Origin of the sequence: Pseudomonas sp. JL3 (genome assembly GCF_031570575.1) — a bacterium.
Taxonomy (GTDB): domain Bacteria; phylum Pseudomonadota; class Gammaproteobacteria; order Pseudomonadales; family Pseudomonadaceae; genus Aquipseudomonas; species Aquipseudomonas cucumis.
This window is the reverse complement of sequence record NZ_JAKWJK010000012.1, coordinates 3748-119090: the sequence shown is the minus strand read 5'-3', so window position 1 is coordinate 119090 and position 115343 is coordinate 3748. Positions and strand designations below refer to the sequence as shown.

Annotated in this window: 102 protein-coding genes, 1 tRNA gene, 1 rRNA gene and 3 pseudogenes (1 of these 107 running past the window's edge); 51 read left to right on the top strand and 56 right to left on the bottom strand. The window is 58.4% G+C overall.

Annotated elements, in window-relative coordinates; genetic code table 11:
- Together cysD and cysN are read left to right on the top strand one after the other, a co-directional pair.
- Positions 1-633, top strand: partial view of a sulfate adenylyltransferase subunit CysD gene (gene cysD / locus MMG91_RS19980; protein ID WP_305504569.1) — the 3' portion only. It extends 285 nt beyond the left edge of the window; 633 of the gene's 918 nt are visible here — the last part of the coding sequence; the start codon falls outside the window, past its left edge; it ends in the stop codon at positions 631-633.
- A gap of 9 nt (positions 634-642) precedes the next feature.
- Entirely contained in the window at positions 643-2541 is a 1899-nt protein-coding gene (gene cysN / locus MMG91_RS19975; protein ID WP_305504571.1) for a sulfate adenylyltransferase subunit CysN, read from the top strand.
- A 172-nt stretch (positions 2542-2713) separates the two neighbouring features.
- On the opposite strand, the gene MMG91_RS19970 is transcribed toward cysN, so the two are convergent.
- From MMG91_RS19970 to MMG91_RS19960, 3 genes are read right to left on the bottom strand one after another with little or no spacing between them, the layout of a single operon-like run.
- The gene (locus tag MMG91_RS19970) at positions 2714-3619 is read right to left on the bottom strand and encodes an acyltransferase (protein WP_305448230.1); all 906 of its coding nucleotides are present in this window, start codon (positions 3617-3619) and stop codon (positions 2714-2716) included.
- Positions 3620-5719, bottom strand: a complete 2100-nt coding sequence (gene pta / locus MMG91_RS19965; protein ID WP_310660480.1) for a phosphate acetyltransferase — start codon at positions 5717-5719, stop codon at positions 3620-3622. It lies immediately after the preceding gene.
- 59 nt (positions 5720-5778) lie between these two features.
- Entirely contained in the window at positions 5779-6117 is a 339-nt protein-coding gene (locus MMG91_RS19960) for a DUF3565 domain-containing protein (RefSeq protein ID WP_305448232.1), read from the bottom strand.
- On the opposite strand from MMG91_RS19960, the gene MMG91_RS19955 reads away from it, so the two are divergent.
- The 3 genes from MMG91_RS19955 (at position 6086) to MMG91_RS19945 (ending at position 8487) form a co-directional block, all read left to right on the top strand.
- Complete coding sequence (locus MMG91_RS19955) at positions 6086-6571, top strand: peptidylprolyl isomerase (protein WP_007901600.1); 486 nt, start codon at positions 6086-6088, stop codon at positions 6569-6571. The two genes, MMG91_RS19960 and MMG91_RS19955, sit on opposite strands and share 32 nt — an antisense overlap.
- Before the next feature lie 122 nt (positions 6572-6693).
- Entirely contained in the window at positions 6694-7176 is a 483-nt protein-coding gene (locus MMG91_RS19950) for a glutathione peroxidase (RefSeq protein WP_305504573.1), read from the top strand.
- Between the two features lie 207 nt (positions 7177-7383).
- Complete coding sequence (locus MMG91_RS19945; RefSeq protein ID WP_305448235.1) at positions 7384-8487, top strand: NADH:flavin oxidoreductase; 1104 nt, start codon at positions 7384-7386, stop codon at positions 8485-8487.
- Between the two features lie 112 nt (positions 8488-8599).
- Here MMG91_RS19945 and MMG91_RS19940 read toward each other — a convergent pair whose 3' ends face one another.
- Together MMG91_RS19940 and cysZ are read right to left on the bottom strand one after the other, a co-directional pair.
- Positions 8600-9799 carry a glycosyltransferase family 1 protein gene (locus MMG91_RS19940; protein ID WP_305448236.1) on the bottom strand — a complete coding sequence of 400 codons (1200 nt, stop codon included), beginning with the start codon at positions 9797-9799 and terminating at the stop codon, positions 8600-8602.
- 40 nt (positions 9800-9839) lie between these two features.
- Positions 9840-10595 (bottom strand): sulfate transporter CysZ, encoded by a 756-nt coding sequence (gene cysZ / locus MMG91_RS19935; RefSeq protein WP_305423481.1) that lies wholly within the window; start codon positions 10593-10595, stop codon positions 9840-9842.
- 315 nt (positions 10596-10910) lie between these two features.
- Between cysZ and trxB the strand changes: the two genes are divergently transcribed.
- A complete protein-coding gene (gene trxB, locus MMG91_RS19930; protein WP_008070552.1) occupies positions 10911-11867 on the top strand; it encodes a thioredoxin-disulfide reductase in 957 nt (318 codons plus the stop codon).
- 184 nt (positions 11868-12051) lie between these two features.
- Here trxB and MMG91_RS19925 read toward each other — a convergent pair whose 3' ends face one another.
- The 7 genes from MMG91_RS19925 to MMG91_RS19895 form a co-directional block, all read right to left on the bottom strand.
- On the bottom strand, positions 12052-13302 hold the full coding sequence (locus MMG91_RS19925; RefSeq protein WP_310660479.1) for an aspartate aminotransferase family protein: 1251 nt from the start codon (positions 13300-13302) through the stop codon (positions 12052-12054).
- Positions 13303-13428: 126 nt separating this feature from the next.
- Positions 13429-13767, bottom strand: a complete 339-nt coding sequence (locus tag MMG91_RS19920) for a HopJ type III effector protein (protein WP_027924562.1) — start codon at positions 13765-13767, stop codon at positions 13429-13431.
- On the bottom strand, positions 13760-14056 hold the full coding sequence (locus MMG91_RS19915) for a DUF1244 domain-containing protein (protein WP_018927179.1): 297 nt from the start codon (positions 14054-14056) through the stop codon (positions 13760-13762). The genes MMG91_RS19920 and MMG91_RS19915 overlap by 8 nt, the downstream gene beginning before the upstream one ends.
- Positions 14057-14124: 68 nt before the next feature.
- The gene (folX, locus tag MMG91_RS19910; protein ID WP_007942179.1) at positions 14125-14496 is read right to left on the bottom strand and encodes a dihydroneopterin triphosphate 2'-epimerase; all 372 of its coding nucleotides are present in this window, start codon (positions 14494-14496) and stop codon (positions 14125-14127) included.
- Positions 14497-14498: 2 nt separating this feature from the next.
- Positions 14499-15074, bottom strand: coding sequence for a GTP cyclohydrolase I FolE (gene folE, locus MMG91_RS19905; protein ID WP_305504577.1), 576 nt, complete (start codon positions 15072-15074; stop codon positions 14499-14501).
- Between the two features lie 22 nt (positions 15075-15096).
- Positions 15097-15807, bottom strand: coding sequence for a dihydromonapterin reductase (gene folM / locus MMG91_RS19900; RefSeq protein WP_310660478.1), 711 nt, complete (start codon positions 15805-15807; stop codon positions 15097-15099).
- 82 nt (positions 15808-15889) lie between these two features.
- Positions 15890-16459 (bottom strand): antibiotic biosynthesis monooxygenase, encoded by a 570-nt coding sequence (locus tag MMG91_RS19895; RefSeq protein WP_310660477.1) that lies wholly within the window; start codon positions 16457-16459, stop codon positions 15890-15892.
- Positions 16460-16658: 199 nt separating this feature from the next.
- Between MMG91_RS19895 and MMG91_RS19890 the strand changes: the two genes are divergently transcribed.
- Positions 16659-17618, top strand: a complete 960-nt coding sequence (locus MMG91_RS19890) for a MerR family transcriptional regulator (RefSeq protein ID WP_310660476.1) — start codon at positions 16659-16661, stop codon at positions 17616-17618.
- A gap of 3 nt (positions 17619-17621) precedes the next feature.
- Here MMG91_RS19890 and MMG91_RS19885 read toward each other — a convergent pair whose 3' ends face one another.
- Both MMG91_RS19885 and MMG91_RS19880 read right to left on the bottom strand, forming a co-directional pair.
- Positions 17622-18227, bottom strand: a complete 606-nt coding sequence (locus MMG91_RS19885; protein WP_305448242.1) for a hypothetical protein — start codon at positions 18225-18227, stop codon at positions 17622-17624.
- 54 nt (positions 18228-18281) lie between these two features.
- Complete coding sequence (locus MMG91_RS19880) at positions 18282-18758, bottom strand: PAS domain-containing protein (protein WP_310660475.1); 477 nt, start codon at positions 18756-18758, stop codon at positions 18282-18284.
- 103 nt (positions 18759-18861) lie between these two features.
- On the opposite strand from MMG91_RS19880, the gene MMG91_RS19875 reads away from it, so the two are divergent.
- From MMG91_RS19875 to MMG91_RS19860, 4 genes are all read left to right on the top strand, one after another.
- Complete coding sequence (locus tag MMG91_RS19875; protein ID WP_305448244.1) at positions 18862-19317, top strand: flavodoxin; 456 nt, start codon at positions 18862-18864, stop codon at positions 19315-19317.
- 174 nt (positions 19318-19491) lie between these two features.
- Positions 19492-20274 (top strand): class II aldolase/adducin family protein, encoded by a 783-nt coding sequence (locus tag MMG91_RS19870; RefSeq protein WP_310660474.1) that lies wholly within the window; start codon positions 19492-19494, stop codon positions 20272-20274.
- Positions 20275-21177: an alpha/beta hydrolase gene (locus MMG91_RS19865; RefSeq protein WP_310660473.1), complete on the top strand. Its 903-nt coding sequence runs from the start codon at positions 20275-20277 to the stop codon at positions 21175-21177.
- 111 nt (positions 21178-21288) lie between these two features.
- Positions 21289-22197 carry an SDR family oxidoreductase gene (locus MMG91_RS19860; protein ID WP_310660472.1) on the top strand — a complete coding sequence of 303 codons (909 nt, stop codon included), beginning with the start codon at positions 21289-21291 and terminating at the stop codon, positions 22195-22197.
- 51 nt (positions 22198-22248) lie between these two features.
- On the opposite strand, the gene MMG91_RS19855 is transcribed toward MMG91_RS19860, so the two are convergent.
- From MMG91_RS19855 to MMG91_RS19845, 4 genes and pseudogenes are all read right to left on the bottom strand, one after another.
- Entirely contained in the window at positions 22249-22875 is a 627-nt protein-coding gene (locus tag MMG91_RS19855; RefSeq protein ID WP_310660471.1) for a hypothetical protein, read from the bottom strand.
- A 257-nt stretch (positions 22876-23132) separates the two neighbouring features.
- Positions 23133-23399, bottom strand: coding sequence for a bacteriocin immunity protein (locus MMG91_RS19850; protein ID WP_310660470.1), 267 nt, complete (start codon positions 23397-23399; stop codon positions 23133-23135).
- Positions 23392-23598: pseudogene (locus MMG91_RS28995) on the bottom strand (HNH endonuclease signature motif containing protein); the annotation flags it as partial. The gene MMG91_RS19850 and the pseudogene MMG91_RS28995, both read right to left, overlap by 8 nt.
- Positions 23588-24199, bottom strand: a complete 612-nt coding sequence (locus MMG91_RS19845; protein WP_310660469.1) for a hypothetical protein — start codon at positions 24197-24199, stop codon at positions 23588-23590. The gene MMG91_RS19845 and the pseudogene MMG91_RS28995, both read right to left, overlap by 11 nt.
- An 883-nt stretch (positions 24200-25082) precedes the next feature.
- On the opposite strand from MMG91_RS19845, the gene MMG91_RS19840 reads away from it, so the two are divergent.
- From MMG91_RS19840 to MMG91_RS19825, 4 genes are all read left to right on the top strand, one after another.
- Positions 25083-26876, top strand: a complete 1794-nt coding sequence (locus MMG91_RS19840; RefSeq protein WP_310660468.1) for a DUF1302 domain-containing protein — start codon at positions 25083-25085, stop codon at positions 26874-26876.
- A 23-nt stretch (positions 26877-26899) separates the two neighbouring features.
- Complete coding sequence (locus MMG91_RS19835) at positions 26900-28267, top strand: DUF1329 domain-containing protein (protein ID WP_305448251.1); 1368 nt, start codon at positions 26900-26902, stop codon at positions 28265-28267.
- Between the two features lie 140 nt (positions 28268-28407).
- Positions 28408-30963, top strand: coding sequence for a LuxR C-terminal-related transcriptional regulator (locus tag MMG91_RS19830; protein WP_310660467.1), 2556 nt, complete (start codon positions 28408-28410; stop codon positions 30961-30963).
- A gap of 185 nt (positions 30964-31148) precedes the next feature.
- The gene (locus MMG91_RS19825; protein ID WP_310660466.1) at positions 31149-33545 is read left to right on the top strand and encodes a hypothetical protein; all 2397 of its coding nucleotides are present in this window, start codon (positions 31149-31151) and stop codon (positions 33543-33545) included.
- Positions 33546-33577: 32 nt separating this feature from the next.
- Here the strand turns inward: MMG91_RS19825 and MMG91_RS19820 are convergent, their stop codons facing one another.
- Positions 33578-34369, bottom strand: coding sequence for an IclR family transcriptional regulator (locus MMG91_RS19820; protein WP_305448254.1), 792 nt, complete (start codon positions 34367-34369; stop codon positions 33578-33580).
- Between the two features lie 164 nt (positions 34370-34533).
- Here MMG91_RS19820 and hmgA point away from each other — a divergent pair, with 164 nt between their 5' ends.
- Genes hmgA through maiA form a run of 3 tightly spaced genes read left to right on the top strand, consistent with a single transcriptional unit; the run spans position 34534 to position 37794 of the window.
- A complete protein-coding gene (gene hmgA / locus MMG91_RS19815; RefSeq protein WP_310660465.1) occupies positions 34534-35838 on the top strand; it encodes a homogentisate 1,2-dioxygenase in 1305 nt (434 codons plus the stop codon).
- 3 nt (positions 35839-35841) lie between these two features.
- Positions 35842-37146, top strand: coding sequence for a fumarylacetoacetase (fahA, locus tag MMG91_RS19810; RefSeq protein WP_305448256.1), 1305 nt, complete (start codon positions 35842-35844; stop codon positions 37144-37146).
- Positions 37147-37158: 12 nt separating this feature from the next.
- A complete protein-coding gene (gene maiA, locus MMG91_RS19805) occupies positions 37159-37794 on the top strand; it encodes a maleylacetoacetate isomerase (protein ID WP_310660464.1) in 636 nt (211 codons plus the stop codon).
- Positions 37795-37911: 117 nt separating this feature from the next.
- Here maiA and MMG91_RS19800 read toward each other — a convergent pair whose 3' ends face one another.
- The gene (locus MMG91_RS19800; RefSeq protein ID WP_305448257.1) at positions 37912-38715 is read right to left on the bottom strand and encodes a SirB1 family protein; all 804 of its coding nucleotides are present in this window, start codon (positions 38713-38715) and stop codon (positions 37912-37914) included.
- 183 nt (positions 38716-38898) lie between these two features.
- On the opposite strand from MMG91_RS19800, the gene MMG91_RS19795 reads away from it, so the two are divergent.
- From MMG91_RS19795 to MMG91_RS19780, 4 genes are all read left to right on the top strand, one after another.
- Entirely contained in the window at positions 38899-39918 is a 1020-nt protein-coding gene (locus MMG91_RS19795) for a Glu/Leu/Phe/Val dehydrogenase dimerization domain-containing protein (protein ID WP_305448258.1), read from the top strand.
- A gap of 131 nt (positions 39919-40049) precedes the next feature.
- Positions 40050-41144, top strand: coding sequence for a pyruvate dehydrogenase (acetyl-transferring) E1 component subunit alpha (pdhA, locus tag MMG91_RS19790; RefSeq protein WP_405046552.1), 1095 nt, complete (start codon positions 40050-40052; stop codon positions 41142-41144).
- Positions 41137-42126 (top strand): alpha-ketoacid dehydrogenase subunit beta, encoded by a 990-nt coding sequence (locus tag MMG91_RS19785; protein WP_310660462.1) that lies wholly within the window; start codon positions 41137-41139, stop codon positions 42124-42126. Before pdhA ends, MMG91_RS19785 begins: the two co-directional genes overlap by 8 nt.
- A gap of 28 nt (positions 42127-42154) precedes the next feature.
- Entirely contained in the window at positions 42155-43264 is a 1110-nt protein-coding gene (locus MMG91_RS19780; RefSeq protein ID WP_310660461.1) for a dihydrolipoamide acetyltransferase family protein, read from the top strand.
- 172 nt (positions 43265-43436) lie between these two features.
- Here MMG91_RS19780 and MMG91_RS19775 read toward each other — a convergent pair.
- Positions 43437-43691, bottom strand: a pseudogene (locus tag MMG91_RS19775) (YebG family protein); the annotation flags it as partial.
- 339 nt (positions 43692-44030) lie between these two features.
- Here MMG91_RS19775 and MMG91_RS19770 point away from each other — a divergent pair.
- Positions 44031-44531 (top strand): phosphate-starvation-inducible protein PsiE, encoded by a 501-nt coding sequence (locus MMG91_RS19770; protein WP_305423430.1) that lies wholly within the window; start codon positions 44031-44033, stop codon positions 44529-44531.
- Here the strand turns inward: MMG91_RS19770 and MMG91_RS19765 are convergent.
- The 3 genes from MMG91_RS19765 to MMG91_RS19755 all read right to left on the bottom strand — a co-directional run bounded on the left by MMG91_RS19765 (position 44528) and on the right by MMG91_RS19755 (position 47794).
- Complete coding sequence (locus MMG91_RS19765; RefSeq protein ID WP_310660460.1) at positions 44528-44845, bottom strand: DUF3509 domain-containing protein; 318 nt, start codon at positions 44843-44845, stop codon at positions 44528-44530. The two genes, MMG91_RS19770 and MMG91_RS19765, sit on opposite strands and share 4 nt — an antisense overlap.
- A 209-nt stretch (positions 44846-45054) precedes the next feature.
- Entirely contained in the window at positions 45055-46356 is a 1302-nt protein-coding gene (locus MMG91_RS19760; RefSeq protein ID WP_310660459.1) for a serine/threonine transporter, read from the bottom strand.
- A 61-nt stretch (positions 46357-46417) separates the two neighbouring features.
- Positions 46418-47794, bottom strand: a complete 1377-nt coding sequence (locus MMG91_RS19755; RefSeq protein ID WP_310660458.1) for an L-serine ammonia-lyase — start codon at positions 47792-47794, stop codon at positions 46418-46420.
- Positions 47795-47929: 135 nt separating this feature from the next.
- On the opposite strand from MMG91_RS19755, the gene MMG91_RS19750 reads away from it, so the two are divergent.
- Positions 47930-48877, top strand: coding sequence for a LysR substrate-binding domain-containing protein (locus tag MMG91_RS19750; RefSeq protein ID WP_305423424.1), 948 nt, complete (start codon positions 47930-47932; stop codon positions 48875-48877).
- Between the two features lie 213 nt (positions 48878-49090).
- A complete protein-coding gene (locus MMG91_RS19745) occupies positions 49091-49498 on the top strand; it encodes an HPF/RaiA family ribosome-associated protein (RefSeq protein ID WP_310660457.1) in 408 nt (135 codons plus the stop codon).
- 197 nt (positions 49499-49695) lie between these two features.
- Here MMG91_RS19745 and MMG91_RS19740 read toward each other — a convergent pair whose 3' ends face one another.
- The gene (locus MMG91_RS19740) at positions 49696-50580 is read right to left on the bottom strand and encodes an AraC family transcriptional regulator (RefSeq protein WP_310660456.1); all 885 of its coding nucleotides are present in this window, start codon (positions 50578-50580) and stop codon (positions 49696-49698) included.
- A 146-nt stretch (positions 50581-50726) separates the two neighbouring features.
- Here MMG91_RS19740 and MMG91_RS19735 point away from each other — a divergent pair, with 146 nt between their 5' ends.
- Positions 50727-51629: a DMT family transporter gene (locus MMG91_RS19735; protein WP_310660455.1), complete on the top strand. Its 903-nt coding sequence runs from the start codon at positions 50727-50729 to the stop codon at positions 51627-51629.
- 27 nt (positions 51630-51656) lie between these two features.
- Here MMG91_RS19735 and MMG91_RS19730 read toward each other — a convergent pair whose 3' ends face one another.
- The 4 genes from MMG91_RS19730 to MMG91_RS19715 all read right to left on the bottom strand — a co-directional run bounded on the left by MMG91_RS19730 (position 51657) and on the right by MMG91_RS19715 (position 55041).
- Positions 51657-52166: a DUF2165 family protein gene (locus MMG91_RS19730; RefSeq protein ID WP_310660454.1), complete on the bottom strand. Its 510-nt coding sequence runs from the start codon at positions 52164-52166 to the stop codon at positions 51657-51659.
- Between the two features lie 200 nt (positions 52167-52366).
- A complete protein-coding gene (locus tag MMG91_RS19725) occupies positions 52367-53341 on the bottom strand; it encodes a D-glycerate dehydrogenase (RefSeq protein WP_310660453.1) in 975 nt (324 codons plus the stop codon).
- Between the two features lie 149 nt (positions 53342-53490).
- The gene (locus MMG91_RS19720; RefSeq protein WP_310660452.1) at positions 53491-53739 is read right to left on the bottom strand and encodes a DUF6124 family protein; all 249 of its coding nucleotides are present in this window, start codon (positions 53737-53739) and stop codon (positions 53491-53493) included.
- Between the two features lie 333 nt (positions 53740-54072).
- Positions 54073-55041, bottom strand: a complete 969-nt coding sequence (locus MMG91_RS19715) for a LysR family transcriptional regulator (RefSeq protein ID WP_052966666.1) — start codon at positions 55039-55041, stop codon at positions 54073-54075.
- 268 nt (positions 55042-55309) lie between these two features.
- On the opposite strand from MMG91_RS19715, the gene MMG91_RS19710 reads away from it, so the two are divergent.
- The 4 genes from MMG91_RS19710 to MMG91_RS19695 all read left to right on the top strand — a co-directional run bounded on the left by MMG91_RS19710 (position 55310) and on the right by MMG91_RS19695 (position 60159).
- Positions 55310-56809 carry an efflux transporter outer membrane subunit gene (locus tag MMG91_RS19710; RefSeq protein ID WP_310660451.1) on the top strand — a complete coding sequence of 500 codons (1500 nt, stop codon included), beginning with the start codon at positions 55310-55312 and terminating at the stop codon, positions 56807-56809.
- A 77-nt stretch (positions 56810-56886) separates the two neighbouring features.
- Positions 56887-59091 (top strand): FUSC family protein, encoded by a 2205-nt coding sequence (locus tag MMG91_RS19705; RefSeq protein ID WP_310660450.1) that lies wholly within the window; start codon positions 56887-56889, stop codon positions 59089-59091.
- Entirely contained in the window at positions 59081-59281 is a 201-nt protein-coding gene (locus MMG91_RS19700; RefSeq protein WP_007896379.1) for a DUF1656 domain-containing protein, read from the top strand. Before MMG91_RS19705 ends, MMG91_RS19700 begins: the two co-directional genes overlap by 11 nt.
- 11 nt (positions 59282-59292) lie before the next feature.
- On the top strand, positions 59293-60159 hold the full coding sequence (locus MMG91_RS19695) for an HlyD family secretion protein (protein ID WP_310660449.1): 867 nt from the start codon (positions 59293-59295) through the stop codon (positions 60157-60159).
- A 105-nt stretch (positions 60160-60264) separates the two neighbouring features.
- Here the strand turns inward: MMG91_RS19695 and MMG91_RS19690 are convergent, their stop codons facing one another.
- From MMG91_RS19690 to MMG91_RS19680, 3 genes are all read right to left on the bottom strand, one after another.
- Entirely contained in the window at positions 60265-61263 is a 999-nt protein-coding gene (locus tag MMG91_RS19690) for a hypothetical protein (RefSeq protein ID WP_310660448.1), read from the bottom strand.
- A 28-nt stretch (positions 61264-61291) separates the two neighbouring features.
- On the bottom strand, positions 61292-62314 hold the full coding sequence (locus tag MMG91_RS19685) for a sel1 repeat family protein (RefSeq protein WP_310660447.1): 1023 nt from the start codon (positions 62312-62314) through the stop codon (positions 61292-61294).
- Between the two features lie 78 nt (positions 62315-62392).
- Complete coding sequence (locus MMG91_RS19680) at positions 62393-63415, bottom strand: sel1 repeat family protein (protein WP_310660446.1); 1023 nt, start codon at positions 63413-63415, stop codon at positions 62393-62395.
- Between the two features lie 148 nt (positions 63416-63563).
- On the opposite strand from MMG91_RS19680, the gene MMG91_RS19675 reads away from it, so the two are divergent.
- Positions 63564-64148, top strand: coding sequence for a DUF3592 domain-containing protein (locus MMG91_RS19675; RefSeq protein WP_310660445.1), 585 nt, complete (start codon positions 63564-63566; stop codon positions 64146-64148).
- An 80-nt stretch (positions 64149-64228) separates the two neighbouring features.
- On the opposite strand, the gene MMG91_RS19670 is transcribed toward MMG91_RS19675, so the two are convergent.
- Positions 64229-65053 (bottom strand): SDR family oxidoreductase, encoded by an 825-nt coding sequence (locus tag MMG91_RS19670; protein WP_310660444.1) that lies wholly within the window; start codon positions 65051-65053, stop codon positions 64229-64231.
- 31 nt (positions 65054-65084) lie between these two features.
- Positions 65085-65549, bottom strand: coding sequence for a multidrug transporter (locus MMG91_RS19665; RefSeq protein ID WP_310660443.1), 465 nt, complete (start codon positions 65547-65549; stop codon positions 65085-65087).
- Positions 65550-65756: 207 nt separating this feature from the next.
- Between MMG91_RS19665 and MMG91_RS19660 the strand changes: the two genes are divergently transcribed.
- Positions 65757-67283: a hypothetical protein gene (locus tag MMG91_RS19660; RefSeq protein ID WP_310660442.1), complete on the top strand. Its 1527-nt coding sequence runs from the start codon at positions 65757-65759 to the stop codon at positions 67281-67283.
- Positions 67284-67348: 65 nt separating this feature from the next.
- Positions 67349-70210: an RHS repeat-associated core domain-containing protein gene (locus MMG91_RS19655; protein WP_310660508.1), complete on the top strand. Its 2862-nt coding sequence runs from the start codon at positions 67349-67351 to the stop codon at positions 70208-70210.
- Between the two features lie 84 nt (positions 70211-70294).
- Here the strand turns inward: MMG91_RS19655 and MMG91_RS19650 are convergent, their stop codons facing one another.
- The 13 genes from MMG91_RS19650 to yaaA form a co-directional block, all read right to left on the bottom strand.
- Positions 70295-71746: a mannose-1-phosphate guanylyltransferase/mannose-6-phosphate isomerase gene (locus tag MMG91_RS19650; protein ID WP_310660441.1), complete on the bottom strand. Its 1452-nt coding sequence runs from the start codon at positions 71744-71746 to the stop codon at positions 70295-70297.
- Between the two features lie 209 nt (positions 71747-71955).
- Positions 71956-72609 carry an alginate O-acetyltransferase AlgF gene (locus tag MMG91_RS19645; RefSeq protein ID WP_305448277.1) on the bottom strand — a complete coding sequence of 218 codons (654 nt, stop codon included), beginning with the start codon at positions 72607-72609 and terminating at the stop codon, positions 71956-71958.
- A 17-nt stretch (positions 72610-72626) separates the two neighbouring features.
- The gene (locus tag MMG91_RS19640; RefSeq protein ID WP_305448278.1) at positions 72627-73802 is read right to left on the bottom strand and encodes an alginate O-acetyltransferase; all 1176 of its coding nucleotides are present in this window, start codon (positions 73800-73802) and stop codon (positions 72627-72629) included.
- An 11-nt stretch (positions 73803-73813) separates the two neighbouring features.
- Entirely contained in the window at positions 73814-75379 is a 1566-nt protein-coding gene (locus MMG91_RS19635; protein WP_310660440.1) for an MBOAT family protein, read from the bottom strand.
- A gap of 204 nt (positions 75380-75583) precedes the next feature.
- A complete protein-coding gene (locus MMG91_RS19630; protein WP_310660439.1) occupies positions 75584-76717 on the bottom strand; it encodes a mannuronate-specific alginate lyase in 1134 nt (377 codons plus the stop codon).
- An 11-nt stretch (positions 76718-76728) separates the two neighbouring features.
- Positions 76729-78189 (bottom strand): alginate O-acetyltransferase, encoded by a 1461-nt coding sequence (locus tag MMG91_RS19625; protein WP_310660438.1) that lies wholly within the window; start codon positions 78187-78189, stop codon positions 76729-76731.
- A 10-nt stretch (positions 78190-78199) separates the two neighbouring features.
- Complete coding sequence (gene algG / locus MMG91_RS19620; RefSeq protein ID WP_310660437.1) at positions 78200-79789, bottom strand: mannuronan 5-epimerase AlgG; 1590 nt, start codon at positions 79787-79789, stop codon at positions 78200-78202.
- Between the two features lie 26 nt (positions 79790-79815).
- Complete coding sequence (locus tag MMG91_RS19615) at positions 79816-81303, bottom strand: alginate export family protein (RefSeq protein ID WP_305448283.1); 1488 nt, start codon at positions 81301-81303, stop codon at positions 79816-79818.
- Positions 81300-82826 (bottom strand): alginate biosynthesis TPR repeat lipoprotein AlgK, encoded by a 1527-nt coding sequence (algK, locus tag MMG91_RS19610; RefSeq protein ID WP_310660436.1) that lies wholly within the window; start codon positions 82824-82826, stop codon positions 81300-81302. The genes MMG91_RS19615 and algK overlap by 4 nt, the downstream gene beginning before the upstream one ends.
- 9 nt (positions 82827-82835) lie before the next feature.
- Positions 82836-84005 carry an alginate biosynthesis protein Alg44 gene (locus MMG91_RS19605; protein WP_305448285.1) on the bottom strand — a complete coding sequence of 390 codons (1170 nt, stop codon included), beginning with the start codon at positions 84003-84005 and terminating at the stop codon, positions 82836-82838.
- A 35-nt stretch (positions 84006-84040) separates the two neighbouring features.
- The gene (gene alg8, locus MMG91_RS19600; protein WP_405046551.1) at positions 84041-85522 is read right to left on the bottom strand and encodes a mannuronan synthase; all 1482 of its coding nucleotides are present in this window, start codon (positions 85520-85522) and stop codon (positions 84041-84043) included.
- 210 nt (positions 85523-85732) lie between these two features.
- Positions 85733-87049, bottom strand: a complete 1317-nt coding sequence (locus tag MMG91_RS19595; RefSeq protein ID WP_310660435.1) for a nucleotide sugar dehydrogenase — start codon at positions 87047-87049, stop codon at positions 85733-85735.
- 820 nt (positions 87050-87869) lie between these two features.
- A complete protein-coding gene (yaaA, locus tag MMG91_RS19590; RefSeq protein WP_310660434.1) occupies positions 87870-88649 on the bottom strand; it encodes a peroxide stress protein YaaA in 780 nt (259 codons plus the stop codon).
- Positions 88650-88910: 261 nt separating this feature from the next.
- On the opposite strand from yaaA, the gene MMG91_RS19585 reads away from it, so the two are divergent.
- The 12 genes and pseudogenes from MMG91_RS19585 to cyoE all read left to right on the top strand — a co-directional run bounded on the left by MMG91_RS19585 (position 88911) and on the right by cyoE (position 99733).
- Positions 88911-90035 carry a polysaccharide deacetylase family protein gene (locus MMG91_RS19585; protein ID WP_310660433.1) on the top strand — a complete coding sequence of 375 codons (1125 nt, stop codon included), beginning with the start codon at positions 88911-88913 and terminating at the stop codon, positions 90033-90035.
- Positions 90036-90371: 336 nt separating this feature from the next.
- The gene (locus MMG91_RS19580) at positions 90372-91766 is read left to right on the top strand and encodes a PhoH family protein (protein WP_310660432.1); all 1395 of its coding nucleotides are present in this window, start codon (positions 90372-90374) and stop codon (positions 91764-91766) included.
- Between the two features lie 231 nt (positions 91767-91997).
- Positions 91998-92471, top strand: a complete 474-nt coding sequence (gene moaC / locus MMG91_RS19575) for a cyclic pyranopterin monophosphate synthase MoaC (RefSeq protein WP_305448290.1) — start codon at positions 91998-92000, stop codon at positions 92469-92471.
- The gene (locus MMG91_RS19570; RefSeq protein ID WP_310660431.1) at positions 92468-92710 is read left to right on the top strand and encodes a MoaD/ThiS family protein; all 243 of its coding nucleotides are present in this window, start codon (positions 92468-92470) and stop codon (positions 92708-92710) included. The genes moaC and MMG91_RS19570 overlap by 4 nt, the downstream gene beginning before the upstream one ends.
- Before the next feature lie 3 nt (positions 92711-92713).
- Entirely contained in the window at positions 92714-93166 is a 453-nt protein-coding gene (gene moaE, locus MMG91_RS19565; protein WP_305448292.1) for a molybdopterin synthase catalytic subunit MoaE, read from the top strand.
- Between the two features lie 197 nt (positions 93167-93363).
- Positions 93364-93525 (top strand): annotated as a pseudogene (locus tag MMG91_RS19560) (ester cyclase); the annotation flags it as partial.
- A gap of 25 nt (positions 93526-93550) precedes the next feature.
- Positions 93551-94060 carry a disulfide bond formation protein B gene (locus MMG91_RS19555; protein WP_310660430.1) on the top strand — a complete coding sequence of 170 codons (510 nt, stop codon included), beginning with the start codon at positions 93551-93553 and terminating at the stop codon, positions 94058-94060.
- An 829-nt stretch (positions 94061-94889) separates the two neighbouring features.
- A complete protein-coding gene (gene cyoA, locus MMG91_RS19550) occupies positions 94890-95834 on the top strand; it encodes a ubiquinol oxidase subunit II (RefSeq protein ID WP_305448294.1) in 945 nt (314 codons plus the stop codon).
- A 3-nt stretch (positions 95835-95837) separates the two neighbouring features.
- On the top strand, positions 95838-97868 hold the full coding sequence (gene cyoB / locus MMG91_RS19545) for a cytochrome o ubiquinol oxidase subunit I (RefSeq protein ID WP_305448295.1): 2031 nt from the start codon (positions 95838-95840) through the stop codon (positions 97866-97868).
- 3 nt (positions 97869-97871) lie between these two features.
- Positions 97872-98498: a cytochrome o ubiquinol oxidase subunit III gene (locus MMG91_RS19540; protein ID WP_305448296.1), complete on the top strand. Its 627-nt coding sequence runs from the start codon at positions 97872-97874 to the stop codon at positions 98496-98498.
- Positions 98499-98834: a cytochrome o ubiquinol oxidase subunit IV gene (cyoD, locus tag MMG91_RS19535; protein ID WP_052966641.1), complete on the top strand. Its 336-nt coding sequence runs from the start codon at positions 98499-98501 to the stop codon at positions 98832-98834.
- Between the two features lie 11 nt (positions 98835-98845).
- Entirely contained in the window at positions 98846-99733 is an 888-nt protein-coding gene (gene cyoE / locus MMG91_RS19530; RefSeq protein WP_310660429.1) for a heme o synthase, read from the top strand.
- 204 nt (positions 99734-99937) lie between these two features.
- Here the strand turns inward: cyoE and MMG91_RS19525 are convergent, their stop codons facing one another.
- The 4 genes from MMG91_RS19525 to MMG91_RS19510 form a co-directional block, all read right to left on the bottom strand.
- Positions 99938-100642: a hypothetical protein gene (locus tag MMG91_RS19525; RefSeq protein WP_305423357.1), complete on the bottom strand. Its 705-nt coding sequence runs from the start codon at positions 100640-100642 to the stop codon at positions 99938-99940.
- A gap of 136 nt (positions 100643-100778) precedes the next feature.
- Positions 100779-101294, bottom strand: coding sequence for a hypothetical protein (locus tag MMG91_RS19520; RefSeq protein ID WP_310660428.1), 516 nt, complete (start codon positions 101292-101294; stop codon positions 100779-100781).
- A 66-nt stretch (positions 101295-101360) separates the two neighbouring features.
- Positions 101361-102887 carry a HAMP domain-containing sensor histidine kinase gene (locus MMG91_RS19515; RefSeq protein ID WP_310660427.1) on the bottom strand — a complete coding sequence of 509 codons (1527 nt, stop codon included), beginning with the start codon at positions 102885-102887 and terminating at the stop codon, positions 101361-101363.
- Positions 102884-103600 (bottom strand): response regulator transcription factor, encoded by a 717-nt coding sequence (locus MMG91_RS19510; RefSeq protein ID WP_052966637.1) that lies wholly within the window; start codon positions 103598-103600, stop codon positions 102884-102886. The genes MMG91_RS19515 and MMG91_RS19510 overlap by 4 nt, the downstream gene beginning before the upstream one ends.
- A gap of 153 nt (positions 103601-103753) precedes the next feature.
- On the opposite strand from MMG91_RS19510, the gene msrB reads away from it, so the two are divergent.
- From msrB to msrA, 3 genes are read left to right on the top strand one after another with little or no spacing between them, the layout of a single operon-like run.
- Positions 103754-104269: a peptide-methionine (R)-S-oxide reductase MsrB gene (gene msrB, locus MMG91_RS19505; RefSeq protein ID WP_305448300.1), complete on the top strand. Its 516-nt coding sequence runs from the start codon at positions 103754-103756 to the stop codon at positions 104267-104269.
- A 43-nt stretch (positions 104270-104312) separates the two neighbouring features.
- Entirely contained in the window at positions 104313-106100 is a 1788-nt protein-coding gene (locus MMG91_RS19500; protein WP_310660426.1) for a cytochrome c biogenesis protein DipZ, read from the top strand.
- A 27-nt stretch (positions 106101-106127) separates the two neighbouring features.
- Complete coding sequence (gene msrA / locus MMG91_RS19495) at positions 106128-106835, top strand: peptide-methionine (S)-S-oxide reductase MsrA (RefSeq protein ID WP_310660425.1); 708 nt, start codon at positions 106128-106130, stop codon at positions 106833-106835.
- A gap of 8 nt (positions 106836-106843) precedes the next feature.
- Here the strand turns inward: msrA and MMG91_RS19490 are convergent, their stop codons facing one another.
- The 3 genes from MMG91_RS19490 to MMG91_RS19480 all read right to left on the bottom strand — a co-directional run bounded on the left by MMG91_RS19490 (position 106844) and on the right by MMG91_RS19480 (position 109240).
- Positions 106844-107248, bottom strand: coding sequence for a GNAT family N-acetyltransferase (locus MMG91_RS19490; protein ID WP_310660424.1), 405 nt, complete (start codon positions 107246-107248; stop codon positions 106844-106846).
- A complete protein-coding gene (locus MMG91_RS19485) occupies positions 107245-108258 on the bottom strand; it encodes a diguanylate cyclase domain-containing protein (protein WP_310660423.1) in 1014 nt (337 codons plus the stop codon). Before MMG91_RS19485 ends, MMG91_RS19490 begins: the two co-directional genes overlap by 4 nt.
- A gap of 76 nt (positions 108259-108334) precedes the next feature.
- Positions 108335-109240, bottom strand: a complete 906-nt coding sequence (locus MMG91_RS19480; RefSeq protein WP_310660422.1) for a LysR family transcriptional regulator — start codon at positions 109238-109240, stop codon at positions 108335-108337.
- A gap of 102 nt (positions 109241-109342) precedes the next feature.
- Between MMG91_RS19480 and MMG91_RS19475 the strand changes: the two genes are divergently transcribed.
- Positions 109343-110518 carry an aspartate aminotransferase family protein gene (locus MMG91_RS19475; RefSeq protein WP_310660421.1) on the top strand — a complete coding sequence of 392 codons (1176 nt, stop codon included), beginning with the start codon at positions 109343-109345 and terminating at the stop codon, positions 110516-110518.
- 64 nt (positions 110519-110582) lie between these two features.
- On the opposite strand, the gene MMG91_RS19470 is transcribed toward MMG91_RS19475, so the two are convergent.
- The gene (locus MMG91_RS19470; RefSeq protein ID WP_310660420.1) at positions 110583-111110 is read right to left on the bottom strand and encodes an adenylate kinase; all 528 of its coding nucleotides are present in this window, start codon (positions 111108-111110) and stop codon (positions 110583-110585) included.
- Positions 111111-111126: 16 nt separating this feature from the next.
- The gene (locus MMG91_RS19465; protein WP_310660419.1) at positions 111127-113064 is read right to left on the bottom strand and encodes an alkaline phosphatase D family protein; all 1938 of its coding nucleotides are present in this window, start codon (positions 113062-113064) and stop codon (positions 111127-111129) included.
- A gap of 532 nt (positions 113065-113596) precedes the next feature.
- Here MMG91_RS19465 and MMG91_RS19460 point away from each other — a divergent pair.
- Positions 113597-115135 (top strand): 16S ribosomal RNA (locus tag MMG91_RS19460).
- A 124-nt stretch (positions 115136-115259) separates the two neighbouring features.
- Positions 115260-115336 (top strand) — tRNA-Ile (locus tag MMG91_RS19455).
- Positions 115337-115343: the final 7 nt, after the last annotated feature.

The window sequence follows — 115343 nt, the reverse complement described above, 5'->3', positions numbered from 1 at the left end:
GCGCAGGGCATCAACCCGCTGACCCACGGCAGCGCCAAGCACACCGACATCATGAAGACCGAAGGCCTTAAACAAGCTCTCGACAAGTACGGTTTCGACGCCGCTTTCGGTGGCGCTCGCCGCGACGAAGAGAAGTCCCGTGCCAAAGAGCGCGTGTATTCCTTCCGCGACACCAAGCACCGCTGGGACCCGAAAAACCAGCGTCCTGAGCTGTGGAACGTCTACAACGGCAAGGTCAACAAGGGCGAGTCGATCCGCGTATTCCCGTTGTCGAACTGGACCGAGCTGGACATCTGGCAGTACATCTACCTCGAAGGCATCCCGATCGTGCCGCTGTATTTCGCCGCTGAGCGCGACGTTATCGAGATGAATGGCACCTGGATCATGATCGACGACGAGCGCCTGCTCAATCACCTGAGCGACGAAGACAAGGCGCGCATCGTCAAGAAGAAGGTCCGTTTCCGTACGCTGGGCGACTACCCGTTGACCGGTGCGGTCGAGTCCGAGGCTACCAGCCTGACCGACATCATTCAGGAAATGCTCCTGACGCGAACTTCCGAACGCCAGGGCCGAGTCATCGATCACGATGGCGCCGGCTCGATGGAAGAAAAGAAACGTCAGGGTTATTTCTAAGGGGTTGTCATGTCGCACGCATCTGATTTGATCAGCGAGGACATCCTCGCCTACCTGGGCCAGCACGAACGCAAGGAAATGCTGCGCTTTCTGACCTGTGGCAACGTCGACGACGGCAAGAGCACCCTGATTGGGCGCCTGCTGCACGACTCCAAAATGATCTACGAAGATCATTTGGAAGCCATTACCCGCGACTCGAAAAAAGTCGGCACCACCGGTGAAGACATCGACCTGGCATTGCTGGTTGACGGTTTGCAGGCCGAGCGTGAGCAGGGCATCACTATTGATGTCGCCTACCGCTATTTCTCTACCGCCAAGCGCAAGTTCATCATCGCCGATACCCCTGGCCATGAGCAGTACACCCGCAACATGGCCACCGGTGCATCCACCTGTGACCTGGCGATCATCTTGGTGGACGCCCGTTACGGCGTGCAGACCCAGACCCGTCGCCACAGCTTTATCGCTTCGTTGCTGGGCATCAAGCACATCGTTGTCGCCATCAACAAGATGGACCTCAACGGCTTCGACGAAAGCGTGTTCGAGTCGATCAAGGCCGATTACCTGAAGTTCGCCGAAGGCATCGCGTTCAAGCCGACCACCATGGCATTCGTGCCGATGTCCGCGCTCAAGGGCGACAACGTGGTGAACAAGTCGGAGCGCTCGCCGTGGTACACCGGCCAGTCGCTGATGGAAATCCTCGAAACCGTCGAAATCGCCAGCGACCGCAACTACACCGACCTGCGTTTCCCGGTGCAGTACGTCAACCGTCCGAACCTGAACTTCCGTGGTTTCGCCGGCACCCTGGCCAGCGGCATCGTGCACAAGGGCGACGAAGTCGTTGTGTTGCCGTCGGGCAAGAGCAGCCGCGTGAAATCCATTGTCACCTTCGAAGGTGAGCTGGAGCATGCAGGTCCCGGTCAAGCCGTGACGCTGACCATGGAAGACGAAATCGACATCTCCCGCGGTGACTTGCTGGTACATGCCGACAACCAGCCGCAAGTGACTGACGCCTTCGACGCCATGCTGGTGTGGATGGCCGAAGAGCCGATGCTGCCGGGCAAGAAATACGACATCAAGCGCGCCACGACTTACGTGCCGGGTTCGATCACCAGCATCGTCAATCGCGTGGACGTGAACACCTTGGCCGAAGGTCCCGCCAGCTCGCTGCAGCTGAACGAGATCGGTCGGGTCAAGATCAGCCTCGACGCGGCCATTGCACTGGACGGTTACGACAGCAACCGCACCACCGGTTCGTTCATCGTCATCGATCGACTGACCAACGGTACGGTCGCGGCCGGCATGATCATCGCCCAGCCGTTGAGCCATGGCACCAGCACCCACCACGGCAAACTGGCTCACGTGGCTACCGAAGAACGTGCCCAGCGCTTTGGTCAGCAGCCGGCCACCGTGTTGTTCAGCGGCTTGTCGGGCGCTGGCAAAAGCACCCTGGCCTACGCCGTTGAACGCAAGCTGTTTGACTTGGGTCGTGCGGTGTTTGTACTCGATGGCCAGAATCTGCGTCACGACCTGAACAAAGGTCTGCCACAGGATCGCGCCGGTCGTACCGAGAACTGGCGTCGTGCGGCGCACGTAGCGCGTCAGTTCAACGAAGCCGGCCTGCTGACACTGGCGGCGTTTGTTGCCCCGAGTGCCGAAGGTCGTGAGCAGGCCAAAGAGCTGATCGGCAAGGAGCGTCTGCTGACGGTCTATGTCCAGGCCTCGCCGACGGTCTGCGCCGAGCGTGATCCGCAAGGTCTGTATGCGGCGGGTGGCGACAACATCCCGGGCGAATCTTTCCCGTACGACGTGCCGCTGAATGCCGATCTGGTGATCGACACCCAGTCGCTGTCGCTGGAAGAAAGCGTCAAGCAAGTGCTGGATCTGCTGCGTAAACGTGGCGCGATCTAAGCGTTAGCTGAAAATAAAAAACCCGCAGATGAGTGATCGTCTGCGGGTTTTTTTGTGCTCTGTGATCGTTCCCACGCTCTGCGTGGGAATGCCGCCCGAGACGCTCCGCGTCCCTTCGCTGGCGTGACGCAGAGCGTCACTGGATGCATTCCCACGCGGAGCGTGGGAATGATCAGTTAGACGGGTATTCGCGGTGCATCTGCCCCAGCAGCGCATCCTTGTCATTCCACAGCTGATTGATCCAGCCCTGAAACTCCAGGCGATACACCCCATCCTGGTCGTAGTTCTTGCCAACGAACTGCGGCGGAATCTTCAACTCCTGAAAGTGCACCACCACGTCCTTCACGTTCCCACAGAGCAAATCCCAATAACCCGGACGCCCGGCCGGATAGTGGATGGTCACGTTGACGATGGCTTCCAGCTGGTCGCCCATGGCATCCAGCACGAAGGCAATGCCACCCGCTTTCGGCTTGAGCAGGTAGCGGAACGGTGAGCTCTGCTGTATGTGCTTGCCTTCGGTGAAGCGCGTGCCTTCGACGAAGTTGAAAATTCCCACCGGGTTATTGCGGAACTTGTCACAGGTCTTGCGGGTGGTTTCCAGGTCTTTGCCTTTCTTCTCTGGATGCTTCTCCAGATAGGCTTTGGAGTAACGTTTCATGAAAGGAAAACCGAGTGCCCACCACGCCAGACCAATTACCGGCACCCAGATCAGTTGCTGTTTGAGGAAGAACTTCAGCGGGCGGATGCGACGATTGAGCACGTATTGCAACACCATGATGTCGACCCAGCTCTGGTGGTTGCTGGTGATCAGGTACGAGTGCTGATAGTCCAGGCCTTCCAGCCCGCTGAGCTGCCAGCGTGTGTGCCCGAGCAGGTCCATCCAGGCCTTGTTGTTGCTGATCCAGGTTTCGTGGATATGGCCCATCAGCCAGTCGGTGAAACGCTGGGCGGCGGGGAAGGGCAGCAGCAGTTTGAAGATCGCCACCACGAACAACGGCGTGCAGCAGGCAATCGTGTTCAGTGCCAACAACAGCGAAGCAATCACGCCGCGCAGGGGTGCAGGTAGAAAATCCAGCATTTAAAGATCCATAGGTCGGTTGGCAGCCTGGATCGCGGTCAACGCGATGGTGTAGACAATGTCGTCGACCTGCGCGCCGCGCGGCAGGTCGTTCACCGGTTTGCGCAAGCCTTGCAGCATCGGCCCGAGGCTGACGCAGTCGGCGCTGCGCTGCACGGCTTTGTGGGTGGTGTTGCCGGTGTTCAGGTCGGGGAACACGAACACCGTGGCACGACCGGCCACCTGACTGTTCGGCGCCAGTTGTCGGGCCACGGTTTCGTTGGCGGCGGCGTCGTACTGTAATGGGCCGTCGATCAACAGCGAGTGTTGCTGTTCGTGGGCAAGCAATGTCGCCTCGCGAACCTTCTCGACTTCTTCACCACTGGCCGACTCGCCACTGGAGTAGCTGATCATCGCCACGCGCGGAATGATGCCGAACGCCGCTGCCGAGTCGGCGCTTTGCAAGGCGATCTCGGCCAGTTCGCTGGCGCTCGGGTGCGGGTTCATCACGCAATCGCCGTAAACCAGCACTTCTTCCGGAAACAGCATGAAGAACACCGAGGACACCAGGGTGCAGCCCGGAGCCGTTTTAATAAGCTGCAGGGCCGGGCGGATGGTGTTGGCGGTGGAGTGAATGACCCCGGACACCAGCCCGTCGACTTCATCCAGCGCCAGCATCATGGTGCCGATCACCACGGGGTCTTCCAGTTGCTGCTCGGCCATCGGCGCGTTGAGGCTTTTAGTCTTGCGCAGCGCAACCATAGGCTCGACGTAACGCTCACGGATCAGGTCCGGGTCGAGGATTTCCAGGCCTGGTGGCAACTCGATGCCTTGGGCGCGGGCGACCGCTTCGACGTCCGCCGGTTTGGCCAGCAACACGCAGCGGGCAATGCCGCGCGCCTGACAGATCGCCGCGGCTTGCACGGTTAACGGTTCGCTGCCTTCGGGCAACACGATGCGCTTGTTGGCGGCTTGGGCGCGCTGGATCAGTTGATAGCGGAACACTGCTGGCGACAGACGCATTTCCCGTGGCGTACCGCAGCGCTGGTGCAGCCAGTTGGCGTCGAGATGGCTGGCGACAAAATCGGTGATGATCTCCGCACGTTCGCGGTCGTCGATCGGGATTTCCTTGTTCAAACCGTTCAACTGGTTGGCGGTGTCGTAAGAACCCGTGCTGACCGACAACACCGGCAAGCCGGCCTGCAAGGCGCCACGGCACAAATCCATGATGCGCGGGTCGGGCAGGGTGTCGCTGGTCAGCAACAGGCCGGCCAGGGGCACGCCGTTCATCGCCGCGAGGCTGACGGCGAGGATGATGTCGTCACGATCGCCGGGGGTTACCACCAGTACGCCGGGCTTGAGCAGCTCCACAGTGTTGCGCACGGTGCGGGCGCAAATGATGATGTTGGTCATGCGCCGGGTTTCGTAGTCGCCGGCGTTGAGCACCTGAGCCCCCATCAGGTCGGCCACGTCGCGGGTGCGCGGTGCGTTCAGTTCCGGTTGAAACGGGATGCAACCGAGCAGACGGAAATCGCCGCTGCGCAGCAACGGTGAGTGTTCCTTCAGGCGCGAGGCGAAGGCGTCCATGCTTTCGTCGGTCTTGACCTTGTTGAGGATCACGCCCAGCACTTTCGGGTCTTTCGGCCCGCCGAACAATTGCGCCTGCAACTCCACCCGGCCCGACAATTCGGTCAGTACTTCGTTTTCCGGTGCCGAGACCAGAATCACCTCGGCGTCGAGGCTCTTGGCCAAATGCAGGTTGACCCGCGCCGCGTAACTGGCGCTGCGGGTCGGGACCATGCCTTCGACGATCAGCACATCCTTGCCGACAGCGGCTTGCTGATAAAGGGTGATGATTTCTTCGAGCAGTTCGTCCAGCTGGCCGTCGCCGAGCATCCGCTCAACGTGGGCCAGGCCCAACGGCTGAGGCGGTTTCAAGCCGTGGGTGCGGGCCACCAGTTCGGTAGAGCGTTCAGGGCCCGTGTCGCCCGGGTGCGGCTGGGCAATCGGTTTGAAAAAGCCGACTTTGAGACCGGCCCGCTCAAGCGTACGCACCAGCCCGAGGCTGATGGAGGTCAGACCCACACCAAAATCGGTGGGCGCGATAAAAAAAGTTTGCATGCGGATTCTCTGGAGGTGCATGGCAGTGGCGATCATCTATATCTGACGATCTGCCTAAATCAGTCGTCAAGGTTATCGCTAACCGAGCCTTGTGCGCACCATCCGCAATCAAAGGACTGGCCTATTTTTTCATTACGCAGCAAAGGGTCCAGCACCCAGGCCCGGGATTGCCACGGGGGCTGATGCCGCAGGTGTTGGGTATGGCCGCAGGAAAGCTCGGCCACCCAGTGGCCATCCTCGTCCTGATGAAAGCCTGTGACGGTCGAGGCTTTCGTCGCGCCCCGTCTGTCCGGGTTGTGTTCGCTTTCGGGCGATTGCTTCGCTAAACTTGGACATTCATCTTTCTTATGCAAAAGGTCTCGCCCCATGCTGATCGCCGCCAATAAGGCTGTCTCCATCGACTATACCCTGACCAACGACGCTGGTGAGGTCATCGACAGCTCCGCCGGCGGCGCGCCGCTGGTCTACCTGCAAGGCGCAGGTAATATCATCCCGGGCCTGGAAAAGGCACTGGAAGGCAAAGCAGTCGGTGACGAACTGACTGTCGCCGTAGAACCTGAAGATGCCTACGGCGAATACGCTGCCGAACTGGTCAGCACTCTGAGCCGCAGCATGTTCGAAGGCGTAGACGAGCTGGAAGTGGGCATGCAGTTCCACGCTTCCGCGCCGGACGGCCAGATGCAGATCGTCACCATTCGCGATCTGGACGGCGACGATGTCACCGTTGATGGCAACCACCCGTTGGCCGGTCAGCGCTTGAATTTCCAGGTCAAGATCATCGACATCCGTGACGCCAGCCAGGAAGAAATCGCTCATGGTCACGTCCATGGCGAAGGTGGCCATCACCACTGATTTTCTGCGCTAAGCTCAGAGAGCTAGAGAGGCGCCCGAGGGCGCCTTTTTAGTCCGCGGCGGTCTTCGATGGCGCCGCCAAGTAGCTGTTTTGAGAAGAACACTGGAATTTGGAGTTCGTCATGAGTGCTTTTCACGACCTTAAACTGACAGCCCTGGATGGTCAGGAGCTACCTCTGGCGCCCTTCAAGGGGCGTGTCGTGCTGGTGGTCAACGTCGCCTCCAAATGTGGTTTGACCCCACAGTACGCGGCGCTGGAAAAACTCTATCAGCAATACAAGGACAAGGGGTTCAGTGTGCTGGGCTTGCCGTGCAACCAGTTTGCCGGGCAGGAACCGGGCACCGAGCAGGAGATCCAGGCATTCTGCAGCCTCAACTATGGCGTGACCTTTCCGTTGTCCAGCAAGCTGGAAGTCAACGGTCACGAGCGTCATCAGTTGTATCGCCTGCTGGCGGGCGAGGGCGCGGAGTTCCCGGGCGACATCACCTGGAACTTCGAGAAATTCCTGTTAGGCAAGGACGGTCGCGTGCTGGCGCGTTTCTCGCCTCGTACGGCGCCGGATGATTCTTCTGTCATCCAGGCGATCGAAAAAGCGCTGAGCTGAGTTCCCCTCTGTAGGAACGAGGCTGCCCGCGAAAGCGGTCGGTCAGTCGACATCTTCGCTGACTGGCCTGACGCCTTCGCGAGCAAGCCTCGCGCCTACAATACTTCCTGTTTTTTTATCTTAATCACTGCAATCAATAGTGCTGTTCATTACGCTGCGTGCTCCATATTATCGCCGTCATAAAGTCGATATCCCGTGGAGCGTCCCATGCCTGTCAAAGCCCTGTTCAAGCCTTTTCACCTAGGCGCTCTCGAGTTGCCGACCCGCGTCGTCATGGCGCCGATGACCCGCTCGTTTTCGCCGGGCGGCGTGCCCAATTCCAAAGTGATCGAGTACTACCGTCGTCGCGCCGCCGCCGGGGTTGGGCTGATCATCACCGAAGGCACCACTGTCGGTCACAAGGCCTCCAACGGCTACCCGAACGTGCCGCACTTCTATGGTGAAGCGGCGTTGGGCGGCTGGAAAAAAGTCGTCGATGCGGTGCATGCCGAAGGCGGCAAGATCGTTCCGCAACTGTGGCATGTGGGTAGCGTGCGCCGCATCGGCACCGAGCCGGACGCCAGCGTGCCGGGTTACGGCCCGTCGGAAAAGCTGAAGGACGGTCAGGTCGTGGTTCACGGCATGACCAAGGAAGATATTCAGGAGGTGATTGCCGCGTTCGCCCAAGCTGCCAAAGACGCTCAGAGCATCGGCATGGACGGCGTGGAAATCCACGGTGCCCACGGTTATCTGGTGGACCAGTTTTTCTGGGAAGGCAGCAACCAGCGTACCGATGAATACGGTGGCAGCCTGGCAAACCGTTCGCGCTTCGCCATCGAACTGATTCAGGCGGTACGTGCAGCAGTCGGTGAGGATTTCCCTATCATCTTCCGTTTCTCCCAGTGGAAGCAGCAGGACTACACCGCGCGTTTGGTGCAAACCCCGGAAGCCTTGGGTGAGTTCCTCAAGCCATTGTCCGATGCCGGCGTGGACATTTTCCACTGCTCGACGCGGCGTTTCTGGGAGCCGGAGTTCGACGGCTCCGAGCTGAACCTGGCCGGCTGGACCCGCAAGCTCACCGGCAAGCCGACTATCACCGTCGGTAGCGTTGGCCTGGACGGCGAGTTCCTGCAATTCATGGTCAACACCGACAAGATCGCCCAACCGGCCAGCCTGGAAAAACTGCTGGAGCGTTTGAACAACGACGAGTTCGATCTGGTGGCAGTGGGGCGTGCATTGCTGGTGGACCCGGACTGGGCGCAGAAAGTGCGGGACGGTCGTGAGCAGGACATTCTGCCGTTCAGCCGTGAGGCGTTGATGACGCTGGTTTAAGCGGCATCCGGGCGGGCCTCTTCGCGGGCAAGCCTCGCTCCAGGTTAGTGTCGGTCACACTCTTTTGACCCGATACAAACCCTGTAGGCGCGAGGCTTGCCCGCGAAGCTTTTCAGGGTAATGTCTGTGCATCAGGAACCACCAACTCCCCAACACAAGCCCCGCGCAACTGCCCCTCGAACTGCTCGATAATCGCCGCCCACCCCTGACGGCTCGCATGCTGGCGCGCATTAAGGCGCACGCAGCGCAAGGTTTCGCGCTCCTCCAGCAGCCAACGTGCCGCATCGCAGAACGCTTGTTCATCCCCGGGCATTGCCAGTACGCCGTTGTAGCCATGGCGAATATGCTGAGCCGCCGCGGCCTGATCGTACGCCACCACCCCCAAGCCTGAGGCCAATGCTTCAAGCACCACATTGCCGAAGGTTTCGGTCAGGCTTGGAAACAGAAACACATCCCCCGACGCATAGTGACTGGCCAAGGCTTCGCCGCGTTGTGAGCCGCAGAAAATCGCTTCGGGCAATTCCTTTTCCAGCATCGATCGTTGCGGACCGTCACCGACCACAATCAATTTCATGTTTCGCTGTGGATAAGTCAGTTTCAGCGTGTCGAAACACCACTTGAGCAAGCCAAGATTCTTCTCCGGGGCCAAGCGTCCTACGTGGATGAAGGCAATATCATCCTGGGCCAGTCCCCATTGCTCGCGCAGTGATTTCAGTCGTCTGGCTGGATGAAACAACTGGCTGTCGACGCCTCGAGAGAGCAACGCCAGGCGCTCGAAGCTGCGGCGTTCCAGTTCCAGTCGCTGGCTGGCGCTGGGCACCAGGGTCAGGGTCGAGCGATTGTGAAACCAGCGCAGGTAGTGAGTCAGCAACCGCGTCAGCAGCCCGAGGCCGTACTGGCTGGAGTACTGCTGGAAATTGGTATGAAAGCCGCTGACCACGGAAATCCCCAAGCGCCGTGCCGCGCGCAATGCCGACAACCCCAGCGGTCCTTCGGTGGCGATGTACAACACGTCCGGGCGATGCCGTTTCCAGCGCCGCAGCAGCTTGTGCATCGACGACTGACCCCATTGCAGGCCGGGGTAACCTGGCAGCGGCCAGCCTCGACACAACAGCAACTCATCGTTGCTACCCATGAGCGGGTCGCCACCCTGACGTGGTCGCACCAACTCGACCTGATGCCCACGCGCGCGCAAACCGTCGAACAAGCGGCCAAGGGTATTGGCCACGCCGTTGATTTCCGGAGGGAAGGTTTCGGTGATCAGGGTGATATGCAGAGTTGTCGTCATGACCTCAGTGTCGGCTGAGGCCATGTCGTCATTGTGACGGTGGGATGATGGATTTGTGACGCGATTAACGGCGCTCTGCCACCAGATTTTCCGCGCCACGCTCACGCACCCAGAACAGCGTTGCCCCAGCCACGGCCGCCGGCATCATCAGAATGTTGACCACCGGAATCAGCAACACCAGATACACGCTCCCGCCGAAGCCGAGGCTCTGCCAGCGCTTCTGCCGCAGCCAGGCGAGCATTTCGTTCCAGCCGAGTTTGTGGTTATCCGCCGGGTAGTCGATGTACTGGATCGCCATCATCCACACCCCGAACAACAGCCACAGCGGCGCGGCGATGATGTTGACCACCGGGATGAACGACAGGATGAACAGCCCGATGGCCCTGGGCAGGAAGTAGCCGAGTTTGCGCATTTCCCGGGACAGGGTGCGCGGGATCATGGCGATCAGTTCGCCCCAGCTGAAGGCCGGGAAGTCGTCGGTGCCTCGCACTACTACTTCGACTTTTTCCGCCAGGAAGCCATTGAATGGCGCGGCGATGACGTTGGCCAGCATGGTGAAGGTGAAAAACACCATCAACACCACCAACACGACGAATATCGGCCAGAGGATGTAGCTGAGGAAGTTCAGCCAATCGGGCAGGGACGGCATCAGCGTATCGACCCACATACTGAATTGATGGCCAGCCAGATAGATCAATCCGACGAACAGCACCAGGTTGATCGCCAGCGGCAATAACACGAACAAGCGCAGGCTTGGGCTCAGGACCAGCTTGAGGCCCTCGCGCAGGTATTGCGGGCCAGACAGAACGGGGGCGGGCATAACGTGCTCCGAGCAAAGGGTAAACGCGCCGACCTTACCGGCTTTGCCTGACAGGCGAAAGCGCGGTAGCAGCATCGACATTCACTGTAACAAAGGCGTCTATAAATTCGCGACAACGACATAGAGACCGCCTATGAGCTGGATTGTTAAACCGTATTTCCTTAATCTTCGCCCCCTCGATACGCTGCACCCATTCTTTTACAGGACTGTCGAGCCCAAGCCTTCCCCAAGTGCTTTCAACGGTCCTTTTTTATTCCCGCCGGCAATCCGGCGTTCCGCGCCCAGTGTTTCGGGCCCGGTCAACAGGAGCAGGTCATGTCTGAAGTTCGTCATTCGCGAGTGATTATTCTCGGTTCCGGCCCTGCCGGTTACAGCGCCGCGGTTTATGCTGCCCGTGCCAACCTCAAGCCACTGCTGATCACTGGCATGCAGGCTGGCGGTCAACTGACCACCACCACCGAAGTCGACAACTGGCCGGGCGACGTCCATGGCCTGACCGGCCCGGCGCTGATGGAGCGGATGAAAGAGCACGCCGAGCGCTTTGAAACCGAGATCGTGTTCGATCACATCAATGCCGTGGACTTCGCCGCCAAGCCGTACACCCTGATTGGCGACAGCGCGACTTACACCTGCGACGCCCTGATCATCGCCACCGGCGCCAGCGCCCGTTACCTGGGCCTGCCGTCGGAAGAAACATTCATGGGCAAAGGCGTTTCGGCCTGCGCGACCTGCGACGGTTTCTTCTATCGCAACAAGCCAGTGGCTGTGGTGGGTGGCGGTAATACGGCTGTGGAAGAAGCCCTGTACCTGGCCAACATCGCCAGCACCGTCACCTTGATCCACCGTCGCGAAACGTTCCGCGCCGAGAAGATCCTGATCGACAAGCTGAATGCCCGGGTTGCCGAAGGCAAGATCGTCCTGAAGCTGAACTCGACCCTGGACGAAGTGTTGGGCGACAACATGGGCGTGACCGGTGCTCGCCTGAAGAACAACGACGGCAGCTTCGACGAGCTGAAAGTCGACGGCGTGTTCATCGCGATCGGCCACACCCCGAACACTTCGTTGTTCGAAGGCCAGCTGACGTTGAAAGACGGCTACCTGGTTGTGCAGGGCGGCCGTGACGGCAACGCCACTGCGACCAACCTCGAAGGTATCTTCGCCGCCGGTGACGTGGCTGACCACGTTTACCGTCAAGCCATCACCTCGGCCGGCGCCGGCTGCATGGCGGCACTGGATGCCGAGCGCTACTTGGACGATCTGCAGAACGCTTGATTCTGATTCTGTAGAAAGTAAAAAACCGGCTTCGGCCGGTTTTTTTGTGCCTTCAGATAAATGCAGTAAGCCTGTGGGAGCGGGCTTGCCCGCGATAGCAATTTATCAGTCAACATTAGTGTCGCCTGACCCACCGCTATCGCGGGCAAGCCCGCTCCCACAGGATGTCCGTCGACTTTTATGCTCAAGCCAATTTCTTCAGGCACGCCTCAAGGATATCCAGCCCTTCCTCCAGCACCGCGTCCTCAGTGGTCAACGGCGCCAGCAGCCGAATGATGTGTCGCGACTTGCCGCTGGGCATCAGCAGCAAGCCCGAATCGCGCGCGAGAGCCAGTAGCTGTGTCAGTTGCGCCGAGGCCGGTGTGCCGTCGGCATTGATCAGCTCGATGCCGCGCATGGCACCGACGCCGGTCAAGCGGCCCAGATACGGTGACAGTTCGCGGGCTCGCCAGGATTCGTAGCGGCTGACAATCGCTTCTTCCTGTTGCGCGCCCCAGGCGTGCAGGTGCGCGTCAGTCATTTCGTCCAGGGTCGCCAACGCGGCGGCGCAGGCGATGGGGTTGCCCGAATAGGTGCCGCCCAATCCGCCCTTGGGCAAGTTATCGAGTAGCGACTTGCGCCCGACAACCGCACCCAGCGGCACGCCGCCGGCAATGCTTTTGCCGAGCAGGATCAGGTCCGGCTCAATGCCCAGTCGCGAGAACGCAAACCGCTGGCCGGTGCGGCCGAAGCCGGACTGGATTTCATCGGCGATCAGCAGGATGCCTTTGTCATCACAGAAACGCTTTAGCACTTGGGCGAACTCCACATCCATCGCCAGGAAACCCGCTTCGCCCTGCACCGGTTCGACGATAAAACAGGCCACGTCATCAACATCGATCTCGACGCTGAACAGCCGCTCCATGGCTTTCAGGGCCTCGGCACAGGTCACATCATTGTCTTTGCTGGGGAAGGGCAGGTGAAACACCGGCCCCGGTAGCACACCGACTTTCTGTTTGTAGGGCGCGACTTTGCCGTTGAGGTTGAGGGTGGCGAGCGTGCGACCGTGAAAGGCGCCGTCGAAGGCGATGACTGTCGTGCGACCGGTGGCGCCACGGACGATCTTCAGGGCGTTTTCCGCCGCTTCCGCACCGCTGTTGGTGAGCATGCCGCTGACCGGGTAATCCACCGGAATAAACGCCGTCAGGCGATCCATGAGTTCGAGGTAAGGCGCATGGGGAGCGGCGTTGAACGCGTAGTGGGTCAGCCGGGTGGCCTGTTCGCAAATGGCCTCGACGATGCGCGGATGGCAATGGCCGAGGTTCAGCACACCGATACCACCGACAAAATCGATGTAGCGTTTGCCATCGGTGTCCCAGACTTCGGCGTTTTTGCCATGGCTGAGCGTGACGGGATGAACGATGTTGATTGACCGACTGATGTTTTCGCTGCTCATGGATACCGGACTCAGAAGAAGGGTTTCTTCTTTTTATCTAAGCCGCGAGCAGCGGTGCCCGGCAAACGAAATAAAGTTGCCGGGTCAATATTAAAAGTCGGGATGTGGTGCTCCTACAAAAAGCTTTTAGCGGCGAGTCAGCGGCTGCTGAGTGAACTTCACACCGGCCAAACCATGGGCGATCAGCGCGCGGATATTGCCATGGTCACTGCCTTCCGGCGTGGCCACCACCGAGCGGTAATGCTCGCCAAATGCCAATAGCGCTTCTTCATCGCTCAGACCTTCCAGCAATGCCAGACCCAGGGTCTTGCACGAACCTTCGTTCTGCCCGGCGGCATTTTCGACGCCGCCGTTATTGAACGCCTGGGGTTGATAGTCGTAACCGGCGGCAATGAATGCCAGGGTATCGGCGAAAGCGTGTTCGCCGCTCTTGAGGCTGGCGCGCAGGGTGTTCAAATCACTCATTGGGTTTTCCTTTGGCGAACGCCGCTTGCTGGTCGGCGCTGGCTTCTTTCTGGTATTGGGCTTTCCACTCGGCGTACGGCATGCCGTAAACCACTTCGCGGGCTTCATCGAGACTGACGTCGATCTGGCGTTCATCGGCGGCGGCCTTGTACCACTTGGACAGGCAGTTGCGGCAGAAACCCGAGAGGTTCATCAGGTCGATGTTCTGCACGTCCTTGCGGCTGTCCAGGTGGGCAACCAGCCGGCGAAAGGCGGCGGCTTCAAGTTCCAGGCGTTGTTGATCGTTCATGATGGGCTCTGTGCAATCAAATCGTGGCGCGGATGATAAAAGCCTGGCGACCGATGCGCCAGACGCGGTCAGCGGCTCGCGGCCAGGGTAATCGATACCGACTCGGCGAAGCGCAAGGCATGGGGTTTGTCGACTTCGACTTCGGCGTACAACACCGACTCGTTGGCCATGATCAGGTCCAGCAATTCCTGAGTCAGGCGCTCGAGCAGGGCAAAGCGATTGCCCTCCACGTGGGCGATGATCGCCTTGGTGATGGTGCGGTAGTTCAACGCGTGATCGATATCGTTGTCACGCACTGCATCCTGGGCGGCGTACAGGATGGTCAGGTTGATCAGCACATCCTGCTTGTTGAGGATTTCGTCCTCGTTGATCCCGATGAAAGTTCGCAAACACAGGTCCTTGACCCGGATGCGTGCCATTCCTGGTTGAAGTTGTGGCATTGCTACTTGCTCCGTCCAATCAATTGCAGGAACTCCTGGCGGGTGTTACTCGACTCGCGGAAGGCGCCGAGCATCACCGAGGTGTTCATGGTCGAATTCTGTTTTTCGACGCCGCGCATCATCATGCACATGTGCTGGGCTTCGATGACCACCGCGACACCGGCGGCGTCGGTCACTTGCTGCACGGCATCGGCGATTTGCCGGGTGAGGTTTTCCTGGATTTGCAGTCGGCGGGCGAACATATCCACAAGCCGCGCAATCTTCGACAGCCCCAGCACCTTGCCCGTTGGAATATAAGCCACATGAGCCTTGCCGATGAAGGGCAGCATGTGATGTTCACAGAGCGAGTACAGCTCGATGTTGTCGACGATGATCATTTCATCGTTGTCTGAGGCAAACAGCGCGCCGTTGACGATTTCTTCGACACTTTGTTCGTAACCATGACACAGGTATTGCATCGCCTTGGCGGCGCGAACCGGAGTGTCTTGGAGTCCTTCGCGGTCGGGGTTTTCACCGAGGCCGATCAGGATCTCGCGATAGTTCTGGGACAGGGTGTTCTGGGGCAGGAATAACGTCATGGGACATCCTCGCGGGAGCGGCTTATTTGACGTGCCGTCCGCCGTTGACGGTCAGGGTCGTGCCGGTGACATAAGGGTTGTCTAGCAAATAGCGCAGGCTCTGGTAGATCACTTCGCTGCCGGGCTCGATGCCCAGTGCCGATTTGGCCAGAACCCTGGCGCGGTACGCCGCGTCGTCGTCGGGATTGAACAGTAGCAGGGCTGGGGCGATACCGTTGACCTTGATGTCGGGCGCGTATTTCGCGGCAAAGGACAGCGTCAGGCTGTCGAGCCCGGCTTTGCTGGCGCAGTAGCCGATGTGCTTGCTGCTGCCCCGGCGAGTCACGTCATCGCTGATGTGCACGATGTCGGCGGGGCTCGAGCGTTTGAGCAAGTCGGCACAGTGCAGGTTGATCAGGTAAGGCGCCAGCATGTGCACGCTGAACATGCGGGTGAAGGCTGCGGCTTCGGTGCCCGGGGTTTCGGCCAGCCATTCGGAGGCGTTATGGATAATCGCCCGCAAACTGTCGGTGTGGTTTTTCAGTTCGCCGATGAACGCGAGGATTCCGGCCTCGCTGGAAAAATCCGCAAACACCGCGCTCGCCCCCAGATCGCGCAGGGCTTGCACACCAGGCCGTTCGCTGCGGTAGCTGAAAATGACCGAATGGCCGTCTTCGAGCAAACGCTGCGCACAGTGCAGGCCGACACGCTGGCCGGCACCGGTGATGAGGATTGGGGCTGCGGAAGAGGTCATGAACGGCTCGCGTCGCGGTAAGAGCAAAACTATACCAGCGACGGGAGTTGTTCACCTACGTCCTGCGATGGCGTCAAAGCGGTTATTGATTTTGGGTGGTGGATGCTGCGGGCATCGGACGCGCCGATGGGGTGTGCAGCCACCCGGCCAGCAGGCGCGTCGACAGCGGAATGAAGAAATACACCATCAATGGCGTCAGGCACAGGGTGCTGACAAACACGCGGGTCAGCAAACCAGTCTCAGCCAGTAGAGGCCCCAATACAAAGTTGAACAACAGGGACACCGGAAAGAACGCCAGCCAGATCGCCACGGCCTGTTTCCAGCGTGGGGGGCGTTGGCCGACCGCGCCGAACCAGCCATCGATGCCACTGACCCGATGTTCCGAAGGGTTGGCAAACAGATCACCGCCACGTCCCAGCCAGGCAGTGCGTGATGCGGAATGCTCCCAGGCGTGCATGGTCTGCTCGTCGGCGAAGCGAAAGATAATCTGGAATTCGTCATCGTCGGGCGGCGGAGCGAGCACGCCAGAGCCGAGGTAACCGGGGAAGTCGGTGGCCAGTTGTTCGCCTTCGCGCAACCAGGCCATGAGGTCCTGATAACGCCCATTGGCGACGCGGCGCGCAACCATCAGCGTGACGGGTGAGGTAGACATTTTGTATCTCCGTATTACAAATGCGTCGCTCCGGGTAGGAGCTTTCGCTGGACACAACGCCGGGATAGGTGGGCTGCGTCTGGGAACAAGCAAGGATTATACCTTGGACTTAAGTACCAAAATCTTCAACGACGCGTTGAATGCTGCTGGTGCAATAGCGTTAGAATGGATCCAAATTTATACATGGACGTAATTCTTAATGCCTGTGGTGACCGACCTTGCACCTGGCTTGCCTTCCATCACCCCCCTGATTCGAGAAGAACTGTTTCCGATTCGTGAGGTATCGCGCCTGACAGGGGTCACCCCGGTCACGCTACGCGCATGGGAGCGGCGTTATGGTTTGATACAACCCACCCGCACCGAAAGTGGGCACCGTTTGTATTCAATGACTGATATCGAACGTGTTCGCAGCATCGTCGGCTGGATCGAACGCGGTGTCGCGGTCAGCAAAGTCGGCAAAATATTGGCCAAGACTGAACCGCTCAAAGTATTGGCACAGATCATCCCCAATGAACTCGTTCAGACCGATTACGACCGATGGCAGCAGCAGGTCCAGACCGCGGTGAGTGCTTTTGACGAAGTTCAACTGGAGCTCGTCTACGGTCAGATTTTTTCCAGTTACCCGCTGACCGTGGTGTTTCAGGACATTCTGATTCCGATCTGGAAGTTATTGCTACAACGCCATGAAGCATTCGGTCAGACGAGCGAGTGGCTTTTTCTGGATGGTTTTCTACGTGCTCGAGTGTTGCAACGCTTGCTGCTGGTGCGAGTCATGCAACCGCGACGAGTGATTGTCTGCGCCTTGGCCGACCAATGTCGTGAACTCGAAGTGCTGCTCACGGCGCTGTATCTGAGCAGTGTCGATTCGGCTATTCAGTTGTTGGCGATTGGTCAGCCTTTCGACGAGTTGATTCTGATCTGTGAGAAGATCAAACCCAAGGCATTGGTGCTGGTTTCTAGTCACGCACCGGCCAGCGAACTGCCTCGACGTTTAAATCGTCTGGCCATGAGTGTGGATTGTCAGGTGTTATTGGCAGGAGACGCGTCGGATCTGGCGCAGGAGAGCCTGGGTGGATCGTCGGTTGGTTGCCTGGGAAACGAGGGGTTATTGATGCGCCAGCGTCTGAAACAATTCCTGGCAGGAAACCTGGATACCTGAGATTCAGATATGCAGTGAAGGATGAGTCAGACGATGCTGCTGAAGGATGTACTGACGCAGACGTTCGGTTTCGTCCTTGTCGCTCTGGCTCAACTCATAAGCGTAGAAACCCTGCTCGGTTTCACGCTCGAAGGTGCCGCGCAACGCAATCCGCTCATAACCTGACGGGCTGAACCACAACGCGAAATGCTTTGGCGCCTTGGTTTTGTTGCGAACTTCCAACAATACCCCTTTGAACGATATTTCGTGCACCCACATCGTGCCGGGTTGCCCCTTGGCATTTTCCAGCGCCACGGGTTCTTCGAGCGCCAGGCGCCATGGCCGGATCATCGGCCCGTCTTCATAAATGCTGGGGACGCCGAGGCGTAGATGCATGGCGTGAAATTCATCTTCCACCAGGTGCAGCGGGAAGGTCATTTGCTGATTTTCGAAAGTGGCCTGGATGGTGACTTGCTCATGAGCGGCCAGGCGTGTGAGCAAATCACGAATCTGCGAACCACCGTTGACGAGCAGGCTCGACGTCGCATCCCGCACATTGAGTTGCGGGTTGTGTTGCATGTTCTGGATAAAATCCAGCTCATCCTGCGTCAGGAGTGCGTCGCGCTGCATGATTTGCTCGAAAGGAATAATTACAAAGTCATCGGTGATTGTAGTAAATGACCATTAATTCGCTGTTTGGTTTGAGCCGTTCGTCGTTTTGAGTGCGACTATTTCTGCCTGTGCCTCGGCCAATTGCGCTTCCAGCTGCGCGACTCGCTGCTGCGCCTTGACCTGAACCGTGACGTCTTTCTGCACCCCGACGAAATAGGTCTGCCCGTCGTGCGGGTTTTTTACCGTGGAAAGCGACAGTTCGTTCCAGAACGGGGTGCCGTCCTTGCGGTAATTCCTGAGGATTTCCCGGCAGGAGCCACCACTGTCCAACGCCTGCCGAATCAAGGTGAGGGATGCCTGATCCCGGTCTCCTGCCTGCAAAAAACGGCAATCCTGGTAAAGGATTTCTTCGCTGCTATAACCGGTCAGGCGTTCGAATGCCGGGTTAACGTAAATCAGGATGTTGTCTTGCTCGCCTTCCTTTTCGGCAATCACGATGCCGTCGTTGGAAGCGTCGATCACCATTTGCAGTAGAGAGGCATTGATCATCGCAGAGTCCTTTGCGTATGGATTGATACACTGCATTCTAAAAGATCAATGAGGGCGGTGCTGTTAATATCTCGTACTTTTATTTAGATTCAGGATCAGATTGATGAAAGTCGCCATCCTTTCCGGCTCGGTGTACGGCACGGCTGAAGAAGTCGCCCGCCACGCTGCAAGCATTTTGAACGCCGCCGGTTTTGAAACCTGGCACAACCCCCGCGCGACACTCGCCGATGTTCAGGCGTTTGGCCCCGAAGCATTTCTGGCGGTGACCTCGACCACCGGCATGGGCGAGTTGCCGGACAATCTGCAGCCGTTGTATTTCGCCATCCGCGATCAATTGCCCGCCGCCTGGCGTGGCTTGCCGGGCGCGGTGATCGGTTTGGGCGACTCCAGTTATGGCGATACGTTCTGCGGCGGCGGTGAGCAAATGCGTGAATTGTTTGGCGAACTGGGCGTGCGCGAAGTCCTGCCGATGCTGCGACTGGACGCCAGCGAAACCGTGACGCCGGAAACCGACGCCGAGCCTTGGCTGGCAGACTTGGTCAGCGTTCTGCGGGACTGACTGGCCTTTATTGGCGGCAGTGCTCTGAGATGGATCCAGACTCACCCGCGCACTGACTCGCTCGGCCATCAAGCTGGCTGCCAATGCAACTACACGAAGTCCGGGGGCTGACTAGACTGCTGTAACGCAGCAAAAACAATAAAAAGCAGAAAAATAAAAAAGGGAATTCATGCCGTGAGCGTAGCCCCCGTCCAATCGCCACACAGTATCAAAGACCAGGTCAGTGCCGCCGAATGGCAGACCCGCCTCGATCTGGCTGCCTGTTATCGTCTGGTCGCCCTGCATGGCTGGGATGATCTGATTTTCACGCATATTTCCGCCAAGGTGCCGGGCACTGAAGACTTCCTGATCAACCCCTTCGGGCTGATGTTCCATGAAATGACTGCGTCGAGCCTGGTCAAGGTCGATCAGGCCGGCAACAAGTTGATGGACAGTCCTTACGAGATCAACCCGGCGGGTTACACCATCCACAGCGCCGTGCATGAAGTCCGTCATGACGTCGCATGTGTGCTGCACACCCATACGGCAGCAGGGGTGGCGGTCTCGGCGCAGAAGCAGGGCATCTTGCCGATCAGCCAGCAGTCCTTGTTTGTTCTGTCCAGCCTGGCCTATCACGCCTACGAAGGCGTTGCGCTGAACCATGAAGAGAAGGCGCGGCTGCAAGCCGACCTTGGGGAAAACAATTTCCTGATGCTGCACAACCACGGTCTGCTGACCTGTGGCGGCACCATCGCCGACACGTTCCTGATGATGTTTACCTTCCAGCGCGCCTGCGAGATTCAGGTGCTGGCGCAGAACGGTGGTGCGGAGCTGATCGCCATCGAACCGCAGATTCTGGCGGGCGCCAAGGCGATGATCGCCGGTGTCACCAAAAGTGCTCAAGGGATGGGCGGCGCGCTGGCCTGGCCGGCGCTGCTGCGCAAACTCGATAAACAAGACCCGGGTTATAAACTCTAAATGGCCCTCGCCGAGATTCCCCTGTGTGTCTGGCGCAAATGCGGCCAGACGTTCGTATTTCGCGGTGAGACTATCCGCTATTGGGCCGCGGGGCAGGGCGAGCCGCTGTTGCTGATCCATGGCTTCCCGACCGCCAGTTGGGACTGGCATTACCTGTGGCAACCGCTGGCGCAGCGCTATCGGGTGATTGCCTGCGACATGCTCGGCTTCGGCGATTCGGCCAAACCGGTGAGTCACGACTACAGCCTGCTGGAACAGGCCGATCTGCAACAGGCCTTGCTGGCGCATCTGAACGTTGAGCAACCCGTTCACGTGTTGGCACATGATTATGGCGACAGCGTGGCCCAGGAACTGCTGGCCCGGCACTATGAAACGCGCGCTGATATCGCCAGTTGCGTGTTTCTCAATGGCGGGCTGTTTCCCGAAACCCATCGCCCGGTGTTGATGCAAAAACTCCTGCTCAGCCCCTTGGGCTGGATGATCGGGCGAGCCTTTACCCGTGACGCGCTGGTGAAGAGTTTTCAGCAGGTGTTCGGTCCGAAGACCCGGCCCACGGAAAGTGAACTGGATGATTTCTGGAGCCTGGTCGACAGCAATCGCGGGCAACGGATCATGCACAAATTGATCGGCTATATCCCGCAGCGCCGTGTCCAGCGTGAACGTTGGGTCAGCGCCATGCAGCGCGGCGAGGTGCCGCTACGGGTCATTGATGGCGAGGTCGATCCGGTGTCCGGCGCGCACATGGTGGCACGCTATCGGCAACTGATTCCCGACCCGGACACCGTGCTGCTGCCTGAGATCGGCCATTACCCGCAGATCGAAGCGCCGGCGCAGGTGCTCGAGCACTATCTGGAGTTTCGCGACCGGCTGGTTTCACCGCCGCTCAAAGTGGCGTGTTCCTGATTATCCCGCTGCCTTATCGTGCACCATTCAGCCGCCCCCGTGTTTATTGTGACCGGCAGCCCCGTGCCTGACACTCGCACTCATTGTCCCCTTGGCCTGCTGGAGTTTCCCATGAATGAGTCTGTGCGCTTCGAAGATAAAGTGGTGATTGTCACCGGTGCGGGCGGCGGCTTGGGGCGGGCGCATGCGTTGCTGTTCGCCAGACAGGGCGCCAAAGTGCTGGTCAATGATCTCGGCGGTTCGGCTCAAGGTGAAGGCGCCAATGCTTCGGCGGCCGATCGTGTGGTAACGGAGATTCGTGAAGCGGGCGGTACCGCCGAGGCGAACCATGACTCCGTCACCGACGGTGACAAAATCGTCCAGAATGCCCTCGACACATTCGGCCGTGTCGATGTTGTGGTGAACAACGCCGGCATCCTGCGGGACAAGACCTTTCACAAAATGGACGACAGCGACTGGGACCTGGTTTACCGCGTCCACGTCGAAGGCGCCTACAAGGTCACCCGCGCCGCCTGGCCACACCTGCGCGAGCAAAACTATGGACGCGTGATTTTCACCGCGTCGACTTCGGGCATCTACGGCAACTTCGGCCAGTCCAACTACGGCATGGCCAAACTCGGTCTCTATGGCCTGACCCGAACACTGGCCATCGAAGGCCGCAAGAACAACATTCTGGTCAACGCCATCGCCCCGACCGGCGGCACCCGCATGACCGAAGGCCTGATCCCGCCGCAAGTGTTCGAACAACTCAAACCGGAACTGGTCAGCCCGCTGGTGGTGTACCTGGCCAGCGAGCAGTGCCAGGAAACGTCCGGGCTGTTCGAAGTGGGTGGCGGCTGGATGGGCAAGGTGCGCTGGGAGCGTAGCCTGGGCGCAGGGTTTGATCCGCGGGTGGGTTTTTCACCGGAAGATGTGGCGGCGCATTGGGAGCAGATCTGTGATTTCGAAGGCGCGGCGCATCCGAAGGACAATATTGAGGCGTTGAAGGAAATGATGGAGAACTTGCAGAGGTATTCGTAATGAGGTTTGAGGTCACCCAGTCGACGGCAGGTGATTGGGTGGCCTATTTGGCTATCGCTCGTATTTTTTTTCAGTCACGAATTTTGGCGCTTTCCAGTGTGGGCCTTTGATAGCAATAGCCAAATCGCCCTCAGCCAATATGCCCTCCTCGAATAGCTCCTCGTAAGTCTTGCACAGCTCACCACGGGCGATCACTTCGAAGCGATAACGCCCAAACAGCATGTCAATCGAGGGGAATGCCAAGCCGATAGCCAACACTGATAGCAGATCTCTTACAGATTCGTTTCGGACAGCTTGTTCGAGTTTCGCTAATGATGTTTTCGATCCACAACCTCCTTCGAAAGCCAGAATTTCCTGCCGTTTGGCGGCCTCAATGGCTTCGTCCGTATAACGAAGTCTTTCGTCGTTGCCGAGTTTGAAATCCTCAAGCGCTGCAGTATGAACATCGTTCCAGAGGGAAGCATTTTTCTTCGGTATGAAATCATCAGGAATGCCCATGGCTCTAAGTCTTACCATCACACGAAGAGTATGTGCATAGAAGCGCCGGTCGGTATCGGTCATCTCAAATTTGCCCTCCAGAGTGTCCTTCAGGCGCTGAACCATGATGCTGTCAGCACCCGAGCCACTTCTTGCAATGGCATACATTTCTTCCGATTCAGCTTTGTCTCTATCCGTCATACGTTGCGCTCGCTGCAAAGAGTTTTTAGTTTTTGCCGAGTAATTAACGTACACCAGCTTGCGAAGAGACGTGTCTGGTAGGTGAGTAAGCGTATGCCTGCATTATTGTGTGAATAATTGCAGGAGTAGATGTCAGTCAGAACATTGCTGGCCAAATAAAGGATGTTTCGTACAGAACGGTGGGATGTAGCTTTCACGACTTTTGTCGACTAAGCGGTATGAGGGAGCAAGCACCTATAGCCTGCTCCCATTAATTTTTATTGCTCAGGTTTGAATCCTGGCTTTCCGTTTGCCGCTCGCCATTGTTTTATGGCATTTAGTGCTCCGGCAGCACTGTCTTCGACGCCATCTTCCGGATAATACAAAATATCAGATCCGTTCGGGTGTTCCGAAGTGTCTACTATGTTGTCAACGATTGCGTCGTGTTCTTTTTCTGATGAGTAATCGCCTTCAAATAATCTGTTGATAAGGCTGGCGTACTCTAGTTCTGTGTAATCTTCGAATTTTTTCTTAAGTTTAATCATGACGCTTCTCCTTTTTGGAGTGGGTGTCGATGTGTTGCTTTGGTGTTAATAGTGTCAGGTTGGTCATGTCGTAAACTGAACCGCCCTCATTGATCGGCTTTATATGGTGGATTTCAATTTTCTTTCTTCCGCCAACTTGTTCTGAAAAACGCGTGCTAGGTGAAAGACCTCTTCTAATATCAGCCCTGTTAATTGTAGTGAATTGAGCAACTAATGACTGTTCTTTTGCTACAGCCTTCCAGAATACCCGGCGAAATGCTGTTTTGTGTGGTTAAGCGGGCGTCCAATAGCTTTATCTGCTCGGCCAGGAACTTCGCCTCGTAAGCTGCGGCGTAAGAGATATTCCATTTTTCTACTGCTCTGTAATAACCCATTTGCCCTGAGCGACGACCCGCGGGGGCCTCGAAACCCTTGGTCAGTGGGTCATGGCCATAATAAAGATTGGCTATTCTTATCTGTTCTTGATGATCTGTCCTTGCTTTGAAAAGTTGCAGCTTAAGCGTCCGTAACTCAATCTCAAGAGCATCGGTTCCAGGGGGGATCACAGTAGCAACAGCCGCTCTTGTCTTTGCGAGTTCGGCATCGGTTATATGAAAGATGTTCTTGATGTTTTCGTTGAAGAGTTCCTCGGTATAAGCATTGTTGTCATTCAGCCAATCAGTGGCGGAATCCATTAAGTCATATCCACGATCGGAGTGGTCGGGCCCTGATGCGCCCCCGGCGCCAAATCCGAAACCAAAAGGCGATGAAGGCTTGCGAGGTATACCTCTATTAACAAGGATGTTTTTTTCTTGCGGCATATCGAATTCCTTTCGATTGCAATACTGGAATAGCCATGCCGGCATCCAAATGATGACGGCCGTTTATGGTCCTGTGTGTCAGCGCCATCCAGGGCGCCGAGAAAGACTATAAATTCCATCGTAAAAGCCGGGCAGGTGAGCGTTTCCGACGTTTATGTAGGAATCGAGAAGTTTCTTGCCTGAAATGGAGAAGCATCTTGTAATAACACGCGTACAAAGCCTGATTGCCAGACAAATCCATCACCCATAAAAAAGGCCGCTGCAAACGCAGCGGCCAAAGTAAGACGTTGGATCAAGGAGCAACAAATCAACGTCAGTGAACACGGGGCGATGAGTCGAAAAAATACGCTTCAAATCATCTGGATACTGTCGCCAACGGGGGGGCTATCATCCCCGTCGCTTCATGCTTTCAGGCCGTTTGCCGTGAAAGCCCGGCAAGAATAAGGGCTTGAGCGCAAAGGAAAAATAGCGATTCCAGACATGCACTGTTGCAGTCTCAGCAACAGTCGCAGGCTGACCCCTGTAGCAGCTGCCGAAGGCTGCGTTCGGCTGCGAAGCAGTCGTAAACCCTGAATCCACAATGTGCCTGACGGAACGCAGTGCCTGATTTTGCGGCTGCTGCGCAGCCGAACGCAGCCTCGCGAGCTCGGCAGCTGCTACCAGCGAACGCAGCCAGCGGCAGCAGCTACACGTCTTGCTTCATCCATGTCCCATGCGCTGCGCTGATAACCCTCCATCCAGCCCATCCATACCCTGCGCAAACCCCCGTCCCATGCGGGCATTCATCCTTTGGAGGTACAACGCGAATACCTCCTTGGTGCGCTTATCGCTCCCGGCGCGCGGCAGTAGGGTGGGGCCTTCTGTCACTCACCGGGGAAGACGCATGACAAAAACAACAATGCGCGCCATCTTCAAACCGCAAGCGCTGGCCGCTGCGGTGGCCTTGGGTTGCTGTGCCCAGGCACAGGCGGTTTCATTCAACATCGGCGAAATCGAGGGGCAGTTCGATTCCTCGTTGTCCGTCGGCGCGAGCTGGGGCATGCGCGATGCCGACAAGTCGCTGGTGGGCACCGTCAATGGCGGGACCGGCCAATCTTCGACCGGTGACGACGGACGCCTGAACTTCAAGAAAGGCGAGACCTTCTCCAAGATCTTCAAAGGTATCCACGACCTTGAATTGAAGTACGGCGACACGGGTGTGTTCGTCCGTGGCAAGTACTGGTACGACTTCGAGCTCAAGGACGAAGACCGTGAGTTCAAGCAGATCAGTGACAACGGCCGCAAAGAGGGCGCCAAGTCTTCGGGCGCGCAGATCCTCGATGCATTCGTCTATCACAATTATTCCATTGCCGATCTGCCGGGCACCGTGCGCGCCGGCAAACAGGTGGTCAGCTGGGGTGAAAGTACCTTCATCGGCAACTCGATCAACAGCATCAACCCGGTCGACGTTTCCGCGTTCCGGCGCCCTGGCGCGGAGATCAAGGAAGGCCTGATTCCGGTGAACATGCTGTTCGCTTCTCAGGGCCTGACCGACCAGCTCACGGTGGAAGGTTTCTACCAACTGGAGTGGGATCAGACGGTTCTCGACAACTGCGGCACCTTCTTCGGCGTCGACGTGGCGGCGGACGGTTGCAACACCGGTTACACCGTCGGCAGCCCGGCGATTGCCCCGTTGGCGCCGCTGGCGGCAGCCTTTGGCCAACCGATACAGGTCTCCCGCGAGGGTGTGATCATTCCTCGCGGCGGCGACCGCGATGCCCGGGATTCGGGGCAGTGGGGCACAGCCTTGCGCTGGCTCGGTGACGACACCGAATACGGCCTCTACTTCATGAATTACCACAGTCGCACACCGACCGTCGGCACCACCACCGCCGGACTGTCGACACTGGCCAGCCTGCCGGGCATGGTCAGCATTGCCAACCGTCTGGCCCCGGGTAGTGGTTCGGGCCTGGCGCAAAGCGTGATGCTCGGGCGCGGCCAGTATTACCTCGAATACCCGGAAGACATTCGTCTGTACGGTGCGAGCTTCTCCACCACTTTACCCACCGGCACTGCCTGGACCGGCGAAATCAGTTACCGGCCCAACGCTCCGGTGCAGGTCAACACCAACGACCTGACCCTGGCGTTGCTTAACCCGATCGCGGGCGGCGCCGCATCGCCTGTCGCGACCCGGCCAGGTGCCGACAACACCGGTTACCGCCGCAAGGAAGTGACCCAGGTCCAAAGCACCCTGACGCACTTCTTCGACCAAGTGTTGGGCGCCCAACGATTGACCCTGGTCGGTGAAGCTGCGGTGGTACGAGTCGGTGGTCTGGAGTCGCGGAGCAAGCTGCGTTATGGCCGTGATTCGGTCTATGGCCAGTACGGTTTCGGTGGCGATACCGATGGCTTCGTCACCTCAACTTCCTGGGGCTACCGCGCCCGGGCGATTCTCGATTACGCCAACGTGATCGGCGGAATCAACCTCAAACCCAACCTGTCCTGGTCCCATGACGTCGCCGGTTACGGTCCCAACGGGCTGTTCAACGAAGGCGCCAAAGCGGTCAGCGTCGGTGTCGATGCCGATTACCGCAACACCTATACCGCGAGCCTCAGTTACACCGACTTCTTCGGCGGTGACTACAACGTCCTGGAAGACCGTGACTTCCTGGCGCTGAGCTTCGGTATGAACTTCTGATCTGGCTGAGAAGGATGATGTTAATGCGCAAGATGATTCTGCAATGCGGCGCCCTGGCCCTGAGCCTGCTGGCCGCCAACGTGATGGCGGCAGTCTCGCCGGAAGAAGCCAACAAGCTTGGCGCGACACTCACGCCACTGGGCGCCGAGAAGGCCGGCAACGCCGACGGCTCGATCCCGGCCTGGACCGGTGGCATCCCGAAAAACGCCGGTGCAGTCGATGGCAAAGGCTTCCTGGCTGACCCGTTCGCCAGCGAAAAACCGTTGTTCACCATCACCGCCGCGACTGTTGATAAGTACAAGGACAAGCTTTCGGATGGCCAGGTGGCGATGTTCAAACGCTACCCGGAAACCTACAAGATCCCGGTCTACCCGACCCATCGCACCGTGGCCCTGCCGCCGGAAATCTACGAATCGGCCAAGCGCAGCGCGCTGAACGTGACCAGCATCAACGACGGTAACGGTCTGGCCAATTTCACCGGCAACCGCTACTACGCATTCCCGATTCCGAAGAACGGCGTCGAGGTGCTGTGGAACCACATCACCCGTTACCACGGCGGCAATCAGCGACGCATCATCACCCAGGTGACCCCGCAGACCAACGGCAGCTACACGTCGATCCGCTTCGAGGAAGAAATCGCCGTACCGCAACTGATGAAGGATCTGGACCCGGACAAAGCCGCCAACGTGCTGACCTTCTTCAAGCAGTCGGTGACCGCGCCGGCGCGGCTGGCGGGGAACGTGCTGCTGGTGCACGAAACCCTTGATCAGGTGAAAGAGCCGCGGCTGGCGTGGATCTACAACGCCGGTCAACGTCGGGTACGTCGTGCGCCGCAAGTGGCCTACGACGGTCCGGGCACCGCCGCTGACGGCCTGCGCACCTCGGATAACTTCGACATGTTCTCCGGTGCACCGGATCGCTACGACTGGAAACTGATCGGCAAAAAGGAAATGTACATTCCCTACAACAGCTACAAACTCGACTCGCCGAGCCTCAAGTACGATGACGTGGTGAAGGCCGGGCACATCAACCAGGACTTGACCCGCTACGAGTTGCACCGGGTCTGGGAAGTGGTCGGCACGGTCAAGCCGAGCGAGCGACACATCTACGCCAAACGCCATATGTACCTCGATGAAGACAGCTGGCAAGTGGCGCTGGCGGATCATTACGACGGTCGCGGTCAACTGTGGCGGGTGGGCGAAGGTCACGCCCAGTATTACTACGATCACCAGACTCCGGCCTACACCTTGGAGGCGCTCTACGACATCATTGCCGGTCGATACATTGCCCTGGGAATGAAGAACGAAGAGAAGCACAGCTTCGAATTCGGCTTCGACGCCAAGTCTGCGGACTACACCCCGTCGGCCCTGCGCGCCGAGGGTGTTCGGTAAGGGTTTTGATACATCGGCATCACGAGAGGCGACCTGCGGGTCGCCTTTTTTATGGGCGCCAATCAGCGTCCTGAATACTTCTCAACAAGCGGGTTGGAGAGGGCTAGGGTGGCCGGACAATTATAAAAAGGCACGCCGCAATGACCGCCATGACTCCGTGTCTGGACCGTTCTGGATTCCTGCCCCGCCTGTCCTCTCATCACCTGTCGCGGGCTCGCTTGAGCGAACCGTTACTGGCCTCAACGGCACGGGTTAAATTGCTCTGTGCACCCGCCGGCAGTGGCAAGAGCGCGCTGCTCGCCGAATGCCTGTTGCAGGCGCCAACCCAGTGTCGAGTGCATTGGTTGCCATTGTCCGGGGTGGCGTCGAGCGCGGCGGATTTTCGTCATCGTCTGGCAGAGACGCTGGGGCTGGCCTCATCGGATGAAACCGGATTGCTGGGTGACCTGGCGCGATTGCAGACGCCGACCTGGCTGTTTCTCGATGACTATTGCCGCCTGCCGAATCCGGAGCTGGACCAGTTACTGGATCGTATGCTGGCAATCAGCAGTCCGATGCTGACCTGGTGGTTGGGTGCTCGTCGCCGGCCGCAATGCAACTGGCCAAGATTGCTGCTCGATGACGAGTTGTACGACTGCGAAAGCGCCTCGCTGGCATTCATTCCAGGTGAAGTCGAGCAGATATTGCAGCCCTGGGTACCGGAGCAGGCCAGTAAGGTGGCGAGTCGCATCATCCAGCGCACCGGCGGCTGGTGTGCCGGTGTGCGGATTGCATTGCTGCACAAGTGCGACTGGTCGCGTCAGGACAAACCCCTGGGACGGGCGGACACCTTGCTCGATTACCTGGAGCATGAGTTGTTCAGCTCGCTGACGCCTGAGCTGAGCGAGGTCTGGCGCGTACTGGCTCACTTGCCACGCTTTAATGCCCGGCTGTGCGATCACCTGTTCGGGGCCGGGGAGGGCGCTCAGTACTTGCGGACCTTGCAAGCGCTGGGTTGCTTTATCGAACCTTGGAAAGACTCCACCGACTGGCTACAGATTTTCACCCCGTTCACTCAGTTGTTGCGCGATGAGCAATGGCCGGCGGGTCGCTCCTGGCATCGCCGCGCCTGCCAATGGTTCTGTGCCGAACAGGACTGGAAGTCGGCCTTCGAACAGGCATTGCTCGCCGAGGAATACGAAGTGGCGGTCAGCCTGTTGCAACACTTCAGTTTCGAGCATTTGTTCGAGGAGCAGACGGTGGTGTTGTTGTTGCGTTTGCATGAGCAGCAAGGCGGGGAACTGACGCTGGGCAGCCCGCAATTGGTCGGATTGATTACAGCTGCGCTGTTGTTCGCCGGACGTTTCGAACAGGCGACCGATTGCATCGCACATTTGTCGCGCTTCATGCCGCAGCCGTCAGCACTTCTGCAGCAGCAGTTGATCGCACGATGGCGAGCGCAACAGGGTTGGTTATTGCATTTGCAGGGGCGTATGGACTGCTCGCGCGCGCATTTTATCGACGCACTGAGCGAGCTCGGTCCGGACCTCTGGACCGTGCGTTTGATATGTCTGTCCGGTTTGACGCAACAGGCGCTGCTCAGGGGCGAGCTCGACGTGGCCCAGGCCATAAACCGTGAGGCGTTGTGCCTGGCGCGAGCCCAGGGTTCTCTGGTGTTCGAAGGTTTGCTGGAACTCGATCATGCGCAATTGCTGGAGCAACGGGGCGCGGCGCTGCGGGCCGAAAGTCTGCTGACCAATATGCATGAATTACTCAGCCGGCAGCCTGATCGGCCCACGCCGTTACTGGGGCGAATTGCGTTACGCCGAGGGCGACTGGCCCTGCTCCAGGGACAGGACGAACGTGCAGGCGAGTTCTTTCAGACCGGGGTGGAGGATTGCTTACGCAGCCACGATAAACGGGTGTTATACGGCTTTCTCGGTCAGGCGCAACTGGCCGCCAATCGAGGCGACTATGGCCAGGCTTTTGTCCATCTGCGTGACGCCGAACGGCTGATGCAACAATGGCAGATTCCGGACGGGGTCTACCGTGGCGTGCTGTTGCAGGTCAGTAGTCATTTCTGGTTGCAACAGGGACGCCCCGAATTGGCCCATGAAGCGTTGAGTCGTGTGCTGCGGCACTATCGCGGACCGCAGGCTCGACAGGCCCCACCTGCCACACTGCAGTTGATTGCGCGCGTCGAGTATCAGTTGATATTGGCGCAATTTCATTTGAAGCAAACAGACGATTCTGTTGTCCGCTTACAGGCTCTGTTAGATCAGGCGCAACACAGCGGGATGCGTGGGCTGGAAGCAGAGCTGCATTTTGCGGTGGCCGAAGTGGCATGGTTAACGGGCGAGCGCATCTTGATGCTCGATTCGCTACTCGCAGGTCTGGAGCTAGTCAAACACTGCAATCTGAAACAGGCTCAGCAGGAACTACTGTTGCGTCAGCCTCATTTGTTGAAAGCTATAACGGAGGTGGAGTTGACATTCGAGCAAGCTGTGCCCGTCGTCGATAGCCAACTATTGAGTAGACGTGAAACGGAAGTGCTTGAGTTGGTTGCACAGGGACATTCCAATCAGCAGATTGCCGAGAAATTATTTATTTCATTGCATACGGTAAAAACTCATGTAAGAAGAATTCATGGGAAGTTGGGTGTTGTGCGCAGGACGCAAGCCGTTGCAAAGGCGAGGTTGTTGGGCGGGTGTGGATAATTAAGTTGATACATATATTCAGGGCGGGAAAGGTTACGAATTGTGTTGGGTTGAGTGTCGAAATGTTTTATTTCTGTTGTTAATAATTTGAATGCTATTGCGGGTTTTATTTAAAGGAGAATTCGACTAGTTTGAGTCCTGATTAAATGGCATGGCGCTATTTTTATAAAAGGAAGTTTTAAACTATGATCGAAAATAAACGTTTGTTCGCATATGAAAACAATGTTCTGAATTCATCGATGTATTCAGCTGAGGGTATGCAGCGTTTCAAGGAGCTGGAATCGAGTCTTATCGACAGTGAGAACGCACTGATAAATGCACTGGGCGAACACGCTTCTCTCAAGGCATTTGCCCGGATGCGCATTAAAGCATGGGCCAATAGCGCAATGGGCACGTCTCTGGAACCGGATGAAATTATAGTAAAGTCACAATACATTCTAAAAGTTGGCGGGCGTGAAATCGTTCAGGACGATCAGCGTTCGCTGACAGAGTTTGTTATTTTTGGCCTGCATGATCAGTACGCTCGTTCCAGCCTGGCTTTCGAAGGCAATCAAGTGCCGACCGGGCTCACTCGGGGGCGTCTGGAAGGCTGGTTGGCAAATGTCGATGTGCGTTCGGATTTTGCTGCATTGTGGGTGCATCCCCCATCGCAGCCGGTTATTAATGCCATGCAAGAACGAATGGCCAGACATATCGAATTCTCCACGTTCCGTCACCAAAATGAACGCTATTACCAGCCTCTTGATGCTCTTCAGATCAATCAATATCTGGCAGGCGCTTCACATATATCGATGAGTGGAATCATTTTTCCCAATTCCGGTGCCCCCATGAAAAATATGTGGGTGTTCGCGGATAAACGCACACCCGGGATTAATAATATTTTGTACGCGCCCCAGGCTCCGGATGGAGTAGTCTGGCGCACATTTAGAGAGGTTGTCGAACTCGAAAGTCACATCGTTGCATGGGCGAGACAATATCCTGACTTCATCGATTCTCACGTTATCAGTCTCCAACGAACGACAGCACATCAATACATGCAGGAGGTCATCAGTCACAACAGGCAGTGGCGAAATGGCGATGTCAGACTTACGGCTATGCAATCAGAACCCGGTCGACCTCTATCGGGAGCCGCGGCCAGTGATTTGAGATGGCAGGCCTTCGAAGCAATTTCCGTAGCACCTGCAGAATATCGTCGATTACCGATTTCCGTTCGTCAGGAATTTGCTCGACTACATACAGAGTTAGCAGCGCTTTACACCGTTGAAAGCCTTGATGTCGGATTTATGTCCTATGAGCAGTTTACTTATGACTTGATTAAGTCGAGGGTGGAAGGTGTTCTGCAAGATCGCGGTGAAGTGGTAAAGGTAGATCCAGACAAAATTATCGTCGAGCTGACGCCGAGCGAAAAAATGACACTCACGTCGCTGATGATCAATGAAAAACACTTCGATGCGTATGAGCGTGAGGGCATGACATCAAGCGGTTATCCGCGCTACTACGTAATGGCAGGGCACCCCGTTCTGAAGAGTCTGGATATCCGTGACATTGCAAACTGGACCAAGTTACGGCCAGGTGAAAAGTACATCAATATGCTGAAGGACCGCTTTCTGAATCCAAACGATTCAGCGTATACATTTAGGCGCGAAGTTCATTTTGAACGCCAGCATACAGAGATGTATCGAGCGGCGTTGGCGGAACGCTTCAGTGGAGGGCTGACCAGTGATCAGTTCAATCGAATAAAACAGCTGATTATTTCTCTGGAGAAGTCGCAAGCTCATTTGACGCATCCGCTTGGCGATGCGCCGTCTCTTGAAGACAGTGTTTATCGCTTCCATTTCGGCAGGCGTCGACCCGTAAAGGGAGTTTATGTTTTCAGGATAACCGAAGATTGGCTCTATACCCCTCATGCGCCAGACGGCAAGTGGTTCCGTCCGCTGGATCATATTGTGAACGCGATACGCTACGGGGCTTTGACCGAGTACTTCCTGGATCGAGTCCGGCTCATCGATCAACCCGCAGTCAATGAATACTTTGATGCAGTGCGTGACATCAAAAGGAGAACCGCGGCTCCGGGGTTGGAAATAGGTAGCCGTGTTCGGGATATCTATACTTCTTACAATGACATGGTTCAGTTCGTTATCGATGATGTAGATTTCAAGACTACGAGTTTGGCGGAAATTATCAGCGCACTGGTTTACAAGAACGTCATGCTGGCTGCTACGGTGATCAGCATCGTTATCCCCCCGGTAGGTCTGGCAGCCAGCGCAGTGAAGATCACCAAAAGCCTATTGGAGGGGGCTCAATCCTGGCATCTCGCAGACAGGGATGCGGCTTTTACCAGTTTCCAGGAGGCTCTGATTGAGTTGGCGACTCTTGGGTATGGCAAGTACGAGAAGTTGGGGGCGACATCGGTGACGAAAACCCAGAAAACACTGATCGGGTTTATCAAGGATGCGAGGAAAGTTGCTGAAATGGTATCGACGGCTACCGGACAGAAGATCGATCACGAGCTGTTGAAAGAAATCGTTGACGATGTTCTTGCGGAACTGGGTTCTGGCGGCAGCAAGACGACCGTGCGTTAAACGGCGATAGCAGTCCTACGCATAATTGAACGTCAAATAGGGTGGGCTACCGGTTCATACCCCATCCGCCAACTCACGGCCCGGGTCGCCGCCAGCAACCGCTGCGCCGCCGGGCCGTTTTCATCGGCATGGAACAACGAGGTCGGGCCAACAATGGTCATTACTGCCGCCACCTGCCCAATAGCGTTGAACACCGGCGCCGACAAGGCATCGACTCCCGGCATCAGTAAACCATGCACATGGTGCAGACCGCGGTCGCGGATCTGTTCGCACAAAGTCGCATAGGCCTGATCATCCGCCAAGGCATGGGAGTTGCCGGTTTGCAGTTCTCGCTCGCGCAAGTCCATGGTTTCGCGCTTGGGCAGATAAGCACCGAACACTAAACCTGTGGACGAACTGAGCAATGGCAACACCGAACCCAATTGCGTCACCACCGTCACTGCGCGTATAGCCGGCTCGATATGCACCACCGTCGCGCCCAAATTGCCCCATACCGCCAAAAAACAGGTTTCGTTCAGATCGTCTCGCAGTTCGGCCAAGGGCAGGGCAGCGACTTTCAGCACGTCCATACTGTTCAGGGCTGCCAGGCCAACCCGAAGCGCTTCGCGGCCCAGACCGTAGTGGTTGGTGGCCGTGTTTTGCTCGGCAAACCCGCTGGCGATCAGCGCCTGCAAATAGCGGTGAACCTTGCTCGCCGGCATCTGTACGTGTTCGGCCAGGCGTGACAACGAAGTCGAGGGCGACAGCTCGGCAAGCGCCTTGAGGATGTCGGTACCGACTTCGGCCGAGCGGACTTTCTGTTTACCGTTGCTTTCGCTGGTCATGGAGGCGGTGTGATCCCGGGACGAATGGGCGTCTTTATAGCTTGACGGTCAATACCAATCAAATTACGTTATGCGTAATTGAATTACGATAAAAATAACCCAGGCGTGCCAAGACCTCTTCAGCAGAGTGACAGGCCATTGCCTACTCCCGTTCAGGAGGCTCCATGAACCTCGATTCAACGGCGCCAGCGCTGGCTTATCAGTCAGGCTTTGGCAACGAATTCAGCAGCGAAGCGTTGCCGGGCGCACTGCCCGTCGGCCAGAACTCCCCGCAAAAAGCCCCTTATGGCCTGTACACCGAACTGTTCTCCGGTACGGCCTTTACCATGCCTCGCAGCGAAGCACGGCGGACCTGGATGTACCGCATTCAGCCGTCGGCCAATCACCCGGCATTCGTCAAACTGGATCGGCAACTGGCCGGCGGCCCACTGGGTGAAGTGACCCCCAATCGCCTGCGCTGGAACCCCTTGGACATTCCGACCGAACCCACCGATTTCATTGACGGGCTGGTGAGCATGGCCGCCAACTCGGGCGCGGAAAAACCGGCCGGGATCAGTATCTATAACTACCGCGCCAATCGCTCCATGGAGCGCGTGTTCTTCAACGCCGACGGCGAACTGTTGCTGGTGCCGGAACTGGGCCGCTTGCGCATCACCACCGAACTGGGCGTGCTGGAGTTGGAACCGCTGGAAATCGCCGTTCTGCCGCGCGGGTTGAAATTCCGCGTCGAACTGCTCGACTCGCAAGCCCGCGGCTACATCGCCGAAAACCATGGCGCGCCTCTGCGCCTGCCGGACCTGGGGCCGATTGGCAGCAATGGCTTGGCCAACCCCCGCGACTTCCTGACCCCGGTGGCTCATTACGAGAACCTCAAGCAACCGACGACCCTGGTGCAGAAGTTCCTCGGCCAGTTGTGGGGTTGCGAGCTCGATCATTCGCCGCTGAACGTGGTCGCCTGGCACGGCAATAACGTGCCGTACAAATATGACCTGCGCCGTTTCAATACCATCGGCACGGTCAGTTTCGATCACCCGGATCCATCGATTTTTACCGTCCTGACCTCGCCGACCAGCGTGCATGGTTTGGCCAACCTGGACTTCGTGATCTTCCCGCCACGCTGGATGGTCGCCGAGAAAACCTTCCGTCCACCGTGGTTCCACCGCAACCTGATGAACGAATTCATGGGCCTGATCCAGGGCGAGTACGATGCCAAGGCCGAAGGTTTCGTGCCTGGCGGCGCCTCGTTGCACAGCTGCATGAGCGCCCATGGCCCCGACGGCGAGACCTGCACCAAGGCGATCAACGCGGAACTGGCGCCGGCTAAAATCGATAACACCATGGCCTTCATGTTCGAGACCAGCCAGGTGTTGCGCCCGAGCCGATTCGCCCTGGACTGCCCGCAACTGCAAAACAATTACGACGCCTGCTGGGCCACGTTGCCCGCCACTTTCGACCCGACCCGGAGATAATCCATGACTCAGACTTCCATCACTCGTAGCTGGGTTGCCTCCGCCAACGGCCACGCGGATTTCCCGCTGCAAAACCTGCCGTTGGGCGTGTTCAGCGTGAAGGGCTCCGCTCCGCGCAGTGGCGTGGCGATCGGCGACCATATTTTTGATCTGGAAGCGGCACTGGATGCTGGCCTGTTCGATGGCCTTGCGAAGAGAGCAGTCGAAGCCACCCGTGGCGGTCAATTGAATGCGTTCTTCGAATTGGGCCGCGAGGCTCGTGTCGCTTTGCGCGAACGCCTGCTGGAACTGTTCGCCGAAGGCAGCACCCTGCACGGCAAAATCGAGGCCCAAGGCGCAAAACTGCTGCCGCTGGCGGCGGATTGCGAAATGCACCTGCCGGCGAAGATCAACGACTACACCGATTTCTACGTGGGCATCGAGCATGCGCAAAATGTCGGCAAACTGTTCCGCCCGGACAACCCGTTGCTGCCGAACTACAAGTACGTGCCGATTGGTTATCACGGCCGCGCTTCGACCATTCGCCCGTCCGGCACTGATGTGCGTCGTCCGAAAGGCCAAACCCTGCCGGCCGGCCAGACCGAGCCGACGTTTGGCCCGTGCGCACGTCTGGACTACGAACTGGAATTGGGTATCTGGATCGGCCAGGGCAACGCGATGGGCGACTCCATCGCCATCGGTGACGCCGCCGACCACATCGCCGGTTTCTGTCTGCTCAACGATTGGTCGGCGCGCGATATCCAGGCTTGGGAATACCAGCCGCTGGGTCCGTTCCTGTCCAAGAGTTTCATCACCAGCATTTCGCCGTGGGTGGTGACGGCCGAAGCGCTGGAGCCGTTCCGTCGTGCGCAGCCTGCGCGCCCGGAAGGCGATCCGCAGCCGTTGCCGTACCTGTTCGACAAACGCGATCAGGCCGCCGGTGCCTTCGACATCGAACTCGAAGTGCTGCTGCTGACCGAGTCGATGCGCGAACAAAATCTGCCAGCCCATCGCCTGACCCTCAGCAACACCCAACACATGTACTGGACCGTTGCACAACTCGTTGCGCACCACAGCGTCAACGGCTGCCAGTTGCAGGCCGGTGATCTGTTCGGTTCGGGCACGCTGTCCGGTCCTGAAAGCGGCCAGTTCGGCAGCCTGCTGGAAATCACCGAGGGTGGTAAGAAGCCGATCGAACTGGCGTCGGGCGAGGTGCGTAAATTCCTTGAGGACGGCGACGAAATCATTCTGCGGGCGCGTTGCAGCCGCGAGGGTTTTGCTTCCATCGGTTTCGGCGAATGCCGTGGCAAAGTGCTGCCAGCGCGCTAAGAGGATCGGGTCATGGAACTCTATACCTACTACCGCTCGACCTCGTCTTTCCGGGTGCGCATTGCGTTGGCGCTCAAGGGGCTGGATTACCAGGCGCTGCCGATCAACCTGATCGCGCCGCCAGGTGGCGAGCATCGGCAGCCGACGTACCTGGGCATCAACCCGCAAGGCCGGGTGCCAGCCTTGCGCACCGACGAAGGCGAATTGCTGATCCAGTCACCGGCGATCATCGAGTACCTGGAGGAACGTTATCCACAGGTGCCGTTGCTGTCCAAAGATCTCGCTGCCCGCGCTCATGAGCGTGGCGTGGCGGCGGTGATCGGTTGCGATGTGCACCCTCTGCACAACGTCAGTGTGCTCAACAAACTTCGGCAGTTGGGGCACGATGAGCCGCAGGTGGTTGAGTGGATCGGTCACTGGATCAGCCAAGGGTTGGCGACGGTGGAGCAATTGATCGGTGACACCGGTTATTGCTTTGGCGATCAACCGGGGCTGGCGGACGTCTACTTGATCCCGCAGCTGTATGCAGCCGAGCGCTTCAATATTTCATTGGAAGCCTACCCGCGAATTCGGCGAGTGGCGGCGCTGGCAGCGACACATCCAGCCTTCTTCCTGGCCCATCCGGCGAATCAGCCCGATACCCCGTAAAACCTTACACCGACCCCGTAGGAGCGAGGCTTGCCCGCGAAGAACGATAACGCGGTGATCCTGATGGACCGAGGCGTCTGGTTCGCGGGCAAGCCTCGCTCCGACTACGGGCGGTGATTAGTGCACGACCGAATTGGGTGGTAGATGCCCTAATCGTTCAGTCAGGCGAATCCGCTGGATCGGATCGTCACTGAGCAGCAGCGCATGCTCCAGGTCAAAGCGCTCGGCATTCGGGCAGTCCAGTCGTTGATAGAGGCTGGCCCGCGCCAGGTAGTCGGAGGCGCTGGCGTTGCCCAGTTCAAGCACGCGCTCGGCGTCGATCAGGGCGTCGATATAATCATCGTTCGTGAGGTACAACTGGCGCAGGTTGCGCGACAGCCGTTGCAGCATCTGCACCGGTTCAGCCGTCAGTAAATGCTCGGCGCTGAGCTGCATGTTCGGGCCGTACTGGCGTTGCAGCAGTTCGCGGCAATCATTGGGGTACAGCCGTCGCCCGCCGCATGGGTCGAGCAGGTGATCGGCACCTTGCACCCGCAGCAGGAAATGCCCGGGAAAGTTGACCCCGACCAGGGGAATCTCCAGCCTTCTGGCCAGTTCCAGCGCAATCAGGCCTAGCACCAGCGGTTGCCCCCGCCGACGTTCCAGCACTTTATTGAGTAACGCCACTTGCGGGCGCAAGGGCGTGGAGTCGTCCTGGGCGAACCCCAGGTCATTCATTCGCCGCAATAACGGTTGGGCCAATTCATTCACCGGCAGCATCGGCAACCCATAGCTGACCCGCTGTTGCAGGTCCTTGAAGTCCGCCAGTACCGCCTCGGGATTCAACTCCTTATCGTGTTCGACGGCCATCCACAGCGCCGCCTCGAACAGCGCGGGCGGTGATCGTTGCAGACAGTCGAAAAAACGTTGGCGCGGGGTCATCAAAATCTCCGGGGAATGCCTCGTTTTAGCCCCGTCTCAGGCTTTCGTCCAGTGCTGCACACAGGCGGTAACAGGTTATGTCCGAAAGCGTTCAAAGCCGCGCCGCTTATTCCGGTGCGCTTCTGCAATTTTTGTGCGCAAGCCTATACTGGCGACTACAAGAAGTGATTCGGGAGCCCTACGATGTTCGCTCTCATGCAAAGCACTCGCCTTGAATCGCTGCACCTGAGCGTCGATCCGGTCACCGGATTGAAGGCGGTGATTGCCATCCACAACAGCCGTCTGGGACCTGCCCTGGGCGGGTGTCGTTACCTTGCTTACCCCAGCGATGAAGCCGCGATCGAGGATGCTGTGCGCCTTGCCCAAGGCATGAGTTACAAGGCGGCCCTGGCCGGCCTGGCTCAGGGCGGTGGCGTTGCAGTGATTCTTCGCCCGGCCCATGTGGAAAACCGCGCCGCGCTATTTGAAGCCTTCGGGCGCTGCATTAACGAACTCGACGGTCGCTACATCACCGCCATCGACGCCGGAACCTCGGTGGCGGACATGGATTGCATCGCCCAGCAGACCCAATTCGTCACCAGTACCACCGCCGCGGGCGACCCGGCACCGCACGCCGCCATGGGCGTATTCGCCGGTATTCGCAGCACTGCCATGGCCCGTTTGGGCAGCGATAATCTCGAGGGCTTGCGCATAGCTATTCAAGGTTTGGGCAATGTCGGTTATGCCTTGGCCGAACAGTTGCACGCGGCCGGTGCCGAGCTGCTGGTCAGCGATATTGATCACGGCAAAGTGCAATTGGCCATGGAGCAATTGGGGGCTCATCCAATCGCCAACGATGCGCTGCTCAGCACACCGTGCGACATACTCGCGCCCTGCGGCCTGGGCGGTGTGCTTAACAGCAACAGTGTGGCGCAACTGCGCTGCGCGGCGGTCGCAGGCTCGGCAAACAACCAATTGATCCATCTCGAAATCGCCGATCAGCTGGAGCGCCGGGGCATTCTGTATGCGCCCGATTACGTGATCAATGCCGGCGGGCTGATCTACGTGTCGCTCAAACACCGCGGCGAAGAGCTGACAACCATCACCGCGCACCTGTCGAAAATCAGTTCACGGCTGACCGAAGTCTTCGCCCATGCCCAGGCGGAAAAACGCTCCCCGGCCCGGGTGGCGGATGAGCTGGCGGAGAAAGTGCTGTACCGGTGAGGCTGTATGGGTGAAAAGTTTGAATCGATGAAGGAGTGAGAGTCTATCCGGCCGACTTGCTCCCCAAGCCCTGCGCCACAAACGTCGGGCCTGACAATTGCACGCTGACCCCGCGTGCCAGGAGCCCTGTGATGCCTCACAAGGTTGAGCTGCCGTACACCCGATTTTTATCCCCTGATGGCCAGTTACTCGGCAATCTTCCCGACTGGGCCGACGATTTCAATCTGTTGACGCGCCTGTATCGGCAGATGGTCCTGACCCGCCTTTTCGATCAGAAAGCTGTCGCCTTGCAACGCACCGGGCGCATCGGTACCTACGCGCCGACCTTGGGCCAGGAAGCCATTGGCGTTGCGGTCGGCAGCCTGATGCACGCCGAAGATGTCCTGATCCCGTATTACCGCGACACCGCTGTGCAGTTGATGCGCGGTGTGCGCATGGAAGAAATCCTGTTGTATTGGGGCGGCGATGAGCGTGGCAGCGATTTTGCCGACCCGGCGGTCGCTGAGGATTTCCCGATCTGCGTGCCGATTGCCACCCAGGCCCTGCATGCCTGCGGCGTCGCCAGCGCATTCAAGATCCGCGGCGAGCATCGGGTCGCCGTCACCACCTGCGGCGATGGGGGAACCAGCAAAGGTGACTTCCTCGAGGCCCTCAATGTTGCTGGCGCCTGGCAGTTGCCGGTGGTGTTTGTGATCAACAACAACCAATGGGCGATCTCGGTGCCGCGACGCATTCAGTGTGGTGCCCCGACCCTGGCGCAGAAAGCCATTGGCGCCGGCTTCCACGGCGAGCAAGTCGACGGCAATGACATCCTCGCCGTTTACGACCGCATACAAGCGGCCCTCGAACGGGCGCGCCACGGTAAAGGCCCGGTGTTGCTCGAATGCCTGAGCTATCGCCTCGGCGATCACACCACGGCCGACGACGCCACGCGCTACCGTTCGGCGGACGAGGTCAAGCAGGCCTGGCTCGAGGAACCGATCAAACGCCTGCAACGCTTCATGGCCGGGCAGGACGTATGGGACGAAGGCCGCGAACAGGCACTGATCAGCGAATGCCAAGGCTTGGTGCAGGGGGCTGTGGATAACTTCGAAGCGGCGGGCCTGCAGACACCGGAATCGGTGATCGATCATGTCTACGCCCAGTGGCCACAAGCCCTGGCCGAGCAGCGCGAAGAGTTTCTGGAACGGGTGGCGCGCCGGACGGGAGGTTCGGGCCATGAGTAACGGTAAGGTGACGCTACTGGAAGCGGTGAAGCTGGCGTTGCATCGGGCCATGAGCGAAGACGAAAACGTTATCGTCCTCGGCGAAGACGTCGGGGTGAACGGTGGCGTGTTCCGCGCCACGCTGGGTCTGCGCGACAGCTTTGGTTTCAAGCGGGTGATCGACTCGCCGCTGGCCGAAACCATGCTCGGCGGGCTGGTGGTGGGCATGGCGGCCCAAGGCCTGAAACCAGTGGTGGAAATCCAGTTCATGGGCTTCATCTACGCCGCCATGGAGCACCTGGTGTCCCATGCCAGCCGCATGCGCAATCGCACGCGCGGGCGGATCACCTGCCCGATGGTGATGCGCACGCCCATGGGCGCCGGGATTCGCGCGCCGGAGCATCACAGCGAAAGCACTGAAGCCCTGTTCGCGCATATTCCGGGGCTGCGGGTGGTGATCCCGTCTTCGCCGGCTCGGGCCTATGGCTTGTTGCTTGCGGCCATCGACGACCCGGACCCGGTGATATTTCTCGAACCCACCCGACTCTATCGAATGAATCCGCAACCGCTGGTAGATGACGGTAAACGTCTGCCGCTGGACAGCTGCTTCACCCTGCGTGAAGGCAGCGACATTACCTTGATCAGTTGGGGCGCCAGTGTGATGGAAACCCTGCAAGCCGCAACGGCATTGGCTGAGCAGGGCGTCTCGGCGGAAGTGATCGATGTCGCCAGTATCAAACCGCTGGACCTGGACACGATGGAAGCCTCGGTGCGCAAGACCGGTCGCTGTGTGATCGTGCATGAAGCGCCACGCTCCTGCGGGGTCGGCGCGGAAATCGCCGCGAGCCTTTATGAGCGGGTATTTCTGGAGTTGCAGGCACCGATCCAGCGAGTCACCGCGCCGGACATTCCGCCGCCGCTGTATCGACTGGAATCGCTGTACATGCCCGGCATCGAAGACATTCTTCATGCCTGCGACACCGTCATGCAGCACTACCCCTGAAGAGACGCCTGAGGCCGAGGAGGTTGCGATGAAATATTTCAAACTGCCGGATTTGGGCGAAGGCTTGCAGGAAGCGGAAATCGTCCGCTGGCACGTCAAGGTTGGCGATACCGTCAAGGCCGACCAACTGCTGGTGTCGGTGGAAACCGCCAAAGCGCTGGTGGATATTCCCGCACCCTACGACGGCGTGGTGGCGAAAACCTTTGGTGGCGAGGGCGACATCCTTCACGTTGGCGAACCCCTGCTCGGTTACGAAGGCGAAGCGGATGCGGGCACTGTGGTCGGGCGGCTTGAGGGCGGCAGCACAAATCAGGAGGATGCATTTTTCATTGGCGCTGCGCCTTCGACTCGTGAGCACCTGGCGAACCGTGCCACGCCGGCGGTGCGTCAATTGGCTCGGCAGCTCGGCGTTGAACTGAGCGGCTTGACGGGCTCCGGCCAGGACGGCCTGATCACCCGCAGCGACGTAGAGAACTCGGCCCTGACGGAACGCGAACGCTTCGGGGGCGAGAAGCTGCGCGGAGTGCGACGCAGCATGGCGCTGAACATGGCCAGGTCCCATGCCGAAGTGGTGCCGGTGACGATTTTCGGTGATGCCGATCTGCATCGCTGGGGGCAGGCACGAGAACCGCTGATTCGTCTGGCCAAGGCGATGGCGGCGGCCTGCGCCGTAGAGCCGGTGCTCAACAGCGCCTTCGATGGAAAAACCCTGTCGCTCAAGCAACACGAACGGCTCGATCTGGGCATTGCCGTGGATACGCCGGACGGCTTGTTCGTGCCGGTGCTGCGCGATGTCGGCCAACGCACGGCGGCGGATTTGAAAGAAGGTGTGATGCGTCTGCGGGCCGATGTGCAGGCGCGCTCGATCCCGCCCCAGGAAATGATGGGCGCGACCCTGACCCTGTCGAACTTCGGCACCTTGTTCGGCCGCTACGCCAACCCGGTGGTGGTGCCGCCGCAAGTGGCGATCCTCGCCGCCGGGGCGATCCGCGATGAACCGGTGGCGGTCGAGGGGGCAGTGGCGGTGCATCCGATCCTGCCGCTGTCCCTGACCTTTGATCACCGGGTGGTCACCGGCGGCGAGGCGGCGCGGTTCTTCAAAGCGTTGGTCGAGGCGCTGGAACAACCCGAGGTCTAGGTTTCCCGCAGGCATGAAAAAGGCCCTGAGCCATTTGGACTCAGGGCCTATTCAATTCGGGCATTGCTTACTTGGGTGTCTTGGCGGCTTTGGCTGGCTTGGTCGACTCAGCGTCCGTCACTTCAACAGGTGCAGCAACAGGTGCAGCTTCTTCAACAGGTTCCGTGACTTCGGCGGGTGCATTGAGCAGTTCGGACAGTGCGTCCGGCTGGCTCTTGAATGCCTTGGCGAATACATCACGGTTCTTCGCCATGTAGATCCCGGCTTCTTCCACTTGCTGTTCGGTCAGGGACGGAACGGCTTTTTGCAACACTTCAGCCAGCAATTCGGCCAGTTCGAGCATTTTGTCATGACGGTCAGCTTCGGCTTTATCCATGAACAAGCGCTCCAGATCTCGGCTGCTGCGGTATACCACTTCGACGGCCATTCACCACCTCACATGCCTTCACATTAGTTGTCTGTTTCGACTACTGTATTTATATACAGCGAAAAGGATAAGCCAATCCCTGCGCTTTGGGTAGTGGCTTTTTAATGTAGACCGAATTCAGGGTTTGTCAGGTGGACCGTGTCGTCCTCATTCGCGGGCAAGCCTCGCTCCTACAGGTTTGTTGTTGGTGACTGGACAGGTGCGACCAAACGCCACGGAGCGCGTTTCAAAGCACCTCGCCATCATGTGGCAGCAACCTCTGGCCTTTTTTCTGCATGCAGAACAACCGTCACGTCCAACCCGCATCATCCGCTCGAACCGAGCTAAGGAACAATCAAAGTGAAAATCAACTGGGCCGAGAAACTGCGGCAGAACGTGCACCAACTGGCCGAGTCCCTGGGCAACCTGTTCGTCGAGACCTTCCACTACCTGGCGCTGTTTGCCATCGGTGCGGTGACCGCCTGGGCGGCGGTGATGGAATTCCTCGGAATGCTAGAACAGGGGCATATCAAGATCGATGACATCTTGCTGCTGTTCATCTACCTGGAACTGGGGGCGATGGTCGGGATTTACTTCAAGACCAACCACATGCCGGTGCGATTCCTGATCTACGTGGCGATCACTGCATTGACGCGGCTGCTGATCTCCAACGTCTCGCACCACAATCCACCGGACTTGGGGATTATCTACCTGTGCGGCGGGATTCTGCTGCTGGCGTTTGCGATTCTGGTGGTGCGTTACGCCTCGTCGCAGTTTCCTTCGGTGAAGATCGAACACCCGCAACGCAAGATCGGTGCGGGTTCCGGTGAGCATCCCGAAGTGGAGAAGGGTGAGATTTAAAGCCCCATTGAAGGTCGGGGCCGGGATTTGACCAAGGGCGGCGGCGGGTTGCGATTGTCGCCGTCGGTCATGGCTTCGAGGATGGCCACTGCGCTGTGGCCCTGTTCGATGGCGATGCCGAATTGAATGCTTTGCACCAGGCGTTTGAGACGTTTGGGATCATTGCGCTGTTCGGCGCTGATCATCCGTTTGGCCACCACGCGGCCACTTTTGGAGAGGGTCAGCATGATGCTGCCGTCCAGCCCCTGAATGCTCAGGTTGACTTGATAATCCGATGCAAAGGCATCGGTAATGAGTTGAAAGGGGTTGTCCATGATGCGTCACCGCCTGATTGAACGTGCAGTTGTTGACGACCGTGATCGGGATTAGTTCGCAACACCAGACCACCGGCCTTCCATGTTCATGTGCTTTCATCCGTGCCGCGTAAGGGATATAGCAAAGTGCATGCCGGAAAACTGTCGGACAATGGATACGGCAAAAAAATGGTGGGCACTCTGGCCCGCCTTCTTTTTGCCTGCCCGTTTCAGGGCATAAATGAATAGATGATCGCAGACAGTGCAATCAAACCGACTAGCACCACAAACACGTTCGAGGCCTGGCCCGAGTACTGGCGCAAGGCCGGCACGCGGCGGATGGCGTACATCGGCATCAGGAACAACAGGCACGCGATGATCGGTCCGCCGAGGGTTTCGATCATGCCCAGGATGCTCGGATTGAAGGTCGCGACGCCCCAGCAGCTGAGGATCATGAACAGCGCAGTGATACGGTTCAGCCAACTGGCGGACATGACGCGACCACGGCCACGCAGGCTTTTCACGATCAGGCCCTGAAAGCCTTCGCTGGCGCCGATGTAGTGGCCGAGGAAGGATTTGGTGATTGCCACCAGCGCAATCAACGGCGCGGCATAAGCAATGACCGGTGTCTGGAAGTGGTTGGCCAGGTACGACAGGATCGAAATGTTCTGCGCCTTCGCAGCGGCCAAATCGGCCGGAGACAACGCCAGCACGCAGCTGAAGCAGAAGAACATCACCGTGACGACCATCATGGCGTGAGCGATCGCCAGAATGCCGCTGCTTTTGCGTTCGGCTTGTTCGCCGTAGCGCTGTTTCTGATCGACGGCGAAGGCGGAGATGATCGGCGAATGGTTGAACGAGAACACCATCACCGGAATCGCCAGCCACAAGGTCTTGAAGAACAGCGGCAGCGGCATGCCTTCACTGGCGGTGGCGAAGAATGCGCCGTTCCAGTTCGGGATCAGGCTGACGCCGAGCAGCAGCAATGCCGCGACGAACGGGTAAACCAGGACGCTCATGCATTTGACGATGACGCCCTGACCGCAACGGACGATGGCCATCAAGCCGAGAATCAGCCCCAGCGACAGAATCGCCCGAGGCGGCGGCGTCATGTGCAACTGGTGCTCCATAAGGCTGCTCAGGGTGTTGGTCAGCGCCACGCTGTACACCAGCAGAATCGGGAAGATCGCGAAAAAATACAGCAGCGTGATCAGCTTGCCGGCGCCGATGCCAAAGTGTTCTTCCACCACTTCGGTAATGTCCCCGGAACGGCCGGACAACACGAAACGCGTCAGGCCACGATGGGCGAAGAAGGTCATCGGAAAAGCCAGTACCGCCAGGAGCAGCAGCGGCCAGAAACCACCGACGCCGGCGTTGATTGGCAGGAACAACGTGCCGGCACCAATCGCCGTGCCATAGAGGCCAAGCATCCAGGTGGTGTCGTGTTTGCTCCAGCCTTTGTGGGTTGTTTCGCTATTGCTTGTCAGGTCTACAGCAGGATTATCGACAGCAGGTGTACGTACATCGGTCATCGTTTGGCCTCGTTATTGTTCTTGCTTGGGCTCACGGTTTCGGGCAGTCAGGGAATGCTCCTCAGCACTCCACCCAGCTCACCGCCAGGCCGCCCCGTGAAGTTTCTTTGTATTTGTCGTGCATGTCGGCGCCGGTATCGCGCATGGTGCGGATCACCCGGTCCAGGGAAATGAAGTGTTTGCCGTCGCCGCGCAGGGCCATTTGCGTGGCATTGATCGCCTTCACGGCAGCGATTGCGTTGCGCTCGATGCACGGCACCTGCACCAGACCTCCGACCGGATCGCAGGTCAGGCCGAGGTTGTGTTCCAGGCCGATTTCGGCGGCGTTTTCCAGTTGCTCGGGCGTGGCTCCGAGTATGTCGGCCAGGCCGGCGGCGGCCATGGCGCAGGCGGAACCGACTTCCCCCTGGCAGCCGACTTCGGCACCGGAAATCGAGGCGTTTTTCTTGCAGAGAATGCCTACGGCCGCAGCGCCCAAAAAGAACGCCACGACGTCATCGTCCGACGCGTCCGGGTTGAATTTCATGTAGTAGTGCAGCACCGCCGGAATGATCCCCGCCGCGCCGTTGGTCGGTGCCGTCACCATGCGCCCGCCCGCGGCGTTTTCTTCGTTCACGGCAAGGGCGAACAGGTTGACCCATTCCATGGCTGACAGGGTGGAGCTGATGACATTTGGTTTGCCGATTTCCAACAGACTGCGGTGCAATTTCGCGGCGCGGCGTGGAACATTCAGACCGCCGGGCAGGATGCCTTCGTGGCGCAAGCCTTGTTCGACACATTCGCGCATTACCGACCAGATATGCAGCAACCCTTGACGGATCTCGGCGTCGCTGCGCCAGGCCCGTTCGTTGGCCATCATCAGCTCGGAAACCCGCAAACCGTGTTGGTTGCAGAGCTTGAGCAACTCGGCGGCGCTGGAAAAATCGTACGGCAGCACTACGTCGCTGGAAGGGGCAATGCCAGACTCGGCTTCGGCCGCTTCGATGATGAAACCACCGCCTACCGAGTAGTACGTCTGCTCGAACAGCTCACCGGTTTCGCCGAAGGCTGTCAGGGACATGGCGTTGGGGTGGTAGGGCAGGCTCTCGTCGAGCAGCAGGAGGTCGCGCTGCCAGTTGAACGCAATGGTCGATTTGCCGGCCAGGGACAATTCGCCGGTTTCGCGCAACTGTTGAATTCGGCTGTCTATGCTGGTCGGGTCAATGCTGTCCGGCCATTCGCCCATCAGGCCCATGACGCAGGCACGGTCAGTCGCGTGGCCGACGCCAGTGGCCGAAAGCGAACCGTAGAGTCGGATTTCAACCCGCCGTATGTCGGCCAGTAAACCTTGGCCAATCAGTGCCTGGGCGAAGGTCGCGGCGGCACGCATCGGGCCGACGGTATGAGAACTGGACGGACCGATGCCGACTTTGAAGAGATCGAAAACACTGATAGCCATGCTAAAGCCTATACAAGCAATGGAAGAGAAATCGCTGCCATTTTTGTAGGACAAGCGCAATGTCGGCGATACTGCCAACCTCGGTCCTACGTGACCAACGAAACTTCCTAAGACAGCCTTTAGCAGGACTAAACAATGAGTCGCCAATTGCATGCCCAGACTTACGTCTGGCTGCACGTGTTTTCCTGTGCCGCGCGGCACTTGTCTTTCACCCGTTGCGCCGAAGAACTGCACATCACGCCGGGTGCGGTCAGTCAGCAAATTCGCCAACTGGAAGAGCGGCTGGGTTTTCGCCTGTTTCATCGTCGCGCCCGGGGCGTGGAGTTGAGCGCCGAAGGCCAGCGATTGGCTATCACCGTCAACGAAGCCTACGGCAGCATCGATGCGGAATTGCGACGACTGGATGCGGGAATGATCAGCGGGATTTTGCGGTTGCGCTCGATCCCCTCGTTCCTGAGCAAATGGCTGACCCCGCGCCTGCCGCGTTTGCAACAGCGCTTTCCGGATATTCAGTTGCGACTGGTGGCTGAGGACAGCAGTGTTCCGTTGCACGAGGGCGACTTCGATCTGGCGATTGACCTGAACGACGGCAGCTACCCCGGATTGTTATCCACAGCCCTGTTGGATGAGCAGATCTTTCCGGTGTGTGCCCCCAACCTGTTGCGCGGAAGGCCGCCACTGCACGGCCCGGCGGACCTGGTGCATTTTCCGTTGCTGCACGACATCACCGCTTGGCGCGGCAGTTACGAGTACGCGGAATGGGAGTTTTATCTCAACGCCATCGGCTTCGAGGGCGCGGATGTACGGCGTGGGCATACCTTCAATCGCAATCACCTGACCATCGAAGCGGCCATTGCTGGGATGGGCGTGGCGATTGCGCGGCGAACGCTGCTCAATGATGAACTGGAGCGCGGGACGTTGATCGTGCCGTTTGGCCTGGCGGTGCCCAATCACAAACGTTACGTGCTGCTCTATGCGCCGGGCGCGCTGAGCCATCCGGGCGTACGCGCGGTGCATGACTGGCTGGTGGAAGAGGCGGGGATATTTCGTAGCCTGCATCCGCTGGCGGAGCGACAGATGTGAGCAATTATGACAAAAGAGCGAGGCGACCCAACTCCCGACCTTAACAGCGCTTTTGCCCGTTGTCCGGCTTTTTTTGCGTATGAAAATTTATCTTTTTTTAGGGGTTGAAATGTTCTGCGCGCACACCGATTGTGTAACCAAGAGGTCACGGTGATGAAGCCCAAGGGCCAGCCGAAGGGCCTCTCGCGAGCTAGCTGAAATAAGGGATGAACTATGCAAATCCAAGTCAACAGCGATAACCATGTTCAAAGCAGCATCCGACTGGAGGAGTGGGTACGTACTACCATTGAGAGCACGCTCGAACGTTATGAGGAGGACCTGACCCGCGTCGAGGTTCATCTGCGGGACGAGAACGGCGACAAGCCCGGTCCCCATGATATGCGCTGTCAGCTGGAAGCGCGGCCAAAAGGCCACCAACCGATTTCTGTCACCCATAAAGCGGCTAACCTGGAACTGGCGATCGACGGTGCCGCCGAAAAACTCGAACATGCGCTTGAACATCTGTTCGGCAAACTGCGGGGCAAACCACGTGCCGCTGTGGTGCCGTTCGAAAGGCCTACCGCCGATGCGCTGCTGGAAGACGAGTTTCTCGAGAACGAACAGGCTGCACAAAACGGCTGAGGCCTGATTCACTTTTACCTTTCCACTTTCTCTCCATCTAAAGAACGGGCCTGCTTATGCAGGCCCGTTCCTGTTTCAGCATCCATCGGTGCCCCAGAGGCTGGTCAACCTGCAAAAGATCGCAGCCTTCGGCAGTTCCTGCGCCGAACGCATGCTCCCGTAGGCGCAGCCGAAGGCTACGATCTTTTGATCTTGCTTTACCGCAAAAACGCCTGCCGATATTCCCCGGGCGTACCACCCAAAGCCTGGCGAAACCGATTGGTGAAATGGCTCGCACTGGCAAACCCGCACGCCAACGCAATATCCCCCAACGGCTGCGACGTTGCGCGCAACAATTCCCGCGCGCGGCTCAGTCGTCGAGCCAACACATACTGATGCGGCGGCAGGCCGAAGCTCACACGAAACATCCGCGCAAAGTGATATTCCGACAGCGCACACAACCCCGCCAATTGCCCAAGGCTGATGGCTTCGGCCATTTGATGGTCGATGAATTCTACTAACTGCCGTCGTTGATGCGCCGCCAATCCACCCTTGAGGCGCAAGCCCTGACGCACGCCGACCTGGCTGAGCAGGGCGTGGCTGAGCATTTCGTGGGCCAGGCTGCTGGTGAGCAGGCGTTCGCCCGGTTCGTCCCAGTTGAGGGCGATCAACTGCCGAAAGCGCCGGGCTTGTTGCGGGTCTTCGAGGAACGTGTGCTCGCGCAACTGCAATTCCCGCGGTTCGCGATCCAGCAGCGTGACGCAGCCAAGGGCAAATTGTTCGGGGCTGAAATACAGGTGGGCCAGGCGAATATCGCCGTTGATCACCCAGCCTGACTGATGGTCGGCCGGCAGAATGCACAGCTTGTCCGGGCCACCCTTGTTACTTGGCTGGTCGCGGCGAAAGGTGCCGGTGCCGCCGGCGATGTAGCAAGATAAGGTGTGATGGCTCGGCGCTTCGTAGTCCTGGGCGTCATGGTGGTTATTCCACAAAGCAGCAGCCATGCCGTCACCGAGCTCGGCGCTGTGCTCCAGGCGAGCATTAGGCGAGCGGTTAAGCGCTTGAAAGACTTGCAGGGTATCGAGTGACACTTGTGCGGCCATGATTGGTTCTCTCCAACGCTTTGCATCCTACTCCGTAGACGTTGGCCTGCCAGCCCGCCAGCCCGCCAGCCGACAAAAGCGCAAGTTTATGCAAGTGCAAAGGGGGTTCGCGCCGGACACTGAAGGCCTATTCAGGAGTCTTCACCATGAACCTTTCGTTGTATCTACTGACCGTGCTGATCTGGGGCACCACCTGGATCGCCTTGAAATGGCAATTGGGCGTGGTGGCCATTCCGGTATCGATCGTCTATCGCTTCGGTCTGGCCGCGCTGGTGCTGTTCGTGATGTTGCTGCTCAGCCGGCGCCTGCAAGTGATGAACCGTCGCGGGCATCTGATTTGCCTGGCGCAGGGCTTGTGTCTGTTCTGCATCAATTTCATGTGTTTCCTCACCGCCAGCCAATGGATCCCCAGCGGTCTGGTCGCCGTGGTGTTTTCCACCGCCACCCTGTGGAACGCCTTCAATGCGCGGGTGTTTTTCGGCCAGAAAATTGCCCGTAATGTGCTGATGGGCGGCGCGTCGGGCTTGCTCGGGCTTGGCCTGCTGTTCTGGCCGGAGCTGGCCGGTCATACCGCCAGCCCGGAAACCTTGCTCGGGTTGGGTCTGGCGTTGCTCGGCACCTTATGTTTCTCGGCCGGCAACATGCTGTCGAGTCTGCAACAGAAGGCCGGCCTGAAACCCCTGACCACCAATGCCTGGGGCATGGCTTACGGCGCGGCGATGTTGACGGTGTGGTGTCTGGTTAAAGGCATCCCGTTCGACATGGAATGGAATGCCCGCTACATCGGATCGTTGCTGTACCTGGTGATTCCGGGCTCGGTGATCGGCTTCACCGCCTACCTGACCTTGGTCGGACGCATGGGGCCGGAGCGGGCGGCGTATTGCACCGTGTTGTTCCCGGTGGTGGCGCTGAATGTGTCGGCGTTTGTCGAAGGCTATCAATGGACGGCGCCGGCACTGGTGGGGCTGGTGTTGGTGATGCTGGGGAATGTGCTGGTGTTTCGTAAACCCAAGGCCCCGGTGATGCAAGGTAACGGTAAGTTGGCCTGACGTGCTGAAGATCGCTTCGCATCACGTTCAGCGCTCGATCCGGATTGCGATATAAATAAGTAGCGGAAGTATGAAATCAACGATATGTCGCGCCCAGTCCTTATAGTTCCATGTTTCTGAGAGGTCCATGTTGAACCATTCAACGCCGATAACTTGCAGGCATACGTAATAAATGAAAATGGCGATCAGTAATCCGAGGAGTGCGAATTTTTTTGCCTCATGAAAGGTGTCGGCATCCTTCTTGATGTTTCTCAGTAACTGATAAGTTCCCATTAGGCAAAAGACGGTGTAAATGACTTCGAGTGTGATAATGATCCAGTAAATTCGATGGTGGAGCATGGGGGAGGTGACGGCCCGATTACTGTATTTCAGGTTCTCTCGCGTGGTGTCCATGCTCAGAACGTGCCCGACGTATTCGTAGTTGGTAGCATAGTCGGTGAAGTTGCTATACATCATGAGTAAACCAAATAGACTCACAAAAAACATAAGGGCTGTTTTGCTGATTCTGATAATTTGGTCGGTGTTTAGATTGTGCAAGATAGTTATACTCCTTGGTGGGTTCCCGTCACGGTCGGGTCAGTAAGGAGAGTCTATAGTGCTGACTGTTTTTTTGGCGAATGACTGAATTTCAAAGTGTGTGTTTAGTGTGATGTTTGTACGCGATTTATTGTTTTTAGTTTGGTTGGGGCATCGGGAAACATCGCGGGCAGGCGTTTGAGCCGCCTGCCCTTATTTAGTCAGCCTTTCCACACTTGCGGGTTCACCAGATCTTGCGGCCGCACACCCAACAAGGCACTGCGCAAGTTGGCCAAGGCACGGTTGGCCATGGCTTCACGGGTTTCGTGAGTAGCCGAGCCGATGTGCGGCAAGGTCACGGCGTTTTTCAGTTGGAACAATGGCGACTCGGCCAACGGTTCTTTCTCATAGACGTCCAGCCCGGCGCCGCGAATCCGGTTGTTTTGCAGCGCTTCGATCAGCGCCGGTTCGTCCACTACAGGGCCGCGGGCGATGTTCACCAGAATGGCGCTCGGTTTCATCAGTGCCAGTTCACGGTGGCTGATCAGGTGTCTGGTTTTTTCGCTGAGCGGCACCACCAGGCAGACGAAATCGGCTTCGGCCAGCAACTGGTCGAGGCTGCGGAACTGCGCACCGAGCGCCTGTTCCAGTTCGGTCTTGCGGCTGTTGCCACTGTAGATAATCGGCATGTTGAAGCCCAGCCGACCGCGACGGGCGATGGCCGCGCCGATGTTGCCCATGCCGACAATCCCTAAGGTTTTGCCATGCACATCGCTACCGAACAACGGCGCGCCGACGGTGGCTTGCCATTGGCCGGCCTTGGTCCAGGCGTCCAACTCGGCAACACGGCGGGCGCTGCTCATGAGCAAGGCAAAGGCCAGGTCGGCGGTGCTCTCGGTGAGGACGTCGGGGGTGTTGGTGAGCATGATCCCGCGTTCGTTGAAGTAGGCGAGGTCGTAGTTGTCGTAGCCGACGGAGACGCTAGAGACCACTTCCAGTTTGCTGGCGTTTTCCAGTTGCGCACGACCGAGTTTGCGACCGACGCCGATCAGGCCGTGGGCGTGGGGCAGGGCTTCATTGAACTGGGCGTTGATGTCGCCGTTTTTCGGGTTCGGCACGATCACGTCGAAATCCTGTTGCAGGCGTTCGATCATCGGTGGGGTGATGCGGCTGAAGGCGAGGACGGTTTTTTTCATTGGAGGCGGCTCGTCGGGCTTGGAGAATGCCAAGCACGCTAACATTCTTTTTCGCTGTTGTGCGTAGGAGCTGCCGAAGGCTGCGATCTTTTGATCTGGATTTTCAAGATCAAAAGATCGCAGTCTTCGGCAGCTCCTACAGGTACGGGTCAGTCTTGTGGGTCGATGTTGTCCAGTACTCGATTCACCGCCAGTTCACCCAGCATGATGACCTGCTGGATGCCCAGCATGGTGTTGCGATGAGTGCCTTCGAGAAAACCGGCGAAGTCACTGGCCATGACGCTGGCCGAGGCGAGGGATTCGCAGGCGTAGGCCAACAGGTTTTCAGTATTGGCGTTGGGGGCGACGATGAACAGATGGCTGGGAGTGTGGGGCGGATTCGGTGTTGGCTTAAACATGAGGGCTATCCCTATGGACGGTGTATTAGGGTCGCCACCTTCCGTTTTCCAGACGAAAAGGTGGCAACTGCGCGCGGACTGGAAAAACCGGACACCATCCAAACCGGCAGACCCGAAGGTCTCCCGCGCACAGCCGCCATAACAAGGATTACGTGCACAAAAAAGCGCCGCAGTATGCCATGAGGTGTGTGTAAAGGATGTCAGGTTTTCCAGACCTGATCGCTGATGCGTCAGCGACCCCCAAAGCCTACCCATCTCCCGTCCCACACACCAACCGTCAAAACGCGTCGGAAACGTCCCTGAATATCGGCGATTTGTAGGACCGTCTGTAGCTCAATTCGCCACCCGAACCCCACCCAAACTCCCACTCAATTCATACGCCGCCAATTCCGCCTGATGCGCCGCCAATATCTCCGGCAACGACCCGCGCAAGTACTCGACCCACGTCTTGATCTTTGCATCCAGATACTGCCGCGACGGATAAATCGCATACAGATTCAATTCCTGCGAGCGGTAGTTCGGCATCACCCGCACCAGCGTGCCGTTACGCAGCCCTTCAATTGCCGCGTACACCGGCAAAACGCCAACCCCCATGCCGCTGGTGATCGCAGTCTTCATTGCATCAGCGGAGTTCACCAAAAACGGCGAGCTATTAATGGTGACCATTTCCTGGCCGTCAGGGCCGTCGAAGGTCCATTTTTCCAGCGGGATGACCGGGCTCACCAGGCGCAGGCAAGCGTGGTTGAGCAAATCGCTAGGCTTGTGCGCACAGCCGTTGGCTTTTACATAGGCGGGCGATGCGCAAACGATGCTGTAGGTGATGCCCAAACGCTGGGAGACGAAGCCCGAGTCCGGCAGTTCGCTGGCGAGCACGATGGACACGTCGTAGCCCTCGTCCAGCAGATCCGGCACGCGGTTGGCCATGGTCAGGTCGAAGGTCACGTCTGGGTGGGTTTTGCGGTAGCGGGCGATGGCGTCGATCACGAAGTGCTGACCGATGCCGGTCATGGTGTGAACCTTGAGTTGCCCGGCCGGGCGCGCGTGGGCGTCGCTGGCCTCGGCTTCGGCTTCTTCGACGTAGGCCAGGATCTGCTCGCAACGCAATAGATAGCGCTTGCCGGCCTCGGTCAGGGCGATGCGGCGGGTGGTGCGGTTGAGCAGGCGGGTTTGCAGGTGGGCTTCCAGGTTGGAGACCGCGCGCGAGACGTTGGCCGTGGTGGTGTCGAGTTGCACGGCGGCGGCGGTGAAGCTGCCGGCCTCGGCCACGTAACTGAAGGCGCGCATGTTTTGCAAAGTGTCCATGGGGTGCTCTCTTGACGAATGGCAAATTGTGACACGAAGTTTCAGGGTCTGAGACCCCCGACCAAGGGATTATCGCGTTAACGGTAACAAAGATTCACAAGAATCCCGGCTTATCGCCAACAGAGCCCACCCCTAGAATTGCGCCCACCTATGCAGGAGCTGCCGCAGGCTGCGATCTTTTGATGTTGCTTTTAAAGGCGAAGATCAAAAGATCGCAGCCTGCGGCAGCTCCTACAGGGGATCTCCCTCATCTCAGGAAATCGCAGCAGTGCCGCGTCGCATCAACAGAGCGCTCAAGACGCTCAGTGTTTTGGCTTTAACCCTGGCAGTCAGCGGTTGCATCGGAACCGCAGGTATTGCCCCGCAGGGCAAGGCACTGGAGGCTGATTCACTGGCCACCGATGAAGCCATTCAGAACGCCGCGCAGGATGCTCACTGGCCCACCGCCCAATGGTGGCAAGCCTACGGCGACCCGCAACTGAACCGCTGGATCGACCTCGCCCTGCAAGGCAGCCCGAGCATGGCCATGGCTGCCGCGCGAGTGCGTCAGGCCCGGTCCATGGCCGGCATTGCCGAGTCCGCCGAGTCGTTGCAGATCAATGGCCAATCTACCCTCAAGCGCCACAACTGGCCCACCGATCAGTTCTACGGCCCCGGCGAGTTGGCCAACACCACCACTTGGGACAACAACGCCGCGCTGGGCTTCAGCTATGCCCTCGACCTTTGGGGCCGCGAAAGCAACGCCACCGAACGCGCGGTGGACATGGCCCACATGAGCGCCGCCGAGGGGCGGCAGGCTCAACTCGAATTGCAGAACAACATCGTGCGCGCCTACATCGAGCTCTCGTTACATTACGCGCAACGGGACATCGTCGCGGCGACCTTGAAGCAGCAACAGCAAATTCTCGACCTGGCACAGAAACGTCTGGACGGCGGCATCGGCACCCATTTCGAAGTCAGCCAGGCCGAAGCACCATTGCCGGAAACCCATCGGCAAATCGATGCGCTGGACGAGGAAATTGCTCTAAGCCGCAACCAACTCGCCGCGTTGGCCGGAAAGGGACCGGGGGAGGGCGCGCAGTTGCAACGGCCGACGCTGTCGTTGGGCGCGGCATTGAAACTGCCATCCTCGTTGCCGGCGCAACTGCTCGGTCAACGCCCGGACGTGGTCGCCAGTCGCTGGCAAGTGGCGGCGCATGCGCGCGGTATCGATGTTGCCCACGCCGGCTTCTACCCCAACGTCGATCTGGTCGGCAGCCTCGGCTACATGGCCACCGGCGGCGGGGCGCTGGAGTTTTTGACCGGCAAGAAGCTCAACTACAGCGTCGGCCCGGCGATTTCGTTGCCGATCTTCGATGGCGGCCGCTTGCGCTCGGAGTTGGGCGAAGCCTCGGCCGGTTATGACATCGCCGTGGCCAGGTACAACCAGACGCTGGTCAATGCGCTGAAGAACATCTCCGACCAGTTGATTCGCCGCGAGTCGATGGACAAGCAACAAGCCTTCGCCGCCGAGTCGGTGGCCACGGCGCAGAAGACCTACGACATCGCGATGATCGCGTATCAGCGTGGGCTCACCGATTACCTCAACGTGCTCAATGCGCAGACGTTGCTGTTCAAGCAGCAACAGGTGCAGCAGCAGGTTCAGGCCGCGCGCCTGAGCGCTCATGCGGAATTGGTGACTGCTTTGGGCGGAGGCCTCGGCGCTGGCGACGACGTCCCGAATGCCGAGAAAACCCAGCCCCCGAAAACCCCGGTTCTTTTGCGTTGAACACAAAACCTGTGGGAGCGAGCAGGCCCGCTCCCACAGGTTCCGCGACCTGACTGAATTTCATTGAGCAAAATTCCATGACTCCCTTGCCCGCACCTTTGCGCTGGCTGTATTCCCTTGAATGGCGCCGGGGTTTCTTCGACTGGGCACGCAGCGACGGCGTGACCTGGGTGTACATTTTCAAGGTGTTGTTCGCGGCGTTCCTGACCCTGTGGCTGGCCATGCGCCTTGAGTTGCCGCAACCGCGCACCGCGATGATCACCGTGTTCATCGTTATGCAACCGCAAAGCGGCCAGGTGTTCGCCAAGAGTTTCTATCGCTTCCTTGGCACGTTGGCCGGGTCGGCGGTGATGGTCGCGCTGATTGCCTTGTTTGCGCAGAACACCGAACTGTTCCTCGGTTCGCTGGCGATCTGGGTTGGCCTCTGCTCGGCCGGCGCGGCACGTTATCGCAACTTCCGCGCCTACGGATTTGTGCTCGCCGGTTATACGGCGGCGATGGTCGGACTGCCTGCATTGGCTCATCCCGATGGCGCGTTCATGGCGGCAGTCTGGCGCGTATTGGAAATCTCCCTGGGGATTCTCTGCTCGACGCTGGTGAGCGCTGCGATCCTGCCGCAAACCGCCAGCGCCGCGATGCGCAATGCCTTGTATCAGCGCTTCGGTGTGTTTGCTTTGTTCGTCACCGATGGCTTGCGCGGACGCAGCCAGCGCGAGGCGTTTGAAGCGAACAACGTGCGCTTCATCGCCGAGGCGGTGGGCCTGGAAGGGCTGCGTAGCGTCACGGTGTTCGAAGACCCGCACATGCGTCGGCGCAACGGGCGGCTCAGTCGCTTGAACAGCGAGTTCATGGGCATTACCACGCGCTTCAATGTGCTGCATCAGTTGCTCGAACGCCTGCGCATCAGCGGCGCCGATCATGTTGTCGCGGCGATCAAGCCGGGGTTACAGGATCTGGCTGAGGTGCTCGACGGCTTCAGCGGTCGCGCCTTGACCAGCCCCGACGCTGCACGCCTGGCCACCGCGTTGGCGACCTATAAGGAGAACTTGCCGGCGCGGGTCCGCAGCCTGCGGGCGACCTTTCAGGAAAGTGATCCGAGCGATGCCGAGCAGCTGGATTTTCACACTGCCTACGAGCTGCTTTATCGCTTCGTCGACGACCTGCACAGTTATGCACAGACCCACGCGTCCCTGGCCGATCACAGCCACGAACGTGAACGTTGGGACGAGCCCTTCACCCCGCAAACCAACTGGCTGGCCTCGGCGGCATCGGGCATTCGCGCAGCATTCATCCTTGTGCTGCTCGGCAGTTATTGGGTGGCCACCGCGTGGCCGAGCGGGGCGACCATGACCCTGATCGCTGCTGCCACCGTCGGTCTTTCAGCAGCGACACCGAACCCCAAGCGCATGGCGTTTCAGATGGCCTGCGGAACATTGCTCGGGGCGCTGATCGGCTTCGTCGAGATGTTTTTCATCTTCCCCTGGATCGACGGGTTTCCGTTGCTCTGCGTGATGCTCGCGCCGGTAATCGTGTTCGGGGCGTTCCTGACTTCACGGCCGCAATACGCCGGGGTTGGCCTGGGATTGCTGATCTTCTTCAGCACCGGTTCGGTGCCGGACAACCTCACGGTTTACAACCCTTACGCCTTCATCAACGACTACATCGCCATGATCATGGGCATGCTGGTGTGCGCGGCAGCCGGGGCGATCATTCTGCCGCCCAACAGTCGCTGGTTATGGCAGCGGCTGGAGCAGGATTTGCGCGGGCAAGTGGTATACGCCATCAGCGGCAAACTCAAGGGCCTGGCGTCGAGTTTCGAAAGCCGTACTCGCGATCTTTTGCATCAGGCCTATGGTCTGGCCGCGGGACAGCCGCAGGTGCAAAGGGACTTGCTGCGCTGGATGTTCGTGGTGCTGGAAGTCGGCCACGCGATCATCGAGTTGCGCAAGGAACAGGCGATTCTGCCGGTGCACCCGGCTTACGCCGAATCCCAGCCGTGGCGCCAGTCAATTCGGGTGATGGGGCGTTCGCTGGTGCGACTGTTCCTGCAACCGAGCCAGAGCAATCTGGAGCGTGCTCTGGTCGCGGTCGACCATGCGATCGGCCGCGTGCAGGCCACCGATGAACCCTTCGCGCCGCACTTCGATACCTCCGCCTTGCGCCGGGTGAAGAGCTATTTGCACTTCATCCGCACCTCGCTGCTCGACCCGCAATCGCCACTCGCCGGCTACATAAAAGCGAGTGCCATCACCAAGCCCCAAGGACTTGAACATGCCTCGTGAAATCGCCTTCCACGGCGTGTACATGCCGACCATGACCCTGATGTTTTTCATTGCGGCGGCGCTGGCCTGGGCGCTGGATCGATTCCTGTCCGGGTTCGATCTGTACCGTTTCTTCTGGCACCCGGCGCTGCTGCGCCTGAGTCTGTTTACCTGTCTGTTCGGCGCCCTGGCGCTGACTGTTTACCGTTGAGAACACCTCCGATGAAAAAGCTTTTCAGCCTGCTCGCGACCCTGCTGGTGTTGGCCCTTGCCCTGTGGATCGGCCGGACCCTGTGGGTGCACTACATGAACACACCCTGGACCCGCGACGGCCGGGTGCGCGCCGATATCATCAACGTTGCCGCCGACGTTACCGGTGAAGTGGTGGACGTGCCGGTGCGCGACAACCAGTTGGTGAAAAAGGGCGATTTGTTGATGCGCATCGACCCCGAGCATTACCGCATCGCGGTAAAACAGGCGCAGTCGCTGGTGGCTTCGCGCAAAGCCACGTGGGAGATGCGCAAGGTCAACGCCCATCGCCGCGCCGACCTCGACAACCTGGTGATCTCCAGGGAAAACCGCGACGACGCCACCAACATCGCCGACTCCGCCCTGGCCGATTACCAGCACGCCCAGGCGCAACTGGAAGCCGCCGAACTGAACCTCAAGCGCACTGAGGTCCGTGCTGCGGTGGACGGCTACGTCACCAACCTCAACGTCCATCGTGGTGACTACGCACGCATCGGCGAAGCGAAAATGGCCGTGGTCGACATGAACTCGTTCTGGGTTTATGGCTTCTTCGAAGAAACCAAGTTGCCGCATGTGCGCGTGGGCGATAAAGCCGATATGCAACTGATGAGCGGTGAAGTGCTCAAGGGGCATGTGGAAAGTATTTCTCGGGGCATCTACGACCGCGATAACCCGCAAAGTCGCGAGTTGATTGCAGACGTGAACCCGACGTTCAACTGGGTGCGTCTGGCGCAGCGGGTGCCAGTCAGGATTCACATTGATGAAGTGCCGGAGGGGGTGCTGTTGGCGGCGGGGATTACGTGCACGGTGGTGGTGAAGCAGGACGTTGTGGAAAACTAGGTAGACCGAGTCGCTGCCGTCGCAGGCAAGCCCGCTCCCGCAGGTTTTGTGTTTGCTGAGAAGAGGCCTGGGCAGAACCCCGGGCCTCTTCGTTGGTAAAGCGTCTTACAGTTGCGCCTGGCTGAGAATGACTTCGGCCTTGTTCACTGCCTCAGACACGTCCAGTTCTTTGTCACTGAGCAGCGCCATAACCTGCGGATTCTGTAGGACGTCGGCATTGGTGCTGTGCAACTGAGCCTGTCGTGAAATGATCACATACGCGTAAAGCTGATTACGGGTGCTGAACTCGGGACGAGCACTCACCGTGGCCAGTGCGTTCTCCATAAAGGCATGGCGATCTTTCGGCGACAATCCCGTGAAGGTGTCGGGGAACTGCATATGGATGTTCGCCGAGTACACCGAGGTGTTTTCCTCTCGCGCTTCCTTGCGCACCTCGTCCTTGCTGATCACGTTCTTGCTCAGTTGCTCGTAACCTTTTTCTCCTTCGCTGAGTTGCTGCGGGTTCATTCGTTGTTTCAGCGAGTCGATCTGTGCCGTGTCGTCGAGGACTCTGGCCCAACTGTAAGCCACGGGCAGATTGTCTTTGTTGGTATGCATACGAATCAGGGTTTGCTGGGCGTCCGGATCGCCATGGCGTGCCGAGCGTTCCAGCCAACGTAAACCGAGGTCGGTGTCCGGCGTCTGTCCGCGCATGCCATAGGCAAAGTTCTGGAACATGCCGAACTCGGCGCACGAGTCATTTCTGACCGCGGAATACGCCATATAGCTGAAGGCTTCTCGGTCGCGCTGGGCGCTGTCCTTGCTCGTGTCCTGTTCCGCGATGCTTGCCAGATAACACAAGGCCCGGTCGTGGGTGGGCGCGGCCATGATCAGGCAACTGCGGGCTTGCTCGGGCTTTTCGTCGTTGTACAACTGGTAGCCGATGCCGTAGAGCAGATCGCTGTCCATGTAGAGGTTGCAATACTCGTTGGCGACGGCTTGCGGTAACAGCTCCTTGAGGCTGAGCTTGGGCAGGGTGGCGTTCAGCGCCTCGTCTGGCGATGGCGTGCCGCAGCCGACAAGCGCGGTGGCCAATGCCAGCGGCAGCAGGTTTTTGCATTTCAATGGATATTCCTTGATCGCGATTGAGGCATTACGTCTGTGGCGCAGGCACGTCGTGGGCCAAAGGCTGTTGTTGGCTCTTGCTGAGGATGACCAGCGCCTCGGCCACGGTGTCCTCCACGCTCATTCTTCTATTGTTCAGCAAGGTGCGCAGCGTCGGGTTCTGCCATAGATCCACGGGCGCATCGGTGAGGCCGGCACGTCGGGAAATCAGTACATAGGAGTACAGTTGGCGGTGTTCGGAGAAGTCGTCGGCCTGATGCAAAATGTCCACGACCTTCGACATGAAGGCATGCCGCTCAGCAACGGAAAGGCCTTCGAAGGCCTCGGGATGATGCATGTGAAGATCGGCTGAAAACTTGGCGATGTTTTCCTGTCGACCTTGGGCAATTACCACGTCTATCGGGGTCACTTTGCCGAGCAGTTCGTTGTAGTGCTGATCGCCTGCGTTGATTTGCGCCGCAGCCATCGTGGCTTTCAATGCGCCGAGCTCTTCGGCATCTCCCTGGACTCTGGCCCAGGCATAAGCGACAGGCAGATTGTTCTGCGCACGATTGAGCTCGACCATGGCTGTCTGGGAGTCCTGGTCGGCATCCAGCGCCGCACGTTCCAGCCAATACCAGGACAGAGCCTTGTTGGCAGGCTTGTCGAACGAGCCGACGTCATAGATGTGGTACAGCGCCCATTCTGCGCAGCGTTCATTTTTCGACGCGGCGTAAGCCAAGTAGTTGAAGGCTTCCCGGTTGTTTTCGGGGCTTTGTCGCTGGCTGACGTTAACGGCCAGGTAGCAGAAATTTATCGGATAGTCCGGGGCGGCCATGATCATGCAATTTTTTGCTTCCAGCTGTTCCCCTATGTCATCCAGCAAGGTGCCGATGCCGTACAACAACTCCCTGTCCATTTCCTGATTGCAGTACCGGTTGGCGACTGCTTCAGGCAGGGCCTGTTCAATGGTCAACGGCGGCAGTCCGTGATTTAGCGTCTCATCCGGTGAAGCCCCGCAGCCCACCAACAGGCAGGCCATGATCCATGGCAGTACGTTTAGCAATTTCAATGAAAATTTCCAGATCGCAATGAGGTAACAGCGAGCATGGAACGAGGGAGCAAGCTCCCTCGCCACCGCTGTATCGGTTTACCTGTAGAACTTGTTGACCACCAGCAAGCCATGCTCGATCGTTTCAGCGACCGACAACTCGTCATCTTCCATGAGGGCGACGATCCTCTGGTCATTCGCGATATTCGCGTCAGGTTTTTTCAGCTGAGCGGCGCGATTGATCACGATATAGCTCAGCACGTGACCACGGCTCTTGGTGAACGGCAGGTCAATGGCGTTGTACATCGACTGCTTCACGTAGTCGTAGCGCTCGGCAGACGACAGGCCTTTGAAGGTGTCCGGATAGTCTTGATAGATTTCGGCGGAGTAACGGCCGACGTCTTCTTCCCGCGCTTCGGCGTACATGGCTTTTTTGCTGGTGACCTGGCCAGCGAGTTCGGTACAACGCTTTTCACCGTCGATGATTTGCGCGGCGGTCATCTTCGTTTTTAGGGCATCGGCAGCAGTCGAGTCATCGTCCTTGGCCATGATCTTTGTCCAGGCGTAGGCGGCGACCAGGTTGCCTTGCTCTTCGTACTGTTCGATCAGTTTCTTCTGAGCCTCGGGGTAACCATGCACCGAAGAACGCTCAAGCCAACGGCTGGCCATCGCAGGATCTTGCTTGGCTCCGCTGCCGCCGTATTGGTAGGCCTGATACAGACCGTATTCTGCGCACCAGTCATTCTGCATCGCCGAATAGGCCATGTAATTAAAGGCGTCGCTGTTGCGTTGATCCGGGGTTTTGCTTTCGTCCTGGCCGGCGATCATCGACAGATAGCAGAAGGCGCGAGGGTGTTTTGGCGCGGCCAGTTCCAGGCAGCTTTTGGCGGTGTCCCATTCCTGATCGCCGTACAGTTGAAAACCGAGGCCGAACAGAATGTCGCTGTCCATTTGCGCATTGCACTGTTCATTGCTGGACGGTGACGGCAGCACACTTTGCAAGGTCAGCTTGGGCAGCGTGTCGTTGAGGGAGGACTCTTTGCTGGTGGTCTGTTCGGAGCCAGCGCTGCAGCCGGCCAACAAGGCAACAAAAGCCAGTGGCAGCACGTTGAAAACGTTCAATGGATATTCCCTGATCTGCGATTGAATAAAGGTCGCATGGAACGGGCAGGGGAAGAGCGGGAAGGCAAAGCAATCCGTGCTTCAATTTTAATGCCAGCGATTCCATGCTGCTTGAGTCGGCGTAAACGCGTCGACTTGTCTCAAGTGCGTGCATTCTACTGAAAGCACCCGGACATACAAACCTGTATGGATGCGGCACCGGCGGTGTGCTCGAGTTGTTGTTGTTGTTGTTGTTGTTGTTGTTGTTGTTGTTGTGGTTGTTGTTGTTGTTGTTGTTGTGGTTGTTGTTGTTGTTGTTGTTGTGGTTGTTGTTGTTGTTGTTGTTGTTGTTGTTGTTGTTGTTGCGATGTCGAGTCGTTATATTGCCGCCCCTTCAAAACCCGCAAGGAGCGCGTGCATGAAGTACATCGCAGGCTTGTTCTTCGATCGGATGCTGCTGAGCATGGGCAGTGCCGTTTACCAGGGTTTCGATTTCTTTGATCTCAGAATCAGGGGAGTCAAGGCACATGCTGAAGTCGTGAGCTCATCAAGCTCTCGAATGATCGGCGTGCAGAGCGGCCACAGCTATACATCCGTCAGAAAAGTTGCCTTTCTCACGGCCGACGGCACACCGGTCATTCATGAGTTCGGAGACGAGTTTTCCGGCGTTGAGGCTGGGGACAAGGTGATCGTATTCCACAACCCGGCCGATCCTCGTGAAGTGATACCCGGCACTTTTTCACTCTGGGCCTGAGCCTCGCCATGGGCGCCATGACGCTGCTCAGTCTGATGATGATCGTGACGGTCTGGCACGATTAGACCGGTTTGCCACGCTCAGAATTGGCGATTCAAACCGAAGCGCTTCATCAAGGTCGACTCCAGCAAGCCCTTGGGCAGCAACGTTGCCAACAGCGGCAATGCCCAGCTGCCATTGCCGATGCGGATCAGCCGCGGCGGTTTGCTCTGCTGCACAGCCTTGAGCAAACCAGCGGCGAATTCACTGGCCGGCGTCGGTTTGTCCTGAGACGCCTTGGCCCGTGCGCGAATGCCTTCACGCAACGGAAACCACGGCGATTGTTCAGTGATCAACTGCTCCGCCTCATGCCCGGCATTCTTGGCGAAGCTGGATTCGATCGCGCCGGGCTGGACTTCCATGACTCGCACGCCGAACGGCGCCAGTTCCATGCGCAGCGCATCGCTCAAGGCATGCACCGCGGCTTTCGAGGCACAGTAGGCGCCGGCAAATGGCGTGACCAAAACCCCGGACACGCTGCCGATATTCACCACCAGGCCCCTGGCCCGACGCAGCACCGGGAACATCGCGCGGGTGACGCCAACGATTGCGAACACGTTGGTTTCGAACTGACGCTGCATGGCCGGCACGCCGCCGTCCAGCAGCGGACCCATGGCGCCATAACCGGCGTTGTTGATCAGCACATCGAGGCCGCCGTGTTGCTGGTTGATTCGCTCGCTCAGCTGTTCGAGCGACGGACTATCGTTGACGTCCAGTTGCACGGCGGTGAACCCGGCGGCGGTCAGGGTCGCCACATCTTCAGCTTTGCGGGCACTGGCCCAGACTTCGTAGCCGGCGCCTTTGAACACATCGGCGAGGGCGCGGCCAATGCCGCTGGAACAACCGGTAATCAACGCAACGGGCATGGCGCGGTCCTTGTGCAAAAGAAAAGGGGGATCAGTCGGAGAAACTACCCTGCAAACGCTCGGCGCGAAACTCCAGGGTTTGTGGGCGATAGCCGGGGCGCAGCGGCGGCAATGGCAAGCAGTCTTCCCAATTGCCGCCGGCCTGCAATTCGCCGGGGCCACGATAGCGTGGCGCGGCGTATTGATTGTCGGCCAGGTTCACCGTATCGCCCGGCGCGTACGCGGCGATGCGCCAGCGCAGTTCGGTCAAAGGCACGTCGTTGCCGTTGTTTATCGTCAGCTTCAAGGGGCGATCCGCCGGGCAGTGCTCGGGCGCGTAGGTGATACGCAGCTCAAGGCGTGCCAGTTGCTTGACCTCGCGGGTGTCCAGCCAGACTACCCACATCGCCACCAGGCCCAACCCGACGGCGGCCGCCATGGACACCGGCACGGCCTTGGCCGGATAGCGCAGCAGCAGGATCAGCCAGGTGATGACCAGCAGGACGCCGATGAACATGTTTGAACGCTCCTTGAACTCATGAACACCATCCTACCGAAGGGGCGCAAGAATGGACATTCATGGCCTAAGGTCGATGACCGTTGGTCGCTACTGTAATTTCTGACAGTAGCCAGATGCACTGTCCGGGTGTTGGATAGCGCTCATGACGGAAGTATAAGGCTGCGGTTGCCTGGTCATGAGGGCGTACCCATTCAGGGAGGAAGGATGAAACGTTTTTTGGTTTACGCATTCTGCATCGTGATGACGGGATGCATGCAGCCGACGATTTACGAGCTGTCCGTTTCATCCGGCCACGCGCAATTCGAGCAGGAAGGCATCAACACAGCGGCCGCGCTGGCGGCCCGTTATACCGATATCCGCATCGATTGCGGCAACGCCTCCAGGCCAGCCTTTCTTTGTTCAGGAATATTATTCCGGGGGACGATCCACTCACCGCTCTATCACGCCTGGAACCCCAGCCCGATCGCCGTGGAGAAAGGCGGGGTATCGTTTTCCTTTCTGAGGGCGGACTCCCAGTTCAGACAGATCGACTCCACTTACGATCATGGGTTTATTTTTTACCCGATACTGAGCATGCCGGCGGGCAAGCAACAGATTGAAATTCTTTGTGTGTTTCCCATTGATGGCGCCACGTTCGATCGAGACAAACCGGGATGCGGTGCCCACCGTGACTATCCCCAGCAGAGCAAGCGTTGTCAGTCACAGGGCATTACCACCGCCGAGCAGTGGCTGGCGCATACGGCCCGGCCCGGTGTTGCCCAGAGTTACTTCCAGTGCAGCTTCGATGTGCGCGATCAGATGAATGAGGCCGCGGCAGATTCTTTCTATCAAGCCGTCCGTGCGATGAAGTTGCACAGCGCCGTCGCGTTCCACAGTCGCAATGAGTTGATGCTTGCCACCTGGCCGCAGGATATTCCGACGGCGTTGCCCATCCAGGCGTTTTACTACGTCGGTAACGGGTTGAAGTCGGCTCAGTATGATCAACAGGATTTCTATGAGCAGACCGGCTTGATGCGACCGATCATACGCATCAGCCTGCCGGCATCACCGGCACACCGGGCGGTTTTCCTGTTTGATCCGAGGGATCAGGTGTTCGACGCCCAAAGCAAGAAGCTGCGCATCACCTCATTGACCGCCTCGCCACAGACCGATGCCTTTACGTTTGCGCTGGACAGCGGCTTTCCGTACAGCGGCTTCAGCGGCGCGCGCTTCAGAATCAATGTGATCGGCGGTACGCCGCCTTACTCGTTCAGCAGTGCAGACCCTGGTCAGGCGTCGATCGACCCGGGCACCGGTGAAGTCATCATGAGAGGCCATTCGCAAGTGGTGTTCACCGTCAGGGACGCGCTTGATCAAACCGTGCAATACACAATGCCCAAAGCGAAGGCGTGGTTCACGGCGCTGGCTTGCCATATGAACTGGGGCTCGGCCAACAGCTATTCGATCAGCCATGGTGTGGCGTTGCCCCAGGCCCATGACCTGGGCAATGGCTATTTGCTCCGCTATCCGGGCGCGTTGTATCCCGAGTGGGGCGACATGGTGCGGGGGTACAACTGGCCTATCGGTGCCTTTGATGTCACCAACAACTATGACGGGACTATTCCGGAGTACTGGACGGCCCAAGCCTTTCAGCCTGGCAGCTACCACACGGCAGCGGTCACGCTGGGATACATCCACAATCGGGCCTCGGGCTGGAAGCTCTGTTCGGTGGCCGTCTCCCGATCGCCCTGAGTGCGGGGCCATCAGCCGCATGGCGAAACCTTGATGCGTCGACTACAAAGGACGTTAACGTGGACATGGGAATACACACAAAAACACCCAGATTGACGGTCATTGGTCCGCGCGGCTTGTCGATCCGTTCGGTTGAGTATTGGCGTGCCATCGAGAACCAGCCCGCCGAGGCCCGCATCAACCGTACTGTTCACGATGGCGCAGGACGTGCGGTTAAACAGTGGGATCCGCGATTATGGGCGCTGCAAGTGGGCGATCCCCTGACGCCGGCCAATCTGACCACAGCGTATTCGCTGACCGGGAGCGCGCTGCGCACGGACAGCGTCGACGCCGGAACGCAGATCAACCTGCATGGCTTGGCCGCCGAAGTGGTATTGGGATGGGACCGCCGCGAAACCCGTCGCGAGGTTGAATATGATGATTTGCTGCGGCCAGTGGCGGTGTTCGAGCAGGGCGCTGTGGAGCCGCGTCGCTGTGTCGAGCGTTTTACCTATGGCTACCCCGGCCAGGGCAATCGGGATCGTAACCAGTGCGGCCAACTGATTCGCCACGATGATCCGGCAGGCAGCGTACTGTTCGACGTGTTTGCGATCAGCGGCCAATGCGTTGAAAACACTCGCCATTTCACCCTCGATCCGGTAACCCCCGATTGGCCGGAATCGATTGATGATCGCCGACGGCTGCTCGAACCGGGGATTGGGGCGACGTCCAGGTGGCGTTTCGGCCCGTTGGGTGATGTGCTGGAGCAGATTGATACCAAGGGAAATCATCAGGCCTTCAGCCTGACCCTTGACGGTCGATTGCGCGAGACGCGTCTGCAGCTTCAAGGGCTGGCCACCTGGCAAACCCTGGTCAGCGATATCCAATACAACGCCGAGGGGCAAGTTACGCACGAAACCGCTGGCAACGCAGTGCAAACCACCCTGGTCTACCGCGCGGAAGACGGTTTGTTGATGGAGCGTCGGGCACAGGATGCCAGTGCGAGATTGTTGCAGCATCTGATCTACGGCTATGACCGGATGGGCAATGTCCTGAGTATCGAGGACAAGGCGCTGCCGATCCGCTACTTCGCCAACCGGCGCATCGACCCGATCAGCCGCTTCCGCTACGACAGCCGTTACCAGTTGATTGAGGCCTTTGGTTGGGAGGCGGGCGGGGCCAATCAGGGGCCCGACTCGGTCGGTCGCATCGATCCGGCGGCGGTCAGCAAGTACCGGCAGACCTATAGCTATGACGCGGGCGGCAATCTACTGACGCTGACCCACGTCGGCACGCAAAACCACGGACGCAAGCTGAAAGCCGCCCGCTACAGCAATCGTTGCTTGCCTTGGCGCAACGACGTGCCGCCTACCGAAGACGAAATCGCCGCTGCGTTCGACGCCAAGGGCAATTTGCTGGAGTTGGATCAGGGATGTTTGACATGGGATCTGCGTAATCAATTGCAGTCGGTCAGCCCAGTGGCACGCGCCTCCGGGCGCAATGACCGGGAGGCGTATCTTTACGATGGCACAGGCCAGCGGGTGCGTAAAATTCGCTCGTTGCAGACCAACGCCCGGACTGTCATCGCGCAAGTACGTTACTTGCCGGGACTGGAGTTGCGCACCGATAACGGCACGGGTGAGGTACTGCAGGTGATCACTGCCCAGGCCGGACTCAACACCGTTCGGGTATTGCACTGGGAAAGCCTCCCGCCTTCGGGAACAAACAACCAGTATCGATATGGCTTCACCGATCATTTGGGCTCTACCAGCCTGGAGCTGGCCGCCGATGCACGGATCATCAGCCAGGAGACCTTTTACCCGTTCGGCGAGACCGCTTGTCTGGCCGGGGGGGATGTGATCGAGGTCAGTTATAAAACCGTTCGTTACTCGGGCAAGGAGCGGGATGCGACCGGACTGTATTACTTCGGTTATCGCTATTACATCCCGTGGTTACAACGTTGGGTGAATCCGGATCCCAAGGGCTTCATCGACGGACCGAATCTGTACTGTATGGTCGGTAACTCACCCATGAGGTATGTCGACAGTGATGGCGGTGGCAAGACTGAAGCGCAAGAGTTGAACAGCAGCATGGACACACAGCAAGCCTTGCTGACATCGGTAACGACACAGGCTTCCAATCTCAGAAATTCGATGCTTAACCACGTCTATCCGCGGCACCGGCTCCAGGCTTTGGGCAGACGGGTTGTCACTCAGCTTGGCAGCCATGCTGTCAGCGCTGGCGCACAGGCATTGGGCGCTGCGGGGGGCAGCGCAGTGGGTGGGTTGCTTGGGCCGGGCGGTTCAGTGCTGGGAGGCAAGCTCGGAACGAAAGTCGGTGCGAAGGCAGCGGATGCGTTGATTTCCAAAGTGGTGGACACCTATCAGCTGGATCGCCCAATCAACTTCAAGGGCAATGAAATGAATCCCAAGGCATTGATTGAGAGCGTTGAGCCGAAAAAACACTTTAGCCTGGCAACGGTAAAGCTGGAGCTGGCGGCAAATGATCCGCGTACGAGTGAAGGACGAGCGCGCCTGGGGAAAAAAATCCGCACCGTGGTGACAGACAAGGTTGTCGAGAAGGTCGGTGACAAACTGGGATCGCAAGCCCCGGGGCTGATCAAGACAGGCCAGGAATTTTACCAGGCATCGAAAGGGTTGAACGCGGCATCGTTGAGTGAAACTTATGAGGTGACGCCGGCAGTGATCGATATGCTGGAGTTCAGGACGCAGGCGATCAAAAATGAATTCGCGGACTCCGGTAGCACGGATCCGCAAACCTTCGAAACAATCGCTGAGATCTCGATGCAGACGCAGGAAGTGGTTCAGGTGCTGAACCGAAACCAGGACTTCATTGAACTTGTCGCGCCCAAGCCTTACGCCGGAAGACGACAATCACTCAAGGGGACGTCCCGGTCAGCTCCCGCTCGGCAAGTATCAGTCGGCTGACACAAAACAAAAGCCCCCGCCCAACCCGTTGCGGATAGGGGACGCAGCGGGCTGGACGGAGGCTTTTTATTTTTACCGGTCAAATCACTGCGCGATGGTTTTCACCGACACGCCGCGCTCGATCGGGGTGGAGCGACCGTAGATATCTTCAAACCGCTCGATATCGTCTTCACCCAGGTAGCTGCCCGATTGCACTTCGATGATTTCCAGCGAGATCTTGCCCGGATTGCGCAAGCGATGGACCGAGGCGATCGGGATGTAGGTCGACTGGTTTTCAGTGAGCAGGAACACGTTTTCGTCACAGGTCACTTCGGCGGTGCCGCTGACCACGATCCAGTGTTCGGCGCGGTGGTGGTGCATCTGCAGCGACAGGCACGCACCTGGCTTGACCGAGATGCGCTTGACCTGGAAGCGGCCGCCCATGTCCACCGAGTCGTAGGAGCCCCACGGGCGATAGACTTCGCAGTGGTTCTGGGTTTCGCTGCGACCCTGCTCATTGAGGGTGTTGACCATCTGTTTCACGCCTTGGACCTTGTCCTTGTGGACGATCATCATGGCGTCCTTGGTTTCGACCACCACGATGTTTTCCAGGCCGATCACCGACACCAGTTTACCGTTGCCGTGGATCATGCAGTTCTTGCTGTCCTGGATGACCACGTCGCCTTTGGTGACGTTGCCGTTGGCGTCCTTTTCATTGACTTCCCACAGCGACGACCAGCAACCGACATCGCTCCAGCCTGCGGTCAGTGGTACTACGCAGGCACGCTGGGTTTTTTCCATCACCGAGTAGTCGATGGAGTTGTCCGGGCAGCAGGCGAAGGTGGCAGGATCGATATCGACGGTGTCGGCATCCTGTTCGCTACGTTCCAGCGTCAGTACGCAGGTGTCGTAGATATCCGGATCGTGTTTTTTCAGTTCTTCGAGGAAACGGCTGGCGCGGAACAGGAACATGCCGCTGTTCCAGAAGTAACCACCGGACTGAACGAACTCGGTGGCGCGTTTCACGTCGGGTTTTTCGACGAAGTGCGAGACACGGCTGACGCCTTCCGGCAGCAGGGCATCGTTGGTGGATTTGATGTAGCCGTAACCGGTTTCCGGTTTGGTAGCCGGCACGCCGAACAGCACCATTTCGCCACGCTCGGCTGCCACAGTGGCCAGGGCCAGGGCGCGTTGCAGGGCTTTCTGGTCTTCCAGCACGTGGTCGGCCGGCAGCACCAGCATCAACTCGTCGCGACCTTCATTGACCAGCATCATCGCGGTCAGGGCCACTGCTGGCGAGGTGTTGCGGCCGAAGGGTTCCATCAGAATGCGCTGGGTGTCCAGGTTGCGGGCGCTCAACTGCTCGTTGACGATGAAACGGTGTTCCTTGTTACACACCACGATCGGGGTGTCCATGCCTTCGAACACCAGACGTTCCAGGGTTTGCTGGAACAGCGTTTGTTCGCCGGTCAGAGCGAGGAATTGCTTGGGGAATTGCTTGCGCGAAAGCGGCCAAAGACGTGAGCCGCTACCACCTGACAAGATCACCGGAATCATGTTGTTACTCCTTCAAATCGATTGGTTAGAGCTACTGCGTTCTGTCGTTTCACTCTTGTTCTTGTTCCGTGTCCGAATCGACGCCTTGGGCCTCTGTGGGAGCTGGCTTGCCTGCGATGGCATCACCTCGGAGTATCTGTTGCACCGAGTTGTCTGCATCGCGGGCAAGCCCGGCTCCCACAGGGATATGGGTCAATCCGGCAAATGTGTTAGCGCGTCGAAACCGGGCGTTTTACCCACACTGGCGACAGGCTGCTGCCTTTGCCGGTGACGTACAGCACCGCGGCTTCACCACGTTCCAGGGCAACCGGTTTCACGTCACCGACTTTGGTGGCGCCGTCGTACAGAGCCAGGCTGACTTTCACCGGGTTGATTTCACGCTCGCCACGGCCCTTGGCCGCCACGGACGGGACCACTTCGGTCTTGCCGTCGGCGGTTTTCAGGGTCAGAGCCTTGTCGCTGAGGTTCTGTACGCGAACCAGGGATTTCTGCTTGTTCTTGAACGGCGGCTCTTCGATCAGCTGCGGCGCGCCACTGGCGTTGTTGACCAGGGTGTAATAGTGGTCGCCGGCCAATTTCACCGGCAGGGTCTGGCTGCCGACCTTGGCGCTGTAATCGCCGCCCGGCATGAAGCTGAAGTCGGTGCTGGACAGCGGCGCGACTTCGCTCAGGTTGGTGGTGCCAACGGTGGCGCTGACTTCAGCGTTACCGGCGTTGAAGACCCGCACGAAACTGGAGCCTTTTGGTGCAGTCGGGCCGTAGAGGGCCGCGTCGCCAGCGAAGGCGGACATCGACAACACGCTCATGCCAGCAACGAGTGCGAAGGTCTTGGCGAGACGGCGAGGAGTAGTAGTGAAAGTCATGGTAGAACCTCTCTCTTTCAGTTTTGCGCCCGGTCGGGCGTCTCGGATTTAGTGTTTGCAGCTACGTTTTGTTGGCGTGCGCCGGCTTGTTTAAGCTCTGCGACCCACTGCGGGTCGGCGTCACCGATTTCGTTGTTCACAGGCAGATATCGTTCAGGGAACTCCCAGATCAGCACTTGTGGCGGGCTGTTCTTGAAGGCATCGCTTTTCAGGTAGCTGAGCATCGGCAGAATCGGGCCATGGCCGTCTTCGGCGTAACTGACCACGTCGCTGTGCAGCGCTTCTTTCAGCGCACCGATGAAGTTCCAGTTCGGGTTGGCGCTGTAGCTGGTGCCGATCAGGGCCACCGGCACTTCAGTGTTGGCGAACAGGGCGTCGTCACCGGCAGCCTGATCCTGGGCAGCCACGGTGTTGCGCTTCTGCAAAGGTTCTGGCGCCGGCATCAGGTTTTCGAACAGCGGGTCCAATGGCAGGAACAAGCGCAGGTCACCCTTGTGCGTCACCTTCTCCGCAGGTTCGGTGACGAAGTTTTGCGGTTCGCCGCTGAGCGGAGCCTTGTCGGCAATGGTTTTGGCCAGAGTCTCGGCAGCGATTTGCGCGCCTTCCGGGGTCCAGTGAGTGTCGGTGCGCAGGAACACTTGCTGACCGTTCTGCTTGCCCTTTTGCAGCGGGCCGAGCAGGTCAGGGGCGAGGATCTTGTTGGCCGCCACACGAGCGTGGAAATCCTTGTACAGATTGGTGTGGATACTCGCCGGCTTCACTTCACCCAGATGTTCCGGGTACAGACGCGTCTTGGCCGGGACAATCGCCATCACCAGTTGCACGCCTTGTTTTTTCAAGGTCTGGCGCACGCCTTCGACCAGCGCGTAGTTGCCTTGCAGGTTCAACTCTTCGTTGACGATCGGGTGAAACTCTTCATCGCTGTAGAGCCACTGATCGCGACCGAGCACCACGCCCGGACGACCTTCGTTGAACAGTTTGAAATCCAGCGCGGCCCAAAGGTTGGTGCCAAGACGCTTGATCGGGAACTCGTCGTCGTAGTGCGTCTCGACGGCTTTGCTCCAGCGACCGTTGAGCACGGTCGCATCGGCGTTGGTACTGAAGCCGAAGAAGCTGCGTACCGACCACACGCCCAGGACCAGCAAGGTCACCAGGAACAGGGCGATGTAGAAGATGCGTAATGAGCGGGTCATAGTCAGATCCCTCAGAACTGGAAGTAAAGGAACGGCGAGAAGCTTTGCGCCGAGAGTTTGAGAATCGAGGCGATGAACAGCAGCAGTACCAGCGTGCGCATCACGTAACGGGACCAGTCAGCGGTCCAGTAGGCCGGTTGCACAGTCGCTTCAACGCCGACGGTGTAACCCGGTTCGTGGATGCTGCCCGGGTTGTCACCCGGTACGGCTTTGATCATTCCAGGCGTAGCGGCGGCAGGGCCATCGGCCTCGACGTTCACAACAGGCTTGGTCTTCTCAGGCGGCAGGTTGCTGTAGAAATCACGGATGCCGAAGAACGCCAGGGTTGCGTAAGCCACCACCAGGGTTGCCACTTGCAGACCGGTGAGGCTGGCCTGGTTGAGTTCCGACAACGACCATTCGCCGAAACTGAACATGGCGCCGTACATGCGACCGGCGACGTGCAGGTTTTCTGCGCGGAAGATCACCCAACCCATCACCACCAGCAGGAAGGTCAGCGCCCAACGGATCGGGTTGATGCTGCGCGGCGAAGTGTTCAGGCCGAGGGCTTTTTCGATCGCCAGCCACATGCCGTGCCAGGCACCCCAGACGATGTAAGTGATGTTCGCACCGTGCCACAGACCACCGAGCAGCATGGTCAGGAACAGGTTGCGATAGGTCATCAGCGTGCCTTTACGGTTACCGCCGAGGGTGATGTACAGGTAGTCACGCAACCAGGTCGACAGGCTGATGTGCCAGCGACGCCAGAACTCGGTGATCGATTGGCTGATGTACGGCTGTTTGAAGTTTTCCATGAAGCGGAAACCCATCATCAAGCCCAGACCAATCGCCATGTCGCTGTAGCCGGAGAAGTCGAAGTACAGCTGCGCGGTGTAGGCCAGGGCGCCGAGCCAGGCATCGCCCGTGGTCGGGTTTTGCAAGGCGAAGCAATGGTCAGCCACCACCGCCAGGGTGTCGGCGATGAAGACCTTCTTGATGAAACCCTGCATGAACCGCGTGGCACCTTCGGAGAACTTGTCGAGGGTGTGGGTGCGGTTGTTGAACTGGTCGGCCAGGTCACGGAAACGCAACACGGGGCCCGCGATCAAGTGCGGGAAGATCGCCACGAATGCGGCAAAGTCGATCAGGTTGCGGGTCGCCGGGGTATCACCACGGTAGACGTCGATGATGTAGCTGATGGACTCGAAGATGTAGAACGAGATCCCGATCGGCAACAGCACATGGGTCAGGATGAACGGCGAAAGACCGACCGAGGTCATCATCGCGTTGATGCTGTCCACGCCGAAGTTGGCGTACTTGAAGTAGCCGAGGATGCACAGATCCACCCCGACGCCCAGGAGCAACCAGCGCTGGGCCGGTTTGGTCCGAACGCCTGCGGCGCCAACCTTCAGGCCGATCCAGTAGTTCCACAGCGTGACGGCTGCGAACAGCGCAAGGAAGTCCACACGCCACCAGGCGTAGAACACGTAGCTGGCGATCAGCAGCAGCAAGTTGCGATAGCGTATTCCGCTCAGGTAGTACATGCCGAGAAAGATCGGCAAGAACAGAAACAGGAACACGTTGGATGAAAATACCATCCCGATCTCTCCATGTTAACCAACAGTCAAGGGCCAAGGCCCCCCCAAACCCCCCACGAAAATCTGGGGGCATCACACAAAAAAACTACGATCGTTCCCACGCTCAGCGTGGGAATGCCTCACTGGACGCTCTGCGTCCGCTTCGGCATGTGACGCGGAGCGTCACGGGCTGCATTCCCACGCAGAGCGTGGGAACGATCAACCCTAAGAGCCCTTGTTGCCTTTCTCGCTGGCCGGGTCATAGACCTTGGTCAAATCCCCACCGAGGCGGAAGGTCTTGAACGGCTGCATTTTGTGTTTCTGCGCCAGCACATCCGGCGTGCAGGTGTAGAGCGAGCAGAACGGTTCGAGCCAGGCGAATTTCGAATCGACCTTTAGGTCGGTCATGTCCTGTTCTTTCCCGTTCTTCTCCTCGAATTCATCCGGGTCTTCCACGCCTGCAAGCACGCGATCACCCAGACGTTTCAAGGCGCCGTTGTTTTCCTGGCGCAAATCCACACCGTTGACCTGAGCGAAACTGGCGATCATCGCCAGTGGCGGCAGGGCATAGTTGTGATAGGCGAGGGCGCGTTGCTGGCGCTTGAGCTCGTTGGGCAGGAAGCCTTGGGCGTCGACCTGATTGACGCCGACCTTGTATTCCTTGACGGCCCAATCGAACAGATCGCGGCGGTTGGTGGCGACCGATGTGGCCATCACCGACCAGGCTGCCCAGTACGAGTGGTTGTTGGTTTGCTCGAGCGGCAGGTTGTCCCAATCGCTGACTACCTGATCGGCCATTTTGCTGAACCAGGCTTCAATCACTTGCGCTTCTTCCTGGTGGGTGGCCAGTGGATGCGAGTCAGAGAACTTCAGGCGGACATAGGACGAAGCCATGCTGCCCAATGCCCATTTGCGCATGGACTTGCCGGTGTGGTTGAAGTCCTTGGACATCAACGCGTCAGCCTTGGCCCAGGCAGTCAACCAGTTGAGGGTGCATTCCAGTTGTTCCGGACGACCGTCACGCATGAACTTCATCACCTGCTTGCTGGTGCTGCGCTCGATCTTGGTGATGTCGGCGGTGGTGTCGCGGAAAGCTTTTTCCGATGCCTCGTTCAGGGTCGAACGGGCCTTGTCGGAGCCTTCGTATTTGCTGCGAAATTGCAGGGCGCCGGTGTAGGGCGTCGGCATCGCGTCGCAGCCTTCACTCTTGTCGCCGGTTTTGACTTTTTCAATGGGTGCGAAGTAACCCTGGGGCGGGCGAAGTGGCGCGGCAGCCTGGGTGGCGCCTGCGAACATCGCCAGCGTCAGCAGGGAGGGCGCGAGTAACTTTTTCAGCGTTCGGGTTTGCATGCAGTTCATAAGAGGTAGCCTCATTGCCCGGCTTGAGCGGTACGCTGCTCGGCGCCGGAGAACACGTTGCGTTTGCAGATTTTCGCTTCGACTTTCTGAGGCGTGGCACCTGGTTTTTCAGGTCCCTGGACTTCGACGGCCAGCAGATTCTGCGAGGCCCAGTCTTCGTCCGTGCGCAACTCGAAGGCGAAACGCCCGTCGGTATCGGAGGTTTCCGGTTTCTCGATCTTGATGTCCTCGTGGCGCCCATTCATGTACCAGAGGGTGGCTTGCAAGGTTTTCACCGAGGTGTCGGCGAAGCGGATATCGACCTGGTGACTGCTGTTGCGCAGGTCCAGGTTCTTGCTGTTGACCATCAATTCGTTTTTGCCCGGTTTCAGCGTCGCGCTGGCACTCATCTGTGCATCTTTGCCTTCGCAACCGTTGTCCAGCAGGGCCATCATCTGGCGGTAGATGGTTTCCTGATCGAGGCGATAAAGCGGCGAGAATTCCCAGATGAGAATTTTCGGTGGTTTGGTCTGGAACTCTTCGCTGCCCAGGTACTGCAGCATCGAACCTTCGAAGCCACCACCGGGGAACGCCACGTTGAGAATGTCGGCGCCGATGGCCTCTTGGAGGAAACCGGCGAAGTTGTAGTTCTTGCCACTGTGGCTGGTGCCGACCAGGGTGATTTCCGGATTACCGGAATCACTGAACAGATCGCCATCGCCCGCTTCGCCCTTTGGCTCGGTGGTGAACTGATCCATGTACTGGATCGCGTAGCTGGTGCCACAGAGTTGACCAGCCATGTTGTGTAACGTTCCGGTCTTGCCCATGCGACCCGACTTATGGGTCTCGAATTCACGCTTGGGAACGTCGGCGAAGGCCGGCAATTGCTTGACCTTCTCGGCGACAATTTTCGCTGTGCGCTGGGCGCCATACGGCGTCCAGTGTTGGTCGCCGCGGAAGTAGAAATCGTGAGCCGGCAGGGTGTCGGGCAGCGATTCGTTGGTCAGCGGCGACAGGTCCGGCACCACGTAACCCATCTGCGCGAAACGCCCGAGCATGGTTTTGTAATTCTTCAGCGCCTTGTCGAAGTCGTAGCTCGCCTTCTCTGCCGGGTTCAGCTTGTTGCGGTTCACCAGGCCACGAGTCGGCTGGTAAACGATGACCAGTTCTACGCCTTTGCTCTTGAACGCATCGTGCAGTTGTTTCATGCGTTTGTAGCCGGCGGGCGAGGTGTCGAACTCGGTGCGCAAGTCTTCTTGCGTACGGAACAGCCAATCGCCCTGCGCCTGCACCAGCGTGGTGAAGTTCTGCTGATAGCGGGTGGTGTAGTTCTTCGGGTCGTGGGCTTCGGGGCAGAGATTGCAGCAATCATCGGCCTTGAATTTCGGTGCGTTTACGCTGGCGGCGTCTTCGGCGCGAACACCGCCACTGGCCGCGAGAATGCCCGCGGTCAGGGCCGACAGGCTGAGTAATTTGATCAAGTGTGAGTGCATAAAATTATCCTCAGTCCCGCATTTCGGTCTGGCGTTCGACAGGGTCGATCAGCACGGCTTTCTGCTGGCGCACCAGCAGGTCGAGAATTTCATCCTGGCGCTCGCCAAGAATCCCCGAGAAGCTGATGCCGCTGGATTTGGTCGGCGCGAGCATCGACACGCGATACAACTCCACGCTCAGCGGCGAGTCGATCGACAGCGGTCCGCTACCATTGGCGGCCAGTTCACCGCCGACCACGATCAGCGACACCTGGGTGTCGAACGGATCGAGCTTGATGTCCCGGTCGGTGTCGCTCAAATCTTTGATGTGCCCGTAGACACCGGTCAGGCCGTTGGCCATCGAGACGTTTTCATACAGGCGAATGTTCACGCTGTTACGAATACGAATGCCGTGGCGTCGGTTGCTGATCACCTTGTTGCCCCACAACAGGTTGTCAGCACTCTCATAGAGGGTGATGCCATCGGTGTGGTTCTTGTAGATCTCGTTGTAGGCGATCAGGTTGTTCACACTGTTACGGTCGATCACCAGGCCCGACAACTTGTTGTCGTAGCTGCGGTTGTTGAAGATGAAGCTGTCGTTGACCTCACGGGAAATAATGATCCCGTGCTTCTTCTTGGTCCCGTAGACGGTGTTGTCGGCAATGATCAGCCGATGGGAACGGTCGTGGGGGTCGATGCCGTAGACGATGTTGTCTTTGTAGGTGTTGCCCTTGACCACAAAGTCGCTGGCCTCGTAGCAGTAGAAGCCGTACCACATGTCCGAGAACTCGGAGCCGACGATCCAGCCGGTCGGTTCAGGGCGCTTGAGCACCTTGGCCATGTTCGGCGTGTATTGGGAAATACTCACGCCGTAGGACTTACTGTTGGCGTAACCGAAACTGGCAATCTTGCTGTTGGCAATGTAGGTCTCGGTGCCACCCCAGGACAGCAGGAACGGACGGAACTCCTTGGGCGACTTGAAGGCCGCCGGGCCGTTTGCCTTCTCGCTCCAGCCAGTGATTTTGGTATCACGCACGAACAGCTGGCCGTCGTTGACCAGGAACGAACCGGCCTCTTGGGACAGGCGCAATTCCTGGGTCTGCTTGTCGATTTCCAGAATGCCCTTGTTACCCACCACGATCGGCAACTTCGCCAGGAACACCCCCGGCGAGGTTTCGCTGAAGTACTGCTTGGGCAGTTTCTTCGCCAGGTCCTTGAGGTTCATGTAGCCGTCGTCGACGAAGATCGCCTGCGGGATGCCATGCTGACGCACTACCCACTCGGCCATCTTGTTGTCGCCGCCGATGAAGTCCTTCAGGGCGTTTTCCTGCATCATCCGGCGCACGCTGATCTTGCCGGGTTTGGTACGCACGATTTTCGCGGCGATGGCTTCGGCGGTGTAGCCAGAGGTGTCCGGCAGTTTCGGCTCGGCCAGGTCCAGCGGCGCGGTTGGCGCGCTGCTGACGGTGTAGGTCTTGGCCTGTTGCAGCCCCTTGGCCATGGTCGTCGGTTTTCCCGCTTGCACAGGCTTGGCCGGTTCGACGGTGGCGAAGGCGGCTGCGCTGGCGAGCAGCAGCGCGCCGGCCAGCAGGCTGATCGAGCCTTTCTTGGCGCTGTTCATGTCGGGCACTCCCTTCGCGGTTTGCATCAGAAGCGCCAGACCACGTCGACAAACGCGCGGTGCATGTACGAGTCGACTCCTTTGCCATACGCATCGCCAGGCTTGAACACACCGCCACGGAACCGCACCAGTGCCGAAGGCTCATCGATCGACTGACTCAACGACGCAGGCAGCAGGCCTTGCTTGAAGTACTTGGTGACCACCAGGTCCATTTCCTGACCGAGGTCTTTGTTGCCATCTTCCAGTGGCAGGGAGGTGCTGGAGAGGATCGCGCCGGTCACGTCGTCGGTGTTGTTTTCGACGGCGTTGATGCCATTACTGCCCACCGGCTTGTTGCCGTCGACGCGCCAGAACTTGTGGTAGATCAGGCTGGCGTCGTATTCGTCGTTGAGCATCCACGAGCCGAACAGGGTAGCGGTCTGCATGTTGTTCATTTCGCCGCGGAAGGCTTCGCCGAAACGGTGAACCCGCGAGCGTGTACCGGTGTAGTTCGAGCGATTGCTTTCCAGGCCGGTCTGTTCGTACTCGGCGCTGGCACGGGCATACGCCGCACCGACTTGCCACTGCGGATCAAGGCGCAAACGCAGGCCGATATCGGTGGCCCAGCCATTGAGGTCTTCACCGCGTTTGGCTTCGGTAGGGCGCGTGCCATCGGCGTTCAGCGGGTTGACCGTATCGGTGTCGCCGCTCATGCCGGTGATGCTGCCCCAGTAATTGACGGTGTTGGTGTTGCGCCAGTTGTAGGCGTCGCTGTCGGCGGTGAGGCCGAGCCAGCTGATGTCACCGTTCTGTTTTTTATCCAGCGAATCGCCGGCCACGCCCGGCTCCGGGTAGTCGAGCTTGCCGTCATCGTGGGTGTGATGACCGCGAATGCCGACCCAGTTACCCGGCGACCATTGGCCGGCAACGTCGCCGAAAACGTGCAGGCGATCCTTGTCCTTGGGCGCCAGTTCTTTCAGGTCGGTGCGGTATTCGCTGAAGCGTTCGGCGACACCGGCGTTGGCGCGCAACAGGGTGGTGTCGAAGGTCCAGTTCAGGGCTTCGATGTTGGTGTCGCGCCATTGGCCGTCGTCGTTGCGCAGGCGTTGGCGACCGAGCTTGAGGATCTCGCCAGGGTAGGGCGTGAGGCCGCTGTAGCCGACCCAGAACTCGCGCATCGCCAGGTAGTTCTTCTTGGTTTTGCGATCACCGTTGTCGGTGGTCTGGGTACCGTCGCTGTCGGACTGTTGCAGGGTGTCCGTTTCGATGATGTCGGTGGACGTCACGGCCTGGCCCATGGCGTAAGCGCTCCACGCGCCGCTTTCGCCATATACCCATGGACGCAGGTCCAGGCCGACACCGGAAACGTCGCCGCCACTGGCAGTGCCCAGGTCTCGGTCGTCTTCGGACTGGCCGGTAACTTTGACTTCGAGGCCGAAGTTCTTGTCTTCGGTCAGGGCCGCCAGGGTCGGGCACGACCACAGCAGGGCGAATGTCAGGCCAATACCGGCCTTCACGAATGGATTGAGCTTCATAGGGATTCCTCGCCGTCTTCTTCTTGCAGAGCGTGCAGTTCCAGCGTGTCCGGACTCACGGCACTACGAATGGCCTGTTCTTGTTTCAACAGGCGTTGGGCCTCGGCCAGCCGGTCAGGCGGCAGTTGCGCTTCGATGGTTTGCGCAAGCTCATTGGCTTGTGGGGTGTTCTGAGCCTTCGCCAATTGGCTGAAGACATAAGCGTTGACCGGGTCGGGCCGGGTGCCCTTGCCTTGGGAGAACAGTTGGGCAATGGCGAAGTCGGCGCTGTTCTGGCCATTGCGCGCAGCGGTCAGCAGGTGATCCAGGGCTTTCTGCGGATAGACCTTGCCCAGGTAACCACGACGGTAAATCTGGCCGAGGTAGTAATCGGCGGCGACTTCCCGGCCGACGGCTTTCTTGAAGTGCTCTTCGGCGACCTTGGCGTCGGCCGGCACCATTTTTCCTTCAAAGTAGAGCTTGCCCAGCAGCAGTTCGGCACGCGGCTGGTCGGCGGCGCGGCCGTTGTCCAGGTACTTCATCATGGTGTCGACGTCACCCAGTTCAGGGAAGTCGTAGAGCAGTTGCGCCAGGCTGACCCAGGACGCCGGGTAGCCAGGTGCGATGCCTTCGAGCAGCGACTGAGCGGTTTTCTCGTCGGTCTTGCCCAGGCTTGCGTCGCCCAGCACGCGGGCCACGCTGTCCACCCGTTGCGCAGAGACGACGCCACGGCTTTGAGCGGCCTGCATCTGCTTGATCAGTTCGGCCTGTTGTTCTGGCTGGCCGCGTTTCTGATAGACCGTGGCCAGTTCGACGTAGCAGATGTCGGTGGTGTTCAACGCTGCTTTGCAGATCTTTTCCACATCATCCAGATGCTGGTCGTAAGTGCCCTGGGTGCGATAGAGCAGTACTTGCGCCAGACCGGCTTCCGGTTTGCCTTCGGTGCGCCATTGGCTGATCTGCTGCTGTGCGTTGACGTTCGGGAAACTGTGCGGGTATTGCAGGTACAGCATCGCCAGCGGGATCAGGGTGTTGCCTTCGCCATTGGCCGAGGCTTTCTTCAACAGCGCTTCGGCTTCGTGGTGTTCGGCTTCGGTGGCGCCGGGTTTGGCCACCAGCAGGCGACCCAGGCGAGCCTGAGCCCGCGGCGAGACGCTGGCCGCGGCGCGGTAAGTCGCCTCGGCCTTTTTGATTTGCGCCGGGTCACGGCTGTCGACCTGCAGATCGGCCAGGCCGACCTGCGCTTCGCTGTAACCCAGGTCTGCCAGTTGCTGGTAGTTCTGCGCCGCCAGCGTGGTGTCGCCGCGCTTGAGGGCCTCATTGGCCAGGCGCTGGTCGGGCAGGCCGGCGCAACCGGCCAGGCTGATGGCCAAAGCCAGCGAGCACAGTACATAACCACTGTGGGAGCGGTGGTGCGGCATTCCGACTTGCCCGCGATTCAGGCAACTCGGTGCTTCAGAAAGACCGCGTTGATCCAATCGCGGGCAAGCCCGCTCCCACAGGATTCGCGGTGTTTTCAGGAGACTGATGATCGTCACGGGCATGTCCTCTGTTTAAAGACCGGCGGCCATGGCTTTGTTGATCAGCCAGTTCAGGTTCGGGCCACGAGTGCTGTTCACTTCCACCGGGCGACCGGCGAAGGCGCTGTCCAGTGGCTCGTCAGGTTTGATCTGCACGCGGATATCGGACGACAGGTCGGCGCTTTTCAGGCTGGTGCTGCTGACAATCTTGCCGGTACGGGTTTGGTCTTCACCGGCGATCTGGAAGCTGACCGTGGTGCCTGGACGCACATCGCTGAACTGGCGATAAGAGAAGCGTGCTTCAACGTTGGCTTCGGTATTGCGCGGCACCAGTTGGAAGATCACGTCGCCTTTGCTGGCGTACTGACCGTTAGCCACCAATTGCTGAGCCACGGTGCAATCGCACGGCGACGTCAGGGTGCCGGTCATTTGCTTGCCGAACAGTTCTTCAACCTTGGACGGTTGCAGTTGACCTTCGTCCAGATGGCCCTTGAGCACGTCGAGCATGCTGGTGCTGAAAGTCGCCAGTGGGGCGCCTTTGGCGGCAACGCCGTCAGCCTTGATCAGGCTCTGCACGGTGCCGTCGCGCGGCATGGTGATGTTCATGCCCTGCACGCTGACCAGACCGGCCTGGGCGTGGCTGACGAAGTACATGCCATACACCGATTTGAAGATGAAACCGAACGCCACCAGGCCGATCACGAAGATACCGGCGCTGAAGGTCACCGCTTTCAGACGGCCGAGCGGGGTCATGCCGTGACCGCCATCCTTGACCTTGCGCGCCTTGGTGAAGTTGTCGCGCTGCAGGGTCGCCAGCATTTCACCGACACTGACAATGTCGCCGGCCAAGTGCGAAGTGATCAGGTGGCGCAGGGTGGAAATGTCACGGGGTTCCAGGTTCTGGAACTGGCAACCGATACGACCGGTCTGGCGATCGACGGAGCGGATTTGCAATTCCACGTCCATGGCCAGGCCGAGGTTATCGATGACGAATTGCAGACGGGCCTTGTGCACATCGCCGACCTTCAACGGCAGCTGACCGGCGTTGAACGCCAGGCCGCCAGCGGAAAGGTCGATGACCCGGGCTTCAACCGGAGTCCGGTCTGGACCGAAGAAACGCAGCTTGGCCGGGATTTTCACGCGAGCGTGTTGGCGCTGGGCTTCGGATTCGTGCACTACGTTGGAGTTGACGGCGGTATTCATATGGGCGATTTCCTAGTTAATTCAGGCGAGTTCGGTCAGACCATCATCAGCAGCACGGCGACAAAAATGCTGCCGGCGGAGAAGGTCATGGTCCGAGACGACCAAGTGTTGAACCAACGTTGAAAGCTGGCGAGATCACGGGTCAGAGAAGTGGGCTGGCGAGTCCAGGACTGTTGATCGAGGCGGAAGAACACGTAGATTTTCACCAGCGCGCCGACGATCTGGTTGTAATAGAGAATCGCCGGGTAAGCCGGGCCGATCCGGTGACCGGAGCAGGACAGCAGCACGGTCAGGATCAGGCGGGTGATGCCGATCCACAGCAGGTAAACCAGGATGAACGCGCTGCCATACTTGAAGGTGGCGAGGATTGCCACGGTCAGGCCCAGCAAGGATGTCCACATCGATACACGCTGATCGAACAGCACCACCGAAGTGAACAGGCCGAGACGTTTCATCCCCAAACCCAGGGCGCGAGAGTTCTGCCGCAGGTTGTTGCCGTACCAGCGGAACATCAGTTTGCGGCTGGCCTTGATGAAGCTCTTCTCGGGCGGGTGCTCCACGGTATGGATCGCGGCATCCGGCACGTAGAAAGTGTCATAGCCCAGGCGCATCAGGCTGAACCAGCTCGACTTGTCGTCACCGGTGAGGAACTTGAAGCGGCCCAGGCGCCAGTGTTGCAGCGAGTCGCTTTCCACATCGGCGATGAAGTCCGGGTTGGTGACCACGGTGGCGCGGAATACCGACATCCGGCCGGTCATGGTCAACACGCGCTTGGACAGGGCCATGGAGCACATGTTGATGTGGCGCTGGGCGAATCGCAGTTTGTGCCATTCGCTCATGATGTAGCCGCCGCGCACTTCACAGAACTCGTTGGTGGTCAGGCCGCCGACGTTGCCGAACAGCTGGAACCACGGCACGGTCTTGAGCACAACGCCTTCGGCCAATACGGTGTCGCCATCGATCACGGCAACCACGGCGCGGTCGTCCGGCAGGTGGCGTGAGATGGCGCGGAAACCGTAGGCCAGGCCATCGCGTTTGCCGGTGCCGGGAATGCGCACGAAGTCGAGTTTGACCCGTGGCGGTGGGTTCATGCGTTTCCAGAGGCTCTTGACCAGCAGCTCATCGGACATTTCCACGATGGAGCAGACCACGGTGGTCGGCAGTTCGCAGTCGATGGCCTCGCGGATTACCGAGCTGTAGACCTGAGCGGTGGTCAGCGCGTCGATACGAAAGCTCGTGACCATCAGAAACACATGGGACGGGTCTGCCGCTTTGCCCAGCTTGCGCACTTTGCGCCGCAGGTGCGGGTAGACCACGTACAGAAACAGCATGCCGCGCAGAAAGTGCGTGGCACCCATCGAGTAGCGCCAGATACCGACGATACCGATCAGGAAGATGAAGTCCTTCGACTCGGAGTCGAACGTGGACGCAGGCAGCGCCATGGCGATGCCCATCAGTAAACTTAGGTAAAACAGCCAACCGGCGGCCTGAAGTAGGCCGTGCTTTAGCCTGTGCATAATCTGCATCCGTCTCGATCTCGGGCGAGCCTGTGGGGTGGCCCGATGGGGTTAAGGCAGGCCTGTGAAAACTGGCGACCCCCGCTCTGGATGACGCCAGAAATCCCGGTAGGAGCTGCCGCAGGCTGCGATCTTTTTGGGTTCACTCAGGACTCAAGTGCCTCGGGAAAGATCGCAGCCTCGTTTCACTCGACAGCTCCTACAGGCGTGTTACCAGCAGATACCTTCGGTGCGCTTGCTGACGCTGGTGGCTTTGGACATGAAGCCAACCAGGTCGACCACTTGCTTGCCGTGTGGAGCTTCCAGCGCCAGAGCGCGGAATTTCTCGTCACGGTTACCGAGGATGATCACGTCGGAGTTTGCGATCACATCGTCGAAGTCGGAATTGAGCAAGGACGAGACGTGAGGGATCTTCGACTCGATGTAATCCTTGTTCGCACCGTGGACACGGGCGTACTCGACGTTGCTGTCGTAGATGCTCAGGTCGTAACCCTTGCCGATCAGCATTTCCGCCAGATCAACCAGTGGGCTTTCGCGCAGGTCGTCGGTACCGGCCTTGAAGCTCAGACCCAGCAGGGCGACTTTGCGTTTGTCGTGGCTGGAGACGATGTCGAACGCGTTCTGCACCTGGGACTCGTTACTGCGCATCAGCGAGTTGAGCAGCGGTGCTTCCACGTCCAGGGAACCGGCGCGGTAGGTCAGGGCGCGGACGTCTTTTGGCAGGCAAGAGCCGCCGAACGCAAAGCCTGGGCGCATGTAGTACTGGGACAGGTTCAGGGTCTTGTCCTGGCAGACCACTTCCATCACTTCACGACCGTCGACACCGACGGCTTTGGCGATGTTGCCGATCTCGTTGGCGAAGGTCACCTTGGTGGCGTGCCACACGTTGCAGGTGTACTTGATCATCTCGGCAACGGCGATGTCCTTGCGGATGATCGGCGCGTCGAGCTCTTCGTACAGCGACTGCAGAACGTCGCCCGAGGCCTTGTCGAACTCGCCGATAACGGTCATTGGCGGCAGGTCGTAATCGGCGATCGCGGTGCTTTCACGCAGGAACTCAGGGTTGACCGCTACGCCGAAGTCGACGCCGGCTTTTTTGCCGGAGCAGTCTTCGAGGATCGGGATGACAACGTTTGCGACAGTGCCCGGCAGGACGGTGCTGCGAACCACGATGGTGTGGCGGGTGGTCTTGTCACGCAGGACAAAACCGATCTCGCGGCACACGGCTTCGATGTAGTTCAGTTCCAGATCGCCGTTCTTCTTGCTCGGCGTACCGACGCAGATCATCGACAGGTCGGTGTCGCGAATCGCCTCGGCGAAGTTGGTCGTGCCGCGCAATTTGCCCGTCTCGATACCCTTCTGCAGAAGTTCGCCCAGACCCGGTTCAACGATCGGCGATTTGCCAGCGTTGATCATATCGATTTTGTCTTTGGCAACATCGACGCCAACGACGTCATGGCCCCGTGCAGACAGGCAACCGGCACATACTGCGCCGACGTAACCCAAACCAAATATGCTGATGCGCATCGCAATTACCTCTGTGTTTATCAAGCCATTACATGGCCGGAGTTAATGGTGTTCAGCGGTCATAGTGCACTCGCAAGTGCGACTTAAAAGGCGCCACAATGCCGTGTGCAGGCATACTAAGTTCCGAGTGTCTAAATAAGTGCACTCAAGATGTGCGCAACTAGGCCTTATTGTTATGACTTGCCCTGTTATGCAGCCGATCCTCTTTTAAGAGGACTCCGTGCAAAGGTCTTGCGCGCTCAATGTCAGGCTCGACAGCCCGTAAATCAAGCGGTTGGGTGCTCAGGTGAGCACGTTTATAGGGGCGCAGCCGTGGCCTTGTAGGGGATAGTAATGGTGCGTTATCTCCTGTCCTTCATGTGTTGCCCAAATAAGGGATCAGTAAGCCCAAGTATGTGTGACAACTTCGCTATATGGATCTCTTGTCTGTGTAAGTTATCTCGCACAATCACGGAGAGAATCGTTACCGGTGGTATGAGCGGCGCATTTGGACATAGTTCCTGTCCGCCCATCGCGAATTCTGAAATTTCTTGAAATAGTGAAAAAGATGGCACTGCTTTCATATTGATAGCACTTGCCGTTTGGCCCTTTATATATGGGGGGGTTATTGCCTTGGGTACTTTTTTGCCACTACGAATAAAAAATTTCAGTGCCACTACTGAAAAATTTGCTAGCTGTCGAGTGAAACAAAAGTTAGAAAATGAAGTGCTGTTTTTTTGGCGTCAATAAGGCGGCGAAAAGATGGGGGATTGTTCGACGATCAAAGGGATGGCGCACGACAAAGTCATAGATGTCGTGCGCTGAATGAGTGCAGGTCTATTTACTCTGGTGCGTGATCGCGCAGAAACACCAGATTGTCCGGTTTAGACTGTTCGGCGCTGTAGCGATAACCCTGGACGTCGAACTGCTTGAGGTCGACCGGATCATTGATGCGTTCTTCGATGACGAAGCGACTCATCATTCCGCGAGCCTTTTTCGCGTAGAAACTGATGATTTTGTACTGGCCGTTCTTCAGATCCTTGAACTCGGTATTGATGATGCGCGCGTTCAAGGCACTGCGTTTGACCGCCGAGAAGTACTCGTTGGAGGCCAGGTTCAGCAGCACGTCATCGCCTTGATCGGCCAAGGCTTCGTTCAGCCATTCGCTGATCCGCGTCCCCCAGAAGGCGTACAAGTCCTTGCCACGGGCATTGGCCAGTTTGGTGCCCATCTCCAGCCGATAGGGCTGCATCAGGTCCAGAGGGCGCAGCAGGCCGTACAGGCCGGAGAGCATGCGCAAGTGTTGTTGGGCGTAATCGAAGTCGGCTTCGCTGAAGGTTTGTGCATTCAGGCCGGTGTACACGTCGCCCTTGAATGCCAGCAAGGCCTGCTTGGCGTTGGCCGGGGTGAAGGCCGGGGTCCAGCTGCCGAAACGCGCGGCATTGAGGCCGCCGATTTTGTCGGAGACGTGCATCAGCTCGCTGATCTGCGCCGGCGTCAGATCGCGCAGTTGCAGGATCAGCTCCTGGGAATGATCGAGGTATTGCGGCTGAGTGAAGCGTTGGGTCGCCGGCGGTGTTTCGTAATCGAGGGTCTTGGCGGGGGAAATCACCATCAGCATGAAGTCGTCTCCTTTAATCGTGGCGCCGATTCTAGGGGGTTGTCTGTGTTGACTCCAGCTATCAAGTCCATAGGTGATCGGTGGTGGGTACACCCTGATCATTCCCACGCTCTGCGTGGGAATGCCTCAATGGACGCTCCGCGTCCGCTTCGGCAGGGACGCGGAGCGTCCCGGGCTGCATTCCCACGCAGAGCGTGGGAACGATCATGGGGCCGGCGATCAGCTATAGTGCCGCGCGGGTTTTGTTATGGAGACATCCCATTGCGTATCGTTTTTCTATTCTCGGCCTTGCTCTTGAGCTTTGGCGCCATGGCGGCGCCGGGCGATGTGGCGACGCTTGATCGCAGCACCTGGCCTGAGCAGATCAGCAGCCCGACGCTGTTTGACGTCGCATCGCGGGCCGAAATCCTCATGTTTGCCCGTGTTCTGCTGGCCAGCGAATCGCTGGATGAAGCGAGCCTGGCTCAACGCCTGGGCCTGCGCACCCTCAATCTGGAGTCGGTCAACCAGCTGCGCCAGCGCATGTGGCAGCGTTTGCTGACTAATTACAACTTCGCCCAGCAGAGTTGTGATCAGGATGCCTCCTTCTGTTTCCTGGTCGAGGACATGGCCACCTTGCGAGGGCAAGCGGCCAAGTTTCAGGTGAGCGACGACAGCTATTACATCAAGTGGGCCGAGCCGAGCCGGTTGTTCCACGCCCAGTACCTGGATGAGCAGTTGCGCAAGGCCGCGCTGTTTCCGCAGACCAGCAGCGAAGTCGATCGTTTTGGCGACTATGAGCGCAATGGCGATGCCATGAATGACCGGCTGTTCCTGCTGACCTTCGACAGCGCCGCCAATGCCACGCCAGATAACACCGCCTGGGTCACCGAGTACCTGCGCAAGTCGAACATGAGCGCTACGTTCTTCGTCCTCGGCAAGGACATTCAGGCCCGTCTGTCCGAGCGCTCGGTAGCCAGCCTGCAAGGGACTTATTCGCAACAATGCGTTGGTGTGCAAGGCTGGGAGTTTCGCTCCCACAGCCACTGGCAAGACTGGCAGGACTCGGTGCGACGCAGCGTCGAGCTGGTCAAAGGCAAACTGCCGGAGAATTACGTGCCGCTGTTTCGCCCGCCCGATGGTCAACGTCGATCCGATGCCGAGGGCTTCTTCAAGTCTCAGGGCTTGCAGGTGGCATTGTGGGATATCGATGCCCAGGACGGTTCCGGCAAGCTCAAGGGCAGCCAGAGCGCGCAACGGGTGTTAACCCTGATGCTGCTGTGGCGGCATGGGGTGATCAATTTCAATGTGAAGCAGGATGCGCTGAAAACGGCGATGCCTTGGCTCATTACGCAAACGGCGCCAAGCGGGATCGGTTGGGCAGACTGTCAGGACGCGTTTCGCTGAAAACGGCAAAAGGCCGTAAACATTGGGTGAAGGGCTATTTCTGGAGAGAAATCGGTGCAGGCGGACTTCCGACTTTAACGGCACATTGCCTGCACGCCAAGGGCTATTCGTCACTCTGAAAAATAAACTTCAAAAAAACGTCAAAGTGCTTTTTTCTGTCACATGTTTTGGAGTATTACGAAGACAGACCGCCGAAACCTGCAACACAGGTGGCGTCTCCCAAGACCCAGTTTGTGTGCAGTTCACTTGACTCCTCGCAGGTGAATTCGGTGGCCACTTCGAGGCGCAGCACTGTCATGGTACTGCGTCGACTGGCTCCCACAAAGGTGACCGAGTATGGATGATCACGGACGTAGCCCTTCTTCCAACCAGCCAATCCTTTATGTACTCGATACCAACGTATTGATTCACGATCCAAACGCCCTGCTTAATTTCGAAGAACACCACGTCGCCATCCCGATGACCGTGCTTGAAGAGCTGGATAAGCTCAAGAGCGGGCATCACAGCGTTGCCGCGGAATGCCGCCAGGCGATTCGCCTGATCGACAAGACTTTGGGCGATGCCAGCCCCGAAGACGTCGAACTCGGCGTACCGATCCAGCGCGGCAAGAGTGGGCCCAAGGGTTTGCTGTCAATTCTGATGAGCAAGCGCGCTGAGCCAAACATCATTCTGCCCGAGCATCTGAACGACAACATCATCATCAACCAGTTGATCGACCTGCGCGCGCGCGATGCAAAACTGCCCGTGGTGCTGGTCACAAAAGATATCAACATGCGCCTCAAGGCCCGGGCTTGCGGGATTGCGGCCGAGGACTACAGCACCGACCAACTGGTCGACGACGTTTCGTTGCTACCCAACGGTTATCACAACATGACCGGTTCGTTCTGGGATCGGGTGAGCAAAGTCGAAACCCGGCAGGATCACGGCCGCACCTGGCACCAGGTGCAGCTGATCGACAACCTGCCCGCGGTACACGTCAACGAGTTCATCATCGACGAACAGGGCTTTGTCGGCTGGATCAAGGAAATCCAGGTCGACAAGTTGTTGATCCTCGATCTGCATCAGGAGCCTCTGTTGCACCAGGAAGCCTGGGGCCTGAAACCGCGTGACATCTATCAAAGCCTGGCGCTGTACGCCTTGCTTGATCCGGACATTCACCTGGTCAACCTGTCCGGCGCGGCCGGTTCCGGTAAAACCATCCTGGCCCTGGCGGCGGCCATCGAGCAGACCATGGTCAGCAAACGCTACCGGCGCATCATCGCCACCCGCAGCGTGCAGGGGCTGGACCAGGAAATCGGCTTCCTGCCCGGCACCGAAGCGGAAAAAATGGAGCCTTGGCTCGGCGCCATCACCGACAACCTCGAAGCGCTGCACATGGACGACGAAAGCACCCATGGCAGCGTCGACTACATCCTCAGCAAAGTGCCGTTGCAGTTCAAATCCCTCAACTACATTCGAGGCCGCAGCTTTCAGCAGAGTCTGATCCTGATCGATGAATGCCAGAACCTCACGCCGCACCAGATGAAAACCATCATCACCCGTGCCGGTGCCGGTTCCAAAGTGGTGTGCCTGGGTAACCTGGCGCAGATCGATACCCCTTACCTGTCCGCGACCAGCTCCGGGCTGACGTACTTGACCGAGCGCTTCAAGGACTTCCCCAACGGGGTGCATATCACCCTGCAAGGGGTGCCACGCTCGATTCTGGCCGAATACGCCGAATCGCATCTGTAACCCTCACCAGAACCGGGCGGCCTAATGGTCGCCCGGTTTTTTATGCCAGACACATAACCTGTAAGAGCGAGGCTTGCCCGCGATGGCATCACCGAGGTGTCCCTGTTGAACCGCAGCGCCTGCATCGCGGGCAAGCCACGCTCCCACAGGGTTCGGTGTAAACGCATAATCAAACGTGCGGAAATCTGACCCACAGGTTTACAATCGATGCTCCTGATCAGGAGTAACTCTGTGCTGACTCATCTCGATTCCCAAGGTCGCGCCCATATGGTCGACGTCACTGAAAAAGCCGTGACGTTCCGTGAAGCGACGGCCCAAGCGCTGGTGCGCATGCTGCCCGAAACCCTGCAGATGATCGTCAGTGGCGGCCATCCCAAGGGTGACGTGTTCGCCGTGGCGCGAATTGCCGGCATCCAGGCGGCGAAGAAAACCAGCGATCTGATTCCTCTGTGCCACCCGTTGATGCTCACAGGCGTCAAGGTCGAACTCAGTGCTGAAGGTGTCGACACCGTGCGCGTCGTGGCGCGCTGCAAGTTGTCCGGGCAGACCGGCGTCGAAATGGAAGCACTGACTGCCGCCAGCGTCGCGGCGCTGACCATCTATGACATGTGCAAGGCCGTGGATCGCGGCATGACCATCGAGAGCGTGCGGCTGCTGGAGAAACTCGGCGGCAAGAGCGGCCATTTCCAGGCGGATCAGCCATGAACGTGACTGTGAAGTTTTTCGCCCGTTACCGTGAAGCGCTCGGCGTGGAGTCGGTGAAGGTCGAAGGTGATTTCGCCACGATCGACGATGTGCGCGCGCTGCTGGCCCAGCGTGACGGCGCCGAAGTGCTGAGCGAGCAGAACCTGATGTGCGCCCGCAACGAAGATCTCTGCCAACTCGACGAACCGGTGAGCGATGGCGATGAAGTGGCGTTTTTTCCGACCGTGACCGGGGGCTGAACCATGGCGATTCGCGTGCAGTCCACGCCGTTCGACCCGGGCGCTGAAGTCAACGCCATGCACGCGGCCAATGTGGGCGTCGGTGCGGTGGTGAGTTTTGTCGGCTACGTGCGCGACTTCAATGACGGCCTCGACGTCGCCGGAATGTTTCTGGAACACTACCCGGGCATGACCGAAAAAGCCCTGGGCAAGATTGCCGCGGAGGCCGAGCAGCGCTGGCCGCTGTTGAAGCTGGAAGTGTTGCACCGCATCGGCGCCCTGGAGCCGGGCGAGCCGATCGTTTTCGTCGGCGCCGCCAGCGCCCACCGTCAGGCGGCGTTCGATGCCTGTGCCTTTGTCATGGACTACCTGAAAACCCGCGCGCCGTTCTGGAAGAAAGAAAACACCCGTGATGGGCCGCGCTGGGTGGAAGGGCGTGACAGCGATCATGTGGCGGCAGATCGCTGGAAGCAGTAAGCAACCGATCCTTCCTTACGGGCTCGATGCTTGAAAAACACTTGAAAGTTAATCCGTTCTTAACCGGTTTATCGTTTCTTCCTTGTGGCAGCCGAGCTTGCTCGCGCTGGGCTGCGCAGCGGCCCCAAAATCTGAGCGCTCCCTCGCCACAGGCGTTCACTGACTCAAGACTCTCGTGAACGGCATTGCCGCCCGAAGGCCGGGATCAGGGGTCGTTCAAGGCTCTCAAAGATCGGGTCAGCGTGTAGACTTCCGGGCAACCGATATCAGATCGACAAGGTCGCATTGCCGCCAGTTGGCGTATCAAAGACAACATCAGCCTGATGCCGCAACTGCAAGCGCAGCCGTCAGCGAGCTGATCCACAGACACAAAAGGGAAACGCGATGAGCGAGGAAACGATGCGGTTGGGACGTGAACGGCGCTATCTGGTGTTGCTGGGCATTATTTGCCTGGCGCTGATCGGTGGCGCGCTGTACATGCAAGTGGCTCTGGGCGAGGCACCGTGCCCGCTGTGCATCCTGCAACGCTACGCGTTGTTGCTGATTGCGCTGTTCGCCTTTATCGGCGCGGCGACGCGCACCCGCCGCAGCATCACGCTGTTCGAAGCGCTGGTGGTGATCTGCGCCATTGCGGGCGTCGGGGTGGCTGGGCATCACGTCTATACCCAGTTTTATCCTGCGGTCAGTTGCGGCATCGATGTGCTGCAACCCATCGTCGACGGCCTGCCACTGGCGAAGATCTTCCCGCTGGGCTTCCAGGTCGATGGCTTCTGCTCTACGCCGTACCCGCCGATCCTCGGCTTGTCCCTGGCACAATGGGCGCTGCTGGCGTTCGTGCTGATCGTGGTGCTGGTGCCGCTGCTCACTTCGCGTAACCGCAAAGCGCTACGCTGAGGCTGTCCGCCGTACCGTTGCAGGAAACAAAAAAACGCCCCGGTTCTCGTTGAGAGGCCGGGGCGTTTTGCATATTCGCAGGCCAAGTAAAAAGACCTTGATGCTCGACAAGGAAGGGTGCGACACGTATGCGACATGTTGTCACAGCTTGAGTGTCGCAAGGCATTTCAAATCGCTGGTTCAGGGCATCGCTTCGCACCAAAAACCTGCTCTTCCAGGCGCTGCCGGTTTCAATACTCGTCAGTCGAAACAGGCAGTTTTAACAAGGCCTGGGAAATTGCCAAAGCCCTTGTCGCATAGGGGGTAGAGCAGGGTCGAAGGCGAGCGCAGAGCCTTGGAAGCTGTCTGAACTTCGCGTGGTAGACCTACATTTTTTGGTGTTTTTGTTGAGAATGAATTTCGATACCATGGCGCACTTTTGCAAAAGCCGTTACTGATTGTTGTCGGATCGGATAAAAATTATTTCGGGATGAGACATGGTTTATGAATCGTTACATATCTACAATCGCCCGCACTGAATTCCCGGCACTGCTCACCCTTACTCAGGTGCATGAGCAGAACTAGGGTGTCGAGAGGCCTGATGGCTTCATGCGACTCCCAGGTGTCGGTGCCTTCCGACTATCCGCACCAAATGGAATTGGTCTGTAACAAGGCCCTTGACCACGAATTCGAATAAGAACTCACCGCAGGCCCAGCAATTGTCGAACAGCGTCTGACGCGCGACGGGCAGGCCCTTATTCAATCCAAGAAAAATGCCAACCCTTGGCAGGGTGAAGTGTTGGCGATCAAAACCCAACTGCATTGCGCAAGCTGCTTTAGAGGTCGTGAGATGAGTAAAAACAGGTACCCCAGACTACTAGGCTTATTGCCGCTGCTCGGCACGTTGTTGCTGGGAGGCTGCAACATGACCTTGCTCGACCCTAAGGGCCAGGTCGGCCTGGATGAGCGAAACCTGATCATCACCGCAACGCTGCTGATGCTGTTGGTCGTCGTGCCGGTCATCGTCATGACTTTCCTGTTCGCCTGGAAATACCGCGCGTCCAACCAAGACGCCGTCTACACGCCGAAGTGGTCGCACTCCACCAAGATCGAAATCGCAGTGTGGACGATCCCGGTACTGATCATCATTGCCCTGGGTTACATCACCTACAAGTCGACCCACGCGCTTGACCCTTACAAGCCGCTGGAATCCGACGTCAAGCCAATCACCATTGAAGTGGTCGCGCTGGACTGGAAGTGGATGTTCATCTATCCGGAGCAAGGCATCGCCACGGTCAACAAGATCGTGTTCCCGGCCCACACGCCGATCAACTTCAAGGTGACGTCCGACTCCGTGATGAACTCGTTCTTCATCCCGGCCCTGGGCGGCCAGATTTACGCGATGGCCGGCATGCAGACCAAACTGCACCTGATCGCCAACCAGAACGCTGAAATGGACGGTATCTCCGCCAACTACAGCGGCGCGGGTTTCACCGGCATGAAGTTCAAAGCGATCGCCACCTCTCAGGAAGATTTCGACGCCTGGGTAAGCGAAGTCAAAAAGGCACCTAAACAGCTTGAAAAAGCTGAATACGAAGCCCTTTCCAAGCCAAGCCAGAACAACCCAGTCGAGCTCTACTCCTCGGTCACACCGAACCTGTTCCAGATCATCGTCGACAAGTACGAAGGCATGAAACCGGGTCCGAAGGTGAAGCACGAGAAGAAAGAGAAAGAAGTGGCCGCTACGCAAGGAATGGACATGAACTCGCATTCAGCTGCCGGGGCAGAGGAGTAAACGATGTTTGGTAAATTAAGTTGGGAAGCGGTCCCGTTCCACGAGCCGATCGTGATGGTGACCATCGCCATGATCGCGCTCGGTGGTCTGGCACTGTTCGCTGCAATCACCTACTTCAAGAAGTGGACCTACCTGTGGACCGAGTGGCTGACCTCGGTCGACCACAAGAAAATCGGCGTGATGTACATCATCGTCGCCATGGTCATGCTGCTGCGCGGTTTTGCCGACGCCATCATGATGCGTACCCAGTTGGCGATGGCCACCGAGGGTTCGCCTGGCTACCTGCCACCTGAACACTATGACCAGATCTTCACCGCTCACGGTGTGATCATGATCATCTTCATGGCGATGCCATTCTTCACCGGCCTGATGAACCTTGCAGTGCCGCTGCAGATCGGCGCGCGTGACGTTGCCTACCCGTTCCTGAACTCCCTGAGCTTCTGGCTGCTGGTTTCCGGCGTGGTGCTGATCAACCTGTCCCTGGGCGTTGGCGAATTCGCCAAGACCGGCTGGGTTGCCTATCCGCCACTGTCGGGCCTGCAATACAGCCCGGGCGTGGGGATGGATTATTACATCTGGGCGCTACAGCTATCCGGGCTAGGTACGACGCTGACGGGGGTCAACTTCCTGGCCACCGTGCTGAAAATGCGTACCCCTGGCATGAAGCTGATGGACATGCCGATCTTCACCTGGACCTGCACCTGGGCCAACGTTCTGATCGTGGCTTCGTTCCCGATCCTGACCGCTACCCTGGCGCTGCTGACGCTTGACCGTTACATGGATTTCCACATTTTCACCAATGAACTTGGTGGTAATCCGATGATGTACGTCAACCTGTTCTGGGCCTGGGGTCACCCCGAGGTTTACATCCTGATTCTGCCGGCGTTCGGGATCTTCTCCGAAGTCATCTCGACCTTCACCGGCAAGCGTCTGTTTGGCCACCACTCGATGGTCTACGCATCGGGCGCGATCTCGATCCTGGGCTTCATGGTCTGGCTGCACCACTTCTTCACCATGGGTTCGGGTGCCAGCGTCAACGCCTTCTTCGGTCTGGCGACGATGCTGATTTCGATCCCGACGGGGGTGAAGCTATTCAACTGGCTGTTCACCATCTACCAGGGCCGTCTGCGTTTCACCAGCCAAGTGCTGTGGACCCTGGGCTTCATGGTGACCTTCGCCATCGGCGGCATGACCGGCGTACTGCTGGCCATCCCGGGTGCTGACTTCGTTCTGCACAACAGCCTGTTCGTGATCGCTCACTTCCATAACGTGATCATCGGCGGCGCGGTATTCGGTTACATCGCAGGCTTCGCCTTCTACTTCCCGAAAGCGTTCGGCTTCAAGCTGCATGAAGGTTGGGGCAAGGCTGCATTCTGGTTCTGGATCTCGGGCTTCTTCGTCGCGTTCATGCCGCTCTATGCACTGGGCTTCATGGGCATGACCCGTCGTCTGAACGCCACCACCAACCCTGAGTGGGTGCCGTACCTGTACGTCGCCATGTTCGGTGCGGTGATGATTGCCGTCGGTATCGCCTGCCAGCTGATCCAGCTCTATGTCAGCGTGCGTGATCGCAACAAGCCAGAGAACATGTGCGAACACGGCGACCCGTGGAATGCCCATACCCTGGAGTGGTCGACCTCGTCGCCACCACCGTTCTACAACTTTGCTGTGCTGCCAAAAGCGGAAACCATCGACCCGTTCACCGAAGCCAAGGAAAACGGCACCGCGTACAAGGCTCCGGCCAAGTACGAGCCGATCCACATGCCAAACAACACCGCCACCGGTGTGGTCATGGGTGCTCTGTTGACCGTGTTCGGTTTCGCGATGATCTGGCACATCTGGTGGTTGGCCATCGTTAGCCTGGTCGGCACCGTGGGTTACTTCGTTATCCATGCTGCACGTGATGATCAGGGCTATATGGTGCCGGTCGACGTGATCGAGCGCATCGAAGCCGAGCAGCACAAGCGTCTGGTAGCGGCCGGGAAAGTTCCAGCCACCGCCACCCGTGTTGAAACCTCGTTGGAACAGGCTTAAACCATGTCGAACTTAGTGACCAATGCTGGACACACCCATGTCGATGGACATGGGCACGATGACCATCACCACGACTCGGGCGAGATGACCGTATTCGGTTTCTGGCTCTACCTGATGACCGACTGCATCCTGTTTGCGTCGATCTTCGCGGCGTACGCGGTCCTGGTTAACAACGTAGCGGGTGGCCCGTCGGGCCACGATATCTTCGAACTGCCATACGTACTGGGCGAAACCGCTCTGCTGCTGTTCAGTTCGATCACCTATGGCTTCGCCATGCTGGCGTTGTTCAAGGGCAAGAAGAACCAGGTGCTGGGCTGGCTGGGCATGACCTTCCTGTTCGGTGCCGGCTTCATCGGCATGGAGATCAACGAGTTCCACGTACTGATCTCCGAAGGCTTCGGCCCTAGCCGCAGCGGCTTCCTGTCCGGGTTCTTCACCCTGGTCGGCACCCACGGTCTGCACGTGACCAGCGGTCTGATCTGGATGGCGATCATGATGTACCAGGTGCAGAAAAACGGCCTGACGGCGACCAACAAGACCCGTCTGAGCTGCCTGAGCCTGTTCTGGCACTTCCTGGACGTTGTGTGGATCTGCGTATTCACGGTTGTTTATCTGATGGGGACTATGTAAATGGCTAACGCTCATTCCCACGATGGCCACGAAGCCAACCACGGCAGCGTAAAGTCCTACGCCATCGGCTTCATCCTGTCGGTGATCCTGACCGTCATTCCTTTCGGCCTGGTGATGTACCCGTCGCTGCCGAAAGCCCTGACCCTGTGGATCGTACTGGCCTTCGCAGTCATCCAGGTGCTGGTGCACCTGGTGTACTTCCTCCACCTGGACCGTTCGGCGGCGCAGCGTAACAACGTCATTGCGTTTGTTTTCGCTGCGATCGTAATCGTCCTGTTGGTAGGCCTGTCGCTGTGGATCATGTTCAGCATCCACACCAACATGATGGCGCACTGAGGTAAGTCCGGATGTCCTTGAAGCACTTTATCCAAATCACCAAACCGGGGATCATTTTCGGTAACGTGCTTTCAGTGGCAGGCGGATTTTTCCTGGCCTCCAAAGGGCATGTCGATCTGGCCATCTTCCTGGCTGCGATGATCGGCACGTCCCTGGTGGTGGCCTCCGGTTGCGTGTTCAACAACTGCATCGACCGCGACATCGACCTGAAGATGGAGCGCACCAAGAACCGGGTGCTGGTCCAGGGCTTGATCTCCCTGAAGCTGGCCCTGGTTTTTGCGACCATCCTTGGTGTTTTCGGCGTTGCACTGTTGTACAAGGTGGCCAACCCGTTGGCCGCGCTGTTCGCGGTAATCGGTTTTGTCATCTACGTCGGTTTCTACAGCCTGTACCTCAAGCGCAAGTCGGTTCACGGCACGCTGGTGGGCAGCCTGTCGGGGGCGATGCCGCCGGTGATTGGCTACGTGGCTGTGACGAACAGCTTCGACATGGCCGCACTGACGCTGCTGGTGATGTTCAGCCTGTGGCAGATGCCGCATTCCTACGCCATCGCGATCTTCCGCTTCAACGATTACCTGGCTGCATCGATTCCGGTGTTGCCGGTGAAGCGCGGGATTCAAGTGGCCAAGAAGCACATCCTGCTCTACATCCTGGCGTTCCTCATAGCGACCTTGATGCTGACCTTCAGCGGCTACGCCGGCATGAGCTACCTCGCCGTCGCCGCGGCCATGGGCATGTACTGGTTGTACATGGCCTGGACCGGTTACAAGGCAGTGGATGACACGATCTGGGCACGCAAGCTGTTCGTGTTCTCGATCTTCACCATTACTGCGTTGAGCGTGATGATGTCGCTGGATTTTAAAGTGCCGAGTGAGCTGTTGCTGACTTACGCGCCTTAAGCTTCGAATGCTGTAAAGAAAAGCCCCGCCCTTCGAGAGAAGAGCGGGGCTTTTTATTGGGTTCTATTTGACGGACCGTGTCATTCCTATCGCGAGCAGGCTCGCGATGGATGCGCCGCGGTGTATCAGGAAAAAGTTAATAAGCGAACAGGCAATAAAAATCCCCGCACTGATGGCGGGGATTTTTATGTGCAGCGTTTAGCGTTACTGCGCGGCGATGCTGTAGCCGTCGAACGCGGTTTGCTGTTGAAGCGCAGTGATGATGTTCTTGCGGTTGACCGCTTGTTCGGCCCCGGCATTGTCCAGGAACGTTTCGCTTTCCAGCTCGGCTTCATCGCCTTCGCCGACGAAAGTGAAGCCCAGGAATTCCAGCGCTTCACGGTCAACGTTCAGGCGCGAGCGCGGGGTGCGCAGGGGCAGGGTGACGCTGATGCCGTCCTTGCTGATGGTGAACACTTCGACTTCTTTCTTGGCGCGAGCCGCTTTGCTCTTGCCGCTGCTCGGGTTGCTGATGGCCTGGTGAGTCTGGTTCAGTACCTTCAGCGCCAGGCCATAGACGATTTCCTGAAACGCCGGGTCGTCCTTGAAGCTGGACAGAATGCGGCTGATCGGGAATTTACTGCTCAAGTCTTCCAGGGCAGCAATGTCGGCCGCTTCGGCGTCTTTCAGTTGCTTGAGTTCGCCCATCAATTCGTAGGCTTTGTCGTCGTCGAAGCTGTCATGAGCCTGGCGAATCGCGGCGCGCAGTTCGCGGATCTGGTCGCTTTCCCGGGTGGATTGAAAAGCGTCCAGAACCATCTCGCTGATGGTCTTGGCCTGAGGCACATGCTGTGAAAGATTGATGGAGTTTTCGTATTCCGCTTTGGACGACAAGGTGACTACGGATTCAGCGGTATTGGAATCGGACATTGAAATTTCACTACTTCTTTAACTTGGATTGAGGCGAGAAAGCACGGGGCCTTTTCAGGCCGCCTAATCTATTGGACCGAGGCTGCGTTGTCACGGATGAACCGGTGGCTGGTCAGTATTTTTGGTGAGAGAGCTTTTAGCCGGCTGACATTTGTGGGCGTTTTGCCTGGAGTGTCAGTAGCACCCGATAAAATTTCACCGCCCGCCCGCTGATCAATCCGCAGACAAACCCCGTCGCCGAAGCCTTGAGCAGCACCATCTCAACTGTGACGGCGAACTCCGGATACACCTCATCCTGATAGCCGAAGTAACAGTTCACGGCAAAAAACAGCAGGTAGAACACCAGGGTTTTAACCGTGCCCGGTACTATCAGCCCGGTTTCCGGATCATCCAGCTCAATACCCTTGCGCGCAAATACAACCAGTGCCGTGAGGCTGCCGAGAGTGACAGCGGCCAACCAGCAGCCAATCGATATTTCAGGGCTCAGCGTCAGGTTCAGTGAACACAACGACCAACCGAGCCAAAGCGGTGGAGTGACAAGCAACGACGTTTTGCTTTCATGGGTGGGGGAAAAGGCTTTGACGCCGTAGTAACAGAGCAGCAGAAAGATCACATAAACCCACAGCGGTGTGTTTTGCAGGGTGTTGAGCATTACGTAGCATCCGTGCCGGGAATGAAGAGTCCGGATAATAGCTGCTGCCATGGCAGAGGCTACCGACTATTTCCCCATCGAATTCATATTCATCGAACGAGTCATCCACTGCTCCGCCGTTTGCTCATCCACTGGCAAGGAGAAGCGAAAAGTCGCGCCGCGCCCGGGCACGTCGATCAGCTCAATTTCGCGACCGTGCAATTGCAGGATCCGATGAACGATCCGCAGCCCCAGGCCGCCATCGCGTCGTGCGCCGCCAATGTTGAACGGACGCAGGAACAGACCTTCGCGCAACTCAGGGGCGATGCCGGGGCCGGTGTCGCTGACGGTCACTTCAATAAAAGCCCCCTGAGGACGGAGGCTGAGTTCGATTTCTCCGCCTTGGGGGGTGTGACGCAGGGCGTTGTCGAACAGATTGGTCAGCACCCGTTCGATCAGCCCCAGATCGGCGCAGGCCACCGCGACGTTGGGGGCGAACGTGGCCTTGAGCTCGATCTGGCGTGCTTCGGCGCTGAGTTCGAATTTCTGAATGATGTCCTGCACCAGATCGGTCAGGGAGAAGCGCTCCAGCACTGGTTGCACGAAACCGTGTTCCAGCCGCACCAATTCCAGCAGTGATTGCGCCAAGCCACCGACCTTGCGGCTTTGATCCAGGGCGATCCCCAGATAACGGCGGCGGTCGGCAGGAGACAACGTGGCGTCCTTGAGCGACAGGGTTTCAAGGTAACCATGCAGCGAGGCCAGTGGTGTGCGCAGGTCGTGGGAAATGTTCGCCACCAGTTCGCGACGCTCCTGATCCTGGCGGGTCAGCGAGTTCCATTGTTCACCGAGACGCGCTTGCATCTGTCGGAAGGCGGCGTCGAGTACGGCAATTTCATCGTGGCTGGCGGTTTGTTTTACCGGCTCTGGCTCGGGCGAGGCGGGCGGCGCCGACGGAACGCCATTGATATCGAACTGACTGACTTTCTCGGTCAAGCGGCGCAATGGCCGGGTGATCAGGGCAAATGCCGTGAGGCCGGCAATCAGGCACAGCAACGCCACCAACCCGATTGATAACAACGCGGTATTGAGCGCCGCGCTGGTGGCGCCGCGTTCGGCAAAGCGGTCGTGCTCCTCGCTGAGCAATACTACATAGAGATAACCGGCCGATTGACCGTTGACCCGCAATGGCGCGGCGCTGAACACCTTGCTGCCATCGACGCTGCGCGGATCGTCGCCGAGAATCGGCAATGCCTCGCCTTTGAGCAAACGCTGGATCGGCGCCAGATCGACCTGCTCCCGGCGTATCCGGCCCTCGGGCGCGGCGCTGCCGACAATTCGGCCGCCGGTGTCGAGCAGATAGACCTCGACACTGGGATTGACCAGCATCAGCTGGCTGAACAGTTCACGCACGGCATTGGGCATCGGGCCATTGCGGTCCATCAGTACAGTGTCGTGGGCGATGTGTTGCGCCAGATCCCGCGACAAGCCTTGCACCACTTCCAGTTCATGCATCTGGTTGGAGCGAACCTGCATCCATACCGAGGTGCCGCTGCACACCAGCAACAGCACGGCGAACACCAGAGACAGGCGTTGGGTCAGGGTCAATCTCATGGCTGCTCTCCGCTCGTCGCGAATTTGTAACCACGACCCCACACGGTGAGGATGCGCGCCGGTTGCGCCGGATCGGCCTCGATCTTGGCCCGCAGGCGGTTGATGTGGGTATTCACCGTGTGCTCGTAGCCTTCATGGCTATAGCCCCACACCGCGTTGAGCAGGTCCATGCGCGAGAAGACCTTGCCGGGCTGGCGGACAAAGAAGTACAGCAGGTCGAACTCCCGCGGCGTAAGGTCAAGGCGACGGCCATCGAGGGATACTTCGCGGGTGATCGGGTCGATGGACAGGCCATCGCTGATCAGGCTGCCAGCGTCCATTTTCAGGTTGCGGGCCATGGCGTCGACCCGTCGCAGCAATGCCTTGACCCGGGCCACCAGCTCTAGCATGGAAAAGGGTTTTGCCAGGTAATCGTCGGCACCGAGCTCCAGCCCCAGAATCCGATGGACTTCGCTGGAGCGCGCACTGGTGATGATGATCGGTGTATAGCGGGCCATGGCCCGGGCGCGGCGGCAGATTTCCAGGCCGTCGACGCCGGGCAGCATCAGGTCGAGAATCAGTGCATCCCAGCTTCCTTGCTGCAGCAGTCGCATGCCCTCATCGCCGTCGGCGCAGTGCACCACCTCGAACTGCTCATCGCGAAGATGCAGGCAGATAAGGTCGGCGATGTGCAGGTCGTCCTCGACCACTAGGACGCGCTTGGTCTGTTCCATGGAGCTCAATCCTTTGTGACGCAATGAACACATTGTGCGGGTTTTCCTGAGGCTGAGTTATCACGAATTGTTTAACTCCTCGTGAGGATTTGGCGATCAACTCAAGCCTAGGCTGTGTTCCATGCAAGACATCTGGAATTTTGGAGAAGGCCCATGTTTTCACGGCGACAGTTTCTTGTAGCGAGCGGCGGGCTGGGGGCTGCAGCCCTGGTGATCGGTGTATTGCCAAAATTTTCCGCAAGCGTCGCGCTGATCGATGAGGCCCGCGCGGCTGAGGTTTTCGAGGTGACCCACAGCGACAGCGAATGGCGCGCCATGCTCAGCGCCGAGCAGTACGAGATCTTGCGCGAAGAGGGCACTGAACGGGCTTACAGCAGCCCGCTGAACAACGAGCACCGCAAGGGCGTTTTTGCCTGCGCCGGTTGTGATTTACCGTTGTTTTCTTCCGACACCAAGTTCGAGAGCCGCACTGGATGGCCGAGCTTCTGGGCACCACTGGACAACGCGGTCGCCACCCGTCAGGACCGCTCCTTCGGCGTGCTGCGCGAAGAGGTCCACTGCCGTCGTTGCGGCGGTCACTTGGGTCATGTTTTCGACGACGGGCCAAAGCCAACCGGTCTGCGCTACTGCATGAATGGCCTGGCGCTGACTTTCAAGCCACAGGCGTAATCCATGGGCACTTCCTTTCACTCACTTCGCGCAGGTCGACATTATGTGGCTTCTGGTCCTCGCTTATCTCGGTGGTGTGCTGACGATCATCAGCCCGTGCATTCTCCCGGTATTGCCCTTTGTCTTCGCTCGCACCGGGCAGCCGTTTATGAAGAGTGGCTTGCCGCTGCTGGCGGGGATGGCCCTGACCTTCGCGCTCGTCGCCTCGTTGGCGGCGGTGGGCGGCGGTTGGGTGGTGCAAGTCAATCAGTACGGTCGCTGGCTCGCGTTGCTGTTCGTTGCACTGTTCGGGCTGACGCTGTTGCTGCCCCGGTTGGCCGAGCGCTTGACGCGTCCACTGGTGGCGGCCGGCGGTCGGCTGTCGGAAGCCGCGGCTGCCGATACCCGGCCGCGTCCCGGCGCTTCGTTGCTGATCGGTGTCGCCACGGGCCTGCTCTGGGCGCCCTGCGCCGGGCCGATTCTGGGCCTGCTACTGACTGGCGCGGCGCTGCAAGGAGCAAACATCGCCACCACACTGTTGCTACTGGCTTACGCGGCCGGTGCGGCTACCTCTCTCGCCGCGGCACTGCTGCTGGGCGGTAAAGTCTTCGCCGCGATGAAGCGCTCGATAGGCGCCGGCGAGTGGCTGCGTCGAGGCTTGGGGGGGGCGATGCTGGCCGGTGTAGTGGCGATCGCCTTGGGGCTGGATACCGGGATTCTGGCGCGGGTCTCGACGGCATCCACCGGCGATATCGAGCAGGCGCTGGTAAACCGATTGGCCGGTAAGTTGCCCACCGACAGTGGGGCGATGATGTCGCAGATTCCACGGGACGGGGATCAACCCGTCGGCAGCATGAAAATGACCGCCAAGATACCGGGTGAACTGCCGATTGAAGGCAACCTTCCATCGCTGGGCGGCGCTGTGCAATGGCTCAATTCACCCCCTCTCACCGCCCAGGCCTTGAAGGGCAAGGTTGTGCTGGTGGATTTCTGGACTTACTCCTGCATCAACTGCCTGCGCACCCTGCCGTATGTGAAAGCCTGGGCCGAGAAGTATCGTGATCAGGGCTTGGTGGTGATCGGCGTCCATACGCCCGAGTTTGCCTTCGAACGAGATGTAGGCAACGTCACCAAAGCCATGAAAGACCTGGGTATCACTTATCCGGTGGCAATCGATAACGACTACAAGGTCTGGCGTGCTTTCAACAACCAATACTGGCCAGCACACTATTTTGCCGATGCTCAGGGGCGCATTCGTTATCACCACTTTGGCGAAGGCAAATATGCCGAATCGGAGCGAGTGATTCAGCAACTGTTGCGTGAGACGGGCGCCGCGAAAGTCGCGGACGGGCTGATCAATGCTCGTGCCGAGGGTGTCCAGCTCGCCCCGAACATGAATGAAGTGCGATCGCCGGAAACCTATGTCGGCTACCGACGGGCGGAGCATTTCGTTGCTGATATTGATCTGGCGCCAGACAAGGTGACGGCCTATAGCCCACCGTCACAACTGGCCCTCAATAACTGGAGCCTGGATGGCCAATGGACTGTCGGTCCGGAGCGGGCCGTTTCAAACGCCCCGGCCAGTCGTATCGTCTACCGCTTCCATGCTCGCGACTTGCATCTGGTATTGGGCCCCGGTGCTGATGGCAAACCGGTGCGTTTCAAAGTGTTGATTGACGGCAAGCCCCCAGGTGATGCCCATGGTGTCGACGTGGCGCCCGATGGCAGCGGCAGCGTTATCGAACAGCGGTTGTATCAATTGGTACGCCAAACCGCAGGCGTAAAGGACCGGACATTCAGCATTGAGTTTCTCGATCCCGGTGTGTCGGCGTATGCATTTACGTTTGGTTGATAGCCCCATTCACTCAGGAGACAAGCCATGAAAACCCTATATAACTGGCGTCGCACCCTGCTGGGATTGGCCGCCGCCGGTGTTATCGGTCAGTGCGCAGCGTTCTCTTTCGGAGGCACCGAAGAGGCGGTCATCATTCCGCCACCCACGCTCGACGAGAACACTCAAGCACGCAGCGAAACGGCAATTTTTGCGGGCGGTTGCTTCTGGGGCGTCCAAGGGGTATTTCAACACGTCAAAGGGGTGAAGAATGCCGTTTCCGGCTACGCGGGCGGCACCGCTGACACCGCTCAATACGAGCGGGTCAGCAACGGCGATACCGGTCATGCGGAGGCTGTCGAAGTCACCTACGATCCCGCTCAAGTCAGTTATGGCAGCCTGTTGCAGATCTATTTCTCGGTGGCCCACAACCCCACCGAACTTAACCGCCAGGGGCCGGACCGCGGCCCTCAGTATCGATCAGCGCTTTTCCTGAAAAGCGCTGAACAGCAACGTGTCGCCCAGGCCTACATCGCGCAACTCGACGCCGCCCATTTGTTCAACAAACCCATCGTGACCAAGCTGGAAACCTACAACGGCTTCTATCCGGCAGAGGAGGAACATCAGGACTTCCTGACCGAGCACCCGACGTACCCCTACATCGTGATCAATGACCTGCCGAAAGTGGCGCAGTTGAAGCAGTTGTATCCGGATCGGTATCAGGAGAAGCCGGTGTTGGTGAAGGCTGGCCAATAGTGCATTGGCTACTTCAAGCGTGAGCGTTCCATCGCAATGGTCGACGTTTCAAAGCCCAGCTTTGAAAAGAAATCCGAAGCACCTTCACGGCCTGCTCGCAGAACCCAGGTAATGGCGGTGTTGTCGCCCATGACATGCTCAACCAGCGCGCGACCGACGCCTTCACGTCGAGTTTGCTCGCACACGACAACCATCGACAGATAACCGTTGGACAACCCGTCGGTGATACCTCGGGCAAACCCGACGATGTGGGAATCCTTTATCGCAAGCGCTGTACGTTGGGAATTAGCGATCAACTGCGCGAAATGCTCAGCTGAGCCAGTGCGGTGAGCCCAGCCATTCTCGCCAAGAAAAAGTCGCACGGATTCCACGTCGGAGGGCCGCACATCACGGATAAGCACGGGCGTACTCATCCCGAAATCACATTCTTGCCTGCGATCTTGGACCGATACAACGCCTGATCGGCCCTGGCCAGCAAACCGGTTTGTTGTTCTTCTTCAAAACGTTGCACCACGCCAAAACTCATAGTGACTTGATAGTCCCCGACCGGCAGCAGGCTCGACAGGCCATGACGGATTCTTTCTGCGAGTGCCCTGGCGTCGGCCAACAAAGTATTGGGCAGGATCAGGATGAATTCGTCACCGCCCCAACGCGCCAACAGATCGCCTTCGCGCACGCAGTGCTTCACACACTCGATTGCTTGCACCAACGCTGCATCTCCCAAGGCGTGGCCGTAGTGATCGTTGATGTTTTTGAAGTCATCAAGGTCCATGGCGATCAGCGAAAGAGGCTGGCGAAAGCGTTGGGCGCGGTCGCATTCCTTGGGTAGGGTTTTTTCCAGTCGATAGCGATTGGCGATGCCGGTCAGCACATCGGTTTCTGCCAGTTTGCGGTTTTCTTCGAGTTGAATTTGTAACTGCTGATTGACCCGGGACAACTCCCGAGTGCGTTCTTCGACGATGGCTTCCAGGGATTGATTACGTCGCTCCAGTTCTTCGAACAGGCGTTTCTTGTCTTCGATGCTGCGGTGCGCGCCGATCATTCGCGCCACCGAGCCATCGGCATTACGTGCCAGCACGTAGCCACGATCTTCGATCCAGGTGTAAGTCCCATCGCGCATGCGGCAGCGATACTCGGCTTGATAACCAGGTGCGCGCTGATTCAGGTAGTCATCAAACAGCGCCATGACCTGTGAATAATCGTCGGGGTGGATCACGTTTTCCCAGGTCAGTACGTTGTTATCCAGGGAGTGAGGCGTATAGCCGAGCATCTCGTACCACCCGGGGTTGCGGTAGACGAACCCGGTGTTGGCGTTCCAGTCCCAGATGCCATCGCTGACCAGTTCCAGAATGGTGTGCAGCATGTCTTCGTTAAAATCTGACAGATTGAACTTCAATGGCTCGATATTCGATGCCTCACCCATCACTGGTCTCCCTGTCGTCCCTGATATCAACGTGACTCGTCAGTCGCGGAGATTAGTTCATGGCGTATTGCCCCGGCTAGTGTTTGCCCCACCACTGCAGTGCAAAGTCGACGAAGCTGCGCAATTTCGGCAAACGGTAGCGGTCCTGGGCGTACACCAGGTTCATTGGCCGACTCGGCAATTGGTAGTCCTGCATCAAGGCCACCAGTTTTCCATCCTGAAGGTCCTGCTCCACCAATGCATCGGGCACCATCACTATACCCATACCGGTTCGCGCCGCTTGATGCAGCCCTGCCGAGCTGTTGATCAGCATTGGTCCACTGACCGCCACCATGACCTCGCCTTCGGGCCCCCTCAGGCGCCATTGTTTTGCTACCGAGTGCCAGTCATCTCCGGCCGGGTAGGCAAAGGCCAGGCAGTCATGGTGTTGCAGGTCGGTGGGTTTCTGCGGAGTGCCTCGACGCGCCAGATAGTCCTTCGATGCGCACAGGGTCATCGTGTAGTCGATGAGCGGGCGGGCGATCATGTTGGGCAGCTCGGTAGTGCCCAAGCGAATCGCCACGTCGAAACCGTTGTCGAGCAGATCCAGGCGCTGGTTGGTCAAGACGACGTCGAGTTTGACCTGCGGACAGCGCAGGGCGAATTCGCTCAAGGCCGGCGCCAGCCGTTCGGTGCCAAAGGTCAGCGGTGCGGTGATGCGCAGAGTCCCGCTCGGCTCGTCGAGGGTCTGTTCGGCCAGGCGTTCGGAATCGGCCACCAACCCCAATACCTCGAGACAACGTTGATAGTACGCCGTGCCGAACTCCGTCAGCCTCTGGCGTCGTGTCGTACGGTTGAGCAGGCGCACACCCAGACGTTGCTCCAGGGCTCGAAGATGATTGCCGACCATGGTCGTGGACATTTCGCACTGCAAAGCGGCGGCGGTCATGCTGCCGGCTTCCACCACCCTTACGTAAACGGTCATTGCCTGGAACAAATCCATTATCAAGCTCGGCTTTAAAATGATTGAAGTGTTGCAGTATTTATCCAGCTCAGGTGGCTAACCATACTGCAAAAACCCCGACTATTAATGGAGTTTGATGTCATGACCGCCGCCTGCCTGATGAGCACCTACCAACCCTTGGCCCTGAGTTTCAGCAAAGGCCTGGGTACGCGCTTGTGGGATCAGGCCGGTCGTGAATATCTGGACGCGGTGGCGGGCGTGGCGGTGACCAACGTCGGCCATTCCCATCCGCGAATTGTGGCGGCCATCAGCGAGCAGGCCGGGCTGCTATTGCACACATCCAACCTGTACAGCATCGATTGGCAACAGCGGTTGGCGCATAAACTGGCTCGGCTTTCCGGCATGGAGCGTGCGTTCTTCAACAACTCTGGCGCCGAAGCCAACGAAACCGCGCTGAAACTCGCGCGGCTGTACGGCTGGCACAAAGGCATCGAGCAGCCGCTGGTGGTGGTCATGGAGAACGCCTTTCACGGTCGTACTCTTGGCACCTTGTCCGCCAGTGATGGGCCGGCGGTGAGGTTGGGGTTTAACGAATTGCCGGGGAATTTCATTAAAGTGCCGTTCGGCGACCTCGCGGCGCTGGAGGCGGTGCAACAAGCCCACGGCCCGCGCATCGTGGCGATTCTGATGGAACCGATTCAGGGCGAAAGCGGTGTGCAAGTGGCGCCGCCCGGATATCTCAAAGCGGTGCGCGAACTGTGCAACCGGCGCGCCTGGCTGCTGATGCTCGACGAGATCCAGACTGGCATCGGCCGTACCGGCCAGTGGTTTGCGTTCCAGCACGAAGGCATCATCCCGGACGTCATGACCTTGGCCAAAGGCCTCGGTAACGGCATCCCTATTGGTGCCTGTCTGGCCCGGGGCAAAGCAGCTGACCTGTTCACCCCCGGCAGCCACGGCAGCACGTTCGGCGGAAACCCGCTGGCATGCCGCGTGGGGTGCACCGTGCTGGAGATCATTGAGGAACAGGGCCTGCTGGAGAACGCCAAACTGCAGGGAGAACGTTTGCTCGCCAGATTGCGCATTGAATTGGCCGACGACCCCAACATCCTGGCGATTCGCGGTCAGGGTTTAATGATCGGCATCGAACTCAAACAACCGATCCGCGACCTGACCCTGATTGCAGCCCGCGATCACGGCTTGCTGATCAACGTGACACGGGGCAAGACCATTCGCCTGCTGCCACCGTTGACGATTGATGAGCGGGAAGTGGAGATGATTGTCAGAGGGGTGTGTCGGGCGGTGAGCGCAGCCTGATTTCTATTGGATGTACGCATTTACCCTACAGAATCGGTGCCAGCGTCAGTGGAATCAGGAGCGATCAGTCGGTTTGTTCCATCGTACTGACGAAAGCCGTGACTTCAGCCCGGTCCATCAGTTGAAGTTTCGAACCGTCAAACCCTTCGAACAAACGCTGATGCGCGACAAATCCACTGGACCCTTCACGAGTACGGTAGCGGCCGGCCCATTCCAGTAACGCGATCAGCAATTCGTCGTTGTCGTCCCGCTTCGACTCTCGCAGGCGAATATTATTGACGCAATCTTCATCCTCCAGACACAGCCAGATCAGCAATGTTGCCTGTTCCACAAGTTCACTGACCATCCAGCCGTAAACGCCCTCGATAACCCAGCATTGTTCACTGGCTGCCACCCGCGCCATTCCCAGCGCTTCGGCGCGGGGGCGAGGGATGCTGTGTTCATCGGATATCCAGTGAATCAGGTCGAGATCGATCCAGGGTACTTGCAGTTGCTCGGCCAGTCGTTTGGCCAGCCAACTCTTGCCCGAGCCGGAATTGCCGATGATCAGGGTTCGGGTGAGGTTCAGGGTGGGCGGGTGATGTGTGCTCATGGCAACTCGGGCGAAGTCAGTCAACCATTTCGGAACTTTCAGGCGCAATCATCCGCGTCTTCGGTGATCCATCCGCATTGAATTGATAAATATCCTGCGGCTGGCCCTTTTCATTGAAGAACACTTGGCCGATCCCTGCCGAGTTCCACAGCCGTTCACCCGCTTCGGCGTGCTCGGGAATGTGCGGAACAATGCGCATGCGTCGACGCTTGGTCAGCCAGTTGAGGGGCGAGCGGGGCGAGTAGAGCCAGCGGTTGAGGCGGTCGAACCATTCGAGCAGGGCGGACGGGAATTCGTTTTTGATGCCGCTGCTGGTGATCTGCCAGATTCGTGGGCCGGCCTTTCGGTGTCGGATCAATACTTCGTAGACGAAGGAATAATGCACATCGCCGGACAGCACCACGTAGTTACCGGGCGTGCGGGAGTGTCGGAAAATGTTCAGGATCACTTGGGCCGCGCCGCGATGGGCCATCCAGTTTTCGGCATCCACCAACAGTGGATAACCGCACCAGCTAAACATCCGTTGCACGGATTCGATCAGTTTGACGCCGAAAATCGGCGCCGGCGAAACGATGATCGCCGAGGGATGATCGAGCAATTCCTGTTGCAGCTCGCTGAGCGCTTCCCAGTCCAGCAGACCGGACGGTTGCTTGAGCGTCATCTCGCTGCGCCAGCGACGAGTGCGGGTGTCGAGCACCACCAGCGCAGGGCGGGTGGGCAGCACGTAATGCCACTTCTGAAAGCTCAGCAGCTCATCGATCAAGCTATCCTGGACGTCGGTGTCGAGGTAATGGTCTTGCCCAGGGGCACTCAATAGTCGGGTTTTTTCCAGCATGCCGCCAAACGCGTCCGGGTTGTTGCCCCAGCCTTGGCACAGCATATAAGCGAGCAGCGCGTTGCCGATGATGCGCTTGGAGAACGGATGGCCGTAGGCCGTTTCCTCCCATTGCGCGGAAAGATTCCAGTCATCGGTAATATCGTGGTCGTCGAAAATCATCAGGCACGGCAGGTGCGCCATCGCTCGTCCAACACCACCCAGTCCTTTCTTGAACTCATCGATGCGCGTCTGCTCCAGGGCATAACGCTTGCGTCGTTCGGGCGTCAGTGCCGGTGGTTGCGGCGCGATCAGTGTCCAGGACGTTGGTGACCATACTAATAGGTACATGGCCATGACCTCGGCAAAGGTCACCAAATGGTTGTCGGCGCTGCTACTGGTAAAAATCGGCTTACGCGCTCCACCGAAAAATCGTTCGCGCAGGGTTTCGTTGCTCTCAAGCGCCGGTAACAAATCCGCACGATGGTAGTAACTGGCCGGGTGTTCGTAGAGTTTGGCGCTATCGCTGACCACTGCACCGTCGAGGTGTTCGTCGAACAGCCCCAGACGCTCGATCAAGGCATGAATTGCCCGCAACATCGGCCCCGCGACATCATCCGCATAAACCTGATCACCGCTCATTATTAATAGCGCGGGGCGCTTGCAAGCGTCCGGCTCGGACTCCAGCAACCGATCGACGCACAACAAACCATCGGCCGCCGGATGGTGGGGTTTACGACAGGAGCCATGCAGCAACTGATCAATCCGCGAGCGCAACACGAAATTCGGACAACGCGCTTCGCCATATAGTAGATCAGGCGCCCATTCGAGGATGCCCGACTGAGCGCCATCCGCTTCGATGATCAGCAGGTCGTACTCGATCAACGTGTCGCAGGGCAGGGCGGCATCCAGTGGCACATCAATCAAATGAACGAAGGCATGCGTACCGACCGGGATGATCGTGCATTGCCCCGCATCGAGACGGATGTCGATTCCTTGCAGACGCAGCGTTAGCGTCAGCGCACGGGAGCCCACCAGCCACAGCAGCAGTCGCGTGGGTTCCAGGCGCCGTAATAGCGGACCGACGAGGACCGGTGGCAATGGAGAGTGATCGGCGGGCAATGGCAAAGGTGCGGACATCCTGGTTAAAGACTCTTGGTGCAGAGAGGCGGGCGATGATAGCGCAGACGGTGGCGAGGACTGTCTGATAGCCAATGGCTTATACCTGAATCACAACGAAGATCGCTTCGCACAACACATCTGCCAAAGGAGCTGTGATGGACGCATGCTGGTTTCACCCTCTCTGGAGCCGGGTTAAAATTAATCGCAGCAGGTGGTTGACCATGAAATTAAATGCTGTACTATTCGCCTCCCGCTAACGAGCATCTTGGATGTTTGTTTCGGGGCAAGTAGTTGAATCTTATGAAGAAAAACAAAGATTTTACTGCTTGACAGCAACAGAGGCTGCTGTAGAATGCGCGCCTCGGTTGAGACGAAAGATCTTAACCAACCGCTCTTTAACAACTGAATCAAGCAATTCGTGTGGGTGCTTGTGGAGTCAGACTGATAGTCAACAAGATTATCAGCATCACAAGTTACTCCGCGAGAAATCAAAGATGTAACCAACGATTGCTGAGCCAAGTTTAGGGTTTCTTAAAACCCAAAGATGTTTGAACTGAAGAGTTTGATCATGGCTCAGATTGAACGCTGGCGGCAGGCCTAACACATGCAAGTCGAGCGGCAGCACGGGTACTTGTACCTGGTGGCGAGCGGCGGACGGGTGAGTAATGCCTAGGAATCTGCCTGGTAGTGGGGGATAACGCTCGGAAACGGACGCTAATACCGCATACGTCCTACGGGAGAAAGCAGGGGACCTTCGGGCCTTGCGCTATCAGATGAGCCTAGGTCGGATTAGCTAGTTGGTGAGGTAATGGCTCACCAAGGCGACGATCCGTAACTGGTCTGAGAGGATGATCAGTCACACTGGAACTGAGACACGGTCCAGACTCCTACGGGAGGCAGCAGTGGGGAATATTGGACAATGGGCGAAAGCCTGATCCAGCCATGCCGCGTGTGTGAAGAAGGTCTTCGGATTGTAAAGCACTTTAAGTTGGGAGGAAGGGCAGTTACCTAATACGTAATTGTTTTGACGTTACCGACAGAATAAGCACCGGCTAACTCTGTGCCAGCAGCCGCGGTAATACAGAGGGTGCAAGCGTTAATCGGAATTACTGGGCGTAAAGCGCGCGGAGGTGGTTTGTTAAGTTGGATGTGAAATCCCCGGGCTCAACCTGGGAACTGCATTCAAAACTGACAAGCTAGAGTATGGTAGAGGGTGGTGGAATTTCCTGTGTAGCGGTGAAATGCGTAGATATAGGAAGGAACACCAGTGGCGAAGGCGACCACCTGGACTGATACTGACACTGAGGTGCGAAAGCGTGGGGAGCAAACAGGATTAGATACCCTGGTAGTCCACGCCGTAAACGATGTCAACTAGCCGTTGGGAGCCTTGAGCTCTTAGTGGCGCAGCTAACGCATTAAGTTGACCGCCTGGGGAGTACGGCCGCAAGGTTAAAACTCAAATGAATTGACGGGGGCCCGCACAAGCGGTGGAGCATGTGGTTTAATTCGAAGCAACGCGAAGAACCTTACCAGGCCTTGACATCCAATGAACTTTCCAGAGATGGATTGGTGCCTTCGGGAACATTGAGACAGGTGCTGCATGGCTGTCGTCAGCTCGTGTCGTGAGATGTTGGGTTAAGTCCCGTAACGAGCGCAACCCTTGTCCTTAGTTACCAGCACGTAATGGTGGGCACTCTAAGGAGACTGCCGGTGACAAACCGGAGGAAGGTGGGGATGACGTCAAGTCATCATGGCCCTTACGGCCTGGGCTACACACGTGCTACAATGGTCGGTACAGAGGGTTGCCAAGCCGCGAGGTGGAGCTAATCCCAGAAAACCGATCGTAGTCCGGATCGCAGTCTGCAACTCGACTGCGTGAAGTCGGAATCGCTAGTAATCGCGAATCAGAATGTCGCGGTGAATACGTTCCCGGGCCTTGTACACACCGCCCGTCACACCATGGGAGTGGGTTGCACCAGAAGTAGCTAGTCTAACCTTCGGGAGGACGGTTACCACGGTGTGATTCATGACTGGGGTGAAGTCGTAACAAGGTAGCCGTAGGGGAACCTGCGGCTGGATCACCTCCTTAATCGACGACATCAGCTGCTCCATAAGTTCCCACACGAATTGCTTGATTCATTGAAGAAGACGATAAGAAGCAGCTTTAAGCTCCAAGCTGATAGCTCAACGCTAACAGTTACGCGCTCGAAATTGGGTCTGTAGCTCAGTTGGTTAGAGCGCACCCCTGATAAGGGTGAGGTCGGCAGTTCGAATCTGCCCAGACCCACCAATTTTGT

What these genes read in the sequence shown, in the direction of transcription:
- MMG91_RS19755 (WP_310660458.1), bottom strand. Translation starts at nt 47,794, where the DNA reads ATGGCTATCAGTGTTTTCGATCTCTTCAAAGTCGGCATCGGTCCGTCC.
- MMG91_RS19715 (WP_052966666.1), bottom strand. Translation starts at nt 55,041, where the DNA reads ATGGACACTTTGCAAAACATGCGCGCCTTCAGTTACGTGGCCGAGGCC.
- MMG91_RS19520 (WP_310660428.1), bottom strand. Translation starts at nt 101,294, where the DNA reads ATGCTCAACACCCTGCAAAACACACCGCTGTGGGTTTATGTGATCTTT.
- MMG91_RS19480 (WP_310660422.1), bottom strand. Translation starts at nt 109,240, where the DNA reads ATGGATTTGTTCCAGGCAATGACCGTTTACGTAAGGGTGGTGGAAGCC.
- folX (WP_007942179.1), bottom strand. Translation starts at nt 14,496, where the DNA reads ATGCCACAACTTCAACCAGGAATGGCACGCATCCGGGTCAAGGACCTG.
- folE (WP_305504577.1), bottom strand. Translation starts at nt 15,074, where the DNA reads ATGACGTTATTCCTGCCCCAGAACACCCTGTCCCAGAACTATCGCGAG.
- MMG91_RS19650 (WP_310660441.1), bottom strand. Translation starts at nt 71,746, where the DNA reads ATGATTCCGGTGATCTTGTCAGGTGGTAGCGGCTCACGTCTTTGGCCG.
- MMG91_RS19645 (WP_305448277.1), bottom strand. Translation starts at nt 72,609, where the DNA reads ATGACTTTCACTACTACTCCTCGCCGTCTCGCCAAGACCTTCGCACTC.
- MMG91_RS19745 (WP_310660457.1), top strand. Translation starts at nt 49,091, where the DNA reads ATGCAAATCCAAGTCAACAGCGATAACCATGTTCAAAGCAGCATCCGA.
- cyoD (WP_052966641.1), top strand. Translation starts at nt 98,499, where the DNA reads ATGGCTAACGCTCATTCCCACGATGGCCACGAAGCCAACCACGGCAGC.
- yaaA (WP_310660434.1), bottom strand. Translation starts at nt 88,649, where the DNA reads ATGCTGATGGTGATTTCCCCCGCCAAGACCCTCGATTACGAAACACCG.
- MMG91_RS19780 (WP_310660461.1), top strand. Translation starts at nt 42,155, where the DNA reads ATGAAATATTTCAAACTGCCGGATTTGGGCGAAGGCTTGCAGGAAGCG.
- MMG91_RS19470 (WP_310660420.1), bottom strand. Translation starts at nt 111,110, where the DNA reads ATGAGCACACATCACCCGCCCACCCTGAACCTCACCCGAACCCTGATC.
- MMG91_RS19850 (WP_310660470.1), bottom strand. Translation starts at nt 23,399, where the DNA reads ATGATTAAACTTAAGAAAAAATTCGAAGATTACACAGAACTAGAGTAC.
- trxB (WP_008070552.1), top strand. Translation starts at nt 10,911, where the DNA reads ATGTCTGAAGTTCGTCATTCGCGAGTGATTATTCTCGGTTCCGGCCCT.
- MMG91_RS19845 (WP_310660469.1), bottom strand. Translation starts at nt 24,199, where the DNA reads ATGCCGCAAGAAAAAAACATCCTTGTTAATAGAGGTATACCTCGCAAG.
- MMG91_RS19615 (WP_305448283.1), bottom strand. Translation starts at nt 81,303, where the DNA reads ATGAAGCTCAATCCATTCGTGAAGGCCGGTATTGGCCTGACATTCGCC.
- MMG91_RS19800 (WP_305448257.1), bottom strand. Translation starts at nt 38,715, where the DNA reads ATGACCCCGCGCCAACGTTTTTTCGACTGTCTGCAACGATCACCGCCC.
- MMG91_RS19515 (WP_310660427.1), bottom strand. Translation starts at nt 102,887, where the DNA reads ATGAGATTGACCCTGACCCAACGCCTGTCTCTGGTGTTCGCCGTGCTG.
- cyoA (WP_305448294.1), top strand. Translation starts at nt 94,890, where the DNA reads ATGAGTAAAAACAGGTACCCCAGACTACTAGGCTTATTGCCGCTGCTC.
- pta (WP_310660480.1), bottom strand. Translation starts at nt 5,719, where the DNA reads ATGCAAACTTTTTTTATCGCGCCCACCGATTTTGGTGTGGGTCTGACC.
- MMG91_RS19955 (WP_007901600.1), top strand. Translation starts at nt 6,086, where the DNA reads ATGCTGATCGCCGCCAATAAGGCTGTCTCCATCGACTATACCCTGACC.
- pdhA (WP_405046552.1), top strand. Translation starts at nt 40,050, where the DNA reads ATGCCTCACAAGGTTGAGCTGCCGTACACCCGATTTTTATCCCCTGAT.
- MMG91_RS19860 (WP_310660472.1), top strand. Translation starts at nt 21,289, where the DNA reads ATGAATGAGTCTGTGCGCTTCGAAGATAAAGTGGTGATTGTCACCGGT.
- maiA (WP_310660464.1), top strand. Translation starts at nt 37,159, where the DNA reads ATGGAACTCTATACCTACTACCGCTCGACCTCGTCTTTCCGGGTGCGC.
- MMG91_RS19465 (WP_310660419.1), bottom strand. Translation starts at nt 113,064, where the DNA reads ATGTCCGCACCTTTGCCATTGCCCGCCGATCACTCTCCATTGCCACCG.
- cysN (WP_305504571.1), top strand. Translation starts at nt 643, where the DNA reads ATGTCGCACGCATCTGATTTGATCAGCGAGGACATCCTCGCCTACCTG.
- MMG91_RS19595 (WP_310660435.1), bottom strand. Translation starts at nt 87,049, where the DNA reads ATGCGCATCAGCATATTTGGTTTGGGTTACGTCGGCGCAGTATGTGCC.
- MMG91_RS19915 (WP_018927179.1), bottom strand. Translation starts at nt 14,056, where the DNA reads ATGAACGATCAACAACGCCTGGAACTTGAAGCCGCCGCCTTTCGCCGG.
- hmgA (WP_310660465.1), top strand. Translation starts at nt 34,534, where the DNA reads ATGAACCTCGATTCAACGGCGCCAGCGCTGGCTTATCAGTCAGGCTTT.
- MMG91_RS19875 (WP_305448244.1), top strand. Translation starts at nt 18,862, where the DNA reads ATGAAAGTCGCCATCCTTTCCGGCTCGGTGTACGGCACGGCTGAAGAA.
- MMG91_RS19760 (WP_310660459.1), bottom strand. Translation starts at nt 46,356, where the DNA reads ATGACCGATGTACGTACACCTGCTGTCGATAATCCTGCTGTAGACCTG.
- MMG91_RS19970 (WP_305448230.1), bottom strand. Translation starts at nt 3,619, where the DNA reads ATGCTGGATTTTCTACCTGCACCCCTGCGCGGCGTGATTGCTTCGCTG.
- MMG91_RS19830 (WP_310660467.1), top strand. Translation starts at nt 28,408, where the DNA reads ATGACCGCCATGACTCCGTGTCTGGACCGTTCTGGATTCCTGCCCCGC.
- MMG91_RS19625 (WP_310660438.1), bottom strand. Translation starts at nt 78,189, where the DNA reads ATGCACTCACACTTGATCAAATTACTCAGCCTGTCGGCCCTGACCGCG.
- alg8 (WP_405046551.1), bottom strand. Translation starts at nt 85,522, where the DNA reads ATGCACAGGCTAAAGCACGGCCTACTTCAGGCCGCCGGTTGGCTGTTT.
- MMG91_RS19670 (WP_310660444.1), bottom strand. Translation starts at nt 65,053, where the DNA reads ATGCCCGTTGCGTTGATTACCGGTTGTTCCAGCGGCATTGGCCGCGCC.
- folM (WP_310660478.1), bottom strand. Translation starts at nt 15,807, where the DNA reads ATGACCTCTTCCGCAGCCCCAATCCTCATCACCGGTGCCGGCCAGCGT.
- MMG91_RS19525 (WP_305423357.1), bottom strand. Translation starts at nt 100,642, where the DNA reads ATGTCCGATTCCAATACCGCTGAATCCGTAGTCACCTTGTCGTCCAAA.
- cyoE (WP_310660429.1), top strand. Translation starts at nt 98,846, where the DNA reads ATGTCCTTGAAGCACTTTATCCAAATCACCAAACCGGGGATCATTTTC.
- MMG91_RS19725 (WP_310660453.1), bottom strand. Translation starts at nt 53,341, where the DNA reads ATGAAAAAAACCGTCCTCGCCTTCAGCCGCATCACCCCACCGATGATC.
- MMG91_RS19500 (WP_310660426.1), top strand. Translation starts at nt 104,313, where the DNA reads ATGTGGCTTCTGGTCCTCGCTTATCTCGGTGGTGTGCTGACGATCATC.
- MMG91_RS19960 (WP_305448232.1), bottom strand. Translation starts at nt 6,117, where the DNA reads ATGGAGACAGCCTTATTGGCGGCGATCAGCATGGGGCGAGACCTTTTG.
- MMG91_RS19950 (WP_305504573.1), top strand. Translation starts at nt 6,694, where the DNA reads ATGAGTGCTTTTCACGACCTTAAACTGACAGCCCTGGATGGTCAGGAG.
- MMG91_RS19735 (WP_310660455.1), top strand. Translation starts at nt 50,727, where the DNA reads ATGAACCTTTCGTTGTATCTACTGACCGTGCTGATCTGGGGCACCACC.
- MMG91_RS19695 (WP_310660449.1), top strand. Translation starts at nt 59,293, where the DNA reads ATGAAAAAGCTTTTCAGCCTGCTCGCGACCCTGCTGGTGTTGGCCCTT.
- MMG91_RS19895 (WP_310660477.1), bottom strand. Translation starts at nt 16,459, where the DNA reads ATGTCTACCTCACCCGTCACGCTGATGGTTGCGCGCCGCGTCGCCAAT.
- cysZ (WP_305423481.1), bottom strand. Translation starts at nt 10,595, where the DNA reads ATGCCCGCCCCCGTTCTGTCTGGCCCGCAATACCTGCGCGAGGGCCTC.
- MMG91_RS19740 (WP_310660456.1), bottom strand. Translation starts at nt 50,580, where the DNA reads ATGGCCGCACAAGTGTCACTCGATACCCTGCAAGTCTTTCAAGCGCTT.
- MMG91_RS19540 (WP_305448296.1), top strand. Translation starts at nt 97,872, where the DNA reads ATGTCGAACTTAGTGACCAATGCTGGACACACCCATGTCGATGGACAT.
- MMG91_RS19820 (WP_305448254.1), bottom strand. Translation starts at nt 34,369, where the DNA reads ATGACCAGCGAAAGCAACGGTAAACAGAAAGTCCGCTCGGCCGAAGTC.
- MMG91_RS19940 (WP_305448236.1), bottom strand. Translation starts at nt 9,799, where the DNA reads ATGGCCTCAGCCGACACTGAGGTCATGACGACAACTCTGCATATCACC.
- MMG91_RS19840 (WP_310660468.1), top strand. Translation starts at nt 25,083, where the DNA reads ATGACAAAAACAACAATGCGCGCCATCTTCAAACCGCAAGCGCTGGCC.
- MMG91_RS19795 (WP_305448258.1), top strand. Translation starts at nt 38,899, where the DNA reads ATGTTCGCTCTCATGCAAAGCACTCGCCTTGAATCGCTGCACCTGAGC.
- MMG91_RS19885 (WP_305448242.1), bottom strand. Translation starts at nt 18,227, where the DNA reads ATGCAGCGCGACGCACTCCTGACGCAGGATGAGCTGGATTTTATCCAG.
- MMG91_RS19570 (WP_310660431.1), top strand. Translation starts at nt 92,468, where the DNA reads ATGAACGTGACTGTGAAGTTTTTCGCCCGTTACCGTGAAGCGCTCGGC.
- MMG91_RS19475 (WP_310660421.1), top strand. Translation starts at nt 109,343, where the DNA reads ATGACCGCCGCCTGCCTGATGAGCACCTACCAACCCTTGGCCCTGAGT.
- MMG91_RS19705 (WP_310660450.1), top strand. Translation starts at nt 56,887, where the DNA reads ATGACTCCCTTGCCCGCACCTTTGCGCTGGCTGTATTCCCTTGAATGG.
- MMG91_RS19605 (WP_305448285.1), bottom strand. Translation starts at nt 84,005, where the DNA reads ATGAATACCGCCGTCAACTCCAACGTAGTGCACGAATCCGAAGCCCAG.
- MMG91_RS19855 (WP_310660471.1), bottom strand. Translation starts at nt 22,875, where the DNA reads ATGACGGATAGAGACAAAGCTGAATCGGAAGAAATGTATGCCATTGCA.
- moaE (WP_305448292.1), top strand. Translation starts at nt 92,714, where the DNA reads ATGGCGATTCGCGTGCAGTCCACGCCGTTCGACCCGGGCGCTGAAGTC.
- MMG91_RS19640 (WP_305448278.1), bottom strand. Translation starts at nt 73,802, where the DNA reads ATGACCCGCTCATTACGCATCTTCTACATCGCCCTGTTCCTGGTGACC.
- fahA (WP_305448256.1), top strand. Translation starts at nt 35,842, where the DNA reads ATGACTCAGACTTCCATCACTCGTAGCTGGGTTGCCTCCGCCAACGGC.
- algK (WP_310660436.1), bottom strand. Translation starts at nt 82,826, where the DNA reads ATGCCCGTGACGATCATCAGTCTCCTGAAAACACCGCGAATCCTGTGG.
- MMG91_RS19765 (WP_310660460.1), bottom strand. Translation starts at nt 44,845, where the DNA reads ATGGACAACCCCTTTCAACTCATTACCGATGCCTTTGCATCGGATTAT.
- MMG91_RS19785 (WP_310660462.1), top strand. Translation starts at nt 41,137, where the DNA reads ATGAGTAACGGTAAGGTGACGCTACTGGAAGCGGTGAAGCTGGCGTTG.
- MMG91_RS19555 (WP_310660430.1), top strand. Translation starts at nt 93,551, where the DNA reads ATGAGCGAGGAAACGATGCGGTTGGGACGTGAACGGCGCTATCTGGTG.
- MMG91_RS19825 (WP_310660466.1), top strand. Translation starts at nt 31,149, where the DNA reads ATGATCGAAAATAAACGTTTGTTCGCATATGAAAACAATGTTCTGAAT.
- MMG91_RS19890 (WP_310660476.1), top strand. Translation starts at nt 16,659, where the DNA reads ATGCCTGTGGTGACCGACCTTGCACCTGGCTTGCCTTCCATCACCCCC.
- MMG91_RS19750 (WP_305423424.1), top strand. Translation starts at nt 47,930, where the DNA reads ATGAGTCGCCAATTGCATGCCCAGACTTACGTCTGGCTGCACGTGTTT.
- MMG91_RS19580 (WP_310660432.1), top strand. Translation starts at nt 90,372, where the DNA reads ATGGATGATCACGGACGTAGCCCTTCTTCCAACCAGCCAATCCTTTAT.
- msrA (WP_310660425.1), top strand. Translation starts at nt 106,128, where the DNA reads ATGAAAACCCTATATAACTGGCGTCGCACCCTGCTGGGATTGGCCGCC.
- MMG91_RS19665 (WP_310660443.1), bottom strand. Translation starts at nt 65,549, where the DNA reads ATGTTCATCGGCGTCCTGCTGGTCATCACCTGGCTGATCCTGCTGCTG.
- MMG91_RS19660 (WP_310660442.1), top strand. Translation starts at nt 65,757, where the DNA reads ATGAAACGTTTTTTGGTTTACGCATTCTGCATCGTGATGACGGGATGC.
- MMG91_RS19920 (WP_027924562.1), bottom strand. Translation starts at nt 13,767, where the DNA reads ATGAGTGATTTGAACACCCTGCGCGCCAGCCTCAAGAGCGGCGAACAC.
- MMG91_RS19700 (WP_007896379.1), top strand. Translation starts at nt 59,081, where the DNA reads ATGCCTCGTGAAATCGCCTTCCACGGCGTGTACATGCCGACCATGACC.
- MMG91_RS19880 (WP_310660475.1), bottom strand. Translation starts at nt 18,758, where the DNA reads ATGATCAATGCCTCTCTACTGCAAATGGTGATCGACGCTTCCAACGAC.
- MMG91_RS19925 (WP_310660479.1), bottom strand. Translation starts at nt 13,302, where the DNA reads ATGAGCAGCGAAAACATCAGTCGGTCAATCAACATCGTTCATCCCGTC.
- MMG91_RS19835 (WP_305448251.1), top strand. Translation starts at nt 26,900, where the DNA reads ATGCGCAAGATGATTCTGCAATGCGGCGCCCTGGCCCTGAGCCTGCTG.
- MMG91_RS19485 (WP_310660423.1), bottom strand. Translation starts at nt 108,258, where the DNA reads ATGGGTGAGGCATCGAATATCGAGCCATTGAAGTTCAATCTGTCAGAT.
- MMG91_RS19630 (WP_310660439.1), bottom strand. Translation starts at nt 76,717, where the DNA reads ATGAACTGCATGCAAACCCGAACGCTGAAAAAGTTACTCGCGCCCTCC.
- algG (WP_310660437.1), bottom strand. Translation starts at nt 79,789, where the DNA reads ATGAACAGCGCCAAGAAAGGCTCGATCAGCCTGCTGGCCGGCGCGCTG.
- msrB (WP_305448300.1), top strand. Translation starts at nt 103,754, where the DNA reads ATGTTTTCACGGCGACAGTTTCTTGTAGCGAGCGGCGGGCTGGGGGCT.
- MMG91_RS19720 (WP_310660452.1), bottom strand. Translation starts at nt 53,739, where the DNA reads ATGTTTAAGCCAACACCGAATCCGCCCCACACTCCCAGCCATCTGTTC.
- MMG91_RS19635 (WP_310660440.1), bottom strand. Translation starts at nt 75,379, where the DNA reads ATGGTATTTTCATCCAACGTGTTCCTGTTTCTGTTCTTGCCGATCTTT.
- MMG91_RS19945 (WP_305448235.1), top strand. Translation starts at nt 7,384, where the DNA reads ATGCCTGTCAAAGCCCTGTTCAAGCCTTTTCACCTAGGCGCTCTCGAG.
- MMG91_RS19655 (WP_310660508.1), top strand. Translation starts at nt 67,349, where the DNA reads ATGGGAATACACACAAAAACACCCAGATTGACGGTCATTGGTCCGCGC.
- MMG91_RS19510 (WP_052966637.1), bottom strand. Translation starts at nt 103,600, where the DNA reads ATGGAACAGACCAAGCGCGTCCTAGTGGTCGAGGACGACCTGCACATC.
- MMG91_RS19490 (WP_310660424.1), bottom strand. Translation starts at nt 107,248, where the DNA reads ATGAGTACGCCCGTGCTTATCCGTGATGTGCGGCCCTCCGACGTGGAA.
- MMG91_RS19865 (WP_310660473.1), top strand. Translation starts at nt 20,275, where the DNA reads ATGGCCCTCGCCGAGATTCCCCTGTGTGTCTGGCGCAAATGCGGCCAG.
- cyoB (WP_305448295.1), top strand. Translation starts at nt 95,838, where the DNA reads ATGTTTGGTAAATTAAGTTGGGAAGCGGTCCCGTTCCACGAGCCGATC.